Raw genomic sequence first — 96,218 nt, 5'->3', positions numbered from 1 at the left:
ATCGAGACGATTGTCACTCCTTTTCCTGTTTCGAAGTTTTTCGATAGGACAATCGAGACGATTGTCACTCCTTTTCCTGTTTCGAAGTTTTTCGATAGGACAATCGAGACGATTGTCACTCCTTTTCCTGTTTCGAAGTTTTTCGATAGGACAATCGAGACGATTGTCACTCCTTTTCTGAAAATATAAACTTATCATAATTCAAGTCACTCAAGTACTCCAGCACTCAGGTACTCAAGTACTCAGGTACTCATCACTCCCGTGCTCTCTCCTTCTTCTGTTTTGCTATATTTGTAAATTGATTTTTCCAATTTTTTTAACGAGGATACGGATGACAGCCAATCTTGATATGATCAGGAAAGTTTATGGAGAATTTGCAGGGAAAGTGGAGCACGCACGCACACTTTTGGGCAGACCACTGACTTACGCCGAGAAGATTTTATATACCCATCTTTGGGAGCTCCCTTCATCACCGCTTACAAGAGGCAAGGATTACGCTGATTTGGCACCCGACCGTGTAGCGATGCAGGATGCAACTGCTCAGATGGCACTTTTGCAGTTTATGTCAGCCGGAAAGAAGGAAGCTGCAGTTCCTTCTACTGTTCATTGTGATCACCTGATTCAGGCACAGACCGGTGCTGTTGATGATCTCAACAGGGCAAACACAGATAACAAGGAAGTATATGATTTCCTCGAAAGTGTCAGCAGCAAGTATGGCATCGGATTTTGGAAACCGGGTGCAGGCATAATTCATCAGGTGGTGCTTGAAAACTATGCATTTCCCGGTGGAATGATGATTGGTACCGACTCCCACACTCCTAATGCAGGCGGACTCGGAATGATTGCAATCGGTGTTGGTGGTGCTGATGCAGTTGATGTGATGGCGGGAATGGCATGGGAGCTTAAATGGCCCAAACTTATCGGTGTCAAACTTACCGGAAAACTGAACGGCTGGACATCCCCTAAGGATGTAATCCTTAAACTTGCCGGCATCCTCACAGTGAAGGGTGGAACGGGTGCGATAGTTGAATATTTTGGTGAGGGAACCGAATCGATTTCCTGCACAGGCAAGGGAACCATCTGTAATATGGGAGCTGAAATTGGAGCCACAACATCACTATTCCCTTATGATGCAAAAATGGCGGCATATCTTAAATCAACAGCAAGGGAAGACCTCGCTGCACTCGCTGATGGCATTGCCTCAGAACTCAAAGCCGATTCAGATGTGGCTGCAAATCCTGAAAAATATTTTGATCAGATAATTGAGATCAATTTAAGTGAACTCGAACCTCATGTTAACGGTCCTTTCACTCCCGATCTCGCATGGCCTATCTCGAAGCTTAAAGAAGCAGCAAAAGAGAACAATTATCCCGAAAAACTGAGTGTTGCTCTTATCGGAAGCTGCACCAACTCAAGCTATGAGGATATTGACAGATCAACTAACATTGCCCGTCAGGCTCTCGCAAAAGGACTGAAAGCAAAATCACAGTTTACGATTACTCCGGGTTCCGAACAGGTAAGGGCAACGATCGAAAGAGACGGTCAATTACAGACTCTTACCGACCTTGGTGGTGTAATCCTTGCAAATGCCTGCGGACCTTGCATCGGCATGTGGAAAAGAGTTGATATGAAGACCGGTGAGAGAAACACTATCATCACCTCATTCAATAGAAATTTCGCAAAAAGAAATGACGGAAACCCCGATACTCTGGCATTTGTTGCTTCACCTGAAATTGTTACTGCGCTTGCGATTGCAGGTTCAATAACCTTTAACCCGCTGACCGATGAACTGGAGAACGAGAAGGGTGAAAAAGTGAAACTCGAAGCTCCCGTTGGAGATGAATTGCCGGCAAGAGGATTTGATTCTGGTGAAAGCGGATTCATCGCTCCTGCTGAGGATGGTTCCTCGGTTGAAGTGAAAGTTTCACCAACCAGTGACCGTCTGCAATTGCTTGAACCTTTTACCCCTTGGGATGGAAATGACCCCGAGGACCTCCCTGTCCTCTTAAAGGCAAAAGGGAAGTGTACCACAGATCATATCTCGATGGCTGGTCCATGGCTGAAATACCGCGGACATCTTGACAACATTTCAAACAACATGTTCATTGGAGCAATTAATGCCTACACCGGTGATCCCGGCAAGGTAAAGAATGTTGTTACCGGTGAATACAAATCAGTTCCTGAAGTGGCACGCGAATACAAAGCCTCGGGACTGAACTGGGTGGTTGTTGGTGATGAAAACTATGGTGAGGGATCAAGCCGTGAACACGCAGCACTTGAACCAAGGCACCTCGGTGGCAGAGCAATAATTGTAAAAAGTTTCGCCAGAATTCATGAGACCAATCTTAAAAAACAGGGAATGCTTCCCCTTACATTTGCCAATCCGGCAGACTATGACAAAATCAGGGAAGACGACCGTGTTTCAATAAAGGGTCTGAAGGAATTCGCTCCCGGCAAGCAGGTCACACTCGTCATAAAACATTCTGATGGCTCAACGGAAGAATGTAAACTGAACCACACATTCAACGAAAGACAGTTTGACTGGTTCAAGGCCGGAAGTGCTCTCAATCTGATCGCAAAAGCCGGTAAGTAGAGTTATATAAATGGTTTACAGGGGATGGAATGTCAAATTTGATTTGCGGGTTTCCGGTGAAGGTGCGTGGTACACTTTCCCGGCTGCCCTGTTCCATCCCTTGAACCAACAACAATTCTCAACAGTACTGCACTGACCGTATGAATTTCCTTTCACCCGGTTTATTGTTTGGACTTCTCGCTGCATCAATTCCAATATTGATACACCTCCTCAATTTACGAAAACTAAAAAAGATAGATTTCTCCACACTTCATTTCCTTCGACTGATTGAAAAGCAAAAAGTCAGAAGAGTGAAACTCGTACAGTGGCTATTGATGGCTTTGAGAGTTTTGATAATTGCAATGCTCGTTCTTGGTTTCTCAAGACCTGTGATTCAGAATGAAAGGATTCCCGGTTTCACTTCCGCAGCTAAAACCACTGTTGTGTTTGTTTTGGATGACAGTTTCAGTATGGAAGTGGTGGAAGGACAGGGGTCGAGATTTAATCTTGCCAAGGGAGTGGTAGCTACCATCCTTTCTGGATTGAAGGAGGGGGACGAAGCCAGAGTAATTCTTACTTCCGGAAGAGACCTGGATGGGGCGCTCTCACCCGGTGACCTGCCGGCATTGACAAAAGCCATAAAAGATCTGGAGCCCGATTTCATCAGCGGAGATCTTAACTCCGCCATAATCAAGGCATCCCGTTTGCTCGGTGAATCAGAAAATCTGAATAAGGAGCTTTATGTCCTGTCCGATTTTCAAAAAGCCACACTTGGAAATCCAAAAGAGTTTACCGATGTCTCGACTCTGCTGGATTCCAGAGTTCAAACCCGGCTGTTTAATCTTGGTTCGAAAAAGACCGTAAATTCGGCAATAACCGGAATTAAAGTAAACAATCAGGTCTTCGAGCCCGGCAAGGATATTTCCGTGACGGTGACAATACGAAATTATTCCGATGATGATGTCAGAAATGGTGTCGTTTCACTTTTTGTGAACGACGAAAGGGGAGCCCAAAAAAGCTATAATCTTGATGCCGGAAAAATTACCGATATTACCCTTTCGGCACCTGTGAGGAAGTCAGGATTTTCTTCGATTTATGCATCGATCGAGGATGATGATATTAAAACTGATAACAAAAGGTATGCTTCGATCTATTTGCCCAAGGAATTCAGTACCGTCCTGTTGGGAAAGAGTTCCGATTTGAAATTTATCAGGGCTGCAATAGAAGCGGGTTCATTCTCGGGCAACATGAAGATCACGGAAAAGGATATCACACAGACGGGTGCGCTTGATCTTAAAGATGTGAACATGATTATAGTTGCCGGATCAGGTGAAGGAGCGAATTTGGGGAAATTGAAGGATTATACTGCCAATGGCGGTGGAATACTCCTGTTTCCCGGAGAAAATACAACACTAACCGGCTATTCTGCTTTGCTAAAACAGTTTGGTGCAGCCTCTCCGCTGGAATTGAAAAAAGACTCAAAAGCCCTTCCGGGGAAATTTTCTTCCGTGATGTTCAATCATCCTCTGCTCAGGGAGATATTTCAGACACAATACGGTAACAGCGTCGAATCACCTGAACTTTTCACATGGTTCAAATTGCCGCAGGGCGCTGGTACTGACATAATAACGATGGCTGACGGCAGCGTTTTTCTGAAGGAGACGAGAGCCGGAAAAGGGAGGGTACTGTCGGTGGCAACATCACCAACCCTTTCCACAGGTGATTTCCCGATGATTCCTCTTTTTGCACCCCTTGTGTACAGATCGATGTTCTATCTTGCATCCCAGGAGCCGGCATCAGGGGGAAGTGTGACAGGGGAGGAGATTGCTTTTCCGGGGCGAAAAACCGGGGGAGGAAAGATAACCGTGGTAGCCCCGAACGGGCTTGCTTCTGCACTTGGCTCCGGTAAAACAGATGATGGAGTTATATTTCCCGGGACTGATTTGCCCGGCATTTACAGGTTCACCCGGGATGATGAAGAGATCGATTTTGTCCCCGTGAATACTGACACAACAGAGTCAAATTCCAACCCGATGGAAAAGCAGGAGATCGTTGAATATTTCAAAAAAATCAATGTGAAAAACAGTCCTGTGTTTATTGATGCAGAAGGTAATTTTACACAGGCGCTGACGGAGTCACGACTGGGATCAGAATTATGGAAGTTGTTTATTATAATTGCGATGATTTTGATTGGCGTGGAAATGTATTTTTCACGGGCAAAAAAGAAGGATACCATTTAAGGCATTGCGGGCAGGCATGTCTAAGATGAATATAATTATTGTCTAACTATAAATTAGACAAACGGTAAAATATAATGTAAACTAATGAAAAATAGTTTTGATTTTTTGCTAAAAATGGGATATTTTAAAGATACGAAATTTTAGGTAATGATTTATTAACAAACGAAGAGAGTTAATCGGAGGCCTTAATGAGGTATATACTGTTACTGTGTGCCTTTATTGTTTCCATTTTGTTCCTTTCTCCTCAGGTTTTGGCTCAAGCCGGTAAGATTTCCGGCAGGGTTTTAGACTCTCAGACGAAGGAGCCCCTTCCATTTGCGAATGTGGTTATCATGGGTACAAACCTTGGTGCTGCAACAAATCTGGATGGTGAATATGTGATAATAAATGTTCCACCCGGAACATACAAAATACGCGCTTCAATGACCGGTTACAACAACTACACTGTTGAAAACATAAAAGTTGCTACCGGACTCACCACTTCTCTGGACTTTGCCATTGTACCGGCATCCTTTCAGACAGAAGAAGTGATAGTAGTCGCAGACAAACCGCTTATCAACAAAGATATTACCGCTTCCACCTCCATAGTGGGAGATGAGTTGATATCCGAACTTCCTGTTACCGACATCTCCGATGTACTCCAGCTTCAAGCCGGTATAGTCGTGGGTGGCGGAGGCGAGCTCCACATGCGTGGCGGTCGTGGTGGACAGGTGGTTTATCAGGTTGATGGTGTACCCGTTACAGATGCTTATGACAACAGTAATGTCGTGGATGTCGGTACAAATTCAGTAAAAGAGCTTCAGGTAATTTCCGGTGCTTTCAACGCTGAATATGGACAGGCAATGTCAGGTATCGTAAACATTGTAACCAAAGATGGTAACAATGACTACACCGGATCACTTTCTTTCTATGGTGGCGACTATCTTTCCAACAAACAGGATGTTTTCTGGAACATTCAAAAAATCAATCCGATTGCAGTAAGAAATATTGATGCAAGTTTAAGCGGTGCTTTCCTGAGGGATAAACTGTTTTTCTTTGCAAATGGGAGATACTATTACAACGAAGGATACTATTACGGAAAAAGAACCTTCCTTACATCGGATATTTCCAGAGAAAATACATCGAATCAATCGTATAACCTTGTCGACGGATCCGATACATCGCTTACACCTCTTGCCGGTCCCCGTGGAGACGGTGCTTTCGTTCCAACGAATGAAAACACCCGTTACTTTGCACAGGGCAAACTGACATACAGGATGTTCTCCGGATTTACTGTCCGTTTCAGTTATCTGTTTGACAAGCAGGATTATTTTGACGGTGCACCAAGATTGACGCCTGACAATAATCTTCAACGATTCAGACAAGGTATCAGCAACACTTTCAGTATTAACCATGCCATTTCCAACTCTTCATTTTATACTTTAAACCTCTCTTATTTCTTCAAAGACTACAGACACTACCTTTATAAGGACATCTACACCGGAAATCCTTCAAGACCGACACTTTATGTGGATAACAGGCTGAAGCAGAATCCTCCGTACAGTTTCGATATTGGTGGTACGAACAACAACAGGTTTGTAAGAAATACGGGAACATACTCTGCTAAACTTGACTGGGAAACCCAGTTTAACAAACAGATCAGTGTAAAGTTTGGTATTGATGCGAAACAACACATGATATACTTTGAAAACATCAATCTCGTGCCAATGACGGTAAACGGAGTTGATGCAAAGCCATTCAATGTTATCGTACCACCCGAGACTTCAACTGATCACGACACATATCACAGAAAACCACAGGAAATTTCGGGATATGTTCAGTCGAAGTTTGAAGCTTTCAACCTTATTTTTAATGCCGGATTAAGATTCGACCTCTTCAATCCTGACGGCAAAATCCTTGCAGACCCCACAGATCCTGATATCAGAAAACCTGTTAAACCTGCAAACAGAGCAAAGACCTACGAAGAAAGACTTACCTACTGGTACAAGGACGCATCTGTAAAAACACAGATCAGCCCTCGCCTTGGTATTGCTTTCCCGATTACTGCCCGTGGAGTCATCCACTTCTCTTACGGTCACTTCTTCCAGCTTCCAAGCTATGAACTTCTTTACAGCAACCCTGATTTTGAAGTGCTTGACGGATCGGGTAATGTTGCCCTGTTCGGAAATGCTGATCTCAAACCACAGAAAACCGTTAAAGGTGAAATTGGTCTTCAACAGCAGTTGTCAGATGACATGGCTATTGATGTAACTTTGTTCTTCGAAGATTTTAGAGACCTTACCGGTACACAAACCGATCAGATTTCAATTTTCGGTACACAATCTACCTACAGCCAGTATGCCAACTCCGATTTCGGATTCTCGAAGGGCTTCATTGTGAAGTTTGAGAAGAGATTTGGTGGCGGTTTGTCAGTAAACATGGATTATACATTCTCGGTAACCAAAGGTAATTCGTCAAATCCTGCAGATGCAAGAAATGCAATCCTTGGCGGTGCAGCTCCCGAAACCTACATAGCACCACTCGACTGGGATCAGACACACACCATGAACCTTGCTGTAAGCTATTCGGTACCAAACGATTTTGGTATTTCCCTGATAGCAAACTATTTCACAGGTCAGCCTTACACTCCTGCAGTCAACAAAAACACAAGAGTGACACAGAATGCTTTCCCAAGAAACAGTGACTACAAAAACGATATTTTTAATATCGATTTGAGAGCTTACAAGGAAATTGAAATCTTCGGACAGAGGATAACAGCTTTCATGAGAGTTTTCAACCTGTTGGATCTTGACAATCCACGCGGATTATACTCCGACACAGGTGATCCATATTTCACATTCGGGCTTCTTGAAGCCAGAAAAGTTAACCCAAGGTTGTATTACAATACACTTGAAGAACTGTATCAAAATCCGGGTTTCTTCTCTGAACCAAGAAGAGTTGAAGTCGGTTTGTCGTATAACTTTTAATTCAGGTTGAGTTTATGAATAAAACAATTTTTAGTATCTCGTTATTGCTTCTTTTCGTCTTTGCCGGTGAAGCTTTAGCTCAACGCGGCGACCCGAATCTCAGAAGGATCGGTTATCATACGGGAAACCGTATCGGTATCTCATACTACAACGATGGTCAGATATCCGGTTTCAACCAGGGTGTCGATATCAGAGGTGAGTGGCCGCTTGGTTCCGGCGAAAATTATATTGGTGACCTTATTCCTCTTATTGGAGTTGAGTTTACCAATACATTAGGTGAAGTAAAACATTCGGTATGTATCTCAAGAGGTCCCAGAAGAGGGCAGTTCGATGAGAGACATCCACTTTACAACTATTTTTGGGGTTGGAATCCGATCCCCGGATTTTTGAATCCCGCTTCTGAATCAGTTGCGATGTCACATCTCCCAAATTCCTGGCCCATCGGCGGGTGGAAAGATCAGCCAACATGGGTTGATCCTGTAACCGGCAAAACACAGTGGAACGGATATTTTGGACGCGGTGTAATTCAGGCTGATCAGGAAAGCTACTATTGGGCTGATGACAATCAGGATGACGAATTTAACGGTAACTTTTTACCCGATTCAAGAGACACTTCCAGAAAAGGAATGGGTCTTCAGATGGGTGTAAGAGGATTCCAGTGGTCGAGCTTCCTGGCTGCAAACAGCATCTTTTGGCTTTATGACATTAGAAACGAAGGAACAACACTCTTCAGAAAAGCTGACTTCGGAACCGTGGTTGGAACTCTCGCCGGTGGCGATGGCGACAGCCAGGATGATCTTGGTTCTTTTGATGTAAACAATTCCATCACATATTCCTGGGACAGCGACGGTTCGGGAAATAAAGGTCAGAAAGTTGGATATGTCGGCTATGCGTTCCTCGAATCACCGGGTAACTCATTTGACGGTATAGACAACGACGATGATTGTGGCGATCCTAACGCTCCAAGATTCATCCAGACTTCCTTTGATTCCGTAACATACCAGCCCGGTCAGGTAATGGTTCTCATAGATGGTGGCACCTATGCAAGAACTCAATACACTGTCCAAGCGGGCGTGAATACTGTAACAAGTCTTGGCAAAACAATCTCGTTTACTCCCGGTGTAAACTACTTCAGAGAAGGACATATCAAAGAGATCGTAAACGGTGTTGCCATTCCTGATTCATCAGCGAATGACGGACTTGATAACGACTTTGATGGTATCATCGATGAAAACCAGGCGATTCATTTCGAAACAAGAAGAATCAAAAACCTCCCCGGTCTTAAATACAAAGATTTTAAGACAGGTCTTGCGGTTAATGATCCACTAATCGATGAAAAACGCGATAACGATGCCGGAACAATTGTTTCCTCGTTCATCAAAAATCCTGACGGCACATCCACACTCGTATCACACTGGTCGGGTGATGAGAATGCCAACTGGGTAGCAAACGATGCTTCAACCGGTGACATTAGAGATGATGTCGGTAGTGACGGTTTGGGACCATATGATGAAGGTTATATCGGACCGGATCCTGACGGAAGTGAAGGCAACGGAAGACCTGATCAGGGCGAGCCAAACTTCGGTAAAACCGATCCTGACGAATCCGATCAGATTGGTCTGACAGCATTCAACTTTTTCGAACAGGCTTCTTCTCCCGACATGAGTCAGGATGAGGTGCTTTGGAGCAGAATGTTCCCCGGAAGATTTGATGTTATTCCGCCAAATCCACAGGATGGTGACTTTATTTATGCTTCGGGCTACTTCCCGCTGGCACCTAATCAGATTGAAAGATTCTCTGTATCTCTTCTCTTCGGACAGGATTATGCAGATGTGGTGCGTCAGAAAAATGTAGTTCAGCAGATTTACAACGCCGGTTACAAATTCCCGCAGCCACCAAGAAAACCAAAGATCAGCATCACACAGGATGACGGTAAGGTAATTCTTTACTGGGATCCAAGACCTGTTGAAAATTCGATCGATTTTATCTCTAAGACAAAAGACTTTGAAGGATACAAAATCTACCGTGCAAGCGATGCAGGTTTTATCGATGCAAGATCCATCACAAATGCTTACGGTGTGTTGTTCTTCAACAAACCGTTGAAACAGTTTGATATCAAAGGTAACGGCATAAAAGGATTCTTCTATCCAAAGCCTGAACTTCTCGAACAACTCGGTGGTACAACCTACTATCTCGGAGATGATACAACCGGACTCACAAACAGATACATAGATTCTACAGCTACAAAAGGTCAGACCTACTACTATGCTGTTGCTGCCTATGATAAAGGTGATGCTCTTAGCAACATCTTCCCGAGTGAGAACTCAAGCTTTATCTTCCGTTCCAATACGGGTGAAATCATTACAGATGACAACACCGGATACATCACACCTGGTGCAAGACCAATTGGGTATGTAAATGCAGGACTCGAGTCACTTGCTCCTGAAGTAACACCAAGAGGTACCGGAAAAGTTATGGTTGAAGTGGTTGATCAATCAGCGATCAAACCTAAAAACACTTACCGTGTGGTTTTTGCTGACACTTCACTTCAGAAATACACTGAATCATGGTCACTCGTGAATGTAACCACAGGTGATACTGTAATTAAACAATCGACTGTATTTGGCGGCTCAACTCCAATTATCGACGGTTTCAGATTACAGATCGCAAATGATGATGTCATTAAACTTGACACTGTAAAATCGGGCTGGTATTTCAACGGACAGGATACAATTCCTGCAGCCGGTGGAGCAGGTTCTACACAGTTCCCCGGATTCACCTTTACTACTTTCCTCGTTGGAACCAACAAGGGAACAGTTTGGGCTGATGATTACTATCTTGAATTCAGTGCTGATACACTCTTTGGCACTTCCATAGCTGATACATTGGTACCCCCGACGAGTGCAAACAGATTCCCTTCGAGAAAGACTAATTTCAAAGTGAAGAGAATCTCTGACAATTCTGAAGTGCCGTTTGTTTATTACAAAACCGGTACACAGAGTACCGTTCATAACATCTACTTTAGAGAAGTTATTAATGGTACAAGATATCGTACATGGAGATTAAACATCTTCATGGATGCGGTAAATGCCCCTCTTCCAACTTCAGGCTTCCTTAAGGCATATACCAAAAAACCGTTCTCAAGCGCTGACGCATTCAGATTTAACATGAAATCGAGTTCGATTAACAGTGCTGCTGCAGCAAATGAGCTGGACAAAATAAAAGTTGTTCCTAATCCTTATGTGGTCACACATGCGAATGAAGCCAGACTTCTTAGCACCCAGACCAGCGGCAGAGGCGAAAGAGAAATCAGATTCACCCATGTTCCTCCGGGATCGAAAATCAAAATATTCACTGTAAAAGGTGAATTGATCAAGACACTTGAGGCTGCTGATGTTTATGTCGGTGATGTTTACTGGAATCTCAGAACTGAAGAAAATCTTGACGCAGCATTTGGTGTTTATGTCTATACAGTAGAGATACCAAATGTGGGAACCAAAATCGGCAAGTTTGCCTTAATCAAATAGCGGAGAGTTTGAGAATGAAAAGACTTTATTTTTTAGTAATTCTTGTGTCTGCCTGTTCGTTGATGTTCGGGCAGACTAAAGTCGGCTCTACTGCTGCTCCATTCTTGTCAATAGGAATAGGACCAAGAGCCGTCGGTATGGGTGGTGCATTTACTGCCACAGCCAACGACATCACTGCACTCTACTGGAACCCCGCAGGCGTGTCGAGGATGGGTGGAAGTGGTGCTTACTTCTCGCATACCAAATGGTTCGCGGACATCAACTTCAATTATGCTGCGGCAATGTTGACTCTTGGTGATTGGGGTACAGTCGGCGGAAGTGTTACCATACTTGATTATGGTGAGACGGAGATTACCACAGTTAAAGAACCCGATGGAACCGGCGCCAAATATGGTGCGAAGGACCTTGCAATGGGTCTTCACTATGCGATGAATCTCACTGACCGGTTCTCGATTGGTGGTACAGTGAAATATGTTCAACAGTCGATTTGGAATACAAGTGCATCAACCGTGGCTTTTGACCTCGGAGTGCTTTTCCTTTCGGAGATTTATGGCTTGAGAATTGGAGCCACGATCTCTAACTTTGGAGGAGACATGACGATGGACGGAAAAGACCTTTATGTATTGTATGACATCGATCCGGGCATATTTGGAAACAACGATCAGATACTTGCAAAGTTGAAAACCGATCCTTATCCGCTTCCCTTGACTTTCAAGGTAGGTGCGGCAATGGATGTTATCAACTCTTCAGACCTCAAGTTTACTCTCGGTGTCGATGCACTTCACCCGAGTGACAACTCGGAGAGCATCAATGTTGGTGGTGAGATCGTTTACAAAAATCTTATCGCTCTTCGGGGCGGTTACAAATCACTCTTCCTTGATAATGCCGAGGAAGGGCTCACACTTGGTGTGGGGTTAAATTATGATATCGCACCAAATCTTGGTTTATCTGTAGATTATGCCTATCAGGACTTTGGATTGTTGAAAAACACACAGTTTTTCTCTTTAGGTATCAAATTTTAGGCTTTAATTAAACAAACATTTTGAATAACTTGAAATCACAAATTCATTTAATGAGGAGAAACGCTATGAAAAAACTCTTTACGGCTGTAGTTTTAGTTGCAGCCATGGCTTCTATGGCTTTCGCCCAGAATGCTGTGACATTCAAAGTCAACATGGGAAAACAGGTTACCCTCGGTAACTTCGATCCTAATGCAGATACTTTGTTTGTCAGTGGCGCATTCAACGGGTGGGGCACTGGAAACCCAATTCCAAAACCTGCAAACAACGATTCAGTTTGGGTAGTAACCGTTCCTGCAGTTGGTGCACCTGGTGCAACTGCTGAATACAAATTCAGATTCAGAGATGTCTCTGCTGCTGCTGATGTATGGGAAAGTGTCGCTAACAGAAGCCTCACCGTTGCCGGTGATCCGACTGTTCTCGATGTAGTATACTTCGACAACAACGGTTATCAGTCTACAACAAACTTAAGTCTTACATTCTCGGTTAACATGGAACTCGAAAGACTTTCAGGAAGATTCACACCATCAGAAGATACCGTTTCAGTAAATGGTAACTTCAACGGCTGGACTTCGAAAGTTAATATCATGCTTCCAAGTGCAAACCCTGATGTTTACGAAGTAACCTTCAACAAAGAAGTTTCACTTGGTGAAGAACTTAACTACAAATACTGGTACACACCTAATGCATGGGAAAGCCGCGCAAACAGACAGTATATCATCACACAGGATGATCTCAATGCCGGTTTCCTCGTACAGGAAGGCACATACAATGACGGTAGCCTTGCAACCGTTATCAATCAGCCATGTACAATTAAGTTCACAGTGAACACAAACGGAGCAAGCGGTCCTATCGGTCCATTTACCTCTGTTACCAACGCTATCATCGCCGGTTCATCAGCTCCATTGGGATGGCCAGGTGGCGGATGGCCAACAAGTGACTCAGCAATAGTTATCAGATTATTTGATGACGGAACCAACGGTGACCTCGTAGCCGGTGACAAGATATTCTCAAAGAATGTACTTTTCCCTGCTTACACTTCACTCGGTCTCGAATACAAATATGGTCTTAACTTTGGATTGGCAACAAACCAGGGTTCGAACGATAACGAAGCCGGTGTTGGCAGCAACCATACACTCAACTGGCACATCAATTATGTAAGTGCAACTGCTGTTGATACTTTCGGTAGAATCACCACTGCAAACCTTATCAATGTCGTTACAGGCGTTAAGGAAATTGACAACAATATTCCTAACAACTATTCGATGACACAGAACTATCCTAACCCGTTCAACCCTTCAACATCTATCCGTTTCAGCATTCCTGAGACAGGTAATGTAAGAATGGTAGTTTACAATGCAATCGGTCAGGAAGTAGCAGTTCTCGTTGATGAGCAAAAATCAGCCGGTAGCTATGAAGTAAGCTTCGATGCAGCTAAATTACCTTCAGGTATCTATCTTTACACAATTCAGTCAGGCAGCTTTAGCCAGACCCGTAAAATGATGCTCTTAAAGTAATTCAACTGTAACTGAATTATTGTAAAAAAGGCTGCTTGAAAAGGCAGCCTTTTTTTTTGTCCATCACGATTGAATACCCCCGAAGCGGGGTTACATGTTCGTAGAGGGGTTAAATGTTCGTAGCATTAAGATGCACAAACCTTTAATACCTCCGAAGCGGGGTTAAATGTTCGTAGCATTAAGATGCACAAACCTTGAATACCCCCGAAGCGGGGTTACATGTTCGTAGAGGGTTAGATGTTCGTAGAGGGAAGAATATCAAACCTTGAATACCCCCGAAGCGGGGTTAGATGTTCGTAGAGGGAAGATTATCAAACCTTTAATACCCCCGAAGCGGGGTTAGATGTTCGTAGAGGGTTTAATATTCGTAGAAGTTTATTCACTCCTTCCACAAATATTCTTTTTTATATTCGATCCCATACGAAGTTAAAAACTTCTCATATTCCTCTGTAAAACTGTTTCTGTGATGATGAACTTCCTGATCTTTAATGTATCCAATAATCCGACTCATCTCTGATTTACCAATTGAAAATGCCCCAAAACCTTCCTGCCAACTGAATCTCCCAACTGATAATCTTTTCTCATTAACAAAAAGGGATGAACTTCTTTTTATCTCTTTTACTAATTCCGAGATAGATATATCGGGAGACATACCTAACAAAATATGAACATGATCCATGTCACCATTAATGATGTACAATACTTGTTTTTTATTGGCTATAATACCGGCAATATATTTGTAAAGTTCCTCTTTCCAGTGTTTTGAAATCAGCCTTTCTCGTCTTTTAACGGAAAAGACAACATGAATATAAAGTTGAGTAAATGTACTTCCCATGATTGACTCATTAATATGAAAAAAATGTCTTCAAAAAATAAGAATTGGCATTCAAATATCATAAAAACTCTACGAACATATAACCCCTCTACGAACATGTAACCCCGCTTCAGGGGTACTCAAGGAATCATGTTGTTGATCTACGAACATATAACCCCTCTACGAACATGTAACCCCGCTTCGGGGGTATTCAAAGAATCGTATTGTTCATCTACGAACATCTAACCCCTCTTCGGGGGTATCACTAATTATGGGTTATTCCTCTTTGATACAATTCTACCTTATGTTCTTCAGTTGTTCTGCGAGTTGGGCAGCTCCGGGCAAGTGGGGATCGACCTGAAGGCAGCGGGTGATATAAGTTTTTGCGGATGAGTAATCTTTCAGGTTGATGTATGCTCCTGAAAGATTGTAGAGTGTCTGGGCATCATTTCCGTTGTAATTAAGGCTTTCACTCAACCATTTTTTGGCTTCTTCAGCCTTACCGTCATTCAGAGCAAGAATACCGAGCCATTTTGTAGAGAATGCTCCGGGTTTAACGGCATAACTTTCCCGAAATATTCTGCCACTTTCGGAATAGAGTTTAATTTGAAGGAATGCATCTGCCAGCATATCGTAGAATGTGGTCTGGTAATGGAATTGCGAGATCAAAACCCTGAATTCTTTTTCCATTCCGGAAGGATCATTTATGGTTGTAAAATACTGTGCAGCTTTTATGTGGGCGTCATGCCATTTGATATCTCCTTTTGCCGACATCAAAGCCAGGGAATCGAGCATTGTTACGGGTTTCCTTATCTGTTCGAGAGTCAGTTTCTTTCCGTTTCTCACGAAGGGCCATTGCGACATTATCCCGGCTAATCTGTATTCTGCAATCAGTGAATCAAGTTGAGAAAACGCAAATTTTGAAAAAACCAGACTGTCCAGTGATTCGCTACCGGGTTGAATTGCAGGCGACCCGGAAATCTTTCCCGATTTGATGATAGCATCAAGAAAAATATCTGCCAGCAAATTGTAACCGGTAAGATTCGGATGGAGATGATCAACCATCAGCGATTTCCCGGGGACACCATTTTCACTTCGAGCAGAAAAAACCGAATCAGCTTTTACCACCGAAAAATTCAGCGCAGCAGCGTTCTCCATAATAATTTTGTTAAATTCTTTCGGAGCCCTGAATCTCAGTTCATCCAGCTCTTTTGCTTCGAGAAACTTTACCGAAGCCTCTGTGGACTTTCCTGACTTTAGTAGTTGGTTGGCTTCATCCCATGCTTTCCCGGCACCCGAGAGTTCGGGATAGAAGGGTGGCTGGTCTGCCAGATTGGAAACCAGGGTACTTGCAATTACGGGGATATTATTTTTCTTAAGTGCGGTGAGGATTTCAGAAAGATTGTATCTGAACTGTTCCACTCCTGCATTATAAAGATCTGAACCAATGGGAATCAGTTTATCTTTTGCAAGCGCCTCCATCAATCCTTGTGATTCCGAGAGATTACCCGGGGAGGAAGAAAAAATGGAGCCTATCAATTTCATTACTTTAAGATTGCCTGCCTTAAGCATAAATCTCGTTACACCCGGAGAACTCGCGATCCCTGTTTGTGAAGCAGCACCCAAAGCGCCGTAATATTCATTATGACCCGTATAGACGAGAACCAGATCAGGTTTTTGGGCTATTACATCTTCGAGTATATCCAAAATTGCATAAGAATTGATCGCCGCAATTCCTAAATTTACGACTTCAAACTTTTTTTGTGGATACAAAAGTTTGAGCTTGAGATCGAGAAATCTGGAGAATGAGCCGTTCGGTTCATAGGGAAATCCTGCGGCACTGCTCTCCCCGAGGATAAAAATCCTGAGCGTGTTTGGGTCTTTATCTTTTAGAAAAACATCGTTTATGGAATGGGGGACAAATTGCGATCCCTTGAAATATCGACGGGTAAGGTCCGGGTTAAGCATCAGGAGTTTTTCTTCGGTACCCGGTACGGTAATGAATACAGGTTCATCCTTTGCATATCCACTTACGCGCAGCACCACTTCGAGCAATGCGATAAGGACGAACGGTGCGAGGACTGTCAGGAGATAGAAAGATAAAGGATATTTCTTTTTGTTTTCCATTTTCTCAGATGTAATTAATAAAATCAAGCGTCTAAACTTCGTGAAATATTGACTATTATAAAACAACAAAATAACTATGAAAATTAAGCCTCTACTCCATATTTTAATTTTGTCCCTCCTGTTTTCATCCTCAATTACTGCACAATTAAAAAAGGATGTGGTGGCGAAGATCGGTGACAGGGAGATAACCGACAAGGAATTTATACTCCGCTATGAGATGACGCCAAAGTATCTTGCTCATGTTAAGGGGGCACAAAGTGCGCTGAAGGAGGAACTGATTTACACCGTGGCTGCTGAGAAGCTGTTCGCTCTCGAAGCTGAAATACTCAGGCTTGACACCATCAAAGATGTCAAAAAAAGAATAGACCAGTTTGAGAAACTGTTCGCGAGCGATGCCCTTTTCAAAGTGGAGATTATCGACCGGATTGATCAGACCCAACAGACCCTTGCAAATGAAATGGCGAAGGCGATCACAAAGATCGAACTAAGGGCAATTAGAAACAGTAATGAAAATGAAATTAACAGGGCCTTTGATATCCTCAAATCAGGTGTTTCGTTCGATTCACTTTTCTTTGGCATTTACGGCGAGCGTGCATTCGAGAATATGCTCACCTATACCTACGGCATGTTTGATTACGATATTGAATCAAAACTTTATCAGAAAAAGCCGGGAGAATATACCGAACCGGTTCAATTTAACAATATGTGGTATATCTTCAAGATTGATCTCAAAAGAGACTCATCTTTTAAGAACTCCACTGAAATAGAAAATGAATTCGCCCGTGTGAAGAAACTTTATGTGGAAAGACTCACCGACAAATACTACAAGATTTTTAAAAAAGATTTCTTCAAGGGACTAAAAATCAACACAGATGCGAGACTTTTCTCGTTGTTCCTCGATAGATTTCATTCCGTACTGAAAGAAATGTACGAAAATGATAAAAGTTTCAGGGAGTCGCTCAGTAAAGATGCAAAGTGGACATTAAAAGGTGATTACTTCTATCTCATAAAAAAAAGTATTCCTGCAGACTCATTAAAGTTGCCATACTTCTCCCATAATGGAAAGGAGTATCCTCTCGAAGATTTTATCTACTACCTCGCAGGTGATGTGAGGGAGATTGAGTCGATCGATAAAAACAAGTTGTCGATAAAAGTGAAGAACTGGACCCGGGACTATATCGAATCCGAACTGCTCGCTGAGGAAGCAATGAAAAGAGGTTTGCATAAAAAACCTGATGTGCGGCGTGAGTTTAACATATGGAGGGATTTTACACTGTCAAATGCCTACCAGATGCTTTATGTGGATTCTGCTAAAATAAGTGACGAGGAAGTAAAGGACTACTTTATCAAGCGAAATTCGGGTAAATCCGGTGGCATAAACATAAAGCTTCTCCGTGCTGTGAGCAGCAACCTCGATCAGCTTTCTGCTATGCTGACCAGGATCGATTCCGGAGTCGATTTCTCCCTTTTAGCTGCAGAAGTAAACGGCAGCCGAAATTCAGAAATAAACGGGAACTCTGACAAATTTGTACCCGCCGCTGATTATGGTGAAGCAGGAACCATCGCGCTTAAACTAAACCCGGGAAGGATATTCGGGCCCGTCAAAGTTGGGGAAGAATATATGATTCTGAAACTTGTCGACAAAAAAACAGATGACATCGTTTACGATGAAGAGTACGAAGTAGTGAAAGACAAGTTGAAACGGGATCTGGGTTTCCAAAAATATTTCAAAGCGATGGTAAACAATACCGCAGGTCTGGCAGAAAAGTATAAAACAGAGATTGACATCAAAAAAATTGAAGACTTGAAAGTCACCGAAACCAACTCAATATATTTCCGTTACATGGGATTCGGAGGCAAACTTACAGCATTTCCTCTTTCAAAACCGTTTACCGACTGGGTGGAGGTATGGATGAAACAGAGGAGTCTGAATCCCTGATTAAACCTCGGGAGTAAATCCAATCTTTTTGTTGAATGCCACTATCATTCTCCAGATGGCGAATGAGAAAAAAGGAGCAACGAAGATATCGATTGTGTAGTGGACATGTTGCAGCAGGATAAAGACAGCCATAATCAGGGCGAGGAAAACCAGTATGTATTTTCGTATCTTCGCCGCAACCACCATGCTCAAAAGGATAGCTACAGAGAAATGTCCCGAAAAGAAGAGGTCGTGCTTAAGAACGATTCCCGAACTCAGCGATGAGATAAACGGATCGTAGAGGGGAATCAAAGTCTCTGGTGCTTTTAGCGGGAGAAAAGTCATCGCCACGAGACGCGAGCCAAGCAGAAAAAAATAGGCCTGAAATCCCATCATAAAGCGGATGGGCTTATCTGAAAAATAGTGAAAGGTTATAAAAACACCCCCGTATAGGGCGATAAAAGTAAACCATGTGAGATCTATTGGCGAAAACAAAGTCAACAGCGGATCATCAAAACTGAAACCCTTCCTGAACTCATTCCATTCAAGCACTCTCGGTGCAAAGTATGCCAATGCCAGACTGAATACGACTGTTGCGATAAAATACCATTTAAAGCTGCCACTCGACAATGTCTCTTTCCAGATTCCGGCTGATCTCTTTATGCTCACTCTTTCTGTATATCTCCATTAAAATTAGAAATTGAAACTCCAAATATAACAATGAGTGTAGAGTATCAAAGGTCACATTTTATCAATAAATAGAAAATATTTATTGATTTTGAAAATCGTCAGAATGAAAAAGGGCTATTTGAATTACAAAGACTGTTTTGGCGTGGTATAATTTTTGATGTAGAATGATGCCACAAATAAAAGTATATAAATGTTCAGATCATTTAGCACTAAAGGGACTTTCAAAGGTGGAGTGCATCCTGCGGAATCTAAAGAGTTATCGAAGGATAAGCCATTTGAAAGTATTCCAAGTCCAAAGACTGTTTATCTTCCTCTTTCCCAGCATGCGGGTAAGGAATCAAAACTGCTCGTCAAAAAAGGGAGTCCTGTGCGAAAGGGTGAGTTGCTTGCTGAGTCCGATGGATTTATTTCAGCACCGGTACATTCACCTGTAACCGGAACAGTAACAAAAATAGCGAAGACCGCACATCTCTCAGGCGTCCCAAAAACTGTGATAGAAATTGCGGTGTCTGAAGATAGTGAGCCGCTGTATCAGGAGCCGCTTGACTACCGGAAAGCCACGAAGGAAGAACTCCTACAAAGAATAAAAGAGGCCGGAATTGTAGGCATGGGTGGGGCTGCATTTCCCGCGTTTGTCAAGTTATCCCCGCCACCCGGCAAAAAAATCGAAAAATTGATAATAAACGGTGCCGAATGTGAACCGTACCTGACGCGTGACTACCGTTTAATGCTCGAATACACAGACCAACTGATCGGTGGCGTCGAAATTCTCATGAAAATTCTCGGGGTTGAGTGCGTTATCGGCATCGAGGACAATAAACCTGAGGCAGTAAAGGCACTTAATGACAAACTCAAAAGCAGAAAAGACATCGTTGTGGAAGTGTTGCCTGTAAAATATCCGCAGGGCGCCGAGAAAATGCTGATTTATGCGGTTACCGGGAAAAAAGTACCCCCTGGAAAACTGCCAATGGATGTCGGTGTGGTCATGCAAAATGTCGGCACAGCCGTATCTGTTTACAAAGCAGTTGTGGAGGGTGAACCTCAGATAACTGCTTTTGTGAATGTAACAGGCGAGGGAATTAGTGAAGCAAAAAATCTGATTGTCCCGATCGGAACACCGGTATCGCATGTTTTGGAATGTTGTGGCGGATTGAAGCCCGAAGCAATTAAAGTGATTGCAGGAGGGCCAATGATGGGAGCGAATTTGTATGACTACTCTGCTCCTGTGATGAAAGCTACATCAGGAATTCTGGTACTTACCGAAGTAGAATCGAAACCCCAGGAGGCTATCCCGTGTCTGAGATGCGGAAAGTGTGTGGAGGTTTGTCCCGTAAATCTCCTGCCAACCCGTTTGTCACAATTCTCAAAATTGCAAAGATTCGAAGATGCTGAATCTGCAGGAATCCTCGTCTGCATGGAGTGTGGCTGCTGCGCATATGAGTGTCCCGCAAATATTCCTCTTGTTCAATGGATAAGACTTGGAAAAAAAGAGGTAATCCGGTTGAAGTCTCAGGAAAGGAAGAGTGCCTGATATGGAAAACAGCAGTACAGTTGAATTGAAATCGAAGCCCGTTCTTACGAGTACACCGCATGTCCATTCTTCATTGAGTGCACAAAAAGCGATGTGGCTTGTGGTGGCATCACTTCTTCCACCGCTTGTTATGGGGGTCGTCTATTTCGGATTGTTCCAACTCGTAGTTGTTGCCTCTGCCATTGCCGGAGCATTGCTGACAGAGTATGCCATCAAGTATATCAGGAAGCAGAAAGTTTCTTTGATGGACGGAAGTGCGGTCATCACCGGTCTACTGCTGGGATTGATACTTCCTCCAAACTTTAATCCTGTCTTCGCTTTTATCGGGTCTGTCGTGGCAATTGGATTCGGAAAGGAAGTGTTTGGTGGACTGGGATATAACATATTCAATCCGGCTCTTGTGGGCAGGGCGTTTTTACAGGCTGCGTATCCCGTGGCGACAACGACATGGACACCCCCGTCTATGGCCGTTGATGCAGTGACCTCGGCGACACCATTAAGTCAGTATAAGTTTGAAGCGATCGCATCCAAAGGTGGAATTGACCTGATGTCACTTTTCCTCGGAAATGTCGGCGGATCGATCGGCGAAACTTCCGCCCTTGCAATACTGCTTGGGATGATCTTTTTGGTTGTAATGAAGGTTTTGAACTGGCGGGTTCCTGTCGCGATGATTCTGGGAATGATACTTTTCGCTGGGATATTCTGGCTTCTTGACCCCGGAAAATTTGCATCGCCATTTCACCATCTTTTTATGGGTGGTTTCATGTTTGGTGCTGTTTACATGGCGAGCGACTGGGTTACATCTCCAGTTACAAACAAGGGGATCTGGATTTATGGTGTCTGCATCTCACTGATCGTAATAATGATCAGGCTTTTTGGCGGACTTCCCGAAGGTGTAATGTACGCAATATTGATTATGAACGGATTTGTACCGCTTATAAACAGATATACAAAACCTGTAATTTTTGGAGCGGAAAAATGAACACTGTAGTTAAGATGTTACTTACGCTCCTGGTGATTGGAGCTATTTCGGGTGGACTGCTCGCAAAGATTTTCGAGTGGGCTGATCCTCAGATTAAATTGAATGCCCAGAAAGAGACTGAGAGAGCGATATTTATCGTTCATCCTGACGGAAAAAAACAGGAAAAAGTCTCAGGTACTACTTCAGACCTCTATAAAGTAATGGATGGGAGTGGAAAAGTCATCGGTTACGCTTTCCCATGCAAGGGAAATGGATTTCAGGGACTGGTGAAGCTGATGATGGGTGTTACACCCGATCTGAAAAAGATTACCGGTCTTACTGTTATCGAGCAGGTTGAGACTCCCGGTCTCGGTTCAGAGATCACCAAAGAGGGTTTTACCTACCAGTTCAAAAAGGTGAATCCTGATCCTCATATTGTCGGGAAAAAGGGTGCTGCCGAATCACCCAATGACATAGTTACTATCACCGGTGCCACTATCTCCTCCAAAGCCGTCGTTAAGATAATGAATGAAGGATTGGACGAACTAAGAAAACTTAAAAAAGAGGGGAAAATATGAGCAAAACAAACAGCCCTCTTAACGATTTCATGAACGGTATCTGGAAGCAGAATCCGATATTTAAACAGGTGCTGGGTACATGTCCTACTTTGGCGGTAACGGTTTCGGTAATGAACGGCATAGCGATGGGGCTCGCCACAACATTTGTGCTATTTTTTAGCAGTGTGATCATTTCAATGATCAAGAAACTGATTCCCAATCAGGTGAGAATTGCGGCTTATATCGTGGTAATCGCAACTTTCGTAACAATAGTTGATATTGTAATGAAAGCTCAATTCCCTGAACTGAGCAAGTCACTTGGCCCATTCATTCCCCTGATAGTAGTGAACTGCATTATCCTCGGAAGAGCTGAAGCTTTTGCATCGAAGAATACAGTAGTCAGATCGGCGTTTGATGCACTTGGTATGGGTGCGGGTTTTACACTGGCGCTCCTTGTTCTTGGCGGGATAAGGGAGATTCTCGGATCAAACCAGCTTTTGGGAACGGTCATTCTTCCAGCCACAGTCGAACCGATGCTGATATTTATTTTGCCTGCCGGGGCTTTTTTAACCCTTGGGATCTTGTTTGGTACGGCAAATTTCTTCGAACAGAAGAAAAAAGAGAATGCACTCCAAAAAGCTATAGAAGCCGACCGGGCATCGCGTCAGGTTGCACTTCCTGTTGAACAACATAATGAGGGAGAGGAGGCATAAAATGGACCTGCTTATTGTATTTCTTTCTGCCGCAATAGTTAATAATTTTGTGTTGTCATATTTCCTCGGAATTTGTCCTTTTATCGGTGTTTCGAATAAACTGACATCTGCCTTTTCGATGGGACTTGCAACGACATTTGTACTGGTGCTTACGGCTGTGGTGACCTGGATGATAAATCATATGATACTGATTCCTGCGGGGCTCGACTACCTGCAGTATGTCTCATTTATTCTCGTGATCGCATCCCTTGTGCAGTTTGTGGAAATGTTCATCAAGAAAACATCGCAACCCCTCTACAGGGCACTCGGTATTTATCTGCCTCTGATAACGACAAACTGTGCGATACTAGGGCTCGCTCTTTTTATGGCATTACGGGATTATGACATGATGCAGAGTATCTTCTTCGGTCTTGGTGCAGGCACCGGTTTCACTCTCGCACTTGTGATCATGGCGGGAATCAGGGAAGAACTGGAGCTTGCCGATATCCCAAAGCCGTTCAGAGGAGTTCCGATTACTCTCATTACTGCGGGATTGTTAGCCATGGCGTTCATGGGTTTTTCAGGTTTGATATAAAACTATTTGGAGTTTAAAGATGATTAACAGAAGAGATTTTTTGAAGATATCCGGGCTTGCTGTTGTAGCTCTTGGAAGTGGTGCCGGATTGAGGAAATTGTTTACCACCCGGGAGAGGGACATCACGCTTGCAGCACTTCTGCCTGACAATAACAGACTGATTGCGAAAGTGATAAACGAACTCGCAGGAGAGGCTGATATCAGACTGAAGCCTTCCACAACCCTGCTGATGGGGGAATCCACTCTCGTTTCAAGACTCAGAAATATGGGATTCAGTCCTGACCGGCTGGAAAACCCGAATTTCGTAATCTCAATTTCGAGAATTCCGGCTGGGAGTAAATCCGATATTTTTGTCAAAACCGGTGATTTGGAAATACTGACACCCGAGTCAGGATTCACTTCCGGTCTAAAACAGTTGAGAAGAGAAATCAAGGATACCGATGCTGCAATTCTTATGAGCATAAGACCCTTTGCAGGATACGACAGCAGAAAAGAAAAGTTTGTTGTCATTGAATCCGAAGGTAGACAGGTCGAAAAGGTTTCTCTTACAGGTGTTGAGAAAGAGATCAAAGTTTATGGCGGAAATGTAATTTCAGTCGGAAACGGCAGGGCATTTGTGAAAGAACACGGCTGTAAACATGGAATTTGCAGAAGCATGGGGCATATCGCACTTCCGGGTGACATGATAGCATGCGCTCCTCACAAAGCCGTGATTACCGTCGTCTAAAAAGATGATTAATAAAAAAGCCATCCTGTTTTTGGCGGCATTTATTCTCTTTTTCGTGATCGGACTCTTCTTTACCGGTGTGGAAAAAGAGGCTCCGAAGAGGGTGAAGCAGATTATTCCAGCAATGGGCACGATTGTTGAAGTACAATTGCAGGAAGGGGATGCTTCTGAAAATGAAAAAGCTTTCAAAGCGGCTTTTGACGAGATCAGGAGGATTGATTCACTCTTCACAGATTACAATGACTCGAGTGCCATTGGCTCCTTAAATAAAGTTGATTCTGGAAAAGTGACTGTTAATCCTGAGGTGGTTGCTCTGATTAAAAGAGGGTTGGAGCTGTCTCCAAAAACAGAGGGAGCGTTTGATATTACTCTCGGAAGTGTGGTCTGCCTTTGGGGATTTAAGGATGGAAGCATGCACCTGCCCGCATCCGATTCCATAAAAATTGCTCTTGGAAAATCCGGCATCGACAAAATAAAAATTATTAACGACAGTCTGATCGGGAAAAAAGGCAAAATTTACCTCGATTTGAGCGGAATTGCAAAGGGGTATGCTGTTGACAGAGCCTTTTACATTCTTGAAAAGACGGGCGTTAAAAGTTTTCTGATAAATGCGGGCGGTGAAATCAGGGCTAAAGGGGAGGGGTGGACAACCGGAGTTCAGGACCCCTTCAACGCAAGCGGAATTGTCGAAATTTTATATCCCGGCAAAAAGGCTGTTGCGACATCGGGTGACTATGAAAACTTTTTTGAGGTTGATGGGAAGCGCTACTGCCACCTCTTCAATCCGAAAACAGGTTTTCCAGCCGCTAAAGTTTCGTCGGTTACAGTTCTTGCTGATGATGTGACGACCGCGGACGCACTTGCCACGGCGTTTTTTATTCTCGGAATTGAGAAAAGCAGAGAGTTGATTAAGAATTTCCCCGGGTGTGAATTCATGATTATCGATAAAAACGGTAACAGGCATTATTCACCGGGTTTCAAAGATTATACAAGGAGTTGAAATGGACACTCAATTTATAATTGCACTTGTCACCATGGGAGGACTCGGTTTTATATTTGCCGGTGCTCTTGCGATAGCGGACAAAAAATTACGGGTTGAGGAGAATCCCCTGATTGGCGACATCAATGATGTTCTTCCCGGTGCAAACTGTGGTGGATGCGGTTATGCAGGGTGTTATGATTTCGCAGTAAATGTGGTCGAGAAAACTGCAAAGACCAACGGATGTCCCGTCGGAGGATCGGAAACCGCCCTCTCGATTGCCCGCCTGATGGGTGAAGAAGCCGGTGAGGTTATCAGATTTTTACCCAGGGTTCTGTGTCGCGGTGGAAACAAGGAGGCGGTTCAGAAATATGCGACCTATCATGGACCACTCACCTGCAGCGCGATGGATCTTCTTTCGGGGGGTGACAAACTTTGCTTCTACGGTTGTTTGAGTGGTGGCGACTGCGTTACAGCATGTCCTTTTGGTGCAATGGTAATGGGTGAAAACGGACTTCCCGAGGTTATTGAATCGCTTTGTACCGGTTGTGGCATGTGTGAAAAGGCGTGTCCGAGAAACATAATTGAAATGCATCCTGCAAACAGGAAAGTGTTCGTTTTTTGCAAAAGCCATGACGATCCAAAAACTTCGAAGGCTGTATGTGCAGTCTCCTGTATGGGTTGCAGCATTTGTGCCAGAAAATCGGATGGTGGAGTGGAGATGGAAGACAATCTCGCAGTGATAAAATACGGTCTACTCGATGCTGAAAAAATTCCTTTTGAAAAATGCCAGACAAAAGCTATCCGAATGATAGAGATTAATTAGGCAAATGATGGAAGTCTTCACCGAGGAAGGAATTATTCTCGAGAAAAAAGGTGATCTCGCCGAAATTGCCATTATGGATAAAGGCAATTGTAAAACCTGTGCCGCGAAACCATTTTGCAGTACAAACAGCGACGGGGTTTACTCCAGACTCACAGTGCTCGACAATCTGGATGCAAAACCGGGCGATGAAGTGGTGGTGGAAGTGAAGGGAACCGATATCCTGAAGGCTGTAATTATGGTTTACGGTATTCCTCTCTTTCTTTTCATATTTACGATCGGAATCGTAATTTATTTTTATGACGGGAGTCCGAATAAAGAGTTAATAGCTTTCCTTTCTTCCCTCACAGTTTTGGCGTTTTACTACGGTTTTCTAAAACTTCGCGGGTCATCAGGAAAAATTGATAAAAAGAGTTTACCCAAAACTGTAAAGATCAAAAGGTCTTTTCAGTCAGTCAATAATTAAACACGGTAGGTTAATGTTTAAGATAGTTTCAGCACAATTTTTGGCACCCGAAGTGAAGAAATTCGAAATTGAGGCACCAAAAATAGCCGCAAAAAGAAAAGCTGGTCAGTTTGTTATAGTTAGAATTTCGCCGCAGGGTGAGAGAATTCCCCTGACAATTGCAGATTCCTCAATCGAAAAAGGAACGATAACGATTATTGTTCAGGGAATAGGGAAAACAACCAAAGAGATCAACTCACACGAAGCCGGTGATTCATTCCTCGATGTGGTGGGACCCCTCGGACTTCCTTCCCACATAGAAAATTTCGGTACAGCCGTTAGCATTGGTGGCGGAGTCGGTACAGCAATTGCATTCCCGACAGCTAAAGCCCTCAAAGAAGCCGGCAATCACACCATTTCCATTATTGGCGGTAAGACAAAGGAATATGTCATCCTTGAAGATGAACTGCGGGCGATTTGTGATGAAGTTTTTGTGACCACGGATGACGGAAGTTACGGTTATCACGGCTTTGTTACAGGAAAGTTGAAAGAACTGATCGAATCGGGACAGAAAATTGATTTCGTCCTCGCCATCGGACCCATCCCGATGATGCGGGCAATCGCGGAAGTTACCCGGCCATACGGAATAAAAACTGTTGTCAGTTTGAATCCGGTGATGGTGGATGGAACAGGGATGTGCGGTGGTTGCAGAGCGGTTGTTGGCGGTAAAACGGTTTTTGTTTGTGTGGACGGACCCGAATTTGACGCACATGAAGTTGATTTTGACCTACTGATAAAAAGAAACAACACTTACAGATCGGAAGAGAAGAACTCCCTCGAGCATCATATCTGTAACATTGACAAACAATATGCAGAAGCAGTAAAAACATTTTAAGACCCTTTATTAATAAAGAGAAACAATGGCAGAGTTAACAAAAAAAGAGAGGATGCAAATCCCTCGCCAGCCGATGCCTGAGCAGGACCCTCAGACTCGTAATAAAAATTTTACAGAAGTAAATCTTGGATTTACGGAAGAACTTGCGAAACTCGAGGCTGAAAGATGCCTTCAGTGTCCCAAACCAAAATGTGTTGAGGGATGCCCGGTTGGAGTAAAGATTAAAGATTTTATTCAGCTTGTCGCCGAAGGAGAGTATCTCGCTGCAGCAGCAAAAATCAAAGAAAACAATGTCCTCCCCGCAGTATGCGGTCGCGTTTGTCCACAGGAAGAACAGTGCGAAGCCAAATGCGTTACGGGTGTAAAGGGTGAGTCCGTTGCCATAGGTCGCTTGGAAAGATTTGTAGCTGATTATGAAAGGAATACCGTTGGAATTCGTGCCGCTGAAATAAAGGAAAAATCGGGCAAAAAAGTTGCGATTATCGGTTCAGGACCTGCAGGTCTGAGTTGTGCCGGAGAACTCATTCAGTTGGGACATGATGTAACGGTATTCGAAGCACTTCACGATGTTGGCGGAGTTCTTATCTATGGTATACCTGAATTCAGATTGCCAAAAGAGATTGTAAAAGCTGAAGTGGATGCCCTTGAAGCTCTCGGAGTGGAATTCAGAACAAACGCAGTTATCGGATTCACTGATACTATCGATGAGCTGATGACCACCGAAGGTTACGATGCTGTTTTTATTGGAGTGGGTGCAGGACTTCCTTACTTCATGAATATCCCCGGTGAAAACTACAACGGAATTTACTCTGCCAACGAGTTCCTTACCCGGGTCAATCTGATGAAAGCGTACAAGTTTCCCGAATTTGACACACCTGTTTTTGATGTTAAAGGAAAAAATGTTGCTGTTTTTGGTGGCGGTAACACTGCCATGGATGCAGTAAGAACTGCAAAAAGACTCGGTGCCGGAAGTGCTTCCATAATTTACCGCAGAAGCGAAGTGGAAATGCCCGCAAGAATAGAAGAAGTTCATCATGCGAAGGAAGAAGGGATTCAGTTTGTAATGCTGACCAATCCTCTCGAGTTTCTGGGTGACGATGCAGGCTGGTTGCATGGAGTAAAACTTCAAAAGATGGAACTCGGCGAACCCGATGCGTCCGGCAGAAGAAGACCCGTGCCTGTTCCCGGTTCGGAATATGTTATGCCAATCGACATGGCGGTTATAGCTATCGGTAACGGTTCAAACCCGATAATCAAGAAGACAACACCCGATATCGATTTCAACAAATGGGGAAACATCCTCGTTGATGAAGCTACAATGAAAACATCGAAAAAAGGTGTCTTTGCAGGTGGTGATATCGTCACAGGTGGAGCCACGGTTATTCTCGCAATGGGTGCCGGACGAAAAGCAGCCACCGCGATAGACGAATATCTCAGGGGTTAGCTGTTAGCTATGATTTATGAACTATGAGCTGAATGGGGTTAGCTATGATCTATGATCTATGAACTATGAGCTGAATGGGAATAGCCTGTAGTTTCTGTAAAAAATAATACCTGATACCTAAAACCTGATACCTGAAAAAGAGCCCTGGTGGCGACATATGGATAGAACCGGCGACAAATCTTTACGACTTCTCCCCCCACCTTAACAAGGAGGGGGGCAGGGGGGCGGTGGAGGAGAGGGGCTGTACCAAAGGCAGTATCAACTCATAATTATTATCACTGCACCCCACAACCTGTCAACTCATAAATCATAACTAACAACTCATACTTAATTTCCCCTCTTTTTTGGATAAAATTGTACAATCTTATCATAATCAAACGGCATAATACTTAAAAAGTATAATATATTTGATTTGAGTTCTTCAAAATTCTTCAAAAACATATCGTAAATATGTGAGCTGTTTAAGCCCCGGCCGGCCTGAAGCAGTTTAATCTTTTTTTAATCAAAATTATCCGGTGAAATCATGAGATCGACACTCTTAGCTTCAATCGTTGTTATTTTTCTTTTATCTGTAACAGTTAATGGACAGATGAATTATGTGATGGAAAAGACCACAGGCACCTACACTTCCCTGACGGGAGGAAAGAATTTTAAATACATTTCAAATCCTGCATTCCTGAATGACAACTATTCACTTGCAACTCCGATAGGTTTTTCATTCAATTATAATAATCAGGTCTTTGACACATTTCAGGTATCTACAAACGGTTTTATAAGAATGGGCTCAGGTCTCATTACAGCCGGTAATAACAACACTCTCAACAGTCTTGTCAGAAGAATCATAGCCCCTCTTTGGGATGATCTGCTGGCACAGGATACCACAAGCATCCAGTATCTGACCACGGGAACAGCACCAAACAGGGTTTTATCGATTGATTTCAGAACAGTAAAATGGGTTAATGCTACCAGTAACTCAAGTTTCATGATAAAATTGTATGAAACCACTAATGTCATAGAGTTTATCTACGGCACAATGAATCCCCTTCCCTCAATCTCAATGACAATCGGCATGTCCAGCATTCAGGCGATTAATGGGGCAGGATCAGCAACCGGTACCAATGCTTTCCTTTCAGTAAACATTGGAGCTGATTCACTGAATCCATCGTATCATCAGAGCATGAGTCTGTGTTACGATAACATCCCCAGAACTCCTCGCCCCGGGACTCTTCTCAGATTCACTCAGGTTTCGACTCCCATTGTTGCCGGAACTTACACCGTGGGTCCAACAGGTGATTACAAAACCATAAGCGATATGGCAGTCGCATTGAATACCAGAGGTATTTCGGGCCCGGTTACATTTCTAATTCAGAATGGCACTTACGATGATTTCATGCACCTCTCTCTGATTAACGGCACTTCGGCTACAAACACAATTACGATAAAACCAGCTAACGGGGCGACGGTAACCCTTTCACCCACCAATGGTTCGTTTTTGACAAATCAGATTGGACCGTCTGCAGGTGAAGGTATTATCCGCTTGGCAGGTGTTTCGTTTACAACCATCGAGGGATTAAAGATTGCTCATGATGTCCGAAATACAACTACAACCACGAGATTTGAGCAGGCATTAACGGTCACCGGCTCTTCAGTGTACATAGGAACAGTAAACACCAGCATCGGTTCAAAATATAATACCTTCAGGAAAATAGATGCAAACATGCTTATCAGCACGAGCACGACACCATACAACATTTCAACGGGGATTATGCTGGGTGCAATTGCTACCAACTTTACCGACACTATTGCATCGGTCAGTTATAACACTTTTGAAGATATAAAAATTGAAGACTGTGGATCAATTGCAGTATATTTGGTAGGAGCCAGTGACACAAATCCCGATACCGGTAACAAAATTACAGCTACAACGGGAAGAAATTTTATCGGCAATGTCAATCTTAGCGGGACATCCGGCGTAACAACCGCACATGGTATTTTTGCGTACAAACAGAAGGACCTGACGATTGAAAAAACAGATATTGGTAATATTCTTATTTCAACCTTTGGTGGTGGAAACACTTCCGGAATTAATCTCAATTCGATTGATGCTCCCACATTCGCCAATCAGGGAGAAATAATTGTAAGAAACAACCGTATCTACAATATCAAGCAAAACCCGATTCAGACATCCCCAGCTTCCACATCGGGTGTCACCACAGGAATTCTTATGAACAGGGTCGGCACAGGATCGACTGTTTCAATTACAGGGAATGAGATCTATAATCTCGAGTCAAACATGCCGGGAAGCTCGACAAAGGTGAACGGAATACTTTGTAATGCCGGTACTTCAAACTCCATTATTGAAGTAGCGATCACAAACAATGTTATTTCAGACCTTAAGAGCTCGAACTCCATAAATTCGGTGACCACCGTAAACGGGATCGAAGTGAAATCACCGACGGGTGGCGGTTCAAATATAAAACTTGCTCACAATACAATATTAGTGACTAATAACCTTTCTGTTTCCGCCGAGGTATATTCCACCTGCCTTTTTTTGGGAGATGTGGGATTAGGAAAAGTCGATCTAAAAAACAACATTTTCATAAATAATTCGACCCCGGGAACAAGCGGGCAAGGCACGGCCGTATTAATCGGTGCCGTCAACACCTCAGGTTTTTATAGAATTTCCGATGAATCAAACTACAATATCTATTATTTTGCGGCACCTTCACCCAACAGGGGCGTATCAGCAATCGGAACTGTGCTGAATAGAACTCTCACAGATCATGTAATTGCTCTCTGGAATGAGTCAAGGGAGGGTACCAGAGACTACAATTCCACTTTTTCTACCATTCCTTTCATTAATTCAATGATTACACCATTTGATCTTAGAGTGAGTACAACCACTCCGACACAAGCGAGCAATGCAGGAATTCCTGTTGCGGGTGTTACTACCGATTTGGACGGTAATGTGAGAAGCTCGACCTCACCCGATATAGGCGCATTTGAATTTACCGGAATTGACGATGATAAAACCTCTCCGTATCTCTCAATGAAGCCATTTTCTTCTCCAATCCAACTTGGGCAAACACTCACATTTAAAGCTGCGTTCAGAGACAGAAATGGAGTGGCAACAGCCGGCAATTCTCCCAGAGTCTGGTTCAAGACCAAAGGAGCGAGTACATTTGTCTCAACGGCGGGTACACTTGTCACTCCCGATACCGTATCATTTACCATAGATCCTGCACTCGCAAATGCCTCAGCCAACGATACACTTCAGGTTTATATTGCTGCACAGGATGACCTTCCGACACCAAACGGCGGAACATATCCTTACGGTGGTGGAGGAATTAATCCACCCGGCGGCACTTCACCCCAAACCTTTTATGAACTCGCTGTAATGGCCGGACCACTTTCGGGTAACTATACAATCGGGCTAACGGCTTTCAACAGGGTTACAGGAAAAAACCTTTACTACCAAACCAACCCGGCTTCGCCTGCAAAAGAGCCTGTACTGATGGAAGGAGGAAATCCTTATCAGGGGTCTCTCTTCGCTACAACGGGAACAGAGGCTGTCTATGCCACAATTGGGGCAGCATTTGACGATTACAACCGTAGAGGGATATCGGCAAATACGAACTTTCTTCTGGTCGATACAGCATATGTGAACCCGGCGGCATATGGTCTGAATACTATTTCCACATTTACTCCATCTGAAACTGCAAAGCTAAGGATTGCACCGGCTGCAGGGGTAAACACAACTATCAGGGGACCTCTTGATGCCTCGATTTTTTATATTTACAATTCCTGGATTGAGTTTGACGGGTCAAATACACCGGGGGGTTCCACCAGGAATCTTACGATTTTAATTACCGGAACAAACCAGGGTTCGGGTGCCATCATTGCTGCTGGAAGAGGGATTGTCCTGAAAAATCTTAATATCGGAGGTGCCGATTCCTCCAAAGGAACCGGAATATCACTGAATTTTGCAAAAAATTCCCATGTAACCAACAACTACATCTACTCTGTTTCGACGGGGATTCAAGTCTGGAATGATTGTGATTCGATTCATATTTCGAAGAATGTAATCGGAAGTACAAATACGGGTTCAAGGATTGGTCTGGATGGAATTTATGTTCGTGCCACAAAAAACTTCAAAATCACAGAGAATATCATCTCCGGAGTAACCGGAAGTGGCGCCACCGGGGTAAACGGAATAAACTTTGTAAATCCTTTGGTGGTTGCCTCTCCGATCAACGGTTTGATAGACCGGAACCACATTTTTGAAGTCAGACACACAGGATTGAATACCAACGCCCAACCGGCGAACGGGATTATGCTCGCACCGAACAGCCCAGAAGCTGCAATAACCGTCACTAACAATGTCATCTCTAATATCCTTTCGGGTCAAAAAAATGCAGTATATGCTATGACCAGCGGAATTTTTATTCAGAATGGCGGCGGAATTAACATAATAAACAATTCGATTCGTCTTGCCGGTCAGATTACCCACAATCAGTCATCTGAAACATATTCGAGTTGTATCTTTGTGAACAACTTCGGTACTACCGGTATAAACATAATGAACAATATCCTTTCCAACAGGATCAGCAATCCTGCCGGAGGAAACGGTACGCATTTCGGTGTGTGGACCCGGTCTGCGTCAAGTTTCGCAAATTTTAATTTCAACCTTTTCGATATGTCTCCGGGAACAGGAAGACTCCTCTATCTGGCAGGTGCTTTTGTGAACAACAGAGACAGCATCTTCACCCTGCTCGGCAAGGGAGATTTTTCATATGTGAACCAGCCCGCATTTGCCGATACTGTTTCACTTGCCATCGACACTCAGAATCCTGATGCTGCATTTACTGACGCTTTTGGTTATCCAACGGGTGTGGCTCAGGACTTCAACGGCAATCAGCGAAGTGTAGCTCTGGGAACCGGTCCCGTTGATCTTGGTGCTTATGAATATGAAATGACTGTTGAACCCCCGTTGGTCTTGCCTAATCCGCCCCCTGCTCCCGGTGGACTTTCAACCTACGAGCTCAATGGTGTTGTGATTGCTCAAATCCAGTGGGGTACCACAGGAACACTTCCTTCAAATATGGCTCTGGCATATTATGGTGAAGATCCACAACAAACCGAAGATATCAGGTACTACTTTGGGAAGTGGAAGCTTGTAGCCACGGGAGGTTCCAACTATAATTACACTCTTAAGACAAGAATTTCACCTTCATCAGTTGGTAATTCTGATACCAGTGCATTAAAAGCAATCGTTTTCACCGACAAATGGTATTTGACAGGGACATCTGTGAAGACGGGTGACTTTATCTCCACTTCGGGACTGACCGCCGGTGGACTCTACAGTCTGGTTGATGCCCGCTTTATTGCTCCGGTTCCTGCATCCCCGGCAAACAACCAGTTTGTGGGCAGCACTGTCACACTTAAATGGTCAAAAGCGAACTTCCTGTTACCTGTTCTGAGTAAGCCGGGAAACTCGAAGGGGCTTGATCCTGAAGGGTCTGTTCCAACTTATTCTGTTCAGTTGTCATCAGATTCACTTTTTACTTCACCGACAGTTCAAACAACTGCTGACACATCAATCACGCTGAACAACCTTCCCGAGGGTGCGGCAAGATACTGGAGAGTTGGAGTAACTGAGCAAAACTTCTTTACGGGTTACTCGAATCATTTGGGTTTCAGGGTGAAACTTAACACTCCTTCAAACCTTTCGGCAGTCTCGACTCAGTACAACAGGGTTACGCTGACATGGTCAGATAATTCTTCAGCAGAGGCGAATGTGGTGCTTGAGAGAAAGTCGGGTGATTCATCCTCAGCCGGTAATTATTCTGTGATTGCCACACTTCCCGCAAACACAACCGCTTTTCTGGATACAACGGTTTCGGGAAGTACAGGTTACACTTATCGCGTCAAAATGACCAATTCGGGTTCATATTCCGACTACAGTAATCAGGCTCAGGTGGTTACTTTAGTGCCCGTGGAACTCTCATCCTTCACTTCATCTTTTGATGGAACAGGAATAAAATTGAACTGGGTTACGGCTTCAGAGAAAAACAACCGTGGTTTCGAAATCGAGAGAAAAATGAACGGTGACTGGCAAAAGGTTGCATTCATCGAAGGCAGAGGCACAACAACAGGCGTAAGCAATTACACTTATGATGACAATTTGAGATTTGTCTCGTGGAAAGGTACCATCTCCTACAGGTTAAAACAGATTGATTTTGACGGTTCGACAGCTTTTTCACCTGTGGTAGCAGTTGAAGTGGATCTGACACCGACGGAATTCGCCCTGTTCCCCAATTATCCGAATCCGTTTAATCCATCTACCGTAATCAAGTACGCACTGCCATCCGACAGCAAGGTGTCGCTAAAGGTGTACAGTCTGAATGGTGAATTGCTGGCAGACCTTGTCAATTCAAATCAGCCGGCGGGATATCACGATATGGTCTTCAATGCGGCTAATCTGTCATCGGGCATTTATCTGTATGTGATTGACGCCGCACCCCTGAAAGGCGGAAACACCTTCCGTCAGGTGAAGAAGATGGTACTTTTGAAATAGGCTGAAATTATGAAGGCTGAGGGCTGAATTTTTGAAGGATGAAAATCTGAAGTATGAGCCCTCGGGGCGACATGTGTGTAGAAACGGCGATCAATCCCAAGAAAGCCCTTTAGGGCGACATGTGTGTAGAACCAGCGACCAATCCAAGGAAAGCCCTCGGGGCGACATGTGTGTAGAATGTGACACCCAACATCAAAAGAGCCCTTTAGGGCGACATATGGGTAGAGGACGCAGATATACGCAGATTGAATGTACCGAAGGCATCCCTATGGGAGATTTTCGCAGAAGGGAAGCCCTCTAGGGCGACATATGGGTAGAATAGCTATGAGCTATGATGTATGAACTATAAGCTGTTGTAGTTGAGCCCTTTAGGGCGAAATATGGATAGAATGAGGCACCCAACATCAAAAAAGCCCTTCAGGGCGACATATGTTTAGAGGACTATAAGCTGTTGTAGTTGAGCCCTTTAGGGCGACATGTGTGTAGAATGTGACACCCAACATTAAAAGAGCCCTTTAGGGCGAAATATGGGTAGAACGAAGCATCAAATTTCCTGCTTTTCTCCCCTCTCATTTTAGGAGAGGGGCAGGGGGTGAGGTAGGAGCCATTTATATTCATCAAGCCGGAGATTCAAACTCCGGCTTTTTATTTCATTCCCAGAAGCTATTTAGTTACCATGATTTTAATGTTTTCAGAACGGGCTTTTGTGGTCAATCTGAAAACATACATGCCGGATGGAAGACCTGAGGCATCAAATTTTATGGAATGTTCACCTGCAGGTACATCACCGTCAACAATTGTTGCAACAACTCTTCCCAAAATATCGTAAACTTTTCCGGTTGCGTAACCTGCGACCGGAATTTTGAACCTGATGGTGGCTGAACTGTTTCTGGGATCAGTCTTACTTGAAACGGGATTCGGATAAGCCTTCAAATCGATCGAAACAGGGATTTGGGGATCATCCTCTGTGATACCGACTGAAGGGTCATAACTCAAGGTATGATAACCGGTTGATGTAGGATGGGAAACCAATTTCGGTCTGTAATACTTATCGCGAAGTGTAAATCTGTATTTAAACTTGTATCCGGCTTTCATTTTGACGCTGTCAAGTTGAAGAGTGAATGTCGTGGTTGGGGTTGTAGCGGCAACTCTTGTTACAACAATAGCGGTGGAGTCAATGTCGTTTGTATAGAAGGAGCGGATAAAAAGGGAATCGTTAAAATTTATTCCAGGGATATACTGGGCATAAAGATTGTTGATATCGTGTGTTGTATTTACGGTAAAAGTTTTGAGAAAGACAGTCGTAGTTGTCTCAGGTGTGTATGTGAGAATTGGTGCCCAGTTTTGGGTTTTGTAAAGAGTGTCGCCGTTTTGATTGAATCTTATCAGGTTGAATGTGGTCCAGTCATCACTAAACCCCCTCATGTTTGAAATCGAATAGGAAGTGTACCTTTCGCGGAGGCCGAGTCCTCTTTCTACGCGATATTCAGTCGACTCGCCACCCTGAGCGTGTGATTGATAATACTCGTAATATCTAACAGAGTCGCTTCCGGTAACGGTAATATTATGAGATGTATATTCACCCGGAAACTGCCCAACAAAACTTGAGCCCGGAGGGATATTAAAATCGAGCATCATAATTTTAGTACTGTCTCTTAAGAAGTATAGCTTGTTATTTGCTTCATCCATCCCAAAATAAATACTTGGTCCAGCGCAATAGCCTTTAAAAAATCTAATTCCATCCTTATCCACCATGGAACTAACCGATGTTTGATGGAATGATTTTGTCATTGTTGAGGAGCCATATTCCCAGGAATTGGCTGTATAGATATACTGTTCCTTGTCATTGGGAGACATAACAAAAAACGGAGTGGTTTGGGCATGGATATTCCATGAGAGAACCGGTACAAGTAAAAAGATGCCGGCTAGCAGGCGGGATAATATTTCCTTTTTCATAAGAGTCTCAACTTTTTTTTATTGATCTTTTTCCGATCAATAAACTTTCTGACTGTTTAAGCAGTCTCCGTTAGTTCCCTGCAGGGATATGAGCTCAGAGAATTCTTCTGGTGAACTCGAATTTTATGCCCCTGTCGGCGGTTGAGGGAGACCATTTTTTATTGTTCAGGAGGTCACGGAAATCGAATCCGAGAGAGAATCCTTCTGCGACTGCCCACCTGATACCGGCATGAAGATAACCGTTCCCTTTGCCGTATCGATCGTTGGTATTATCATTGAATCCAAAGTTGTACTCAACCATAACACTGACATTGGAGCCGATGGTTTTTTCGGCACCAAGCATAATATTCGTGAAACCGTCACCATCTTTCTGTTCGAAAGAATAGTTTACTGTACCGTGCAGACTTAAATATCCGAGCAGTTTGTAGTTCTTGCTCACAGCGGCGAAAATACCGGGAGATTTAATCTCGTATCTGCTTTCGGAAGAGAAATATCTCCCTTTCCCCTGAAGATCGGCACCCACAGCTATTGAAGGAAGTGAGAGACTCTCATCAATAATTTTAAATCTGATATTCACACCGGGGTATTTATACCACTCCACTTCGCCGGAGCCAATAAGATTTTCGCCTCCGTAGGATATTCCAAAACTCAAGTTATCAAAAACGCCTACATCCAGTCTTGTAAGGAGCACACCCCCGGGCATCAGGTCGGAGCCAACACTTACATACCCTCTTTTAAGCACTCCGGCAGTCGGCATGTCGATAAGGAAACGGGGTTCAAAATCGAGTTTTTCACCGGCAAGAATCTGCGAGTAAACGGGCAGTGACAGCAAAGTTGCAAAAACAAGGGCGAGTATCTTCTTCATTCAGCGATTTCTATTTTTTTGATACAAGTAATCTACAAAATTTTTTTGAATTCCAATATATCGGGCAGCAATAGTTCCACGGTTTTCAAGGATAGATCACAGATTCCACGGAATTCAAACCTCCGGCCCTCAGCCTTCGAAACTTGTCTCTGTGTTCCCGGTGCGCTCTGTGGTTTAATCAAAATCAATGCTGAACGCGGAACTCAAAAAGGGTGGGTTTAAGAGCGTGTTCGGGGGTGACAAGAATTTTCACATCACCTGTGCCGGTAAACTTAAGAACGAGATTGCCTGAGGGTGATTCATCCTTCAACACGATAAAAAGCTCCGAACCTTCCTTTATCTCGTATTTGAAAGAGGAAGTTCTCAGGGGTGCCTTGAAACCAAGGCCATTGACAGGACGGGTTGCGATGGTAATTGTATCACCCTCCTTAAATTCCTTCCCGAGCGGATCGAACACTGTTTCATAGATTGAGAATACATAAGAGTGCAACAGGAAAGCTGTCATCAGGATCACCGCTATCAAAGAAAAAACAAATAATAAACTCATAGGTCGTTTCATTATAAAGTATACGGGAGTTAAAAATCTAAAAAACCAATAAAAAATAAAATGTAAATGAGATCCAATTTACAAAGGCTTTGATTTAAACAAAAAAAAGAAATTTTTCATAGCTGTTTGTTTACAAATAATTGGTCAGCAAGAATGTCAAAGAATCAGCGCAAAGATCGCTCAAAAACGGGTTCTGAAACTATTGTGGTTGGAAGATGTTGTTCAAAGGATATCTGCTGCTTTTCCTTCATTTTCCTTACCTTTCGAATGCAAATTTTTGGACTTTTATTCTTTTAAAAAATCGCCAAATTGCATAATTACCCTTTTTTAATTAATTCTTACTGCCAAAGCCCGTTAAAATTTGTGAAAATGAAATTTTTATCTCCTCTTTTCCCCCTGTTCTCTGCTCTGTTAATCTTCGGCTGCAGTTCCACTGTTATAAAAGTCCAAGAAACTGCACCAAAGGATAAAAATGTTCAGGTGGTGAGGGAGATTTCTCAAAAAGACGCTTTGGAGAATTTTATTGCGGGGACGGGTTTTGAAGCAAAGGAAGACTGGTTTCTTGCGGTCAATTCCTATCTGAAGGCTTACGAGTATGACCCGGCTCCGGGAATCGCCTGGTCGATTGCCAGATGCTACTACTGGCTTGGGAAACTCTCTCAGGCACTTCCCTATGCCAGGGAGGCAGTTGAAAAAGACGGTGCAACAAGGGATTATCACTACCTTCTCTCGGATATTTATCTTTCAGGAAGACAGCCCGACTCGGCAGCTCTTGTGATGCAGAATCTGATCGAAAAATATCCTGCAGACTACAACAGTCTCTACCGGCTTGCAAATATTTATGAGAAATCGAAACCTCTTTCTGCAATCGAAGTTTACAACAAAATTCTGGAGGAAGAGCCCGAAGACTGGAATGCATACATAAGGCTTGCAGATCTTTATGACAAGACGGGGAACAAAGAGAAATCGACGGAAGTGCTGGAGCAGTTTCTGGAGTTTAATCCCTCGAGTGTGGAGCTGAGGGAAATTCTCGTCAATTACTATATCAAGCTTAAAAAATATGACAGAGCTCTGTTTCATATTGACCAGATTTTACAACTTTTCCCGAATAAAACAGCCACACTTCAATCAAAAGCTGAAATTTTTGCGGAACAGAACAACTACTCTGCGGCAGCGGATTCCTATCTTAAACTGGTAAACGACCCGCTTGTTAATCTTGAATTTAAGATGAATGTCGGGGCTCTCTACTTTGAGCAGGGGGTGAAGGATACGACACTTCTTAAATTCTCCGATACTGTTTTTTCAATCGTTGAGAAAGATACAGTCTTCTGGTTCACGAATTTTTACAAGGGTGCTCTCGCTGTAATGGCGAAAGATACGGTTAAAGCAGGCGAAAGATTCGGAAAAATACTCGGTGATTCTTATATGTATCTACAGATCTGGCAGAGAATCGGGGGTGTGATATATGATGCAAAACGATACAAGGAAGCGGTATTTGTTCTGAACCGTGCACAAAATTCCTTTCCTGAGGATTTTCTGGTGAATTTTTTTCTGGGTTTGTCATACGCACTCATGGGGGACTATGAAGCCTCGGAACCGTTTCTTTATAAATCGACTCTTCTGAATCCAAGGGAAGTGAATGCCTTTTCTGCATACGCATTCACTCTTGCAAGATTAAAAAAAGACGAGCTTGCCATAAATTATTACAACAAGGCTCTGGCTCTTGAGCCCAAAAATGTGGAGCTGCAAAACTCCCTGGCAATAGTTTACGACGGATCGGGAAATCAGGAAAAAAGTGACAGCCTTTATTCCCTTTCCCTGCAACTCGATCCAAAAAATGCCCTTGCGGCAAATAACTTTGCATACTCACTTGCGAAAAGAGGGACAAGACTTGATGAAGCACTAAAGTTTGCAGAGCTTGCCCTCGCAATCGATCCGAACAGCCCCTCCTATCTTGACACATACGGATGGGTGCAGTTTAAACTGGGGAACTATGACACAGCAAAAGTTTATATTGAAAAAGCTTTGGGAATGGACGGCAATAATCATGAATTGCTCGACCATTTTGGTGATGTCCTCTCGAAGCTTGGAGACAGGGAAGGAGCGATTCTCTACTGGAAGAAAGCTCTCGATCTAAAAAAAGACAATGAAACAATCAAAAGAAAAATTGAAAGAGGCGAACTTTGAAAAAGTTTTTGTTTTTTATCATTTTTATCCTCCCGTTAATGTTTGTATGGCAGGGGTGTGCCACGGTAAATGAATCGGGTGATGAAGAAAATGAAATTATTGATGGCAACATAAAACCCGAACGGCTGATCAAAAAGATGGAAGCCAACAGACGGAAAATCAGATCGTTCAACGGGAAAGGTGAGATGCATGTACAGACTCCCGAAATGGATAACTCGGCATTCTTTCAGTCGATTCTAAAAAGACCTGATTCGCTCAATATTAATGTTTACGGTCCTTTTGGTATCGAACTTGCGAATGTCCTCCTTACAGAGAAGGAATTCAAGTTCTATGAGTCATTGAACAACAATCTCTATAAGGGAGGTGTTGACAACATTGCACTCAGGAATATTTTCAAGGTTGATCTAAGTTTCGATGACATCAGGGATGCATTTGCAGGCACGGTAAATCTGACAAAAAGGTTATATACCCAGCCAACGGAATTCAAGTTTGACAAAGGTTATTTCAATTTGACCTATGCAGACAGCCTCTCGGGAAATCTTGTTTCGTATAAAATCAAACTGGACGGACTTGCAACCGAAGCATATTCGATTAAAACCAAAAAAGGGGAAATCCTTGTCGAAGCAAAATACTCCGATTTTACAAAAATTGAAGGAGTGATGCTCCCTAAAAGTATCGAAGTAAATGCGCCAAAACTGAAGCAGTCGCTTCAACTGACCTATCAGAGCATGCAGGCGAACAAAGAGTGGATTATAGAATTTCTTCCACCCGCTGATGCAACGGTAATAGAATACTGATATTAAGTCAGAAAAATGAAAAGTAACTCATTCTTTCGTCCGTTTCTTGTCATTCTGGTGCTGTTCTCCGTCATTTTGTTTGACGGACACAACCAGCAGCCCGATATCAAAAAGAAAAAGGATGAACTCGCCTCTCTTAAAAAAGAGATCGAATCACTGAAGGATGAGTTAAAAAAAGCTTCGGGCGAAGAGAAGAAAACCTACGAGTTGATCGAAAAATTCAACCGTCAGGTTTTTCTCCTTAATAAACTTGTAAACGGACTTCAGGCAGAGGAAGAGAAAAAATCGGGTCAGATTAATGATCTCGAGGAAGAAATCAAAAATCTCGATACACAAATAAACGACCTTCAGGCTTTTTATGCCCGCTATGTGGTTGCTGTTTATAAAGGACTGATCAAAGACAAGTGGCTCTACATCCTCAACTCTTCCTCTCTCGATGAAGCACTCCGGAGGCACCGCTACTTTAAGGCGTTTACTGAGAGGGGAGCCCGTGTAGTTTCCGATCTTAAGTCATCGGTGGAGAGGCTTGAATTGGCGAAACTTTCTCTGGAGAGCGAAAAAAAAGAGAAGGCGAAGATAATTGCCCTGAAAAAAGGGGAGGAGAGCGCCCTAAAGGAGAGCATTGATGACGAAAAAGAGATGCTTAAGGAGATCGGGAAAAATAAAGAGGCACTAAAAAAAGAGCTTGATGCAAAAAAACAGTCGGAAAAGAAAATCGGCTCCATCATCGATCAGTTGATAGCCAAAGAAGAGAAAGCAAAGAAAAACAAAACAAAAAATAAAAATACTCCAAAATCATCCGATAAAAAGAGTGACAAAACAGCAGACAAGACTGCCGAAAATAAAAAAGAGAAAAAACCCGATATAAAAGGTGCCGAAGAAGATTCTGATGCGGAGATAACAGGAGGCACAGCAGTCGAGGATTTTGAGGAGCAGACCGTTACAGGAAAAGCATTTTCATCGCTTAAAGGGAATCTGATGAAGCCCGTATCGTCAGCCAAAATTTTTAGGGGATTTGGTGAAAACAAAAACGAAGAACTTAAAACAGTCACCGTTAATTACGGCATCGATTTCAAAGTAGAGGGATCTCAAACCGTAAAATGTGTTGCTGACGGCATCGTTTCCGCAATTGAATGGCTGCCCGGGTACGGAAGCGTAATAATTATCACCCACACCGAAGGGTATCGCACAGTTTACGGGCACCTGAGTAACATATCCGTAAGGGAAGGAAAAAAAATCTCCGGAGGTACCGTAATAGGAAGTGTCGGTAAAAGTCTCGAGGGTTACATTTTCCATTTCGAAATCTGGAAAGGAAAACAGAACATTAATCCCTCCAACTGGTTTTAGGGGGAAAGTCACGAAGTCAGGAAGTCACAGAGTCACGAAGTCAAGGGATATTATTTTTCATCTTTAGCATAATTATTATAGAAAAACGGAATGACAACAGAATACAGAATGGCGAAAACAGGCAAATTGATGATCGACATATTACCCGATAAATGTGATTTTTGCGGGTGCTGCGTAGGTGTATGTCCTGAGGATGCTATTGAGTTGAAGGAAGCTGAGATTTTTATTATTGATCCAAAGTGTACGAACTGTTCGAAGTGTATTTGGAGTTGTCCGATTGAAGTTATAGAATTCAAGCGGGAAGGGGTGCTAAAATGAAAAAAGAGTATGATATTGTAGTTGTTGGGGGCGGACCCGCCGGTTCGATGGCAGCGAGATATGCTGCCGAGAAAGGGGTTTCAGTTCTTGTTTTAGAGAAGGACAGGGATATCGGATACCCCGTAAGGTGTGGAGAGGCAGTCAGTCGCAAGGGTGTTGAAGAGTTTATAGAACCCGACGAAAAATGGATCGCTTCGCACATTACAAAATTTTCGATGAACTCTCCCGACGGAACAGAAGTTGTACTCCCGCTTCCCGAGGAGGGGTTCGTACTCGAAAGAAGAATTTTTGACTACGAACTTGCAAAAACCGCAGCAAATGCGGGAGCGGAAATCCTCACCAGAGCCTATGTAAACGGGCTTCTTTTTGACGGGGATGCCGTCTCGGGTGTTAAATATGAGTTCCGCGGTGAACAGCATGAAGTGAAAGCAAAAGTAGTTATCGCTGCCGACGGGGTTGAATCCCGTGTCGGCAGATGGGCGGGACTAAAAACCCACATCGATTTCAGGGATATGGAGTCGTGTGTGCAATATACCATTTCCGGTATAGATGTCGACCCGAATACGATCTACTTCCACTTCGGAAGCAATGCAGCTCCCGAGGGGTATCTTTGGGTTTTTTCAAAGGGGAGTCACTCAGCGAATGTCGGACTGGGTGTAAGCGGGGCAGTGGGGAAGAAAAAATCGGCACTGAAGTATTTAACAGATTTTATGGAACGGCAGTATCCTGATGCTGCAATTCTTACTTCAATCGCGGGGGGTGTCCCCTGTAGTGTCACCCTCGATAAAATTTCCGCTCCCGGAATAATTCTTGTGGGGGATGCTGCGAGACAGGTGAATCCACTTTCGGGTGGAGGGATAGCTTCCGGAATGATAGGCGGAAGTATCGGGGGAAGAGTTGCTGCTGAATCGGTTCTGCAGAACAAACCTGCACATCTTCTTTCCTATGACAAGGAATGGAACGACCGCCTTGGGAAGCGTCACGAAACTTTTGACAGAATAAAGAACGGAATCTATAACTTTTCGGACGAAAAATTCAATTCGATTGCTCATTCATTTGCAAAAGTCCCCGATGACAAGAGAAGTCTGGGCAATCTCTTCAAGACTGCCCTGATTCATAATCCCGGCTTGCTGATCGATGTAGCCAAAGTGTTTTTGTAGGGTTAGAATATAAAACCGCAAAGGCCGCGAAGAACGCAAAGATTCAATCCTCTCTGCGGTCTTTGCGTCCTCTGCGGTTTAAAACTTACAACTAAAATTCCAGACTGACACCGATGGAAGGAAGGATACCAATCGTTCCGCCGCCATCTTCTTTTTTCTCACGCCTGTCCCATCTGTATGCGAAGACATTCTTTTTGTTGTAGATGTTCTGAATGTCGATGTAGGTAATCAAAGTTACATTTTCGAAGAACCATTTTTTGTCCACTCTTACATCGAGAGCATGTGCATCGGGAAGTTTCGCCGAGTTATAGTTTGAAAGTGACTGTGTACCATCCGGGTTAAACGGAGTGTAGGGTGCACCACTCGAATATCTGAATTTGAAGCTTGCCTCCCATGACTCATCAAATCTGTAACCTCCCGAGAGATTAAACAACCACTTCTGATTGAACTTCCCCTGTCTTGGCACACCGTCAAAGGCGGTGTTTTCGATTTCTGAATATGTCAGGCTTAAGAGACCATAGAGGGGAATTTCAGATAATTTTTTCTGGGCTGAAAATTCTATTCCTTTTGCGTTCCCGACACCAGAACTTACGAGAGGTTCGAAACCGAAAGATTCGAAGTTGTTGTCAGATCCTTCAAATCCCGCTCCCGTGTTTGAGAGTACCACATAGGGTCTTGCAAGGCTCGTGGGATAATCTTTGTAATTTTTGTAAAAACCTTCCAGTTTCAGAAGTGCATCTTCGCTTACACGGTGTTCTATTCCGAGGACATACTGGTCAACTCTTATCGGTTTCAAATCGGTATTCCTTGCATCAGCCACCAGCCAGATATATGAAGGTGACTGGTGATAAACGCCTGTTGAGAAGGATATGCCCGTTTCGGGATTAAATTTGTATTCTATCGAGAATCTTGGACTCAATCTCAAGCCGTCTGAAATACCGCTGAACTCGTCGAGTCTGAAACCTGCATTAAGCAACAGTCCTGCGGTGAATCTGTGCGTAACATTTACGAAAGCGCCATATTTGTAGAAATTCTGAGTGGTTTTTACGGAATCAACAGGTAGAATCTCCCCAAAAGAAGTTTTGAATTTCGGAAGTTTTATGTCGAAACTTGTTGTGATATACTCACCCTGAAGACCCGCTGTCAGTTCGGTAATTTTTGAGAACTGATGAAAGAATTCAAAACGGAGTTTGTTTTCCGCCTCTCTTGAGATATTCTTGAATATCGGATTAAGGAGTGAATCACTCTGTTGGGAATCGTAATCGACAAAATTTCTGGATAAAACCACTTTGTAATAGCCCTTGTCCATCAGGTTGGTGAAGGTAATTCCCGTTCCATACTGGATCTGGTCACTCCCAAGAATTCTCGAATTGTCGTATCTCTGATCCTGGGTGTCATTGAAAAATTTCACATTGTCAAAAGCTCCGATGAATAAATACGATATCTTTTGCTTGTTGTTAATGTTTACATCATACTTTGCAAGCACATCATAATATTCGGGTACGAAGCCGAATCCCGCTGCCTTGAAAATAAAGTCGAGATAACTTCTGCGCGCTGAAAAGATAAAATGCGAGGATTCTGAAAGGGGTCCCTCAAGATTCAGCCCAAATTGGGAAGCGGAAATGGTGGCTTTCCCCCCGATTTTATCGCTTCTTCCGTCTCTAAGATCAATCTTCAAAACTGAAGAAAGTTTGTCACCATAAAGTGAGGAGAACCCGCCTGTTGAGAACACGGATTCTTTTACGAAATCGAGATTCACAAAGGAAAGGGGACCGCCTGTGGCACCTTGTGCCCCGAAATGGTTGATATTGGGGATTTTTATCCCGTCAAGAATGTAAAGGTTTTCTGAAGGAGCCCCGCCTCTAACAATAAGATCATTTCTGCCGGCAGATGCCTGTGCCACACCCGGAAGAATGGAAAGGGCACGAACCACATCTTCAAATCCACCCGGCGCTCGTCGCAGCTCTTCATAAGAAAAGGTGGTTGTTGAATTCAAATCGGTCGGTGGTGTGTAAAAATAGTCGGAAGTGATGGTAACATCTTTAAGTTGAAGCGATGTCTCCTGCAGTTCAATCTGAATTTCAGTCGGTTTTGTGTTATTTACCACCACATCGGCAACAGTGATTGTGGCATAACCGATCGCGGAAACCCTGACCTGATAAACATTGGGTGTCAGTCCGTCAATCGAAAAGGTGCCATCCTCGTTTGAAGTTGCTCCCTTTTGCGTCCCCAAAACCACAACGGTAGCAAATGGTACGGGCTGTTTTGTGGCGATGTTTATAACTTTCCCCTTTATCATTCCCATCATGGGGTTGGCGGAAATTCCGATAGAAAAAAGCAAAATAATAAAAGCAATTTTTTGTAAGGTTCTCATTTTCATCCATTAGTTTAATTGAAGTTGTAACATCTAATTTTTTCGTTAAGTTCAATAAAGAGAAATATATTGGGATTTTTAGAATGCTTTATATATTTTCCTTTGCGTTCCCCCGTTACCTGTAATCATAAAGTGAAACACTTCTCAAATATTGGAAAGAAAAAATGAAGAGTTTCTATTATTTGGCAAAAGGAAAATCAAAAAGAGGTTAAAACACCGTTTTTAGGCACAAAAAAGTTTGGCACAGTAATTGAATGTAAACTGGTTACAGGAAAAAAACGGAAAGATCACAAGAAATGGCAATAAAAGGCACAATAATAATTGACACAGAGCTCTGCAAGGGTTGCGAGCTTTGCGTTTTGGCTTGCCCCCAGAAAGGATTAGTCCTTTCCGACAAGATCAACTTAAAAGGTTACCGCGTAGTGGAATTATATATGGACAATTGCACAGGTTGCGTTAATTGCGCACTTGTTTGTCCCGACTCTGCGATAACTGTTTACCGCGAAAAGAAAGCAAAAGCGGAATAAGGAAAGAAAATACGATGGAGACTAAAGAATTAAAAGGAAAAGAAGTCCGCTTGATGAAAGGCAACGAAGCCATGGCTGAAGCTGCCATCAGAGCCGGACTTGATGCTTATTTCGGATATCCCATTACTCCGCAATCGGAAGTGATGGAATATTTAACAGAACAGATTCCACTCAGACGCGGACTCGTTCTTCAGGCAGAAAGTGAAGTGGCATCGATAAATATGGTTTATGGTGCTGCCGGAGCCGGTGCAAGAGTGATGACATCATCTTCGAGCCCGGGCATGAGTCTTATGCAGGAAGGCATTTCGTATATTGCGAGTGCACAACTTCCCTGCCTTCTCGTGAATGTTATGCGCGGCGGTCCCGGACTTGGAACAATCCAGCCCTCACAGGGGGATTATTTCCAGGCGGTAAAGGGCGGCGGACATGGCGATTACAAAATGTTCGTTCTCGCGCCCTCTTCAGTTCAGGAGATGGTCGATTTTGTATTCGAAGGCTTTAAAATGGCTGAGAAATACCGTACTCCCGCGATGATACTTGCTGACGGAGCTCTTGGTCAGATGATGGAGAAGGTTGAACTCCCGGCAGAAGGTTCATTTCCGCATGTGATACCCGACTGGGCGACAACCGGTAAAAAAGAGGGAAGAAAACAGAATGTCATCACCTCTCTTTTTATTCAGCCCGAAAAAATGGAAGAAATTAACCATACACTTCAGGCAAAATATAAAGCCATGGAAGTGGAAGTAAAATCGGAGGCCATCAACACTGAAGGTGCCGATGTGATACTGGTTGCTTTCGGACTGGTAGCAAGAATCTGCATGAAAGCTGCCGAACTTGCAAAAGAAAAAGGAATAAAAGTCGGAGTTATCAGACCAATTACTCTTTTCCCTTTCCCGACTCAGGTGATAAGCGATGCCGCTGAGGGCGTAAAGAAATTTCTCGTTGTTGAGATGAACGCCGGTCAGATGGTTGAGGATGTCAGACTTTCAATAAACGGAAAAGCTGATGTTCAGTTCTACGGCAGAATGGGCGGCATGATCCCCACTCCCGAAGAAATTCTTGAAAAACTTGAATCAATGATGAAATAACGGGAGAAAGACAATGGAACAATTTTTAATTAACCCCGATTGCATGGTATATGACAATCATCCCGTTACACTCACCGGAGAGCCTTTTCACTATTGCCCCGGTTGTGGTCACGGTGTAATTCATAAAATTTTGATGGAAGTGGTTCGAGACCTTGGCATACAGGAAGAGGTGATTGGTGTAGCCCCTGTAGGCTGTTCGGTTTTCGCTTATCATTATATGAATGTGGATATGCAGGAAGCTGCTCACGGAAGAGCAAGTGCCGTTGCCACAGGAATAAAAAGAGTGAGACCCGATAAGTATGTCTTTTCATACCAGGGTGACGGCGATCTCGCTGCCATCGGTACCGCTGAAACAATGCATACGGTTAACAGAGGTGAAAACATATTGATGGTTTTTGTGAACAATGCGATTTATGGAATGACGGGTGGTCAGATGGCTCCCACATCCCTGATCGGAATGAAGACCTCCACTTCACCTTACGGAAGAGATGCCGCATCAATGGGTAACCCCTTGAAAATCACGGAGCTAATTGCACAACTCCCGGGTGCTTATTATGTGGCAAGACACGCTGTACACACTCCAAATGCAGTAAGAAAACTCACTAAAGCCTTCAAAAATGCTTTTGAATATCAGAAGCAGAAAAAAGGAACATGCTTTATTGAAGTGGTTTCAAACTGCCCGTCGGGATGGAAGATGAGTCCTGTACAGTCGATTGACTGGATCGAAAAAAACATGTTGCCGCTTTATCCGCTTGGCGATATAAAAGTGCCTGATCCAAAGACAGGTGAACCCGTTATGGTTAAGAACAATTAAGTTTTAGGATACAGAAATGAAAACAGAAGAGATAATTATAGCGGGATTTGGCGGTCAGGGTGTCCTCTCGATGGGACAGATGCTCGCTTATTCTGCAATGATAGATAATAAGGAAACCAGTTGGATGCCCTCCTACGGACCGGAGATGCGCGGTGGAACGGCTAACTGTGTGGTGATTGTTTCAGAGACCAGAATCAGTTCGCCACTCGTTACAAAGTTCGATACGGCTATAATTCTTAATCAGCCGTCGATGGAGAAGTTCGAGAAGGCAGTAAAGCCGGGTGGTTCACTTTTTTACGAAGAATCAACGATAATTCAACCTCCCATGAGGACAGACATCAACATTTACAGGATCAGTGCTCTCAGAGAAGCTGAACGGTTAAACAAAAAACAGGTGGCGAACATGGTTATGCTCGGGGCTTTTCTCGAAGTGAAGCCGATAGTCGATTTCCAGTCGATCCTCGCTGCTCTTAAAAAGGTTTTACCCGAAAGGCATCATCACCTCATTCCCGTCAACGAGCAAGCCTTGCTTAAGGGAAAAGAGATAATTGCAGAGTACTTAAAAGAACCCGTTTAATCAGCAAGGCAGGTAACTAAAATGACCCAAAAAGAATTCAATTGCAACAAAATATGTAAAAACTCCTGTGCCTCGCTTCAGGAAGCACTGAGAAAAGAGACGGCTACCGTTAACTTCTACGAAAATATGATGGAAGAGTGTAATTCCCCCGAAATTTCGGAATTCCTCTCCGGCATAATCGAGTCAAGAAGGTCTGAGATGCTGAAAATCATCCAGAAGCTTAATGAAGTGCAGGCCCGTTCTCAGATAGTGGACGGGGTCATTTCAAGTTTCGACTCCGAAAGCTGACAGCAGTTAATCTTATTGTTAAAAAGCCGTTCGCTCTTACGGGTGAACGGCTTTTTTTGTATATTACCATATGAAAAAGTTGTATTTAGATGTGTGTACCGTTGAGAAAAATCCGTATGAAACCGACAGAATTAATAGATGAAAATGAACTATACCGCAAGGCAATGGTCTTGCTGTATGAGAATCTGGGACCTGTTGAAGCCTCCCGTTTTTTGTCGGTAGTTAAGTCAAAAAGGATTGATTCGGTCAAAAGACACCGCAAATGGCAGGAAAGTCTTGAAAAAGACCGGTTTTTCCAGGAGCTGTTGCAAGGGAAGTAGATTGTTCTATTAGTTTATATGAACTTTTCAATCATTGTCTACTCAGTCCAATCTTTGTCACACACCATAACATGGAATGGATGTTGTATTTAGACCCACAAATCCGCAGATTTTAGAGTGAAGCTGAACTTGCTTCCTTGTCCTTCAACACTTTCAACCATTATCTGCCCGCCGTTGTTTTCCACGAAGTCTTTGCATAGAAGGAGACCCAATCCTGTGCTTAGCTCACCTTCGGTGCCGAGTGAACCGGTTTTTTCACCCGGATTGAAGAGTTAGCTGACAGTTTCCGGAGTCATACCTGTCCCGGTGTCAGTTATATTACGACATTATTAAATAACCTGATTGAGTAAAAGCGTTTTTTTTATGAAGTGAAGTGGATGATTCCGTGTTGGGAGTATTATTGCCGGTTTGAAGTCAAATAAAAAAAGAGGCTGCCTCATATGAAACAGCCTCCGGGGCGTAATGCTAATTAACTTCTTCTTCTTTTATCAGAATCTTGTCAATTATGTCGACGAGTGCAGGTTTGGGAAGTGCACCCTGAGCCATTCTCGGTTGTCCGTTCATGGGGACAAAGAGAAGTGACGGGATGCTTCTGATTCCAAAGGCTGCCGCAAGTTCCTGTTCGGCTTCGGTGTCGATTTTGTAGATATCCACCTGACCTTTGTATTCATCAGAGAGTTCTTCGAGAACAGGGGCTACCATTTTGCAGGGACCGCACCAGTCAGCGTAAAAATCTATCAAACAGGGCTTGTCGCCTTCAAACTTCCATTCCTGATTTTGCTCATAATTGAAAACCTTTTTCAGGAAGGTATCTTTTGTTAAGTGAGTTGTCATTTTTTCTCCAGTTTCGGAATTGTTATTTTCATTGTTAAGTCAGATGCAACTCTGACTAAAAGGATTCAAAAATTATTTCATCCGTTTCCTTTGTTTTCATTTTCAAATATTTAAATTACGGTTCAAGCAAATTTTTAGTTGGAGGACTGTCATGGAAAAGCTGTTCCATAAGACGCAGGTTTTGTTACTTTTTCTACTCATACCCCTTATAAGCGTAAATGCTCAGTTTGGAAACTGGGTTCCCGTGGATACGATGGCAAATACTTTCAGTACGGCATCACCCAATTTGGGACCAATCGCATCTGCTACCTATTCACCCCTTATTATGGTTTTACATAGAGCGAATACAAATTATGCGACCTCTTCGGGTGCGCTTGTTTATAATATTTCCACTGACAACGGAACCACATGGTCACGAAAACTTCCCCCCGTAAACAGCCAGATCGGATTTTCGGGAAGATATCCGACTCTCGCATTAAAACTTGATTCCGGAATGTCACCAGCTTCGGCGAAAGCTTTTTCAACATTTGGCCACATGTCAGCAATTCCTGAAGTTGACCATGGTGCGGCGCTTGTCTCTGATATTATGAACGGGGTCTCAACTTCAGTTGCGTTCAATCAAATGTCGGGGCAGGGGACTTCTCAAATCTGTTGGGCGAGTGATACAGAGAATCTCTTTTTCTGGGTTTCACAAAATGCTTCGAATGGTGCTATAATGCTGAACAGAACATCCGATCTTGTGAACATTCAATCCGTGCCGATGCTTCCGAACAATGCATATTTGGGAGCGTTCATTCCATTGCAGGGAGAATCATATAAAGGGAAACTCTACTTCGGATTTTTGGCAATCCCACCTGAAAGTGCTGCTTCAGGGATGTATCTTCCGGGTTATGTCACATCGACTGACAATGGAATTTCGTGGTCACCCGTAAACTGGGTCGATTTCCGGCAGGCTGTCGGTATGCAACGGTTTGACAGATTGTGGGACTACAAACCAAACGATCTGTTTGTTAACTATTCAGCGGATATGGTGGTTGGTTATGACGGGAGAGTCCATTTTGCATTGGGTCTGCAGGATACAAACCAGACCACCTCGCAAAACCGTAACGCAATAGTGGAAATATTTCAGCAGGGGAGTTACTGGGTTGGATTTGTAATCTCAGACCGCCTTAAAGATTACTCTTATACGGCGCTTGACGGACCGGCTCTTGGTCAGATGGGGTACAGTGTAAACATTGCTGCATCCCGTTATTTTGGAATTTACGCAGTGTCATTTGTGCATCCCGGAGGAAGCAATCCGCTTGATTCGCTGTGTGATGTATATGTCAGTTTTCGTGTAGAAGGTCTTGGCAGTGGTGTGCCCCACAATATGACCAACACCCCCGGAAAGAATGAAAACAGTCATCATATGAGTCCGAGGATTTACTCTGACTTGCCGTTTTTCCGGCATTATGCTCAGATTATTTACAACTATCCAATGGATTATACGGGGCACTTTCCCAATGGACAGGGTTATGAGAATCAGCCCTCAGTGATCTGGTTTAACAAGGTGGATATTCCGATTCCTCTTAGTCCTGTCGAGTTTACGACTTTTACCGCAGAGAGGGACGGGAACGGAGTGATCTTGAAGTGGGTGACTGCCACCGAGCAAAACAATCATATTTTCATTGTTGAGAAAAAGTACGGCGATGTTTTTTATGAAATTGGAAGTGTAAAGGGTGCCGGCACTTCAACAAAACCGGAATCATACAGTTTTACCGACAATTCCCCTTTGCCGGGTGCATTCTACAGAATAAAACAGATCGATTTCAATGGATCGTTTGGTTATTCCAAGGAGATTGAGTCACCTAAAGAGTTTATTTATGAATTTACACTTGATCAAAATTATCCAAATCCGTTTAATCCCGAAACTTTCATCAGGTTCAGGTTGCAAGTTGCAGGGCTGACAACCTTGGATGTTTACAATTCAATCGGTGAGCGGGTTTCGACTGTATTGAATCAGGAATTGCAGGCAGGCGAACATCAGGTAAAATTTGATGCTTCAAATCTCCCGGGAGGAGTGTATTTCTGTGAACTTCGTTCCGGCGGGAAACATCAAATAATCAAAATGTTGCTTTTGAAGTGAGGAGAATATTTGAGATATCCCGGTGAAAAGGAATGAATTATTGATCTTTGGTGTTGTTAGAGGGGTGAGTTGTTTCACCTCTCTATATTTTATCAGGTAGGAAATCCTGATTTTAATAAGTCAATTAAGTCACCGGAAATTTCAAAAGTGGCGGCAGAATAGTTATATTTGGTTCCAATCTTTCTGAAATCCTTAAATCACAAACAACCCCACACAAAATGCTCGGAAAACTTATTCTTGAAGACGGCAGCGAATATACCGGAACGGTATTTGGCGCAGCGCGTTCCTCTGCCGGCGAGACGGTATTCAGTACCGCCGTTACAGGCTACACCGAAAGTCTCTCTGATCCCTCCTATTCGAGACAGATCCTTACTCTCACATTTCCTCTTATCGGGAACTACGGTATTCCGGGAAAGGCGAGACACGACAATATTGCAAAGTTTTTTGAATCAGACAAAGTGCAGGCCGCCGGGCTTATAGTCAACAATTACTCCCCCGAATACAGTCACTGGAACGCTGAGAGAAGTCTTTCCGACTGGCTGGAAGAGTATGGGGTTCCCGGACTGACTAACATTGACACCCGTGCCCTGACAAAAAAGATCAGAGAAAAGGGCTCACTTCTCGGCAAAATTGTTGTTGATGAAGACATTCCTTTTTTTGATCCCGACAAGCACGACCTTCTCGAAAAAGTTTCTGTGGAAAAGGTTGACGAGACGGGGAACGGTAAATATAAAATCATGCTTGTTGACTGTGGCAGTAAAACAAACATAATCAGGTGTCTCCTTTCACGGGATGCCACCGTAATCAGAGTGCCATGGAATCATGATTTTGCTTCGGAAGATTACGACGGACTTTTTGTTTCGAATGGACCAGGAAACCCAAAAAGAGCCGGGATTGTGATTGAAAACCTGAAAAAAGCTTTTCAAAAAGAGAAACCAATAATGGGGATTTGTCTTGGACACCAGTTGATGTCACTTGCGACGGGTGCCGATACATATAAAATGAAGTACGGGCACAGAAGTCACAATCAACCTGTTCTGCTTTACAACACAGATAAAGCTTTCATAACTTCGCAAAATCACGGATATGTTGTGGATAACCCGACAATTCCCGATGAATGGGAACATTACTTTGTGAACCTGAACGATGGTACAAATGAAGGTCTGCGACACAAATCACTCCCCTATATGTCAGTTCAATTCCATCCGGAAGCATCGAGCGGACCCACGGACACGGAATTTCTTTTTGATGAGTTTATGACGATGGTAAGGAGGGGTAAAAAGTGATGGAAAGAGGTAAAATGCAAATTGAGAAAGTTCTCATAATCGGTTCCGGAGCACTAAAGATTGGGGAAGCCGGCGAGTTCGATTACAGCGGCTCGCAGGCATTGAAGGCACTTAAGGAAGAGGGGATAAAAACCGTACTTCTGAACCCGAACATTGCGACAGTTCAGACCTCGGAAGACCTTGCGGATAAAATCTACTTTCTTCCCGTTACCCCCTGGTTTGTGGAAGAGGTAATCAAAAAAGAGAAACCGCAGGGAATCTTGCTTTCATTTGGAGGTCAGACCGCTTTGAACTGCGGTGTAGAATTATACCGGAATGGAATCCTTGAAAAATACGGGGTTCAGGTTCTCGGCACTCCCGTTGCATCGATAATAGAGACGGAAGACAGGGAATTGTTTGCCAATAAACTTGCTTCAATTGATATAAAAACACCCAAAAGTTTTGCAGTAACCACTGTGGATGATGCAATAAAAGCTGCTGAAACCATCGGGTTCCCTTTGATTATCCGGGCTGCTTATACGCTTGGCGGACAAGGAAGCGGTTTCTGCGACGACATAGCCTCACTTCGGGAAATGGCTGACAAAGCATTTTCGTATTCCGATCAAATACTTGTTGAAGAGTCGTTAAAAGGGTGGAAGGAAGTGGAATATGAGGTTGTGCGGGATCGATATGACAACTGCATAACCGTTTGCAATATGGAAAATTTTGATCCTCTCGGCATCCATACAGGTGAGAGTATTGTGGTGGCTCCATCCCAAACCCTCTCGAATGACGACTACCAGTTGCTCCGAAACATCTCAATTAAACTGATCAGACATGTCGGAATTGTCGGTGAATGTAATGTCCAGTTTGCTCTCGATCCTCATTCACAGGACTATCGTGTAATTGAGGTGAACGCCCGGTTAAGCCGTTCATCTGCACTGGCTTCAAAAGCAACTGGTTATCCGCTCGCATTTGTTGCCGCAAAACTTGCGCTCGGATACGGTCTGCATGAGCTTAAAAACTCGGTGACCAAGGTTACCTCGGCTCTTTTTGAACCCGCACTCGATTATGTCGTTGTTAAAATACCGAGATGGGATCTCGATAAATTTACCGGTGTCTCGAAAAAAATCGGCAGCAGCATGAAGAGTGTCGGTGAAGTCATGGCAATCGGAAGAACTTTCGAAGAGGCGATTCAAAAAGGTCTCAGAATGATCAGGCAGGCACGGCATGGATTTGTGGGTACGAGGGAGCCTGTTGAAAATCTCGATGAAATGTTGCTTGAACCGACCGACAGAAGAATTTTTTATCTGGCCGAAGCTTTTGAACGGGGATATCAGGTTGAGGATATCTATTCCCTCACTAAAATCGACAGATGGTTCCTCAGTAAATTAAAAAATATTTTTGATCTGAAAAATGAGCTTCTTGGTTTTAATCAACTCCAGGAGGTGCCCGACGACCTTTTGCGACTGGCAAAAAGATTTGGTTTCAGTGATTTTCAGATCGCAAGATTTGTCCTTAAGAGCAGCGACAAAGAGATTGAAAAAGACCTTCTACGGGTCCGGTACGAAAGGAAACGAAGGGGAATTCTTCCCGCTGTTAAACAAATTGACACACTTGCAGCCGAGTATCCCGCACAAACGAACTACCTCTACCTCACATATTCAGGCGATGAGCATGATGTTGTTTACGAAAATGACAAAAAAACGGTGATTGTTCTCGGATCGGGTGCTTACAGGATAGGAAGTTCGGTTGAATTCGACTGGTGCAGTGTATCAGCGCTTCAGGCAGCGCGGGCCGAGGGCTACCGCGCTGTGATGATCAATTACAATCCTGAAACTGTCAGCACTGACTATGACATATGCGACCGGCTCTATTTCGATGAACTCAGTTTCGAGAGGGTGATGGACATTATCGATCTTGAAACCCCGTTTGGTGTCATTGTTAATTCAGGGGGTCAAATCCCCAACGGGCTTGCAACCAGACTGAACGACCAGAGGGTGCCGCTTCTTGGAACCAGTGCCGAATCGATTGATCGGTCGGAAAACAGGCACAAATTCTCTCAAATGCTTGATGACCTTGGGATTGATCAGCCGAGGTGGAAAGAACTTACTGCGATAGAGGATATCCACCGCTTTGCCGATGAAGTCGGGTTTCCACTTTTGATAAGACCCTCGTATGTCCTTTCGGGCTCTGCCATGAATGTTGTATCAAACAAAGAGGACCTCGAGTTTTTCCTGAATGAGGCGGCAACGGTTTCTAAGCAGTATCCCGTGGTGGTCTCTGAATTTATTGAAAATGCTAAGGAAATTGAGTTTGATGCCGTAGCCAAAGAGGGTGAAATCTTTGCTTACACAGTTTCCGAGCATGTGGAATTTGCAGGGGTTCATTCGGGTGATTCCACAATTATTTTCCCGCCACAAAAAATCTATGTGGAAACGAGCCGGTTAATAAAGAAAACCGCCCACAAAATCGCAAGGGAACTGAATATCACAGGCCCTTTCAATATACAGTTTATCGCCAGGGATAATTATATCAAGGTGATCGAGTGCAATTTGAGGGCATCCCGGTCGTTCCCGTTTGTCTCAAAAGTTCTAAAAGTCAATTTAATTGAACTTGCTACCCGGCTTGCATTGGGGGTTGATGTGAAAAAGCCATCGAAGTCGGCATTTGATCTCGAGTATATCGGGGTGAAGGCATCCCAGTTTTCATTTCACAGGCTTGGCGGAGCTGATCCTGTGCTCGGGGTCGACATGACATCCACGGGTGAGGTCGGTTGCATCGGTGACGATTTTTACGAAGCACTCCTGAAGGCAATGCTTTCCGTAGGGTACCGGCTCCCTGTGAAAAGAGTATTGCTTTCAACAGGACCGTTGAGAGATAAAGTGGAGCTGCTTGAGCCTTGTCGTACCCTCGCACAAAATGGAGTTGAGCTGTTTGCCACTCCGGGTACTGCCGGATTTCTCAATGATCATGATGTACCCTGCAGTGCAGTCGCATGGCCCGACGAAGAAGTGCATCCAAATTCACTCGATATGATAAAAGAGAAAAAATTTGATCTTATTGTGAACATTCCAAAGAACAATTCCCGCGATGAATTGTATAATGACTATACAATTCGTAGAAGTGCGGTTGATTACAACATTCCATTGATAACAAATGCAAGGCTTGCTTCAGCATTCATTGAGGCGTCTGCAAGATATTCGATGGATGATATCGGCATAACGAGTTGGGATGAGTATAAATAATCATGCCGGTTTTGCCCTGAACCCTTTCCCGGTTCATCGTTCGGCACTTGAATTTTAATCAAAAGAGGTAAAAATGTACAGTAAAAGCAAAACAGTGTTGATATTTTGTATCGCACTTTTAATCACAAGCATGACCCATGCTCAGGGTACTACCGATCTGACAATCAAGGGAAAACTGACCGGAAGTGACGGCAAACCGATGGTAAAAGCATTAATTTTTGTTTTTGATGATGCCATGTCTTATTTCACCAGCACGACACCAACACCTGTCGGAGCTGATGGTTCGTTCGAGTTAAAATTGAAAAACTCGGGCATGTATTCTGTAACTTTTTGTGGATTGGGACACAGTTCATTGAACATGAGTATACCGGCTTTCGATACAAAGGGTGTTGCGGAAGTGGAAGTAAAGCTGGCAGCAGCAAAGCCACTATTGAAAAAGAACTCAGCAGGATTCAGATCTAACGCTGAGGCCGATTTTTTTGTACCTGCAATGGTTCAGCTCTCAGGTGACGGCAAGTTCCATTACAAAGTTAACAAAAAACTCGATACACTTCTGGTACAGATTGTTCCGAAAGCGTACTTCATGTCAACAGGCTTTGCGTACCCCGGGGCGAGCTATCTCGCAGACAGTACCGGTGGATTTCATACAGCATTTTTCAATGTTAAGCCTGGATTTGAGATAGTACTCGATCCCGCGTCACTTCCCAAAATAACGGGTTACAACATGCCCGAAATTAAATTCATAAGCGATCCCGTCGATTTGAAGACCTCGTATATGGCTGCAGACAAACAAACCATAGAGTTCAGGGAGGACAATAAAAGACTCTTCGACTATTATTTTGATATCTTCAAAAATTCAAAGAACAAGGTTGCCCGTGATTTTGCTGCAATGAAATTGTATGAGTTTAATACTTTGGCAGAATACCCGGTTGTAGAAAACATGGATGAAGTGATGGCTGCAATAACTCCCGAAAATGCAGGATGGAGCAGGAGTTTTTATGCAAACCGCGAAATAATTGAATCGATGGAGAAAGATCAGCAGATAAAATATCTCGAAAAGATGTTTGATTATCAGGGTGATGATGTGAAATCCTACATTCTCTACTATTTCAAAGAGAAACCGGGAATTGCATCAGCCGATAAGTACAAAGAATTTTACGAGAAATTCAAAAAAACCGTTACTGATGAGAAATATGCATATGCAATGAATGACCTGAAGCCACCTGTCCCTATCAGTGAACAGACTTTGATTGACTTCAAAGTAAAAACCATTGATGGCAAGGACTTCTCACCAAAACAGCTTTCAGGGAAATACTTCCTGATCGATTTTTGGGGAACCTGGTGCATGCCGTGTTTAGCAGAAATTCCTGCGATCGAAAAAGCTTATGCCAAATATAAAGCCAAAGGCTTCGAGATCATCAGTCTGGCATTTGGTTCATCCGAAGAGGATTTCAAGAATCTTAGAAAAACCAATCCTATGCCATGGCTGCATGCCTTGCTAAATGATGTTGATGCAGAGAACATTGGTGCTCTTTATAATGTGGAGTTCATTCCGAAAATGCTTCTGGTTTCACCCGAAGGGAAAATCATAGCAAATGAGGAAACTTTAAGAGACGGCGGACTTGAAAAGAAGCTGGCTGAAATATACAAATAGAATTTAATCCCGATTTCTTGGTTTTTCTGATCACCCGTGGCAATGGTCACGGGTGATTTTTTTTGCTCTTTATATTCGTTACTGATAAAATGAGTAAATTTACAGGTTATATATAAAAAAATTAGTGAAAGAGATGAAAGAAGCTGATAAGCTGTATAAGATAAGGCATTCACTTGCACATATTATGGCGCAAGCCGTATTGGAGCACTTCCCTAAAGCAAAAATGGGATTTGGACCTCCTGTCGATTTTGGATTTTATTACGATTTTGACTTTGGTGATGAAAGAGTTTCATCGGAAGATTTCAAGAGGATCGAGAAATCGATGTACAAAATCATCAACCAAAAGCAGGAGTTTGGTATTTCCTACCTCTCACTTGATGATTCAATAAAGATGCTCGAAGAGATGGGGCAGAATTACAAGGTGGAATACGCCAAAGAACTCGTGGAATCGGGTCAAGCCGAAAACGGGCAATTAAGTTTTTATAAAAATGGTTCGTTTGTAGATATGTGCGAAGGTCCGCATGTCTCAAACACCGGAGAAATACCTCCGAAATGTTTTAAACTTGACAGAGTTTCAGGCAGCTATTGGCGCGGCGACGAAAAAAGACCTATGCTCACCAGAATTTATGGTATAGCTTTCGAGACCGAAGAAGAAGTGAAAGACTACATCAAACGCCGTGAACTCGCGATGCAAAGGGATCACAGAAAACTCGGACAAGAACTCGAGATTTTCATGATCGACGATGAAGTGGGTACAGGACTCCCTCTCTGGCTGCCAAACGGTGCCGTAATCAGAGGTGAACTTGAAGCATGGGCAAAGGAAGTCGAACAAAAAGCCGGTTATCACCATGTCGCAACTCCATCCCTGAGCAAATCAAATCTCTATTACAGATCGGGACACTTGCCATATTATGCCGAGTCGATGTTCCCGCCGATGGTGCTCGATGAAAACACAGAATATTATCTGCGTCCGATGAACTGCCCGCATCATCACAAGATTTACGGTTTCAGACCAAGAAGTTACAGAGAACTCCCTTACCGTCTTTCTGAATATGGCGACATGTTCCGCTACGAAAAGCACGGATCACTCTCGGGTCTTCTTCGTGTTCGTGCAATGTGCCTGAATGATGCGCATATTTATTGTGAGTATGATCAGGTAAAAGAAGAGTTTGCAGCGGTTATCAAGCTGTACAAGTTTTATTATGATTACCTGCGACTCGGTAATTTCAGAGTAAGACTCTCGCTTCACGATCCTGCAAGTGACAAGTATGTGAAGGATGAGGAAGAATGGATTACCAGTGAAAATATTGTGAGAGAGATACTTACAGAAAACAATATTGAATTCATCGAGGAAGCTGGTGAAGCAGCATTCTACGGACCAAAAGTTGATATTCAGATTAAAAATCTACTCGGCAGAGAGGAAACTGTATCAACCTGTCAGCTTGATTTCGTGATGGCTAAGAGATTCGACCTTTGGTATTCCGCCAAAGACGGTACAATGAAACAGCCGTATATTCTGCACAGAGCTCCACTCTCAACTCATGAAAGGATGATCTCATTCCTTATTGAATTCTGGGGTGGTGCATTCCCGACATGGATGGCGCCGACACAGGTTATGCTGATTCCTGTTAATGAGGGTGTGGTTGATTATGCAAATGAACTAAAACAGTCGATGATCGACAAAGGCATCCGTGCTGACATCGATCTGAGTGATGATTCTTTCAACAAGAAAATCAGAAAAGCTGTTACAAAGAAAACTCCAAACATGTGGATCATCGGTGACAATGAAAAAGCCGAAAGAGCCATTACATGGAGAAGATATGCAGTTCAGGATCAGATGAAACTTCAGGTTGATTCAGCAATCGAGAAGATTGTTTACATGAGAACAAACAGAATCATGGACAATTTTGCTGATGTAGAAATCTAAAATCAGTCCGGGTCTGCTAAAATCCCCGAACCTGTAAGCAACCCTGAAAATCTTTACGGGGTTATCAATTGGAAAATTCTTCATTTGATAACCCCTTTTTTAATGTTTTCCCAAAACTATCCGATGGTATCGTATAAAAAACCTCAAAACTATCCGATGGTATCGTATAAAAAGCTTGCAAACTGTCCGATGGTATCGTATATTTGCAGGGAGGAGATAAAAAAATGGAACAACTGTTTTTTAGATATAATCCCTGGTGGGAAGGAGAGTACCGTCTCGAATCCCTCTTCATGAGAGAACAGGCTCTCTCACAATTAAACGATTGCATTGATATAACAGAAGTCACTTTTGTGAGTGGACTCAGAAGGGTCGGAAAGACCACACTTCTGAAAATGCTGATTAAGTCAATGATTGAGGAGAAGGGGGTCGATGCTACTTCGATATTTTATCTCTCTTTGGATGACTATTTACTAAGAGGAAAAAACCTTCCGGAGATCGTCGATGAGTACCGGAAAATTTTCAAAAAAAAGTTCGATGAAAAAATTTACCTCTTCTTTGATGAGGTCACCTGGTTTCCTGATTACGAAATTCAGCTCAAAAACATTTTTGACAGTCAGAATGTAAAGATATTTGCTTCCTCATCGAGTGCGTCTTTGCTTCGGCAGAAAAAACCGTATCTAACGGGTAGAAACAGGATATTGCAGGTTGATCCACTAACTTTTGAAGAGTACCTTGTTTTCAAAGGGATTGAGTTGAAAAAAGTGGATTCCCACCTCTCTGAAGTATATTTTGAGGAATATCTCGGGACGGGCGGTATTCCTGAATTTGTCAAAACAGGTGATTATGAGTACTTGAAAAACCTGGTTGATGATATCATCATGAAAGATATCTCTGCCCTTCACAATGTCAAGAATACCGCGACTCTGAAGGATATGTTCGTTCTTTTGATGGAGAGATCAGGAAAATCAATCAGCATGAACAAGGTTGCAAATATCCTGGGCATTTCTCCTGATACAGTAAAAAGATTTTTGACTTATTTTGAGGAGACATTCCTTGTATCTTCTGTCCCACGGTGTGGAAAGACAAATCAATCGATCCTTTCGCCGCAGAAAATCTACTCGATAGATTTGGGCTTGAGAAACCTTTTTACAGGTTTCAGGGATAAAGGAAGTCTTTTTGAAAATTATGTATATAACAGGATTAAAAAATACCATCCCTGTTACTATGTTGTTGACACATATGAAATCGACTTCCTGTTAGAAAAAACAGTACTGATCGAAGCTAAATATAACGCAGAACTAAAGGGAAAGCAGCTCGATTTGTTTTCAGATGCGGACTTTAAACATAAATTTCTCGTTACATCACATGAGGAACTGAACACACTTTTAACAACTTTGTCATCCATTTTTAACAGGTTGTCGGGATGATTTATTTTTTCTTAAATTAGCAGTTTGACAAATCAAAAAATCGGAGATACTTTTCATGAAAAAAATCTTTATTCTGTTTGCGTTTTTGATTGTGATGTCTGCAAATTCCTTTGCACAGGAAAAGCCCATCGAAGAAAAAATGAAGAAGTGGTACTTTGTCATGCTTTCAAGGGGTGAAAACCGTAGTCAGGATACAGCAGAAGTGAAGCGATTGAACGAAGGTCACATGGCAAATATCAACCGGATGGCTGACCTTGGTGTTCTCCGAATTGCCGGTCCATTCATGGACAATGGTGACTGGAGAGGTATATTTATAATGGATGTAAAAACAGAAGAAGAAGTGATCGAAAATCTTAAGCAGGATCCTGCAATTGCTGCCGGACGACTCAAATACGAGATCCACCCATGGTATGGACCTGCAACAATAAAAACCAATTGGGATAAAGAATGAAAAGTTATTTTGGATATGTCCTTTTTGCAGAACATCTTGCCGATATTTCGGGCGCGATTATAAGTCACTACTTCCGTGGAGATATCAGGTCGGAGTATAAGGAATCTGCTTCTCCAATCGTGACTATTGCCGACAAGGAAGTGGAAATGCGGCTGCGGGATGAAATCGAATTTGAAGATTCTGACTCCGGCATTATCGGGGAGGAATTTGGTACCAAAGAGAGCAAGAACGGATATACCTGGGTAATTGATCCAATCGACGGGACCATTGCCTTCAGTTGCGGTAAACCCGTATTCGCTACACTGATCTCATTGATGAAAGACGGGGTACCGCTTATCGGTATCATTGATCAACCTGTGACCAAAGAGAGATGGATAGGAGTAAGCGGTAATACAACAATTCTTAATGGTGAACCGGTAAAATCATCTGCCCTTACAGATCTGTCAAGAGCGAAACTCAGCACTACAGCACCAGGAATGTTTATTGAGCCGGCACATCAGAGATTTTTCAACGATTTACAGAAGAGTGTGCATATTACCAGTTTTGGTGGTGATGCCTACCAGTACGGGCTTTGTGCCTCAGGCTATGTGGATATCGTTATCGAGCGCGGGCTCAAACTTCACGACTGGGCTGCTTTGGTACCGATTCTTAAGGGTGCCGGCGCATCAATTACCGACTGGAGTGGAAATGAATTGCATCTGAACTCGAAAGGAGATGTTATCGTTACAGGAAATGAAACTCTCCATAAGCAGGTGATGGATATTCACGATGAAGCGATGAAACGGGGAGATTAAAAGGAGTTTGGAGAATCACAAAAGGGGCACCGGATCGGTGCCCCTTTTTTATTGATGTTAAGCTGCTCTGTAGGTTTCCAGTTCCGAACCATCCAAATCGAGTACGGTAATATAGACCGGCACCTTTCTTACTGCAAGCTGTTGTGCCCGCATAGCGAGTTGTGCAAGTCCTGAACAGCAGGGTACCTTCATGATTACAACGGAAATCGAATTCAAATTTGAATAATCGATCATATCAATCAGTTTTTCAACATATGCTTCCTTATTGCTGTCAAGTTTTGGACATGCGATAGCCATTGCCTTGCCACTCAGATATTTTGAATGGAAGGCTGTCGAGACAAATCCGGCACAGTCAGCCGCCAAAAGCAGGTCAGCATTCCGGAAAAATCCAGCCTGTGGATTCAGAAGGTGTAACTGAATGGGCCAGTGAGTCAGTTCGCTAGGCTGCTCAAAGCCGACTGGCGCTGTATCAGTTCTAATTTCGTGCTTCTTTATCGTCTGTTCTGCAGAACCTTTGCAACCGCATGCGCCACCACCATGATGCCCTGCATTTTGCTTTTGTTCAGATAAAGGCGAGCCTTCGGGTTGAAGAGCAAGAGGATTGATTATTTTGTTTGCCTTCAGGTAGTCAAGAGCTTCGGTGAAAAACTCGATTTCGTTGTGGTCGAGGAGATGTTCGAGGTGAGCTTTAATCACATTGGGTCCCCCTTTTACGATGTACTCCATTACCTTGGTTTCGTTGTAAGGTTCAGCCTCCCGTTCAACGATTTGCAGGGCTCCCGTGGGACATTCACCGATGCAGGCACCGAGTCCATCACAAAAAAGGTCAGAGATTAAACGGGCTTTACCGTCTATTATCTGTAGAGCTCCTTCATGGCATGCAGGGACACATTCGCCGCAACCGTCACAAAGTTCTTCATTTATTGTAATTATTTTTCTAAGCATTTTATTTTCCTAAACAGATAAAAAAGTCTGATTCAAATATAAATGATTATTATCAAACCACAAAATGAAATAAATTTCACATTATTGAATTACTGCATTATTGGATTATTGGATTACTGCATACCTCAGTCTCTCCAGCCGATGTAATCAGGGTCGTGTTCAATTCTGTAGGAACCGTCGGGATTGGGGAGCACTCCGATGAAGTCGAAACGGATTTCTTCGTAGAAAACAGTGGTTTTGTACATATACTTTTGGGCGTATTTTTTGAGGTTTTTTACTTTTGCCCGGGAGATGGCATGCTGAATATCGATGAAATTTTCATCACTTCGATATTTTACCTCGATGAAGACGAGGGTGGTGTTGTCGAGTGCAACTATATCGAGTTCACCGTGACTTTCTCTCCAGTTTTTATCGAGTATCTTAAATCCGTTTTTGATAAGATACTCTTCAGCGATTTTCTCGCCGATTTTTCCTGTTTCGATTGAAGACACGGTGAACCCAAAAAATTAATTAGTTGAAAAGCCCCAGCTTGAAATTTTTCTTTCCTTTTCTCAGGACAAAATATTTGCCAAAAAGGAAATCTTCAGTCGCAGGAGTAAATTCGGGGTCTGTGATTCTGTCATTGTTGAAATAGATTCCACCACCGGTGATATCTCTGCGGGCAGCTCCCTTGCTTGGGTAAAAGCCTGCGAGTACAAGAATTTCGACCAACGGAGGAACAGCTTCGTTTGCACTCAATTGGACAAATGGTGTCGTGTTGCACAATGATTCAAAAGTGGATTCATTAATTGATGATATCTCTGCTTCACCAAAAAGAGCTTTCGAGGCAGCAACTGCACCGAGCATTTCATCTCTCCCATGTATGAGAGAGGTGACTTCTTCAGCGAGCTTTCTGTGTGCCACTCTTCTTCCGGGATTGGAGTTGTGAACTGCCTCGAGTTCTTCTATCTCTTCTTTAGAAAGGAAAGTGTAGAATTTAAGAAACTTGATCACATCCCTGTCGTCCACATTCAGCCAGTACTGGTATAACTCGTAAGGAGATGTCCGTTTTTTATCCAACCAGACAGTACCTGCTTCGGTTTTACCGATTTTCTTTCCGTCGGCGGTTTGGATGAGAGGGAAAGTCATACAATGAACTTTTTTGTTCTTCTTTTTCCAGATAAGGTCCATACCGGCTGTGATGTTTCCCCACTGATCGCTACCACCTATCTGAAGTTCACAATTATAATTTTCATTCAGTTTGAAATAGTCAAATGCCTGCATAATCATGTAGCTGAACTCTGTGTAGGAGATACCTTTATCGGGATCCTGAAGCCTGCGTTTCACTGATTCCTTGGTTACCATCACATTTACGGAGAATTTTTTACCAATCTCACGCAGATATTCAAAAGCGGAAATAGTGCTTATCCAGTCGTAGTTGTTGGTCATTATCGCTGCATTATTACCGGTAAAATCGAGGTACTGTGAGAGTTGTCCTTCAAAGATTACAGCCCAGTTCTTAACGAGGTCATCGGCACTCAGTTCTCTTTCGGCCTCCTTGCCTGAAGGGTCGCCGAGAAGAGCCGTTGCCCCTCCAACCACACAGATAACCTTGTTACCAGCCTGCTGAAAGCGACGGAGCCCAAGGATGGGAATGAGGTGTCCGATGTGCAGCGAATCTGCTGTAGGATCGAATCCTGCATACAAGGTAATTGGTCCCTCTTTAAGTCTCTCTTTCAATTGATCAAGCGGTGTCGACTGGTAAATCAGTCCGCGCCATTCAAGTTCATCTACAATGTTATTCCACATATTTTCCCAAAGTTGAAAAATTCAAAAAATTCTAACCACTAATTTAACTAAATGAGAGGTAAACCCGGCTACATATCGAAATCCGGGCAAAAAAAGAGGCCGACCGAAAACAAATTCGGAACAGCCTCAAGAACATCAATAGAATTATTGCATTATTGCATTATTGGATTACTGCATTAAATCCTATTTCCTTTTTGCCTCAACCATAGCGAATGCTGCCATATTTACGACATCATCCACTTCGGCGCCGCGTTGCAGAACATAAACAGGTTTGCTGAATCCGTTAAGGATCGGACCCACCACTTCGGCCCCACCAATTCTGTTGAGGAGTTTATATGCGATGTTTCCTGAATCGAGATTCGGGAAGATCAGCACATTCGCTCTGTTTTTCAGACTTGAGAAAGGATAAAGTGTATTCAGGATATCGGGCACAACTGCCGTGTCTGCCTGCATTTCACCTTCGACAAGAATATCGGGAGCCAGCCGTTTTACAATTTCGGTGGCTTTCTTTACCTTGTTGCTGGAGACTGAGGGAGCACTGCCGAAGTTGCTGAATGAAAGCATTGCGACTCTTGGTTCGATATCAAACCGTTTTACTGCCCTTGCAGAAAGTATTGCAATTTCTGCAAGTTCTTCAGGATTTGGATCGACATTCACAGTGGTGTCGGCAAAGAAATAGACCTTGCCTTTGATAATCAGAATATACATACCTGAAACGCGACTCACACCGGGTGCCAAATCGAGCACTTCGAGTGCAGGTCTGATAGTTTCGGGATAATGTGAAGTCATACCGGCTATCATTGCGTCCGCGTCACCCATTCTGACCATCATCGCAGCAAAATAATTTTTGTGACGGTGGCGGGTAAGGAGCCTTTTTGCTTCTTCCCGGGTGATTCCTTTTCTCTGCCGGTGTTTGTAGAATTCGTCCACATACATTTCAGATTTTTCCCAGTCAAATGGAGAAACTATTGTCAATCCTTCAGGATCAACGCTGTGTTCTTCCATCATCGGGAGTATCTCTTCACGGTTACCGATGAGAATCGGATTCGCAATTTCCATGTCTTTTATGATCTGCGCAGCACGGAGAATCTTCGGGTTATTCCCCTCTGAGAAGACGAGTGAGCCGGTCTTTAGTCTTTGAGCCATATGGATCGTTCTTCTGACGATTTCCTGTGACACTCCCAGTCTTTCGAGAAGCTGTTCCTTATAAGTATCGAAATTGGCGATCGGTTTTCTGGCGACACCTGTCTCCATGGCGGCTTTTGCAACGGCAGGTGCTACCCATGTAAGCACGCGGGTATCAAAAGGTTTCGGAACAATATAGTCTGTTCCATATTCCAGTTCCTGTCCTTCATAAGCCCGTCTGACACTGTCAGGAACCTCTTCCTTGGCGAGCGCTGCAAGAGCATAAGAAGCTGCAAGTTTCATTTCATCGTTGATTGCTGATGCCTGGACATCGAGAGCACCGCGGAAAATGAAAGGGAAGCCGAGAACATTGTTGATCTGATTGGGATAATCGGAACGCCCGGTAGCCATGATGATGTCTTTCCTCACAGAAGTGGCATCTTCATAGGTGATTTCGGGATCAGGGTTAGCCATGGCAAAAACGATACAATTAGGAGCCATGCTTGCGACCATCTCTTTGGAAACAACATTTCCTTTTGAGAGTCCGACAAAAACATCTGCACCTTTTATTGCATCAGCGAGGGTTCTGGCATCGGTCTCATGCGCAAATTCCTGCTTAAATTCGTTCATTCCTTCGGTTCTGCCTTTGTATATGGCACCTTTGGAATCGCAGAGAGTGATATTTTCGATTTTTGCACCAAGTTTTACATAGAGTCTTGAGCACGATATGGCGGATGCACCGGCACCGTTCACAACAATTTTCACCTCTGAGAGTTTTTTCCCGGAAAGTTCGACTGCGTTAATAAGTGCGGCACCGCTGATGATTGCCGTTCCATGCTGGTCATCATGGAAAACAGGGATGTTCATCGTCTGCTTGCATTTCTCTTCAATGTAGAAACATTCGGGTGCTTTAATATCTTCAAGGTTGATACCACCGAAAGTAGGTTCGAGCATCTGAACAGCTCTCACTATTTCATCGGGGTCTTTACTGTTTAACTCGATGTCAAAAACATCGATGTCAGCAAATCTTTTGAAAAGGACACCCTTGCCTTCCATCACAGGTTTACCACCAAGGGGTCCGATATCTCCCAGTCCAAGCACAGCAGTACCATTGCTCACTACAGCTACGAGATTACCTTTTGCGGTATATTCATAAGCGAGCATGGGATCTTTTTCGATCTCAAGGCATGGTTGTGCCACTCCCGGGGTGTATGCGAGAGACAGGTCTCTCTGGGTAATGCAGGGCTTCGTTGGGATAACTTCGATTTTCCCTTTTCTACCGCTACTGTGGTAGTCCAAAGCCTCCTGCTTTGTTGTCTTCATTTTTGCTCCTGATTAATAAAGAACGGATTCTTTTAAGATATGAAAAGTAGCTAACTTTGACGAGATAACAAAACAGATTATTATTTTAATTACCTTCCAAATTGTTTGAGGTGGTGATTAATGTGAATATATGCCAGCCTGCCCCATTGTTTTTTTGAAAGGTTGCCAAAATACGGGTGTTCTCTAAAGGTGTCCGCTCCGTAACTTTTTGAAAAATCGTTTACCATATCGATAAGGGTCTTTTTATCCTGGTCAAAACCAACAGTTTTGCTGCCTCCGGCACCTTGTTTCAATTCGGGAACCGTATTAACCTTCCCTTTGGGTGCCGGTACTCCGAGAAGTACTGCATATTTAGCGATGGAAGTTGAAATTGCGTTTCCGACAAATTTTGTTTCTTTTGTGCCAAGCCCTATCCTGATCTGGTCTGCAAGATGTACAAGCATTTCAGATACATTCATCTTTCCCCATAATGGCCTGTTGCTGATTGAAACTGCAGATATCCTTCTGACCATTTCTTTGTTGTCTTCCATGTTCAGTAAATTCTTCATCTTTTTTCTCCTTAAACCTGTCAAATATAAACAATTTTTGATTTTCGATTGGGAAATATCACGGATTTTGACAGTTATAATCTTTATCCAAATTTTCGATAGGGGATACCAGCAAGTCGGTGATTCGGTGGTTCAGTTTTTCCTCTTTTGATTGAAATAAAATTATTATCTTACCTGATTATTATTTATTTTATCCGGAGAGTCAATGAAGAGATTTTCATCGTTTCTGTTCCTTTCTTTTGTAATTCTAACCACCGCATCCATTGCCTGTACTAATTTTATTGTAACAAAAGGTGCATCGGTCGACGGTTCGACCATGATAACCTACACAGCGGATTCATACATGATGTATGGTGAACTTTATCACTTCCCTGCAGCAAAATATCCTGAAGGCGCAATGCTCGAAGTTTTTGAATGGGATACGGGCAAGCTTCTCGGAAAAATAAAACAGGTCCGTGAGACTTATAATGTTACAGGTAACATGAACGAACATCAGCTCGCCATTGGTGAAACCACTTTTGGCGGCAGAGGTGAACTTACCAACCCGAAAGGGATTATTGACTACGGAAGTTTGATCTATATAACCCTTCAAAGGGCAAAAACCGCCCGCGAAGCGATAAAGATAATGGCTCAACTGGTAGAAGAGTACGGCTACTACAGTTCGGGTGAATCATTCTCGATAGCAGACCCTAATGAAGCCTGGATTTTGGAGATGATCGGAAAGGGACCCGGAGTAAAGGGAGCCAACTGGGTTGCAGTAAGAATTCCCGACGGATATGTTTCAGGGCATGCAAACCAGGCAAGGATTACAAAATTCCCCTTGAATGACCCGGATAACTGTCTCTACTCGAAAGATGTAATTTCCTTTGCGAGAGAAAAAGGATACTTTTCGGGAAAGGACGAAGATTTTGACTTCGCCGCCGCGTACTCACCACTTGACTTTGGAGCAATCAGATTTTGTGACGGAAGGGTGTGGTCACTTTTCAGACGCTGCAATTCGACCATGGACAAGTATCTCTCATACATTAAAGGGGAGAATCTCGAGAGAATGCCCCTTTATGTGAAGCCTGACAAAAAGCTGTCTGTTCAGGATGTGATGGGCTTGATGCGTGATCACTACAACGGAACAGAGCTCGACATGACAACGGGCGTCGGAGCCGGACCTTATGGTAACCCTATGAGAGCCCGTCCTCTTACTTGGAAGTATAACGGAGAAGAGTATTTTAACGAAAGACCTATTTCCACACCTCAGACAGGCTGGTCGTTTATCAGCCAGTCACGCAGTCACCTGCCAAATGAGGTTGGCGGACTCCTTTGGTTCGGAATGGATGACACCTATACCACAGTCTGGTTCCCTGTATATGCAGCAGTAACTGATGTACCTGAAAACTACAGGAAGGGACTCGGGTCATTATCACATTTCACCTGGGAATCGGCATTTTGGGTGTTCAATGCGGTGGCGAATTTCGCATATCCGCGATACAATGTCGTAATAGATGATATCAAGACAGTTCAAAACCAACTCGAGGGGCAGTTCCTGCTCCGCCAAAAAGAGGTAGAGGAAAAAGCGACAAAACTTCTTTCTTCATCGAGAGCTGAATGTCTTCTCTTCCTCACCAATTATACCAAGGAATCGGGGAAAACAGTATATAACACCTGGAAAAAACTAAGTGAGGATCTTCTGCTTAGATATATGGATGGCGTAAAGAAAAATGAATACTTCAAGACAGTAAACATTGGCTATCCGGATGATTTCAAAAAGCAGATAGTTAACGAGAGCGGAGACAAGCTTAAAGTGAAGAAACTCCCCGGTGAGAAAGAAGCTTCAATCGGAGATCATATCAATAATGCGAAGGATTTGATCAAGAAGAAAGATTATGTTTCGGCAAAGTCCGAGCTTGAGTCGCTTTTGAAACTTGATCCGGGCAATTCATGGGCAACCGCGGAACTGAAGAAAGTAAATGATCTGCTAAGAGCAATCGAAGACCTGCACAACAAAAATTTCGGGATGCAGTAATACCTAACCTTCCAGCATCTCAGTCAGAATATGCATATTACCATCGGTGAGCTTTGCCAAAGCTGGTGTAAGCTCACCGTGTTTTAAGTTCGAGAAGGAGTGCAAAAAAGAAAATGGAATAGAACGGGCAATAAGTTTTAGATCCTCCTCCTTGATAAATTCATCAGAATCACTTCCGACAATCCAACAAAGGGCTTTTATCTCTCCCAACCTCTCCCTGTCGATATGTGAGGGAGACTCCCACAGTATTTTTACCCGGTTGAGAAGCAAATAGAATTTCTCCGGCTCAGGAGACATGCCTTCGTAGTCCTGAACCATTTCGTCATCAAGCGCAATTTGCGGAAAAACCTGATCGAGGTTAACATCATCCCTCCAGCCCTCGATGCCTGTATCAGGTGCAATTGACACAACCCTTGTTATCCTGTCAGGTTCGGAGTAAGCGACCACGAGAGCTGTTATTGCACCATCACTGTAACCCACAATCGATGCCTCTTCGATATCGAGATAATCCATCAGTCCCAGCACATCAGTCGCATAGAGGTCATAGTTCAGAGGCAGTTTGCCATGAAACGATTTGCCATGTCCTCTGAAGTCGAGCAGTACCAGTTTATACTCAGTTAGATCGAGAGCAGTGACGACCGGGATCATCTCTCTGCTGTCACCCAGCCCGCCATGAAGAAGGATTACCCAACGGTCACCTTGACCCGCCACCGAGTAGAAAAGGGGAGTGTTGTCAGGAGTTACATAGTAGCCGTCAGTCATATCATTGTGGCAGAGTAAAAAAGAAAGTTGTTCCCATACCGGGGGTTGATTCCACTCTAATCTGACCGCCGTTTTTCTCGATCATGTCTTTACACAATACGAGACCAAGCCCGGTACCTTTTTCCTTGTTGGTGCCGAGGGTGGTATTTTGTTTATCTATTCTGAAAAGCCCTGCGAGCGATTTGGGGCTTATACCCACTCCGTTGTCGGCGACATAAACTTCGATAAATCCCGGGAGATCTGATGCCCCAACTCTGATTTCTCCTCCCTCCGGAGTAAACTTGATCGCGTTATAAACAAGGTTCCTGAGGAGCAGGTAAAGCATGTTGTGATCGGCAAAAACTTTCTTCCCGGGTGAGCCCTCGTTGGTAAGTTTAAGTTTTTTCCCGGCTGCATTATCAGAATAGAGGGAAAAAACATCGTTCACCACATGAAAAAAATCGAGCTCGGCAGGGGAGAAAACCATGGAACCTCGCTGAACCTGAGCCCAGGCAAGGAGATTTTCCAGAAGTTTGAACTGATTGTGAGCCGATCTGTTCATATCGAGGACGAAAGCCTTGATTTGTGCCCTGTCCATGATATCTATGTCCTCTGCCAGCAATTCAGTAATTCCGAGGAAAGAGTTGAAGGGGCTTTTCAGATCATGGGCGATGATGGAGAAAAATTTATCTTTTGTGGCATTCAATACTTCCAGCTCTTCCGAATATTTTTTCAGTTTTTCCTGGTTAAGCATTTTTTCATATTGCAGTCTTCCTCTCTCGAGTGCATAAAAGATAGATCTTGTGAGGAGGCTGCTGTGTACTTCACCTTTGACGAGATAGTCCTGTGCTCCTTCACGAACAGCTTTAAGAGCAAGCGACTTGTCCTCATTGCCGGTAAGTACAATAACGGGAATGTAGGGATATCTGGCAAAGAATGTTTTAAAGGTTTCAAGGCCCTGACTTTCAGGAAGGCCAAGATCGAGAAGAACTATCTGAATGTTTTCACTTTTTGTAAGCTCGATGGCATCAGTAAGGTTTGAGGCTGAATGTAAATTATAGTTATCATCGGGCATTCCCTCTCTGATAAGAAGTGTGATCAATCTGGCTGCAATAGCACTGTCTTCTACGAGAAGAATCCTTAACTTTTCCTGTGACATGAAATTTTCCGTGAAATTAATTGCTAAAGTTATTCAATAATCTGACAATATCCTCAGGCGACAGCAACAATTTTGCAGCACCAATCTCGGCAGCCACTTTTGGCATGCCATAGACAACACAACTTCTCTCGTTTTGAGCAATTGTGTACCCGCCTGATTTTTTAATCTGAAGCAGCCCGTCTGCTCCGTCTGCACCCATACCGGTAAGAAGAATGGCTAATGAGTTTTTTCCAAAATTCAGAGCAATTGAAGAAAAAGTCTCATCTACAGAAGGACGATGACCGTTTTTCGGTGGATCCTTGGAAATGACGAATCTGCCACCACTGTCGAATTTCAGATGTGTATCCTCGGGGGGGAAGTAAATATGTCCCGGTTTAGGGATATCACCATTTTCTGCAAACTTTACGGTAAGAGGAGAGGCCTTGTCAAGCCACTCGACCAGCCCTTGAATAAAACCCTCACTGATGTGTTGGACACAGACTATCGGGTCGGGGAACCCCGGTTTTAGTCTTTGAAATATTTCAGCCAGCACTTGGGGACCGCCGGTGGATGCCCCAATTCCAACTATTTTGAAAGTGTTTTTTATGTTAAGATTTGTGTTCTCCACACCCTCAATCACCCCGGAATGAGCACCGTTTTTTCTTCTCCGCTTAAAAGTATGTACTCCTGAGAGGAGAGTGATTTTTTTTACGAGAGCGGCGGCTGATTTCCTGAATTCATCCTCAACCTGGATTGCCGGTTTGGGGAAGACATCCACAGCGCCTGCATCAAGCAGCGTGAAAATAGTTTCTTCATCGCCTGTCGATTGAACTGAAGAACTGATCACCAGAATTGGCTTCGGGTGCCTTTCCATGATCTCCATAATCAGTTCGTGGCCATTAATTGCCGGCATGTGGTAGTCGGTGCAAATTACATCAGGATTCAAAACCGGTATGGCAGCAAGCGCTTCAAGTCCATTTGTAAAAGTGCCAACTAGCTCGACTTCAGGATACTGAGCGAGCAATTTTTTCAGGATATGGAGTACAACGAGTGAGTCGTCAACAAGTAAAACTCTTACTGGGTTATTTTTCCCGTTCATATCATTCCCTAAATTTTGTAAAACTGTTCATTTACAGAAGCCTTTGAATTGTTTCAATCAGAAATCTTTGATCGAACCCTGATTTGGTAAGGTAGGCATTTGCGCCACATTCCAGCCCTTTCTTCTTTTGTTCATCCGAGGACAGCGATGTAACCAGAATTATCGGCAAGGAGGTATACCTTTTATTTTGTCTGATTTTTTCAGTGAACGACAGACCATCCATGTTTGGCATTTCGATATCAGAAACCACCGCATCTATCTCATTTGAAGTCAATTTTGCAAATCCATCTAGACCGTCAACGGCAACTATCACTTCATATCCGGCACCCTCAAGTATTCGTTTTTCCTGAGTGCGGGTGGTTATTGAGTCTTCAACGAGTAAAATTCTTTTTTTGTCGGCGGTTGCGCCTTCAATAATGGTAGATTCGACTCCACTGTGACTTTTGGTTTTTACTGATCGCACAAGATCCTGCGGATTCAGAATAATGCATACATCTCCCGTTCCGAGAATGGTTGACCCGGAGACATTCCTTACTTTTTGGAGCATGATGCCGAGAGGTTTCACAAGCACTTCCTGCTCGTCAATCAGAGAATCAACGATGAAACCGGCTTTTTCTCCCATTGATGAGATAATTATGCACTGGTATGAAGAGGTGTTAGACCTGTTATCATCACTTTTATTCGGGTGCAGTTCCAACAGGGATTCGAGAGTGACGATGGAGACCGGCTCATTCTGAAAAACAATTGTATCCCTCCCTTCCATTGAGAAAACATCAGATTTCTGTACGAGCACAGATGTATCTATATAGTCGATAGGGATTGCAAAGATTACATCATTCACACTCACGGTCATCACCCTGAGAGTTGCAAGAGTCAGGGGGAGATCAATAATGAATTTCGTCCCTTCCCCTTTTTCAGATTCAATGTTTATTCTCCCCTTGAGTTTACTGACATTTGCCCTCACCACTTCCATGCCGACGCCTCTTCCCGAGACATCGGTGATCATTTTTGAAGTCGAAAATCCCGGACTAAAAATCAGGTTGTGAATTTGAGCAGGGGAGAGATTGCCCGCTTCTTCCTTGGTGATCAGCTTTTTCTTTATCGCCGTCTCCAGAATGGATTTATCATCCAGACCGTTGCCGTCATCCTCAAGAACTATTGTAATAGTCGAAGCTGAATGGAGTGCCGTAAGTTTTATAGTGCCGTGGCGGGGCTTGCCGGCTTTCAATCTTGTCGCGGGCAATTCAATGCCATGATCAATGGAATTCCTTATCATATGCATCAGGGGATCCCTCATCTCTTCGAGGATTTTTTTGTCGGCTGTGATTCCGGCACCCTCCACAATAAAATTGACTTCTTTGTTTAATTCACCGGCGATATCCCTTACCATACGGGGATAGAGATTAAAAATGTTCGAGAGCTGCAGCATTCGGAGGTTTTTGATTACCTCCTCGAATTCGTAAGAGACAAAATTCAGACGCGAATTATCTTCAGAGAGTCCTTCCCGGAAACCACCAATTTCCACAGAAGCGGCGTCAAATCTGTTCCTTAGTTTGTTTACAGTTGTGATTATATCGGAATGAGCATGTTTGAAATCTTTTTTAAGAGGAGCAACGGTTTGTTCGATCGTGCGAAGGTCTCGAATGGATTCTTCGAGGAGAGCGCCAAGGTTGTCAATCTTTCCCAGTCTTAGGGCAAGCTGGATTTTGGAAACTGTGAGTTCGCCTGAGAGATTCATGAGGGTATCAAGTTTCGAAGCAGCAACTCTTATTGTATCTATGGCAAAAGATTTTAGAGACTCAACGGGGGCATCCGAAACGGAAGTCTGAATATCAGGTTGTAAAGATGCAGATTCCGGCTCAGGTTCCGAAGGCACCATCTCAATCTGCTTAACAGGTGTCTCTTTTTCCGCCGGAGGAGTTGTATCCGCATTTAGAATCGCCGAGGTTACCGCCTCCACATCAAAATTACAAGGTTCGCCGGTGACGGCCTCATTCACAAGGCTTTTTATTACATCAAGTGCCTTATACATCCTGTCGAAATCTGCTCTTTTAAGCTCCGTATTTTCTTTTTTTACTGCTCCGAGCATATCTTCAAAGAAATGAGCAAGGGTTACCACACCGGTGAGTCCGATCATCCTTGCTCCACCTTTCATGCTGTGGGCTACTCTCATCAGTTTGGACAGGGCATCAAAATCGAATACATTGGCTTCCAGCTTCAGGAGTTCGCTGTTCAGGATTTGAATGCTTTCTTCAAATTCGATTTTGAAAATGCCTCTAAGCTCGGGATCGGAAATCACAAATTACCTCTTCTACAGGTGATCATTTGAATCATACAAGTGATTTAAGAGCAGTCGCAGTTTCATTCAACTTTTGGATACCCACTCTGGTTTGCGACAGACCCGAGGCAGTCTCTTTAACACCGGCGTTGATGGCATTCATGGCTTCAACAACCTGTTTTACTGCCGCCACCTGTTGTTTTACAGTAAACACAGTTTGTTGCGACATATCGAAAGTGGTTGAGATGAATGATGCAAGTTCATTGAACGCTTCGGCTGTTTTTCTTGCAGCATTAATGCTTAGGTCAACATTCTTTGTGCCCTCTTCTGTAGCCATCACTGTTGAATTGGTGGCTTTTTGAATATCAGCCACAACTGTATTAATCTTTTCGGCTGACTTTTTGCTTTGGTCAGCGAGCTTTCTGATTTCCGAGGCAACCACTGCAAAGCCTTTGCCGTGTTCACCGGCTCTGGCAGCTTCCACAGCAGCATTTAGGGCGAGGAGGTTAGTCTGGTTGGCTAGATCGGAGACAAGCCCGGTAATTGAGCTAATCTGGTTTGTTTGTTCACTCAGTCTCAGAATCTGTTCGGCAACTGAAGCAACTTTATCTTTGAGAACCGCCATGGTGTTCATACTGAGTTGAACAGTTTTTGCGCCGTCATCGGCGATATCTGATGCCTTGTTTGCTGATTCTGCTGTTTCACCAACTTTACCCGCAGTCTGGCTGAAAGTGACATCAAGCTCGTTCATGGTTGAAGTGGTTTCGTTTACAGAAGCTGCCTGCTGTGATGCAACTTTTTCGTGTTCATTAATGGTGGCTGCCATCTCGGAAGATGTGGCGGCAATGGCGGAAATGGCAGAACCTACTGTGGAAACCACGCTTCTGGTGATGAATATGGCGAGCAGAATTGCAGTTATAATAGCCACGGTGGCGCCGGCAAGAGATGTAAAAATCAGTGTATTCATCACCGCGTCTCTTCTCTCTCTTAAAGCCTCGAGAGCCTTCCGCTCTTCACCTTCGATCTGTTTGAACAGTGATTTTATATTTGCAGTAAAGGATTTGGAAATACTCTCAGCCTCAGCTTTCATGGCTTTCTCCTGGTCACCTTTTTTGACAAGGGCAATGGTTGCATTGTTAAAAAGTACCTCCTCCTCAAAAAGTTTTATGACTTGTTTAAGTCTCTCGTGGTTGTCTTTCTTTTCATCTGACGATTCATCCATTTTCTGTACATTTTCTCTAAAACTTTTTTCCGCCTCATTGTATCTCAATAATGACTCCTCTTTCATTCCCACAAGATACTGAAGATGAGTTGCTTTTGAAGCCAGATAGCTGTTAAATGCTTCGTCTCCGAGGAATATCATTTCATTTGCATTTTTGCGGACGACATTTATATCCTCAAGACTTTGCATGTAACTGTAATTGAGAATGGAACTGATGAGCATGATGAGTATTACAATTGCATAGCCGAGGCTGATTTTTGTGCCTAATTTGAGTTTATTGAACCAACTTAGCATGATAAATATCCTTGTTTTAATTTTGATTTGCAGCTAAACTTCTTCATGAACGATAAGATTGCCGTTCAGCAATATTTTTTCAAGATCGATAAGTGTGAGCATTTTATCCTGATAATGCGCGGCACCTTTTTGGAATGAATCATTCACAAATTTTGATGCAGTGGGAAGAGGCGAAATGTCTGCCTTATTGATGTAGATTACATCCTCCACTTCATCAACCGGGATGCCGGCTTCGCCTTCTTCGAGTCTCACGATTATTACTTTTGTTCGCTTGGCGTTCCTGTCTGATTGTATTTTGAAAACGGGACTGATATCCACAAGAGTAATGATGTTACCATGATAATTAATTTGTCCGATTATATGTGGCGGGCAACAAGGGACGGGGGAGACTTTTTTAATTTCGTGGAACCCCTGGATGATACTCAGATCAATACCGAGGTATTCATTGTTAAGTTTGATTACAGCAACAGGCTCTCTGTCAATATTATCGTCTGCAATCTGTTTCTCCCGCAATGAATTGGCTCTTTCCCTGAATATTTCTCTTTCTTCAGAGCCGGATTCGGGTGAAAAATAGCGATCACGGGCTTCAGGAAGTAATTCTGCCGAAGGAGTTTCTCTTTCGTCGTCATTTTTCGCAGGGAAATCAACAGTGTCAGTCAGGGTGAGGATATTCCCGATCGAGAGGAGTGTCACGATGATTCCGCCTGAATTTGTTACACCTTCCACAAAATGATATGAAGTGTTTCTATCCTCAGGCATAACATTTCGAATATCTGTGATATCCTCCTGTTTGATTTCAACCACATTATTTACCTCGCTGACGATCAAAGCAGGTGAGAATTCACCATTGGAAAGAACAATGACATTGTCCGTAACAAGACATCTGTGACGGGTTCCGTTTATTCTTTGGTCGAGATCAATCACCGGAATGAATCTCCCCCTAAGGTCGAAGATTCCCCGGATCCAGGTAGGCATTTCATCGGAAGGAGTAAGTTCAGACAGTGGAAGTATCTCCTGCACCATTTCCGCGGGCAGTGCGTATGAGAGCCCGTTCAATTCAAAAACAAGATAGTTAAAACTGTTCATCTTTTACTCGATTGTCGGTTTTGCCACTGTTTCAGTGAGATGACATTTTTTTAATCTCTTCAATTATCTCCGCCACTTTCATATTTTGATAAAAGGCAATTGTCTCCTCAGGGTCAAGCTTCACGAGCTGCTCGAGAGCCATACTCCGACACTTCTGAGCCCGTTGTTTTTCCCCGAGGAAGTCGTAAATGGATGCCAGTTCGACAGAAGCCGGAAAAAACTGATGATTCAAATATAATACTTTATTGAATAAAGCTATTGCATTCTCCAGTTCTCCCTGTTCGTTGGCAATTTGTCCGAGAAGGAAATAAGCATCATGATTGAAAGGGTCTTGTTCATTAAGTCTGTCGCAAAGATTTTTTGCCTCATCGAGTCTTCCTGAATTCGCCTTCATCCTTGCAAGCGCAAGCAGGTCAGTTTCGTTTTTCAACTCGTTATGAGGTAGCAGTACATCAAACGAAGGAGTCTCAGGATCGGCAGGTAAATCGATTTTTGCAGCAGTTCTCTTTTTGGGGAGATGAAACGGTGGCTCGGAAACGACCCCGGAGTGATTGCTTTTCAGCTTGGCAGTAAGTGCTGATCGCGACACTATTTTTGAATCGACTTTCCGGTAAATGAATGAATCTTCGAAAGGGATAAGCGAGAGTCCCGGAAAATGCCTGTTTGCCAGTTCTGAGTGGCCGGTAAGAAGATATCCCTCCGGCTTAAGCGCTTTTATAAAGTTATTTACAGCTTTTTCTATTCCGTCATGGTTAAAATATATAAACACATTTCTGCAGATGATCAGATCGAATCTGTCTTTGGTAGTTCCGGGAAATTCACTAATGTCAGCAACCAGATTAAAATATTTGAAGGAGACCAGATTTCTAATTTTATCTTTAAGGTGATAAACACTTTTAGCAAGTGTAAAATACTCCCGTATTACAGACTCGGGTACCGATCTAAACGACCAGTGTGTGTATAATCCCTTCCTGGCTTTCTCAAGAGCCTGAATGTTGATATCAGTTCCCGTCAATTCAATGTTCCAGTCAGCTATATCGGGAAGAAGCTCGTGCAGAATCATGGCTATCGAGTAGATTTCCTCTCCTGATGAGCATGCCGCACTCCAGATGTGGAGGTTTTTGGTGAGTTTATTCTTTTCGATAAGTTGAGGAAGGATTTTTTCTCTCAGGAGGGACATCTGTCCGTGGTCACGGAAAAAGAAAGTCTCCGTGTTTGAGAGTTCAACTGCAATCTTTTTTAATTCTTCATTGCCGGCCTCTCCGAACCCCGACAGTAGCTTAAAGTAATCCTCCGCTGATTGACACTTCAGCTCTTTCATCCTTGAATTGAAGAATTTTTGAAGTTTTATGTCATCCTTGCCAAATTCGATCAGGCCTGTCTTTGAACTGATCAAATTCTTTAAAGTAGATAACATGGTTGCATCGAAAGTTTGGGCCATTTTACGGTTTCACAAATTCTTTTATTCTGCATAGAATATAATAATTTATTTAATTGCTTTTAATTATCCAAGGTGTAAAATGCAAAAAAAATGTAGTTTTTGTTTGGGATCACACTCAAAGAGTAACAACTGTCGGATATTTTTTACAGGCAGTTTAAAATATTTGTCGGAAATTGAAAAAAATAATATATTTGTGGTCTAAATTTTCGGGAATACGAAAATATGGAGAGCTGGCAGAGTGGTTGAATGCGGCGGTCTTGAAAACCGTTATATCCTCACGGGTATCCGGGGTTCGAATCCCTGGCTCTCCGCTGGAAAAGATCAGATGAGAGTCTGATCTTTTTTGTTTTAAATATATCTGATCTCGGTGGTTCTCCCGAAGGGATGCCTTCGGCAGAATCCCTGGCTCTCCGCTGGAAAAAGATCAGATGAGAGTCTGATCTTTTTTGTTTTAAATATATCTGATCTCGGTGGTTCTCCCGAAGGGATGCCTTTGGCAGAATCCCTGGCTCTCCGCCGGAAAAAGAGGCCTGAGAAATCAGGTCTTTTTTTGTATTATTTTTTCCTTCCAAAAACATTTATTCTGATATTTTCCCTTAAATAAAATAAACTTCTCGAAATATTTTGGAAAAATTTGTTAATTTATCTATTATACTTTCTAAAAATTAAATAAGCAGACCCAAAAATGCAAGATATGTTTTTCCATCTTCTCTTTTTGGTAGCTACTTTTATAGGTGCTGCCGGGATTCTGTTTGTAATCTGGAAAAGGGATACAGGAAACAGGACAAGTAAACTCCTAATCCTGTTGTTATTCTTGATTTTTGGATATCTTATATCGCACGGGATACATTTCTTGTTAATGTATAACAAGGATGTAACAATTCTTGACATATCTTGCCACTCTTTTTTGCTTCTGATACTTATTACGACAACATTCCTGTCAATGGATTTATCCAAGAAAAAAACATCAGGAATCTTTGAGAGTTTATTTATTTTAGTGCCATCCATAATTATATTGGTACTCTTATGGTCAGGATCATTCATAGAAGTATCTCACTCTCACTCAGGTACATTTCAAGTTCATTTTAAGAAGGCTTATCCCCTCTTTTTAGTCTGGTACATAGTTCTTATTGTTTATTCAATATTTATCACTATTCAAAAAATATCTAAAGAAAACGATGTAAGGTTAAAAAGCCAGTTGAAAGTTTTTCTTCTTGGTGTGGTCATCACAAATCTTTTTACATTTACATTTGGCCTGCTTATACCGTGGGTTTATGGTTTTTATAGTTTGGTTGAAGTAAGCCCTTTGGCATTTCTTTCAGGAGTGATTCTTTTTACCGGAATCAGTATTGGCAAGTACAACATGTTCCCTGCCACAATAGATAAAATCGAACATTTTAGCATCAAGCGCAAGATGTTTTTCAGTTCAATAATTATCATACCGATCGTAATACTGGTTATACAAATACCCTTGGGGAAAATCTTGTTTGGTATTGATTCAAATGTTGATCTCATCCAATACTTTCTAATCAGTTTGTTTGTAGGGATTATTGTTAGTCTGAGTATGACATTTGCCGTAATTCAGATTATCTCCAACCCGCTGAGAAAACTTAAAAGACAGGCCGTCCAAATTGAGATGGGTGAGTTGGGTGTTCAATTTGAATACCCGTCGAATGATGAGATAGGAGAGCTTTCAGCAGCTTTTAACAAACTCTCAATTTCGTTAAAGAAAAACGCTCTGGAACTCACTGCGAAGGAGAATAGGATAAACCTTTTATTAAACGCCGTTGACAAATCTGCTGCCTCGATTGCTCTGGTTGGTGAAGATCTTACAATCCTGGAAATAAACCAACAGTTTGAAGCCCTCGTAAACGACCACCCACAGAACATAAAGGGAAAAAAGTTGGACACTCTCCCGGTCTTTGCTGGTAAGGAAATATTGGGGCAGATGGTTAAATCGAGTAATGAAGAGGGTCTAAATAACGAAGAAATTGCTGTTCCCGGTGAAATCGAAGAAAAAATAATTCTCTTATCCTTCTCAAAAATACAACCAGATTACGATGCATCAGGTTTCCTTTTTGTGGGACTTGATGTTACCCGCTTAAAGAAGTTGGAGAGAGAACTTGCTCATTCGGAAAAACTTGCGGCGCTTGGGAAGATGTCAACCATTTTGGCGCATGAAATAAAGACGCCACTCACATCAATAAAGCTAAATGTTGAAATGTTAATGGAATCTCTGGTTTTATCGCAGGAGGATAACTCATCATTTAGAATTATTCAGAAAGAAATAAACAGAATGAATGGTTTAGTCAACGATGTTCTACAGTTGTCCCGGGTATATATATTAAATTATTCCAATGTGATGATGAATCGGTTTACTGAGAACATCATTGAAGAGGTTAGAATCAAATTGAATCAGAGAAATATAGAAGTTAATAACAAAGTGGAGGCTGTTGAAGTGGAAATTGATTCCGACAAAATGAGACAGGTACTGCTTAATATGCTTGATAATGCAATTGAAGCAAGCGAAGAGCATGGAACAATAGTACTGATTTCTGAAGTTGAAGAGGAGATGAACAGGTTCACTTTAAAGATTAAAAACAGTTGCATTGAAATGCCCGACTTGAGGAAAATTTTTGAGCCATTTTATACCAATAAAGCTTCCGGTACTGGATTGGGGTTATCGATCTCCAGGAATATAGTGGGACAACATCATGGTGAAATAAGGGTTAGATTCGTTGAAGAAAATCAGATTGAATTTGAGATAATAATGCCCGTAAAGAGGAGTTAAGCAATGGAAAAAATATTGATTATCGATGATGATGAATCAATAAGGGAATCACTGGTTAACTTGTTGGGAAGGTGGAAATTCAGTGCAATCGCGGCAGAAAACGGCAGGCAGGGGATTGAGCTAGCATTATCCGAAAATCCCGATCTTATCATCTCTGATATAAGAATGCCTAAAATGAGTGGACTCGAAGTTTTGGATGAACTTCAAAGATTAAAATTGTCGATTCACTTAATTATCATTACAGCACACGATGACATGTCTACCACGATACAAGCAATACAGAAGGGGGCTTATGATTTTGTTGAGAAGCCGATAGAAACGGAAAGGTTAAGAATATCCATCCAGCGAGCCCTTGAAAACAAGCGATTGAGTGAGACAATAAAAGTGATATCCACAGAATCAGAAGTAAATGTAGAAAATACGATTATTGGCAAAACTGAAAAGATGAAAGAAATATTCAGGAAAATTGGTTCAGTTTCCGATAACAGGGTAACTGTGCTCATCAGAGGTGAGAGCGGAACGGGGAAAGAGTTGGTAGCAAAGGCAATCCACTATGGAGGAGTTACCAGGAATTATCCATTTGTTGCGATTAACTGCACAGCCATTACTGAGTCCTTGTTGGAGAGTGAACTTTTTGGTCATGTTAAGGGTGCTTTTACCGGCTCAGTCAAAGATAAAAAAGGAAAGTTCGAATTGGCTGATCAGGGAACAATATTCCTCGACGAGATATCGGAAATGTCTGTTAACCTGCAAGCAAAGATTCTTAGAGTCCTTCAGGAAAGAGAATTTGAATCTGTTGGTGGAAATGATACAATCCCGATGAGAGCACGGATAATTGCAGCTTCAAACAACAATCTGGAAGAATTGGTTACACAGAAAAAATTCAGGGAAGATCTCTATTTCAGATTGAATGTGGTCAATTTTGAATTGCCACCATTAAGAGAAAGGAGAGAAGATATTCCACTTCTCGTTAACCACTTTGTCAGGAAAATTAATTTGGAACTTCATAAGACAGTAACAAAAATTCCCGATGAGGTGATTAAATATCTGCAGGAATACTCCTGGACCGGAAATGTTCGTGAATTGGAAAATTTGCTAATGCAGGCAATTGTACTTACCAAAGGTGATATGCTCCTAATGGAGAATATTTTAGTAAAAAAACATAAAGAGCAGAGATCGGGAGAGGTGCTACTGAGTCTCGAAGAGATTGAGCGCCGGCACATCGAAAAAGTTTTAAACCATTTTAAGTGGGACAAAACAAAATCTGCAGAGTCACTTGGGATATCATTGCCTACATTATACAGCAAAATTAAGAGTTTTAAAATTGAAAACGATTTTTAAATATTTTAATTATTTATTAAATTTTCTTAATACTCCTGATCCAGGAAAGTTAAAAAAGCAATAAAACCGCCGTAATTGAATATGGCATGATTGTTGAACAATAGCATAATCATTTAAAAGATTTGGAATATGCTAATTCAACTTTCAATTTTTTCTCTCTACCTGATTGCAGTCGGGATCGTGTTATACACATGCTATTTAATACTCACTTCTGAAAAGCGGAAAGGAGCACCTCACCCCGATATTCCATTCGCGAATTCCCCAAAAATAAATAGATCACAGAATCATGCAGACTTCGAGTAGAGGAGAATTGTAATGATAGAGAAGATTATTGATTGGTCGGCGAATAATCGTTTTTTTGTTATTCTAATCTATGTAGTGATTATCGGTGTTGGAATATATAGCGTAATAAATCTTCCCGTGGATGCAATTCCTGATCTTTCCGAGAATCAAGTTATAATTTTTACGGAGTGGATGGGCCGTTCACCTGAAATAATTGAGAATCAGGTTACTTATCCAATTGTTTCCGGGCTTCAGGGCTTACCTGACGTAAAGGCTGTTAGAGCTTCGTCCATGTTTGGGATGTCTTTTGTATTTGTGATCTTTAAAGATAATGTTGATCTCTACTTTGCACGGAACAGAGTGCTGGAAAGGATGAACACTATCCAGGCTCAATTGCCATCCGGCGTGGTGCCATCTCTTGGTCCGGATGGAACAGGAGTTGGCCATGTATTTTGGTATACATTAAAAGGGGACAACCAGGATTTAGGAACTTTGCGTTCCATTCAGGATTGGTATGTCAGGTACAAATTGTCTGCTGTGGATGGTGTTGCCGAAGTTGCCAGCATCGGAGGATATGTAAAACAATATCAGGTGGATGTTAACCCAACGGACCTGCGTGGTTATAATCTAACCGTCAGCGATGTAGTAAATGCTGTCCAAAGAAGTAACAATGAAGTTGGTGGTAAGATATTAGAAGTAAATGATGCTGAGTACTTTGTGCGGGGACAGGGCTATATTAAAACAATAGAGGATGTAGAAAACACAGTTATTAGAGGGGGTCCAAACGGTATTCCTGTCTTGATAAAAGATGTTGCAAAAGTACAGTTGGGTGGGGATATCAGAAGAGGTTCTCTTGAATTGAATGGTGAGGGCCAAGCTGTTGGCGGTATCATTGTAATGCGTACAGGTGAAAATGCTCAAAAAGTGATTGAACGAGTAAAAGAGAAAATAAAAGAGATAACTCCGGGGTTACCTGAGGGAGTTGAGATAGTAAGTTCCTATGATAGAAGCACACTAATCCATGAAGCCGTGGGCACTTTGGAAAGAGCTTTGATCGAAGCCTCAATAACAGTTGCAATAATGGTAATGATTTTTCTGTTGCACTTCAGGAGTATAATCAGAATACTTATCGAACTTCCGATCTCTATTCTCATTGCTTTTATTTTGATGTATATCTTCGATATCTCGTCAAATATTATGAGTCTGGGGGGCATAATACTTGCGGTCGGGGTAATCGTGGATTCTTCGATAGTGCTGGTTGAAAACGCATACCGCAATTTAGCCAGAGCTATTTCAGAAAAAGGGACACTCACCAAAGAAGAATACGCCAAAATTTCGATTGATTCTGCCAAACAAGTAGGTAGAGCGATCTTTTTTTCCGAGCTGATTATTTTGGTCTCCTTTCTGCCGGTTTTTCTTCTCACCGGGCAAGAAGGGAAGATGTTTCAACCCCTGGCGTTCACAAAATCATTTGCCATGCTTGGCTCGGCGATCGTGGTTATTTCATTGATACCTGTATTGATGACGATGCTTATGAGAGGAAATTTCAAACCTGAAGACAAGAATCCAACCACCAGATTTTTCAAAAGACTTTATGAACCGGTTATTCACTGGGTGCTGAAACATCGTAAAATAACAATAGCGATTAATCTAATAGCATTGTTAATTACAATACCCATGATCCTTGATACGGGAAGTGAATTTATGCCACCGCTCGACGAAGGGTCCATTTTATACATGCCTGTTACACTTCCAGGAGCATCGATTACAGAAGTGAACAGAATTCTTCAGGAACAGGATAAAATAATAAAAGCCGTACCAGAAGTACACCATGTTTTGGGAAAAGCCGGAAGGGCAGAGACAGCAACAGATAATGCTCCTTTAAGTATGATCGAAACGATAATTTTGTTAAAACCCAAAAGCGAATGGCGCCCCGGTATTACAAGGCAGGATATAGTTGCCGAGTTGGATGAAAAACTTCAAATACCAGGAGTGAGAAACGGTTGGACACAGCCAATTATCAACAGAATAAACATGCTTTCAACCGGTGTAAGAACTGATGTAGGGTTTAAAATATTTGGATCAAATTTGGATACTCTCGAAGAGTATGCGATCAGGGCTGAGCAACTGCTTAAGACAGTGGATGGAGCAGCAGACGTGGTGGCTGAGCGGGTACAAAATGGCTATTATTTGGATATTAAAGTTAAAAGAGAAGCTGCCGCTAGATATGGGGTAAATATTGCGGACATCCAAGATATAATCGAAACAGCTATTGGCGGACAAAATCTTGGAGTTGTAATTGAAGACCGAATGAGATTCCCTATCCGCATGCGTTTTCAAAAAGATTACCGTAGCAGTATTGAAGAACTTGAAGATCTGATTGTCCCCGTTGCAATAGCGGGTGGAATGTCAGCTGAATCCACGGGTATGAATCCATCAGGTGGCGTTCAGAGTGGGAATTCGGCTGGTGGGGGGATGTCTTCAATGGGTAAAACCAGCAATGCAAGTGTACTCCCTTCGGTAGTTGATGATGGAAATAACTCATCACTTACATCCACTGATCAGAATAATATAGCATATATTCCTCTTTCTGAACTGGCTGAAATTAAAACATTAACCGGTCCTCCTATGATCAGTAGTGAGGATGGAATGTTGCGTTCCATTGTTTTTATGAACACTCGGGGAAGGGATATGGGCAGTGTTATGGAGGACGCAAAGAAAGTAATTGAAGAAAATTTGGAATTGCCCCCGGGATATAGCTATGCCTGGAGTGGGCAATATGAGAGTAAAGTTAGAGCTCAACAGACTATGGAAATTATAATGCCAGTCGTGTTCCTGGTTATTTTTCTATTGCTGTTTATGACCTTAAAAAATTATGTTGAAGCGGGCGTAGTTATGTTATCAGTCCCTTTTGCACTTATAGGTGGAATGTATATGGTTTACGCCCTGGGGTATAATTTTTCAGTCGCTGTCTGGGTTGGTTTTATCGCCCTTTATGGAATTGCTGTTGAAACTGGTGTGGTTATGGTAATTTATCTGCATGAAGCCTTGGACAGAAAACTACGAGATTATCACAAGGGCAGGAGAGGTCCGATTACAAAAAAAGATATCTATGATGCTACTGTTGAGGGGTCTGTCCTCAGATTGCGTCCCAAATTAATGACCGTTGCAACAGCTCTGGTTGGGTTGGTCCCCATCATGTGGTCAACAGGCACAGGGGCAGATGTAATGAAACCTCTGACTGCTCCAATGATAGGGGGACTTCTGACATCAGCAGTACATGTTCTTGTGGTCACTCCAATTTTGTTTGCCATGATGAAAGAACACGCTCTTAAAAAAGGGACACTTGACATATCAAAAATGGCTGATTGGATGAAGGAGACAGATTAATGAAATTGTTTAAGTACATGAATTTAGGATACGGCTATCTTAAGAATTTATTCTTATTCGTCATATCAGTAATTATGTTGCATACGGTAGCAGATGCGCAATCGCTTGATTCATTGATTGAAGAAGCGATTACGAATAACCCACAATTAAAAGCGATGCAATTCAAAATTAAAGCCTCGGAATTCAAGGCCGAATCTATCAACAATTATCCCGCACCTAATGCATCTCTGGAGTTTTCTCAGGTTCCCATCTTAAATCCCGTTTTCCCAACCCAGGCTCTATCGATTAATTTAGGTGTTTCGCAGATGTTTCCCCTGGGCGACAAACTCGGTGCCATGACTGAAGTTGAGAGAAGAAATACCAGGATTGAAGGGGATAGTTTTGCCGAGTATAAGGTCAATCTTATAGGGAAGATAAAAATGTCATACTACACTTTGTGGCTTATTGACCGCAAAATTGAAGTCCAGATGAAAAGTATTCAGCTTCTTTCTGATCTGATGAAGTCGATGGAGATCACTTTGTCCATTAATCGAATCAATCAGGTGGACCTGTTAACAATTCAGAGCGAAATAGCAACAAATGAAACACAATTGCTTATTCTCGAAAAACAAAAAGATGCGGAAAACTACCGGTTGAACGGGTTGCTTGGCAGGAATTTAGATGAATCTGTGATTTTTATCCCGGAAGAGATGTCGGATATAAAATTGACAATGAGTCAAACAAAACTTGAAAACATGCTTTCTGAGATCAATCCCACGCTGAAAAAAATGGATAATATGATTAATATGAATCGCGCAATGATTGACGCAAATGAACGGGAGTTAATTCCCGATTTGATGCTTCAAGGTATGTTTATGGTGATGCCAAAAGGGATGATTCTTACTTCGCAGTCCGATTTGGGGATGCTTGATTCCAAAGTGGAGTTTATGTATTCTTTAATGGTCTCTATTAACCTTCCATTTGCACCTTGGTCGGTAAACAAATACAAAGCGAAATCGCAAGAACTGGCCGCGGGGATAAGCAGTATTATTTATGAAAAGACAAATATGCAAAGAGAAATGGGTGTTAAACTGAGAGAATTAACAGTGAAGTTTTCAACTGCGTCTGAATTGTTAAAATTGTATGACAAAAAAATTATTCCGTTAACCAGGCAAACCACTGAATCCCAGATATCTGCTTATCAGAACAATAAAAGTAATATAACTGCGGTCATCGATTCTTATCGGATGATGTTAATGGTTCAAATGAATTATTACATGGCGCTGGCAGATACGCAAATGTCACTGGCAGAAATTGAGATGATGGTTGGTGGAAAAATAACTGAATATTAAATGCAAAATGGTATAAAAGAAAATCAGGAATACCGAGATGGAAAGAATTAAATACTCATTACTAACATTGATTTTATTGTCGTTTTTGTTCATCGGCTGTTCGGAGAGCGAAAATTCGAAGGATGATAAGAAAGAAAAACCAACGACAAAGGAATACTGGACTTGCACAATGCATCCTCAGGTTCGGCTGGAAGGGCCAGGAGCTTGCCCTATTTGTGGTATGGATCTAATCAAGAAAACCGAAGAAGTAAAAGAACCCACCAGCGGAAACGAATATGACATGGACAAAATGGTTACTCTTACAGGGAAAAAGCAAGTTTTGGCGAATGTTTCCACCGTAAAGATTTTACGCGAAAAACTAAACAAGGAAATTTCTGTTTACAGTTACCTGGATTTTGCCGAACAAAGTAGAAAAGTAATATCAGCAAGATTTAGTGGCAGGATAGAAAGGCTATATGTGGATAGAACCGGACAATACATAAAAAAAGGAGAACCTCTTTTCGAAATTTACAGTCCCGATCTGGTGCAGGCACAGAATGATTTCCTTATCGCTTTAACCGGTGTGCAACAGATTGATAACAGTTCTTTAGTAGCTGCTGCTAAAAACAAACTTGAACTCTTTGGGATGACAATGGCACAAATTAAAGAGGTCGAGCAGACTCGCAAGATTAAAAATATCCTGACCTATTACTCGCCTGTTAGTGGAACGGTCATCGAAAAAAAAGTACAGGAAGGGATGTATGTTAATGAGGGAACATCAATCTTTGACATAGCTGAACTATCAACACTTTGGAATATCTCGGAAATAAATGAGAAAGACATAGCCTCAGCCAGGCTTGGTTCCTTGGTTAAATTAACCTTAAAGGCATATCCGCAGGAAGAGTTCACGGGAAAAGTGACCTTCATTTACCCCGTCGTAAACTCCAAAACGAGGACGGTTAAGGTAAGAAGTGAATTTGTGAATAAAGGTGGAAAATTGAAGCCTCAAATGTATGGTGAGACTATTTTTTCGACTTCTTCTGGTGAGGGTTTATTAGTCCCTGCAGAGGCAATCATATTCTCAGGTAAAAGAACCGTGGTATGGGTGAAAGCTTCTGACGGTATGTTTGAGGGGCGTGATGTGAAAATAGGAAGCAAATTTGGCTATAAGTATCAGGTGCTCGAAGGCTTGGAAGAGAATGAAGAAGTTGCAGCCTCCGGCGGTTTCCTTATCGATTCAGAAAGCCAGCTAAAATCGGGTATGCCTTCAGGGCATCAACATGGAGAATCAGATCAACCGAAAAAGGAACCTTCGGCGAAAAAATCAAATAAAAAATCAGACGAACACAACAATCATTAACTAACCTGAACGGATTACAAAATGAAAACAATCAAATATTTAAGCATTTTTATTATGCTTTTTGGACTGCTAAGCATTAATGTCTATTCTCAAGGACACGATCACGCGCATTCAAAAGATAAAAAGACGGACAAAAAGAATGAAGTTACCGTGAAAATGGATAAAACGGAGAAAAATCCGATTATCCGAAAAGGTGTCATCGATCTAAAGTCAATTGATAAAAATAAAGATGGTAAAGTTTATCAAGATCAGATGGACTGGAATGTGATTTCGGATGAAGCCGGAAAATGCCCAATCTGCAAAATGGAACTAAAACAAGTAACGCTTAAAAAAGCGAAAGAAAACCTCATTAAAAACGGGTTTAAAGTTAAATAACAATACTATTAATGTTAAAAAACAAGACAAAACAAATGAAAACTTCAATAAAAATATTTTCACTTTCTTTAATTCTTCCTGTTCTACTGTTTTTAACAGGATGCACCAGGATGAGTTCAAATCCCCACGATGCTCTCTCCAATGCATCTGCAAATTTCACAATCACCCCAACTGATAATCAGGCAGGCGTTTCAGTAGATCAAAAGATTCAAATTCAATTCGCCGACCCCGTTGATCCATTGTTGGTGGAGAATTATCTCCATTTGATTTCTGAATTCGAATTTACTGACTCAAACTGCCGTTTTGATTCTCTGATGAATCATTCAAATATGGGTATGTCGATGAGGGATACATCGAAAATGAATCATATGGATCAATATCACGCTATTGGAGGAAGGTTTACCTGGTCTGATGGCAATAAATTATGCACATTTACTCCAGATTCATTATTAAAACCAAATACTAGCTATATGATACATATTGGTAGAGGCATGATGGAATCAGGATATATGGGAGGTATGGGGGATATGGGTGGACATGGTGGTTCTGTTCCGCAGGGGCATATGATGTTACATTTTAAAACAAAAGAATCATCGGGTAATCATGGGCACCATTAATTGGAAATCTGATAGTTAAACTCTTCCGGTATGCCCGCTTCCATATATCACAAGATACGATATTGGACATACCGGATGATTATTGAGTATTAATTAAGATACCTGTAACTCAAAGGAAAACCCAAATGAAAACGATAATTCTGTTAATTGTAATTACATCTTTGCTTTTTGAAGGATGTATGATGGGAATGATGGGAGGCATGGAGCATGGCAGTCAAGGAAACAAAAATTCATCGATGAATCCAAGAATCAAGGAGGTACTTGTTTCGAATTACAGTCTTATAGCCGAATTTCCTGCACCTGTGTTAAACGGACAAATCAACTATACACTCAACATAATTGACCGGGAAACTAAACATAACATTGATTCGGCAGAAGTTTGGTTCATAACAGGCGACGAAAACAAACAAGTTGAGTCTTCTCAAACAAAACTTAATCAGAATCTCACCGGTGAATATTCCGCTTCCTATACAATTGATACTGAAGATTCAAAGCTCATCGGTTTTAAAATACACTCCATTAACGGCGAGCATTTTCAAATCCCGATAGAAATATTCATAGAACAGCAAGCCATGATGGATCACAGTGAACACTCCGGAATAATGGGTTATGCGCCATATATGATAGGCGGTGTTGTTATGATGGGCGGGATGATGCTTTTATTAATGAGTAGATAGAGTTTGCGATCCATGGAGAAAATATTAAATTTGCAGTGTAAATAATCATGGATCGCTTCATATCTGAAGAGTATCCACGCCACTTGAAATGGGTGGCTAAAAAAACATAATAACACGAACACCATGAACAACGAAGATAAATCCATTCACGAGTTTGATTTTGCACTAATCTGCGAATATTTTGCGGGTGTTGAACGACAGGGCCCCGGAAGTCCTGAAGCGACACTTAAAGCCCTGAGTTTCATAAATAATCTTAACCCAGATTCCAGGATTGCAGATCTCGGTTGTGGAACAGGAGGACAAACAATGATCCTGGCACAGAACAGTCCCGGAAGTATTACCGGTATTGACCTTTTTCCCGCATTCATTGAGATTTTTAATTCGAATGCTGAGAAACTGAATTTACAGGATCGGGTAAAAGGAATTGCCGGTTCAATGGATAATCTGCCATTCAATGAGAATGAACTCGACCTGATCTGGTCTGAGGGTGCAATCTACAATATTGGCTTCGAAAGGGGAGTGAATGAATGGAAAAAGTTTTTGAAACCGGGTGGATATCTTGCTGTCACGGAAGCCTGCTGGTTTACTGAATCAAGACCGGAAGAGATTGAAAGATACTGGCAGGCCGCATACCCAGAGATTGACACCATTTCCAATAAAGTAAATGTAATGCAAAAAGCCGGATATGTTCCAGTTGCACTATTCACACTTCACGAAAATTGCTGGTTGGATAATTTTTACGATCCCCAAAGTCTTATTCAGGAGGAATTCCTTAAGAAGCATCCTGGTAACCTGAATGCTGAAAACCTGGTAGATGAGATGAGGCACGAAGTGGAGATGTATAACAAATACAAAGAATTCTATGGTTATGCATTTTTTATCGGGAGAAAGATTTAAGCGCAATCTCTAAACTTCTTCGCAAAAAAGATCAGATGAAAGTCTGATCTTTTTTGCTTTTAAACAGCATTGAAAATCATTAAGATCCCCAAATTACCACCCTGTATTATACTCAGTTTGCATAATTACTGGAAAAATATTAAAATTGAACCGACTTTTATAAGATTTATTTGTATTAATCTTTCGTTCATAATCTGGATTATACGAGTTTTGTCGTGTCACAATGAGCTAATGGCAGGTTTTTTTAACTCGACAACTCGATAAATAAAAAACGACGAAATTCAATTTTTGTTAATTAATACCGGGAAATCAATGGAAACAAATAAGGCTGCTAATAAATTGAACACTCCTAATCCAAGTCCTTTTTCACAAACATTCTTTCATGGCACAAAGGCTGATTTGAAGCCTGGCGACTTTATCGAAGTGGGTTATAACTCCAACTTTGGACAGGAAAAGAGAGCGAAGTACATTTATCTTACTGCAACATTAGATGCTGCAATCTGGGGAGCTGAACTTGCCTTGGGAGAAGGTCCTGGAAGAATATTTCTGGTTGAGCCTACAGGTAAAATTGAGGATGATCCTAATTTAACAGACAAGAAGTTCCCGGGCAATCCAACCATGTCCTACCGCTCGGAACATCCATTTAAAGTTGTTGGAGAGGTTGCCGCTTGGCAGGGACACTCACCGGAACAGGTCAAAGCCATGAAAGACGGATTAGTAAAACTTAAAGAACAAGGCATTGAGGCAATCGAGGATTGAGGAGAAAGACTGATTCCTTTTTCTAGCAGCCAAGGGAATCCATAGGTTAAAAGATTTCTTTATGTCTATCGATAACTGACATCACCATTTTACCCAAAAACGGCAATTTGTTGCAAGACAGGTTGCCGTGTTTGATTTAAGAGGGTTCGATTTGAGACAACGACATCCTCTCTTTGAATAGTGTTGTATTTTCAAAAAGCTAATGAAGAATTGTGTGTTACATTAATGAAGATTTGGATATCTGCACAATAAACTAAAAATCACACAGCACAATAAACTATAAACCGCACGGCATTTTAATCATTAACCTAAATCCATTTGATCCCCTTATTTTTCTTTTTCCACAAATTTATATACATCCAGCAGATCATCAAAGGTTTTCAGAATTACATGACAGTCTTCGGTAGTAATTTCATCGATATTCTTATCGAAAAATTTTCCAATAAAGATAAAGGTCTTTGTACTTTTTGCATAGAAGTCTTTTTCAAGTATTTTGACCGGTTCAATCTCACCTATATTTTTCAGGTTCACTTGGCTGTAGGTTCGGTATTCGAGAAATTTGTCGGGGTTCCTCTTAAAGTACTCGTTGAATCTTTCAACCTTTGGATAAAGCGGACTGATATCGCGTACATAATTTGAGGTTTCTAATGAGAATGCGATTCCATAACGAAATTTTCTGTATTCCTGATCGTAGCCAATATTGAACTGAAACTCCAGTCTCCCGCCACGATGAAATGCGTAGTCGCTCTTTACTCCGTTACCAAATATTTTTCTTGGGAGTCGATTCTTAAAGCCTCTAAGATCCCGGCGTAATTCTTGCAATTCACCAATTTTGTAACGGACTGACAACTCATTTAGTCTATCGGTT

71 protein-coding genes and 1 tRNA gene (1 of these 72 only partly in view) are annotated in these 96,218 nt (G+C 42.6%); 50 read left to right on the top strand and 22 right to left on the bottom strand.

Annotated features, from left to right (window positions below; all coding sequences use genetic code 11):
- Positions 1 to 331: 331 nt before the first annotated feature.
- The 6 genes from J0L60_15665 to J0L60_15640 all read left to right on the top strand — a co-directional run bounded on the left by J0L60_15665 (position 332) and on the right by J0L60_15640 (position 13,841).
- Positions 332 to 2,593, top strand: a complete 2,262-nt coding sequence (locus J0L60_15665; GenBank protein ID MBN8547567.1) for an aconitate hydratase — start codon at positions 332 to 334, stop codon at positions 2,591 to 2,593.
- A 140-nt stretch (positions 2,594 to 2,733) separates the two neighbouring features.
- Positions 2,734 to 4,812 (top strand): BatA domain-containing protein, encoded by a 2,079-nt coding sequence (locus J0L60_15660; protein MBN8547566.1) that lies wholly within the window; start codon positions 2,734 to 2,736, stop codon positions 4,810 to 4,812.
- A gap of 188 nt (positions 4,813 to 5,000) precedes the next feature.
- Complete coding sequence (locus J0L60_15655; GenBank protein MBN8547565.1) at positions 5,001 to 7,778, top strand: TonB-dependent receptor; 2,778 nt, start codon at positions 5,001 to 5,003, stop codon at positions 7,776 to 7,778.
- A 14-nt stretch (positions 7,779 to 7,792) separates the two neighbouring features.
- Positions 7,793 to 11,305, top strand: a complete 3,513-nt coding sequence (locus J0L60_15650) for a hypothetical protein (GenBank protein ID MBN8547564.1) — start codon at positions 7,793 to 7,795, stop codon at positions 11,303 to 11,305.
- Between the two features lie 14 nt (positions 11,306 to 11,319).
- Positions 11,320 to 12,327: a PorV/PorQ family protein gene (locus J0L60_15645; GenBank protein ID MBN8547563.1), complete on the top strand. Its 1,008-nt coding sequence runs from the start codon at positions 11,320 to 11,322 to the stop codon at positions 12,325 to 12,327.
- A 65-nt stretch (positions 12,328 to 12,392) separates the two neighbouring features.
- Positions 12,393 to 13,841, top strand: a complete 1,449-nt coding sequence (locus J0L60_15640; protein ID MBN8547562.1) for a T9SS type A sorting domain-containing protein — start codon at positions 12,393 to 12,395, stop codon at positions 13,839 to 13,841.
- A gap of 379 nt (positions 13,842 to 14,220) precedes the next feature.
- Here J0L60_15640 and tnpA read toward each other — a convergent pair whose 3' ends face one another.
- On the bottom strand, positions 14,221 to 14,676 hold the full coding sequence (tnpA, locus tag J0L60_15635; GenBank protein MBN8547561.1) for an IS200/IS605 family transposase: 456 nt from the start codon (positions 14,674 to 14,676) through the stop codon (positions 14,221 to 14,223).
- Between the two features lie 276 nt (positions 14,677 to 14,952).
- Positions 14,953 to 16,782, bottom strand: a complete 1,830-nt coding sequence (locus J0L60_15630) for a hypothetical protein (GenBank protein ID MBN8547560.1) — start codon at positions 16,780 to 16,782, stop codon at positions 14,953 to 14,955.
- A gap of 76 nt (positions 16,783 to 16,858) precedes the next feature.
- Between J0L60_15630 and J0L60_15625 the strand changes: the two genes are divergently transcribed.
- A complete protein-coding gene (locus J0L60_15625) occupies positions 16,859 to 18,721 on the top strand; it encodes a hypothetical protein (protein MBN8547559.1) in 1,863 nt (620 codons plus the stop codon).
- On the opposite strand, the gene J0L60_15620 is transcribed toward J0L60_15625, so the two are convergent.
- Positions 18,722 to 19,369 (bottom strand): hypothetical protein, encoded by a 648-nt coding sequence (locus J0L60_15620; GenBank protein ID MBN8547558.1) that lies wholly within the window; start codon positions 19,367 to 19,369, stop codon positions 18,722 to 18,724.
- A gap of 211 nt (positions 19,370 to 19,580) precedes the next feature.
- On the opposite strand from J0L60_15620, the gene rsxC reads away from it, so the two are divergent.
- The 12 genes from rsxC (at position 19,581) to J0L60_15560 (ending at position 35,616) form a co-directional block, all read left to right on the top strand.
- Positions 19,581 to 20,921, top strand: a complete 1,341-nt coding sequence (gene rsxC / locus J0L60_15615) for an electron transport complex subunit RsxC (protein MBN8547557.1) — start codon at positions 19,581 to 19,583, stop codon at positions 20,919 to 20,921.
- A gap of 1 nt (position 20,922) precedes the next feature.
- Entirely contained in the window at positions 20,923 to 21,903 is a 981-nt protein-coding gene (locus J0L60_15610) for an RnfABCDGE type electron transport complex subunit D (GenBank protein ID MBN8547556.1), read from the top strand.
- Positions 21,900 to 22,460, top strand: a complete 561-nt coding sequence (locus J0L60_15605) for an FMN-binding protein (protein MBN8547555.1) — start codon at positions 21,900 to 21,902, stop codon at positions 22,458 to 22,460. Before J0L60_15610 ends, J0L60_15605 begins: the two co-directional genes overlap by 4 nt.
- Positions 22,457 to 23,152, top strand: a complete 696-nt coding sequence (locus J0L60_15600) for an electron transport complex subunit E (protein ID MBN8547554.1) — start codon at positions 22,457 to 22,459, stop codon at positions 23,150 to 23,152. Before J0L60_15605 ends, J0L60_15600 begins: the two co-directional genes overlap by 4 nt.
- 1 nt (position 23,153) lies before the next feature.
- Entirely contained in the window at positions 23,154 to 23,726 is a 573-nt protein-coding gene (rsxA, locus tag J0L60_15595) for an electron transport complex subunit RsxA (protein MBN8547553.1), read from the top strand.
- 19 nt (positions 23,727 to 23,745) lie between these two features.
- On the top strand, positions 23,746 to 24,453 hold the full coding sequence (locus J0L60_15590; GenBank protein ID MBN8547552.1) for a NusG domain II-containing protein: 708 nt from the start codon (positions 23,746 to 23,748) through the stop codon (positions 24,451 to 24,453).
- Positions 24,454 to 24,457: 4 nt separating this feature from the next.
- Positions 24,458 to 25,453 (top strand): FAD:protein FMN transferase, encoded by a 996-nt coding sequence (locus J0L60_15585; protein ID MBN8547551.1) that lies wholly within the window; start codon positions 24,458 to 24,460, stop codon positions 25,451 to 25,453.
- A 1-nt stretch (position 25,454) separates the two neighbouring features.
- Positions 25,455 to 26,258, top strand: a complete 804-nt coding sequence (locus J0L60_15580; protein ID MBN8547550.1) for an RnfABCDGE type electron transport complex subunit B — start codon at positions 25,455 to 25,457, stop codon at positions 26,256 to 26,258.
- 4 nt (positions 26,259 to 26,262) lie between these two features.
- On the top strand, positions 26,263 to 26,721 hold the full coding sequence (locus tag J0L60_15575) for a SoxR reducing system RseC family protein (protein MBN8547549.1): 459 nt from the start codon (positions 26,263 to 26,265) through the stop codon (positions 26,719 to 26,721).
- 13 nt (positions 26,722 to 26,734) lie between these two features.
- Positions 26,735 to 27,595, top strand: a complete 861-nt coding sequence (locus J0L60_15570; protein ID MBN8547548.1) for a sulfide/dihydroorotate dehydrogenase-like FAD/NAD-binding protein — start codon at positions 26,735 to 26,737, stop codon at positions 27,593 to 27,595.
- Positions 27,596 to 27,620: 25 nt separating this feature from the next.
- On the top strand, positions 27,621 to 29,039 hold the full coding sequence (gene gltA / locus J0L60_15565) for an NADPH-dependent glutamate synthase (GenBank protein MBN8547547.1): 1,419 nt from the start codon (positions 27,621 to 27,623) through the stop codon (positions 29,037 to 29,039).
- Positions 29,040 to 29,562: 523 nt separating this feature from the next.
- A complete protein-coding gene (locus J0L60_15560) occupies positions 29,563 to 35,616 on the top strand; it encodes a hypothetical protein (protein ID MBN8547546.1) in 6,054 nt (2,017 codons plus the stop codon).
- A 663-nt stretch (positions 35,617 to 36,279) separates the two neighbouring features.
- On the opposite strand, the gene J0L60_15555 is transcribed toward J0L60_15560, so the two are convergent.
- The 3 genes from J0L60_15555 to J0L60_15545 form a co-directional block, all read right to left on the bottom strand.
- Positions 36,280 to 37,572, bottom strand: a complete 1,293-nt coding sequence (locus J0L60_15555) for a T9SS type A sorting domain-containing protein (GenBank protein ID MBN8547545.1) — start codon at positions 37,570 to 37,572, stop codon at positions 36,280 to 36,282.
- Between the two features lie 94 nt (positions 37,573 to 37,666).
- On the bottom strand, positions 37,667 to 38,437 hold the full coding sequence (locus J0L60_15550; GenBank protein MBN8547544.1) for a YjbH domain-containing protein: 771 nt from the start codon (positions 38,435 to 38,437) through the stop codon (positions 37,667 to 37,669).
- Between the two features lie 184 nt (positions 38,438 to 38,621).
- On the bottom strand, positions 38,622 to 38,942 hold the full coding sequence (locus tag J0L60_15545; protein ID MBN8547543.1) for a hypothetical protein: 321 nt from the start codon (positions 38,940 to 38,942) through the stop codon (positions 38,622 to 38,624).
- Between the two features lie 411 nt (positions 38,943 to 39,353).
- On the opposite strand from J0L60_15545, the gene J0L60_15540 reads away from it, so the two are divergent.
- The 5 genes from J0L60_15540 to J0L60_15520 all read left to right on the top strand — a co-directional run bounded on the left by J0L60_15540 (position 39,354) and on the right by J0L60_15520 (position 44,793).
- Positions 39,354 to 41,171 (top strand): tetratricopeptide repeat protein, encoded by a 1,818-nt coding sequence (locus J0L60_15540; protein MBN8547542.1) that lies wholly within the window; start codon positions 39,354 to 39,356, stop codon positions 41,169 to 41,171.
- Positions 41,168 to 41,968, top strand: coding sequence for a DUF4292 domain-containing protein (locus J0L60_15535; GenBank protein MBN8547541.1), 801 nt, complete (start codon positions 41,168 to 41,170; stop codon positions 41,966 to 41,968). Before J0L60_15540 ends, J0L60_15535 begins: the two co-directional genes overlap by 4 nt.
- A 15-nt stretch (positions 41,969 to 41,983) precedes the next feature.
- Positions 41,984 to 43,315: a peptidoglycan DD-metalloendopeptidase family protein gene (locus J0L60_15530; protein ID MBN8547540.1), complete on the top strand. Its 1,332-nt coding sequence runs from the start codon at positions 41,984 to 41,986 to the stop codon at positions 43,313 to 43,315.
- Positions 43,316 to 43,444: 129 nt separating this feature from the next.
- The gene (locus J0L60_15525) at positions 43,445 to 43,633 is read left to right on the top strand and encodes a 4Fe-4S binding protein (GenBank protein MBN8547539.1); all 189 of its coding nucleotides are present in this window, start codon (positions 43,445 to 43,447) and stop codon (positions 43,631 to 43,633) included.
- The gene (locus J0L60_15520) at positions 43,630 to 44,793 is read left to right on the top strand and encodes an NAD(P)/FAD-dependent oxidoreductase (GenBank protein ID MBN8547538.1); all 1,164 of its coding nucleotides are present in this window, start codon (positions 43,630 to 43,632) and stop codon (positions 44,791 to 44,793) included. Before J0L60_15525 ends, J0L60_15520 begins: the two co-directional genes overlap by 4 nt.
- Positions 44,794 to 44,884: 91 nt before the next feature.
- Here the strand turns inward: J0L60_15520 and J0L60_15515 are convergent, their stop codons facing one another.
- Positions 44,885 to 47,167, bottom strand: coding sequence for a TonB-dependent receptor (locus J0L60_15515; GenBank protein ID MBN8547537.1), 2,283 nt, complete (start codon positions 47,165 to 47,167; stop codon positions 44,885 to 44,887).
- Positions 47,168 to 47,463: 296 nt separating this feature from the next.
- Between J0L60_15515 and J0L60_15510 the strand changes: the two genes are divergently transcribed.
- The 6 genes from J0L60_15510 (at position 47,464) to J0L60_15485 (ending at position 50,781) form a co-directional block, all read left to right on the top strand.
- On the top strand, positions 47,464 to 47,694 hold the full coding sequence (locus J0L60_15510) for a ferredoxin family protein (protein ID MBN8547536.1): 231 nt from the start codon (positions 47,464 to 47,466) through the stop codon (positions 47,692 to 47,694).
- Positions 47,695 to 47,708: 14 nt separating this feature from the next.
- Positions 47,709 to 48,782 (top strand): 3-methyl-2-oxobutanoate dehydrogenase subunit VorB, encoded by a 1,074-nt coding sequence (locus J0L60_15505; protein MBN8547535.1) that lies wholly within the window; start codon positions 47,709 to 47,711, stop codon positions 48,780 to 48,782.
- A 13-nt stretch (positions 48,783 to 48,795) separates the two neighbouring features.
- Positions 48,796 to 49,596 (top strand): 2-oxoglutarate oxidoreductase, encoded by an 801-nt coding sequence (locus J0L60_15500; GenBank protein MBN8547534.1) that lies wholly within the window; start codon positions 48,796 to 48,798, stop codon positions 49,594 to 49,596.
- Between the two features lie 16 nt (positions 49,597 to 49,612).
- The gene (locus J0L60_15495) at positions 49,613 to 50,173 is read left to right on the top strand and encodes a 2-oxoacid:acceptor oxidoreductase family protein (GenBank protein MBN8547533.1); all 561 of its coding nucleotides are present in this window, start codon (positions 49,613 to 49,615) and stop codon (positions 50,171 to 50,173) included.
- Positions 50,174 to 50,194: 21 nt separating this feature from the next.
- A complete protein-coding gene (locus J0L60_15490) occupies positions 50,195 to 50,461 on the top strand; it encodes a hypothetical protein (GenBank protein MBN8547532.1) in 267 nt (88 codons plus the stop codon).
- 116 nt (positions 50,462 to 50,577) lie between these two features.
- Complete coding sequence (locus tag J0L60_15485) at positions 50,578 to 50,781, top strand: hypothetical protein (GenBank protein ID MBN8547531.1); 204 nt, start codon at positions 50,578 to 50,580, stop codon at positions 50,779 to 50,781.
- 89 nt (positions 50,782 to 50,870) lie between these two features.
- Here J0L60_15485 and J0L60_15480 read toward each other — a convergent pair whose 3' ends face one another.
- Positions 50,871 to 50,993, bottom strand: a complete 123-nt coding sequence (locus J0L60_15480; protein ID MBN8547530.1) for a hypothetical protein — start codon at positions 50,991 to 50,993, stop codon at positions 50,871 to 50,873.
- 253 nt (positions 50,994 to 51,246) lie between these two features.
- Positions 51,247 to 51,615 (bottom strand): thioredoxin, encoded by a 369-nt coding sequence (gene trxA, locus J0L60_15475; GenBank protein ID MBN8547529.1) that lies wholly within the window; start codon positions 51,613 to 51,615, stop codon positions 51,247 to 51,249.
- Positions 51,616 to 51,766: 151 nt separating this feature from the next.
- Here trxA and J0L60_15470 point away from each other — a divergent pair, with 151 nt between their 5' ends.
- The 8 genes from J0L60_15470 (at position 51,767) to J0L60_15435 (ending at position 64,506) form a co-directional block, all read left to right on the top strand.
- Positions 51,767 to 53,740: a T9SS type A sorting domain-containing protein gene (locus tag J0L60_15470; GenBank protein ID MBN8547528.1), complete on the top strand. Its 1,974-nt coding sequence runs from the start codon at positions 51,767 to 51,769 to the stop codon at positions 53,738 to 53,740.
- Between the two features lie 218 nt (positions 53,741 to 53,958).
- Positions 53,959 to 55,026 (top strand): glutamine-hydrolyzing carbamoyl-phosphate synthase small subunit, encoded by a 1,068-nt coding sequence (gene carA / locus J0L60_15465; protein ID MBN8547527.1) that lies wholly within the window; start codon positions 53,959 to 53,961, stop codon positions 55,024 to 55,026.
- Positions 55,027 to 55,040: 14 nt separating this feature from the next.
- Positions 55,041 to 58,253, top strand: a complete 3,213-nt coding sequence (gene carB / locus J0L60_15460) for a carbamoyl-phosphate synthase (glutamine-hydrolyzing) large subunit (GenBank protein MBN8547526.1) — start codon at positions 55,041 to 55,043, stop codon at positions 58,251 to 58,253.
- Positions 58,254 to 58,326: 73 nt separating this feature from the next.
- Positions 58,327 to 59,907, top strand: a complete 1,581-nt coding sequence (locus J0L60_15455; GenBank protein MBN8547525.1) for a redoxin domain-containing protein — start codon at positions 58,327 to 58,329, stop codon at positions 59,905 to 59,907.
- 133 nt (positions 59,908 to 60,040) lie between these two features.
- A complete protein-coding gene (locus J0L60_15450) occupies positions 60,041 to 61,834 on the top strand; it encodes a threonine--tRNA ligase (protein MBN8547524.1) in 1,794 nt (597 codons plus the stop codon).
- A gap of 224 nt (positions 61,835 to 62,058) precedes the next feature.
- Positions 62,059 to 63,261, top strand: coding sequence for an ATP-binding protein (locus tag J0L60_15445; GenBank protein MBN8547523.1), 1,203 nt, complete (start codon positions 62,059 to 62,061; stop codon positions 63,259 to 63,261).
- A 55-nt stretch (positions 63,262 to 63,316) separates the two neighbouring features.
- A complete protein-coding gene (locus J0L60_15440) occupies positions 63,317 to 63,712 on the top strand; it encodes a hypothetical protein (GenBank protein ID MBN8547522.1) in 396 nt (131 codons plus the stop codon).
- A complete protein-coding gene (locus J0L60_15435) occupies positions 63,709 to 64,506 on the top strand; it encodes a histidinol phosphate phosphatase (protein MBN8547521.1) in 798 nt (265 codons plus the stop codon). The genes J0L60_15440 and J0L60_15435 overlap by 4 nt, the downstream gene beginning before the upstream one ends.
- A 57-nt stretch (positions 64,507 to 64,563) precedes the next feature.
- On the opposite strand, the gene J0L60_15430 is transcribed toward J0L60_15435, so the two are convergent.
- The 5 genes from J0L60_15430 to J0L60_15410 all read right to left on the bottom strand — a co-directional run bounded on the left by J0L60_15430 (position 64,564) and on the right by J0L60_15410 (position 70,235).
- Entirely contained in the window at positions 64,564 to 65,451 is an 888-nt protein-coding gene (locus J0L60_15430; GenBank protein ID MBN8547520.1) for a 4Fe-4S binding protein, read from the bottom strand.
- A gap of 125 nt (positions 65,452 to 65,576) precedes the next feature.
- Positions 65,577 to 65,942: a YraN family protein gene (locus J0L60_15425; protein MBN8547519.1), complete on the bottom strand. Its 366-nt coding sequence runs from the start codon at positions 65,940 to 65,942 to the stop codon at positions 65,577 to 65,579.
- A gap of 19 nt (positions 65,943 to 65,961) precedes the next feature.
- Complete coding sequence (locus J0L60_15420) at positions 65,962 to 67,239, bottom strand: tyrosine--tRNA ligase (GenBank protein MBN8547518.1); 1,278 nt, start codon at positions 67,237 to 67,239, stop codon at positions 65,962 to 65,964.
- A gap of 183 nt (positions 67,240 to 67,422) precedes the next feature.
- Positions 67,423 to 69,687, bottom strand: coding sequence for an NADP-dependent malic enzyme (locus J0L60_15415; GenBank protein MBN8547517.1), 2,265 nt, complete (start codon positions 69,685 to 69,687; stop codon positions 67,423 to 67,425).
- A gap of 89 nt (positions 69,688 to 69,776) precedes the next feature.
- Positions 69,777 to 70,235: a DUF1569 domain-containing protein gene (locus J0L60_15410; protein MBN8547516.1), complete on the bottom strand. Its 459-nt coding sequence runs from the start codon at positions 70,233 to 70,235 to the stop codon at positions 69,777 to 69,779.
- A 205-nt stretch (positions 70,236 to 70,440) separates the two neighbouring features.
- Here J0L60_15410 and J0L60_15405 point away from each other — a divergent pair, with 205 nt between their 5' ends.
- Positions 70,441 to 72,252 (top strand): C69 family dipeptidase, encoded by a 1,812-nt coding sequence (locus J0L60_15405; GenBank protein MBN8547515.1) that lies wholly within the window; start codon positions 70,441 to 70,443, stop codon positions 72,250 to 72,252.
- A gap of 3 nt (positions 72,253 to 72,255) precedes the next feature.
- Here the strand turns inward: J0L60_15405 and J0L60_15400 are convergent, their stop codons facing one another.
- From J0L60_15400 to J0L60_15370, 7 genes are read right to left on the bottom strand one after another with little or no spacing between them, the layout of a single operon-like run.
- Positions 72,256 to 73,014, bottom strand: a complete 759-nt coding sequence (locus J0L60_15400) for an alpha/beta hydrolase (protein ID MBN8547514.1) — start codon at positions 73,012 to 73,014, stop codon at positions 72,256 to 72,258.
- A gap of 1 nt (position 73,015) precedes the next feature.
- Positions 73,016 to 74,152, bottom strand: coding sequence for a response regulator (locus J0L60_15395; protein ID MBN8547513.1), 1,137 nt, complete (start codon positions 74,150 to 74,152; stop codon positions 73,016 to 73,018).
- Positions 74,153 to 74,168: 16 nt separating this feature from the next.
- Positions 74,169 to 75,230, bottom strand: coding sequence for a chemotaxis-specific protein-glutamate methyltransferase CheB (gene cheB, locus J0L60_15390; protein MBN8547512.1), 1,062 nt, complete (start codon positions 75,228 to 75,230; stop codon positions 74,169 to 74,171).
- A 31-nt stretch (positions 75,231 to 75,261) separates the two neighbouring features.
- A complete protein-coding gene (locus J0L60_15385) occupies positions 75,262 to 77,529 on the bottom strand; it encodes a hybrid sensor histidine kinase/response regulator (protein ID MBN8547511.1) in 2,268 nt (755 codons plus the stop codon).
- Between the two features lie 31 nt (positions 77,530 to 77,560).
- Positions 77,561 to 79,024, bottom strand: a complete 1,464-nt coding sequence (locus J0L60_15380; protein ID MBN8547510.1) for a methyl-accepting chemotaxis protein — start codon at positions 79,022 to 79,024, stop codon at positions 77,561 to 77,563.
- Between the two features lie 33 nt (positions 79,025 to 79,057).
- On the bottom strand, positions 79,058 to 80,110 hold the full coding sequence (locus J0L60_15375; GenBank protein ID MBN8547509.1) for a chemotaxis protein CheW: 1,053 nt from the start codon (positions 80,108 to 80,110) through the stop codon (positions 79,058 to 79,060).
- 31 nt (positions 80,111 to 80,141) lie between these two features.
- Positions 80,142 to 81,527, bottom strand: a complete 1,386-nt coding sequence (locus tag J0L60_15370; protein MBN8547508.1) for a tetratricopeptide repeat protein — start codon at positions 81,525 to 81,527, stop codon at positions 80,142 to 80,144.
- Between the two features lie 248 nt (positions 81,528 to 81,775).
- Between J0L60_15370 and J0L60_15365 the strand changes: the two genes are divergently transcribed.
- The 11 genes from J0L60_15365 (at position 81,776) to arr (ending at position 95,350) form a co-directional block, all read left to right on the top strand.
- A tRNA-Ser gene (locus J0L60_15365) sits at positions 81,776 to 81,862 on the top strand.
- A 374-nt stretch (positions 81,863 to 82,236) separates the two neighbouring features.
- The gene (locus J0L60_15360; protein ID MBN8547507.1) at positions 82,237 to 84,342 is read left to right on the top strand and encodes a HAMP domain-containing protein; all 2,106 of its coding nucleotides are present in this window, start codon (positions 82,237 to 82,239) and stop codon (positions 84,340 to 84,342) included.
- 3 nt (positions 84,343 to 84,345) lie between these two features.
- Positions 84,346 to 85,683 carry a sigma-54-dependent Fis family transcriptional regulator gene (locus tag J0L60_15355; protein MBN8547506.1) on the top strand — a complete coding sequence of 446 codons (1,338 nt, stop codon included), beginning with the start codon at positions 84,346 to 84,348 and terminating at the stop codon, positions 85,681 to 85,683.
- 315 nt (positions 85,684 to 85,998) lie between these two features.
- Positions 85,999 to 89,355: an efflux RND transporter permease subunit gene (locus tag J0L60_15350; GenBank protein MBN8547505.1), complete on the top strand. Its 3,357-nt coding sequence runs from the start codon at positions 85,999 to 86,001 to the stop codon at positions 89,353 to 89,355.
- A complete protein-coding gene (locus J0L60_15345) occupies positions 89,355 to 90,686 on the top strand; it encodes a TolC family protein (protein MBN8547504.1) in 1,332 nt (443 codons plus the stop codon). Before J0L60_15350 ends, J0L60_15345 begins: the two co-directional genes overlap by 1 nt.
- 220 nt (positions 90,687 to 90,906) lie before the next feature.
- Entirely contained in the window at positions 90,907 to 92,025 is a 1,119-nt protein-coding gene (locus J0L60_15340) for an efflux RND transporter periplasmic adaptor subunit (protein MBN8547503.1), read from the top strand.
- A gap of 21 nt (positions 92,026 to 92,046) precedes the next feature.
- Positions 92,047 to 92,400 carry a hypothetical protein gene (locus tag J0L60_15335; GenBank protein MBN8547502.1) on the top strand — a complete coding sequence of 118 codons (354 nt, stop codon included), beginning with the start codon at positions 92,047 to 92,049 and terminating at the stop codon, positions 92,398 to 92,400.
- A 35-nt stretch (positions 92,401 to 92,435) separates the two neighbouring features.
- Complete coding sequence (locus tag J0L60_15330; protein MBN8547501.1) at positions 92,436 to 93,017, top strand: Ig-like domain-containing protein; 582 nt, start codon at positions 92,436 to 92,438, stop codon at positions 93,015 to 93,017.
- 125 nt (positions 93,018 to 93,142) lie between these two features.
- Positions 93,143 to 93,694, top strand: coding sequence for a hypothetical protein (locus J0L60_15325; GenBank protein MBN8547500.1), 552 nt, complete (start codon positions 93,143 to 93,145; stop codon positions 93,692 to 93,694).
- A gap of 123 nt (positions 93,695 to 93,817) precedes the next feature.
- Positions 93,818 to 94,591: a methyltransferase domain-containing protein gene (locus tag J0L60_15320; GenBank protein MBN8547499.1), complete on the top strand. Its 774-nt coding sequence runs from the start codon at positions 93,818 to 93,820 to the stop codon at positions 94,589 to 94,591.
- A gap of 312 nt (positions 94,592 to 94,903) precedes the next feature.
- Entirely contained in the window at positions 94,904 to 95,350 is a 447-nt protein-coding gene (arr, locus tag J0L60_15315; protein ID MBN8547498.1) for an NAD(+)--rifampin ADP-ribosyltransferase, read from the top strand.
- Positions 95,351 to 95,677: 327 nt separating this feature from the next.
- On the opposite strand, the gene J0L60_15310 is transcribed toward arr, so the two are convergent.
- Positions 95,678 to 96,218: the 3' portion of a hypothetical protein gene (locus tag J0L60_15310; protein ID MBN8547497.1), read on the bottom strand. It continues 11 nt past the right edge of the window; only the last 541 of its 552 coding nucleotides appear in the window; its start codon lies beyond the right edge, outside the window — the gene reads right to left on this strand; its stop codon occupies positions 95,678 to 95,680.

Source organism: Ignavibacteria bacterium (assembly GCA_017302895.1).
Lineage (GTDB): Bacteria > Bacteroidota > Ignavibacteria > Ignavibacteriales > Ignavibacteriaceae > UTCHB3.
Note: the sequence above shows the minus strand (reverse complement) of the source record. Positions and strands in the feature narration are given on the sequence as shown.

Excerpts from the sequence above, each read along its gene's own strand:
- J0L60_15360 (MBN8547507.1), top strand. The coding sequence starts at position 82,237 with ATGCAAGATATGTTTTTCCATCTTCTCTTTTTGGTAGCTACTTTTATA.
- J0L60_15375 (MBN8547509.1), bottom strand. The coding sequence starts at position 80,110 with ATGAACAGTTTTAACTATCTTGTTTTTGAATTGAACGGGCTCTCATAC.
- J0L60_15585 (MBN8547551.1), top strand. The coding sequence starts at position 24,458 with ATGATTAATAAAAAAGCCATCCTGTTTTTGGCGGCATTTATTCTCTTT.
- J0L60_15540 (MBN8547542.1), top strand. The coding sequence starts at position 39,354 with ATGAAATTTTTATCTCCTCTTTTCCCCCTGTTCTCTGCTCTGTTAATC.
- J0L60_15435 (MBN8547521.1), top strand. The coding sequence starts at position 63,709 with ATGAAAAGTTATTTTGGATATGTCCTTTTTGCAGAACATCTTGCCGAT.
- J0L60_15525 (MBN8547539.1), top strand. The coding sequence starts at position 43,445 with ATGATCGACATATTACCCGATAAATGTGATTTTTGCGGGTGCTGCGTA.
- J0L60_15500 (MBN8547534.1), top strand. The coding sequence starts at position 48,796 with ATGGAACAATTTTTAATTAACCCCGATTGCATGGTATATGACAATCAT.
- J0L60_15470 (MBN8547528.1), top strand. The coding sequence starts at position 51,767 with ATGGAAAAGCTGTTCCATAAGACGCAGGTTTTGTTACTTTTTCTACTC.
- J0L60_15330 (MBN8547501.1), top strand. The coding sequence starts at position 92,436 with ATGAAAACTTCAATAAAAATATTTTCACTTTCTTTAATTCTTCCTGTT.
- J0L60_15405 (MBN8547515.1), top strand. The coding sequence starts at position 70,441 with ATGAAGAGATTTTCATCGTTTCTGTTCCTTTCTTTTGTAATTCTAACC.
- J0L60_15445 (MBN8547523.1), top strand. The coding sequence starts at position 62,059 with ATGGAACAACTGTTTTTTAGATATAATCCCTGGTGGGAAGGAGAGTAC.
- J0L60_15420 (MBN8547518.1), bottom strand. The coding sequence starts at position 67,239 with ATGTGGAATAACATTGTAGATGAACTTGAATGGCGCGGACTGATTTAC.
- J0L60_15550 (MBN8547544.1), bottom strand. The coding sequence starts at position 38,437 with ATGAAGAAGATACTCGCCCTTGTTTTTGCAACTTTGCTGTCACTGCCC.
- J0L60_15415 (MBN8547517.1), bottom strand. The coding sequence starts at position 69,687 with ATGAAGACAACAAAGCAGGAGGCTTTGGACTACCACAGTAGCGGTAGA.
- J0L60_15655 (MBN8547565.1), top strand. The coding sequence starts at position 5,001 with ATGAGGTATATACTGTTACTGTGTGCCTTTATTGTTTCCATTTTGTTC.
- J0L60_15520 (MBN8547538.1), top strand. The coding sequence starts at position 43,630 with ATGAAAAAAGAGTATGATATTGTAGTTGTTGGGGGCGGACCCGCCGGT.
- rsxC (MBN8547557.1), top strand. The coding sequence starts at position 19,581 with ATGTTCAGATCATTTAGCACTAAAGGGACTTTCAAAGGTGGAGTGCAT.
- rsxA (MBN8547553.1), top strand. The coding sequence starts at position 23,154 with ATGGACCTGCTTATTGTATTTCTTTCTGCCGCAATAGTTAATAATTTT.
- J0L60_15645 (MBN8547563.1), top strand. The coding sequence starts at position 11,320 with ATGAAAAGACTTTATTTTTTAGTAATTCTTGTGTCTGCCTGTTCGTTG.
- J0L60_15320 (MBN8547499.1), top strand. The coding sequence starts at position 93,818 with ATGAACAACGAAGATAAATCCATTCACGAGTTTGATTTTGCACTAATC.
- J0L60_15530 (MBN8547540.1), top strand. The coding sequence starts at position 41,984 with ATGAAAAGTAACTCATTCTTTCGTCCGTTTCTTGTCATTCTGGTGCTG.
- carB (MBN8547526.1), top strand. The coding sequence starts at position 55,041 with ATGCAAATTGAGAAAGTTCTCATAATCGGTTCCGGAGCACTAAAGATT.
- J0L60_15575 (MBN8547549.1), top strand. The coding sequence starts at position 26,263 with ATGATGGAAGTCTTCACCGAGGAAGGAATTATTCTCGAGAAAAAAGGT.
- J0L60_15345 (MBN8547504.1), top strand. The coding sequence starts at position 89,355 with ATGAAATTGTTTAAGTACATGAATTTAGGATACGGCTATCTTAAGAAT.
- J0L60_15400 (MBN8547514.1), bottom strand. The coding sequence starts at position 73,014 with ATGACTGACGGCTACTATGTAACTCCTGACAACACTCCCCTTTTCTAC.
- J0L60_15495 (MBN8547533.1), top strand. The coding sequence starts at position 49,613 with ATGAAAACAGAAGAGATAATTATAGCGGGATTTGGCGGTCAGGGTGTC.
- J0L60_15440 (MBN8547522.1), top strand. The coding sequence starts at position 63,317 with ATGAAAAAAATCTTTATTCTGTTTGCGTTTTTGATTGTGATGTCTGCA.
- J0L60_15570 (MBN8547548.1), top strand. The coding sequence starts at position 26,735 with ATGTTTAAGATAGTTTCAGCACAATTTTTGGCACCCGAAGTGAAGAAA.
- J0L60_15335 (MBN8547502.1), top strand. The coding sequence starts at position 92,047 with ATGAAAACAATCAAATATTTAAGCATTTTTATTATGCTTTTTGGACTG.
- J0L60_15355 (MBN8547506.1), top strand. The coding sequence starts at position 84,346 with ATGGAAAAAATATTGATTATCGATGATGATGAATCAATAAGGGAATCA.
- J0L60_15515 (MBN8547537.1), bottom strand. The coding sequence starts at position 47,167 with ATGAGAACCTTACAAAAAATTGCTTTTATTATTTTGCTTTTTTCTATC.
- J0L60_15625 (MBN8547559.1), top strand. The coding sequence starts at position 16,859 with ATGAAAATTAAGCCTCTACTCCATATTTTAATTTTGTCCCTCCTGTTT.
- J0L60_15580 (MBN8547550.1), top strand. The coding sequence starts at position 25,455 with ATGGACACTCAATTTATAATTGCACTTGTCACCATGGGAGGACTCGGT.
- carA (MBN8547527.1), top strand. The coding sequence starts at position 53,959 with ATGCTCGGAAAACTTATTCTTGAAGACGGCAGCGAATATACCGGAACG.
- arr (MBN8547498.1), top strand. The coding sequence starts at position 94,904 with ATGGAAACAAATAAGGCTGCTAATAAATTGAACACTCCTAATCCAAGT.
- J0L60_15630 (MBN8547560.1), bottom strand. The coding sequence starts at position 16,782 with ATGGAAAACAAAAAGAAATATCCTTTATCTTTCTATCTCCTGACAGTC.
- J0L60_15370 (MBN8547508.1), bottom strand. The coding sequence starts at position 81,527 with ATGTTATCTACTTTAAAGAATTTGATCAGTTCAAAGACAGGCCTGATC.
- gltA (MBN8547547.1), top strand. The coding sequence starts at position 27,621 with ATGGCAGAGTTAACAAAAAAAGAGAGGATGCAAATCCCTCGCCAGCCG.
- J0L60_15395 (MBN8547513.1), bottom strand. The coding sequence starts at position 74,152 with ATGTCACAGGAAAAGTTAAGGATTCTTCTCGTAGAAGACAGTGCTATT.
- J0L60_15455 (MBN8547525.1), top strand. The coding sequence starts at position 58,327 with ATGTACAGTAAAAGCAAAACAGTGTTGATATTTTGTATCGCACTTTTA.
- trxA (MBN8547529.1), bottom strand. The coding sequence starts at position 51,615 with ATGACAACTCACTTAACAAAAGATACCTTCCTGAAAAAGGTTTTCAAT.
- J0L60_15510 (MBN8547536.1), top strand. The coding sequence starts at position 47,464 with ATGGCAATAAAAGGCACAATAATAATTGACACAGAGCTCTGCAAGGGT.
- J0L60_15490 (MBN8547532.1), top strand. The coding sequence starts at position 50,195 with ATGACCCAAAAAGAATTCAATTGCAACAAAATATGTAAAAACTCCTGT.
- J0L60_15650 (MBN8547564.1), top strand. The coding sequence starts at position 7,793 with ATGAATAAAACAATTTTTAGTATCTCGTTATTGCTTCTTTTCGTCTTT.
- J0L60_15340 (MBN8547503.1), top strand. The coding sequence starts at position 90,907 with ATGGATCTAATCAAGAAAACCGAAGAAGTAAAAGAACCCACCAGCGGA.
- J0L60_15605 (MBN8547555.1), top strand. The coding sequence starts at position 21,900 with ATGAACACTGTAGTTAAGATGTTACTTACGCTCCTGGTGATTGGAGCT.
- J0L60_15610 (MBN8547556.1), top strand. The coding sequence starts at position 20,923 with ATGGAAAACAGCAGTACAGTTGAATTGAAATCGAAGCCCGTTCTTACG.
- J0L60_15410 (MBN8547516.1), bottom strand. The coding sequence starts at position 70,235 with ATGAAGAATTTACTGAACATGGAAGACAACAAAGAAATGGTCAGAAGG.
- J0L60_15430 (MBN8547520.1), bottom strand. The coding sequence starts at position 65,451 with ATGCTTAGAAAAATAATTACAATAAATGAAGAACTTTGTGACGGTTGC.
- J0L60_15485 (MBN8547531.1), top strand. The coding sequence starts at position 50,578 with ATGAAACCGACAGAATTAATAGATGAAAATGAACTATACCGCAAGGCA.
- J0L60_15560 (MBN8547546.1), top strand. The coding sequence starts at position 29,563 with ATGAGATCGACACTCTTAGCTTCAATCGTTGTTATTTTTCTTTTATCT.
- J0L60_15555 (MBN8547545.1), bottom strand. The coding sequence starts at position 37,572 with ATGAAAAAGGAAATATTATCCCGCCTGCTAGCCGGCATCTTTTTACTT.
- tnpA (MBN8547561.1), bottom strand. The coding sequence starts at position 14,676 with ATGGGAAGTACATTTACTCAACTTTATATTCATGTTGTCTTTTCCGTT.
- cheB (MBN8547512.1), bottom strand. The coding sequence starts at position 75,230 with ATGAACGGGAAAAATAACCCAGTAAGAGTTTTACTTGTTGACGACTCA.
- J0L60_15450 (MBN8547524.1), top strand. The coding sequence starts at position 60,041 with ATGAAAGAAGCTGATAAGCTGTATAAGATAAGGCATTCACTTGCACAT.
- J0L60_15660 (MBN8547566.1), top strand. The coding sequence starts at position 2,734 with ATGAATTTCCTTTCACCCGGTTTATTGTTTGGACTTCTCGCTGCATCA.
- J0L60_15325 (MBN8547500.1), top strand. The coding sequence starts at position 93,143 with ATGAAAACGATAATTCTGTTAATTGTAATTACATCTTTGCTTTTTGAA.
- J0L60_15505 (MBN8547535.1), top strand. The coding sequence starts at position 47,709 with ATGGAGACTAAAGAATTAAAAGGAAAAGAAGTCCGCTTGATGAAAGGC.
- J0L60_15640 (MBN8547562.1), top strand. The coding sequence starts at position 12,393 with ATGAAAAAACTCTTTACGGCTGTAGTTTTAGTTGCAGCCATGGCTTCT.
- J0L60_15600 (MBN8547554.1), top strand. The coding sequence starts at position 22,457 with ATGAGCAAAACAAACAGCCCTCTTAACGATTTCATGAACGGTATCTGG.
- J0L60_15545 (MBN8547543.1), bottom strand. The coding sequence starts at position 38,942 with ATGACAGCTTTCCTGTTGCACTCTTATGTATTCTCAATCTATGAAACA.
- J0L60_15380 (MBN8547510.1), bottom strand. The coding sequence starts at position 79,024 with ATGCTAAGTTGGTTCAATAAACTCAAATTAGGCACAAAAATCAGCCTC.
- J0L60_15590 (MBN8547552.1), top strand. The coding sequence starts at position 23,746 with ATGATTAACAGAAGAGATTTTTTGAAGATATCCGGGCTTGCTGTTGTA.
- J0L60_15665 (MBN8547567.1), top strand. The coding sequence starts at position 332 with ATGACAGCCAATCTTGATATGATCAGGAAAGTTTATGGAGAATTTGCA.
- J0L60_15350 (MBN8547505.1), top strand. The coding sequence starts at position 85,999 with ATGATAGAGAAGATTATTGATTGGTCGGCGAATAATCGTTTTTTTGTT.